The organism is Agrilactobacillus yilanensis (assembly GCF_003946725.1).
GTDB lineage: Bacteria > Bacillota > Bacilli > Lactobacillales > Lactobacillaceae > Agrilactobacillus > Agrilactobacillus yilanensis.
The window spans coordinates 57,672-173,014 of record NZ_RHOY01000001.1 but is presented as its reverse complement, the minus strand read 5'-3'; the positions used below and the strand labels follow the sequence as shown (position 1 = coordinate 173,014).

General features: G+C 38.5%; 112 protein-coding genes and 1 tRNA gene (1 of these 113 only partly in view). 92 read left to right on the top strand and 21 right to left on the bottom strand.

Annotation, left to right across the window (positions count from 1 at the left end; genetic code table 11):
• The 3 genes from EKM93_RS00810 to EKM93_RS00800 all read right to left on the bottom strand — a co-directional run.
• Window positions 1-620 carry the 5' end (the start) of a gamma-glutamylcysteine synthetase gene (locus EKM93_RS00810; protein WP_125712077.1) on the bottom strand. 868 nt of this gene lie to the left of the window's left edge, so only the first 620 of its 1,488 coding nucleotides appear in the window; its start codon is at window positions 618-620; the stop codon falls past the left edge of the window.
• A 153-nt stretch (window positions 621-773) separates the two neighbouring features.
• Window positions 774-1,169, bottom strand: a complete 396-nt coding sequence (locus EKM93_RS00805) for an OsmC family protein (protein ID WP_125712075.1) — start codon at window positions 1,167-1,169, stop codon at window positions 774-776.
• 12 nt (window positions 1,170-1,181) lie between these two features.
• Window positions 1,182-2,126 carry a magnesium transporter CorA family protein gene (locus tag EKM93_RS00800; RefSeq protein WP_125712073.1) on the bottom strand — a complete coding sequence of 315 codons (945 nt, stop codon included), beginning with the start codon at window positions 2,124-2,126 and terminating at the stop codon, window positions 1,182-1,184.
• A 69-nt stretch (window positions 2,127-2,195) separates the two neighbouring features.
• Between EKM93_RS00800 and EKM93_RS00795 the strand changes: the two genes are divergently transcribed.
• From EKM93_RS00795 to EKM93_RS00740, 12 genes are all read left to right on the top strand, one after another.
• Window positions 2,196-3,032 (top strand): methyltransferase domain-containing protein, encoded by an 837-nt coding sequence (locus tag EKM93_RS00795; RefSeq protein ID WP_125712070.1) that lies wholly within the window; start codon window positions 2,196-2,198, stop codon window positions 3,030-3,032.
• 232 nt (window positions 3,033-3,264) lie between these two features.
• Entirely contained in the window at window positions 3,265-3,774 is a 510-nt protein-coding gene (gene trmL / locus EKM93_RS00790; RefSeq protein WP_125712068.1) for a tRNA (uridine(34)/cytosine(34)/5-carboxymethylaminomethyluridine(34)-2'-O)-methyltransferase TrmL, read from the top strand.
• Between the two features lie 192 nt (window positions 3,775-3,966).
• The gene (locus tag EKM93_RS00785; protein WP_125712066.1) at window positions 3,967-4,386 is read left to right on the top strand and encodes a DUF1149 family protein; all 420 of its coding nucleotides are present in this window, start codon (window positions 3,967-3,969) and stop codon (window positions 4,384-4,386) included.
• Between the two features lie 160 nt (window positions 4,387-4,546).
• Complete coding sequence (locus tag EKM93_RS00780) at window positions 4,547-6,847, top strand: FtsK/SpoIIIE family DNA translocase (RefSeq protein WP_125712064.1); 2,301 nt, start codon at window positions 4,547-4,549, stop codon at window positions 6,845-6,847.
• Between the two features lie 110 nt (window positions 6,848-6,957).
• Window positions 6,958-8,223, top strand: coding sequence for an EF-P 5-aminopentanol modification-associated protein YfmF (gene yfmF / locus EKM93_RS00775; RefSeq protein ID WP_125712062.1), 1,266 nt, complete (start codon window positions 6,958-6,960; stop codon window positions 8,221-8,223).
• Between the two features lie 2 nt (window positions 8,224-8,225).
• Entirely contained in the window at window positions 8,226-9,518 is a 1,293-nt protein-coding gene (gene yfmH / locus EKM93_RS00770; RefSeq protein WP_125712060.1) for an EF-P 5-aminopentanol modification-associated protein YfmH, read from the top strand.
• A gap of 91 nt (window positions 9,519-9,609) precedes the next feature.
• Entirely contained in the window at window positions 9,610-10,593 is a 984-nt protein-coding gene (locus tag EKM93_RS00765) for a helix-turn-helix domain-containing protein (RefSeq protein WP_125712058.1), read from the top strand.
• 17 nt (window positions 10,594-10,610) lie between these two features.
• Window positions 10,611-11,198 (top strand): CDP-diacylglycerol--glycerol-3-phosphate 3-phosphatidyltransferase, encoded by a 588-nt coding sequence (gene pgsA, locus EKM93_RS00760; protein WP_125712056.1) that lies wholly within the window; start codon window positions 10,611-10,613, stop codon window positions 11,196-11,198.
• 319 nt (window positions 11,199-11,517) lie between these two features.
• On the top strand, window positions 11,518-12,765 hold the full coding sequence (locus EKM93_RS00755) for a competence/damage-inducible protein A (protein WP_125712053.1): 1,248 nt from the start codon (window positions 11,518-11,520) through the stop codon (window positions 12,763-12,765).
• A gap of 87 nt (window positions 12,766-12,852) precedes the next feature.
• Window positions 12,853-14,001, top strand: coding sequence for a recombinase RecA (gene recA, locus EKM93_RS00750; RefSeq protein ID WP_125712051.1), 1,149 nt, complete (start codon window positions 12,853-12,855; stop codon window positions 13,999-14,001).
• 204 nt (window positions 14,002-14,205) lie between these two features.
• The gene (gene rny / locus EKM93_RS00745) at window positions 14,206-15,768 is read left to right on the top strand and encodes a ribonuclease Y (RefSeq protein WP_125712049.1); all 1,563 of its coding nucleotides are present in this window, start codon (window positions 14,206-14,208) and stop codon (window positions 15,766-15,768) included.
• A 232-nt stretch (window positions 15,769-16,000) separates the two neighbouring features.
• Window positions 16,001-17,098, top strand: coding sequence for a glycosyltransferase family 4 protein (locus EKM93_RS00740; protein ID WP_125712047.1), 1,098 nt, complete (start codon window positions 16,001-16,003; stop codon window positions 17,096-17,098).
• Between the two features lie 59 nt (window positions 17,099-17,157).
• Here EKM93_RS00740 and EKM93_RS00735 read toward each other — a convergent pair whose 3' ends face one another.
• Entirely contained in the window at window positions 17,158-17,796 is a 639-nt protein-coding gene (locus tag EKM93_RS00735; protein ID WP_125712045.1) for a YigZ family protein, read from the bottom strand.
• Between the two features lie 129 nt (window positions 17,797-17,925).
• Between EKM93_RS00735 and EKM93_RS00730 the strand changes: the two genes are divergently transcribed.
• The 34 genes from EKM93_RS00730 to EKM93_RS00565 all read left to right on the top strand — a co-directional run bounded on the left by EKM93_RS00730 (window position 17,926) and on the right by EKM93_RS00565 (window position 54,566).
• The gene (locus EKM93_RS00730) at window positions 17,926-19,248 is read left to right on the top strand and encodes a DEAD/DEAH box helicase (protein WP_125712042.1); all 1,323 of its coding nucleotides are present in this window, start codon (window positions 17,926-17,928) and stop codon (window positions 19,246-19,248) included.
• A 35-nt stretch (window positions 19,249-19,283) separates the two neighbouring features.
• Window positions 19,284-19,937 (top strand): ComF family protein, encoded by a 654-nt coding sequence (locus EKM93_RS00725; RefSeq protein WP_125712040.1) that lies wholly within the window; start codon window positions 19,284-19,286, stop codon window positions 19,935-19,937.
• A gap of 130 nt (window positions 19,938-20,067) precedes the next feature.
• Complete coding sequence (gene hpf, locus EKM93_RS00720) at window positions 20,068-20,640, top strand: ribosome hibernation-promoting factor, HPF/YfiA family (protein ID WP_125712038.1); 573 nt, start codon at window positions 20,068-20,070, stop codon at window positions 20,638-20,640.
• A gap of 257 nt (window positions 20,641-20,897) precedes the next feature.
• Window positions 20,898-23,264: a preprotein translocase subunit SecA gene (gene secA, locus EKM93_RS00715; RefSeq protein ID WP_125712035.1), complete on the top strand. Its 2,367-nt coding sequence runs from the start codon at window positions 20,898-20,900 to the stop codon at window positions 23,262-23,264.
• 89 nt (window positions 23,265-23,353) lie between these two features.
• A protein-coding gene (prfB, locus tag EKM93_RS00710) for a peptide chain release factor 2 (protein WP_125712034.1) occupies window positions 23,354-24,470 on the top strand; the annotation gives its coding sequence in 2 pieces (ribosomal slippage) (window positions 23,354-23,425 and window positions 23,427-24,470; 1,116 coding nt in all).
• Window positions 24,471-24,487: 17 nt separating this feature from the next.
• A complete protein-coding gene (gene ftsE, locus EKM93_RS00705; protein ID WP_125712032.1) occupies window positions 24,488-25,180 on the top strand; it encodes a cell division ATP-binding protein FtsE in 693 nt (230 codons plus the stop codon).
• Entirely contained in the window at window positions 25,161-26,048 is an 888-nt protein-coding gene (ftsX, locus tag EKM93_RS00700; RefSeq protein WP_125712030.1) for a permease-like cell division protein FtsX, read from the top strand. Before ftsE ends, ftsX begins: the two co-directional genes overlap by 20 nt.
• A gap of 231 nt (window positions 26,049-26,279) precedes the next feature.
• Window positions 26,280-27,443: a PDZ domain-containing protein gene (locus EKM93_RS00695; protein ID WP_125712028.1), complete on the top strand. Its 1,164-nt coding sequence runs from the start codon at window positions 26,280-26,282 to the stop codon at window positions 27,441-27,443.
• A 1-nt stretch (window position 27,444) separates the two neighbouring features.
• On the top strand, window positions 27,445-28,173 hold the full coding sequence (locus EKM93_RS00690; protein ID WP_125712026.1) for a response regulator transcription factor: 729 nt from the start codon (window positions 27,445-27,447) through the stop codon (window positions 28,171-28,173).
• Window positions 28,148-29,815 (top strand): two-component system histidine kinase PnpS, encoded by a 1,668-nt coding sequence (pnpS, locus tag EKM93_RS00685; RefSeq protein ID WP_125712024.1) that lies wholly within the window; start codon window positions 28,148-28,150, stop codon window positions 29,813-29,815. Before EKM93_RS00690 ends, pnpS begins: the two co-directional genes overlap by 26 nt.
• A gap of 83 nt (window positions 29,816-29,898) precedes the next feature.
• Complete coding sequence (locus tag EKM93_RS00680; protein WP_125712022.1) at window positions 29,899-30,762, top strand: phosphate ABC transporter substrate-binding protein PstS family protein; 864 nt, start codon at window positions 29,899-29,901, stop codon at window positions 30,760-30,762.
• A gap of 12 nt (window positions 30,763-30,774) precedes the next feature.
• Window positions 30,775-31,695: a phosphate ABC transporter permease subunit PstC gene (gene pstC / locus EKM93_RS00675; protein ID WP_125712020.1), complete on the top strand. Its 921-nt coding sequence runs from the start codon at window positions 30,775-30,777 to the stop codon at window positions 31,693-31,695.
• A 1-nt stretch (window position 31,696) separates the two neighbouring features.
• The gene (pstA, locus tag EKM93_RS00670; protein ID WP_125712018.1) at window positions 31,697-32,584 is read left to right on the top strand and encodes a phosphate ABC transporter permease PstA; all 888 of its coding nucleotides are present in this window, start codon (window positions 31,697-31,699) and stop codon (window positions 32,582-32,584) included.
• Between the two features lie 12 nt (window positions 32,585-32,596).
• Window positions 32,597-33,406, top strand: coding sequence for a phosphate ABC transporter ATP-binding protein PstB (gene pstB, locus EKM93_RS00665; protein WP_125712016.1), 810 nt, complete (start codon window positions 32,597-32,599; stop codon window positions 33,404-33,406).
• A 12-nt stretch (window positions 33,407-33,418) separates the two neighbouring features.
• Window positions 33,419-34,186, top strand: coding sequence for a phosphate ABC transporter ATP-binding protein PstB (pstB, locus tag EKM93_RS00660; RefSeq protein WP_125712014.1), 768 nt, complete (start codon window positions 33,419-33,421; stop codon window positions 34,184-34,186).
• Window positions 34,187-34,201: 15 nt separating this feature from the next.
• Window positions 34,202-34,876, top strand: a complete 675-nt coding sequence (gene phoU, locus EKM93_RS00655; protein WP_125712012.1) for a phosphate signaling complex protein PhoU — start codon at window positions 34,202-34,204, stop codon at window positions 34,874-34,876.
• A 233-nt stretch (window positions 34,877-35,109) separates the two neighbouring features.
• Window positions 35,110-36,546 carry a daptomycin-sensing surface protein LiaX gene (gene liaX / locus EKM93_RS00650; protein WP_125712010.1) on the top strand — a complete coding sequence of 479 codons (1,437 nt, stop codon included), beginning with the start codon at window positions 35,110-35,112 and terminating at the stop codon, window positions 36,544-36,546.
• A gap of 24 nt (window positions 36,547-36,570) precedes the next feature.
• Entirely contained in the window at window positions 36,571-36,870 is a 300-nt protein-coding gene (locus EKM93_RS00645; protein WP_125712008.1) for a PspC domain-containing protein, read from the top strand.
• Window positions 36,870-37,178, top strand: a complete 309-nt coding sequence (locus EKM93_RS00640) for a hypothetical protein (RefSeq protein WP_125712006.1) — start codon at window positions 36,870-36,872, stop codon at window positions 37,176-37,178. Before EKM93_RS00645 ends, EKM93_RS00640 begins: the two co-directional genes overlap by 1 nt.
• A 224-nt stretch (window positions 37,179-37,402) precedes the next feature.
• On the top strand, window positions 37,403-38,350 hold the full coding sequence (hprK, locus tag EKM93_RS00635) for an HPr(Ser) kinase/phosphatase (RefSeq protein WP_125712004.1): 948 nt from the start codon (window positions 37,403-37,405) through the stop codon (window positions 38,348-38,350).
• A gap of 15 nt (window positions 38,351-38,365) precedes the next feature.
• Window positions 38,366-39,208, top strand: a complete 843-nt coding sequence (lgt, locus tag EKM93_RS00630) for a prolipoprotein diacylglyceryl transferase (protein WP_225423591.1) — start codon at window positions 38,366-38,368, stop codon at window positions 39,206-39,208.
• Between the two features lie 18 nt (window positions 39,209-39,226).
• Entirely contained in the window at window positions 39,227-40,258 is a 1,032-nt protein-coding gene (locus tag EKM93_RS00625) for an NAD(P)H-dependent glycerol-3-phosphate dehydrogenase (RefSeq protein WP_125712002.1), read from the top strand.
• 10 nt (window positions 40,259-40,268) lie between these two features.
• Window positions 40,269-41,150 (top strand): UTP--glucose-1-phosphate uridylyltransferase, encoded by an 882-nt coding sequence (locus EKM93_RS00620; protein WP_125712000.1) that lies wholly within the window; start codon window positions 40,269-40,271, stop codon window positions 41,148-41,150.
• Between the two features lie 95 nt (window positions 41,151-41,245).
• Window positions 41,246-41,641, top strand: a complete 396-nt coding sequence (locus EKM93_RS00615) for a hypothetical protein (RefSeq protein WP_125711998.1) — start codon at window positions 41,246-41,248, stop codon at window positions 41,639-41,641.
• 69 nt (window positions 41,642-41,710) lie between these two features.
• The gene (trxB, locus tag EKM93_RS00610; RefSeq protein WP_164506941.1) at window positions 41,711-42,649 is read left to right on the top strand and encodes a thioredoxin-disulfide reductase; all 939 of its coding nucleotides are present in this window, start codon (window positions 41,711-41,713) and stop codon (window positions 42,647-42,649) included.
• Between the two features lie 143 nt (window positions 42,650-42,792).
• The gene (locus EKM93_RS00605) at window positions 42,793-44,520 is read left to right on the top strand and encodes a phospho-sugar mutase (RefSeq protein WP_125711996.1); all 1,728 of its coding nucleotides are present in this window, start codon (window positions 42,793-42,795) and stop codon (window positions 44,518-44,520) included.
• Between the two features lie 140 nt (window positions 44,521-44,660).
• Window positions 44,661-45,299 carry a YfbR-like 5'-deoxynucleotidase gene (locus tag EKM93_RS00600; RefSeq protein ID WP_125711994.1) on the top strand — a complete coding sequence of 213 codons (639 nt, stop codon included), beginning with the start codon at window positions 44,661-44,663 and terminating at the stop codon, window positions 45,297-45,299.
• A 244-nt stretch (window positions 45,300-45,543) separates the two neighbouring features.
• Window positions 45,544-47,550, top strand: coding sequence for an excinuclease ABC subunit UvrB (gene uvrB, locus EKM93_RS00595; protein WP_125711992.1), 2,007 nt, complete (start codon window positions 45,544-45,546; stop codon window positions 47,548-47,550).
• 4 nt (window positions 47,551-47,554) lie between these two features.
• On the top strand, window positions 47,555-50,398 hold the full coding sequence (uvrA, locus tag EKM93_RS00590) for an excinuclease ABC subunit UvrA (RefSeq protein WP_125711990.1): 2,844 nt from the start codon (window positions 47,555-47,557) through the stop codon (window positions 50,396-50,398).
• Window positions 50,399-50,482: 84 nt separating this feature from the next.
• Complete coding sequence (locus EKM93_RS00585; RefSeq protein WP_125711988.1) at window positions 50,483-51,025, top strand: HdeD family acid-resistance protein; 543 nt, start codon at window positions 50,483-50,485, stop codon at window positions 51,023-51,025.
• Window positions 51,026-51,224: 199 nt separating this feature from the next.
• The gene (gene rapZ / locus EKM93_RS00580) at window positions 51,225-52,115 is read left to right on the top strand and encodes an RNase adapter RapZ (RefSeq protein WP_125711986.1); all 891 of its coding nucleotides are present in this window, start codon (window positions 51,225-51,227) and stop codon (window positions 52,113-52,115) included.
• On the top strand, window positions 52,112-53,137 hold the full coding sequence (locus tag EKM93_RS00575; RefSeq protein ID WP_125711984.1) for a gluconeogenesis factor YvcK family protein: 1,026 nt from the start codon (window positions 52,112-52,114) through the stop codon (window positions 53,135-53,137). The genes rapZ and EKM93_RS00575 overlap by 4 nt, the downstream gene beginning before the upstream one ends.
• Window positions 53,138-53,146: 9 nt before the next feature.
• Window positions 53,147-54,091 carry a DNA-binding protein WhiA gene (gene whiA / locus EKM93_RS00570; protein ID WP_125711982.1) on the top strand — a complete coding sequence of 315 codons (945 nt, stop codon included), beginning with the start codon at window positions 53,147-53,149 and terminating at the stop codon, window positions 54,089-54,091.
• Between the two features lie 22 nt (window positions 54,092-54,113).
• On the top strand, window positions 54,114-54,566 hold the full coding sequence (locus EKM93_RS00565; RefSeq protein ID WP_125711980.1) for a MarR family winged helix-turn-helix transcriptional regulator: 453 nt from the start codon (window positions 54,114-54,116) through the stop codon (window positions 54,564-54,566).
• A gap of 61 nt (window positions 54,567-54,627) precedes the next feature.
• Here EKM93_RS00565 and clpP read toward each other — a convergent pair whose 3' ends face one another.
• A complete protein-coding gene (gene clpP, locus EKM93_RS00560) occupies window positions 54,628-55,218 on the bottom strand; it encodes an ATP-dependent Clp endopeptidase proteolytic subunit ClpP (protein ID WP_125711978.1) in 591 nt (196 codons plus the stop codon).
• Window positions 55,219-55,465: 247 nt separating this feature from the next.
• On the opposite strand from clpP, the gene EKM93_RS00555 reads away from it, so the two are divergent.
• The 3 genes from EKM93_RS00555 to EKM93_RS00545 all read left to right on the top strand — a co-directional run bounded on the left by EKM93_RS00555 (window position 55,466) and on the right by EKM93_RS00545 (window position 58,444).
• Window positions 55,466-56,902 carry an amino acid ABC transporter substrate-binding protein/permease gene (locus tag EKM93_RS00555; RefSeq protein WP_125711976.1) on the top strand — a complete coding sequence of 479 codons (1,437 nt, stop codon included), beginning with the start codon at window positions 55,466-55,468 and terminating at the stop codon, window positions 56,900-56,902.
• Window positions 56,899-57,639, top strand: a complete 741-nt coding sequence (locus tag EKM93_RS00550; RefSeq protein ID WP_125711974.1) for an amino acid ABC transporter ATP-binding protein — start codon at window positions 56,899-56,901, stop codon at window positions 57,637-57,639. Before EKM93_RS00555 ends, EKM93_RS00550 begins: the two co-directional genes overlap by 4 nt.
• 166 nt (window positions 57,640-57,805) lie before the next feature.
• The gene (locus tag EKM93_RS00545; RefSeq protein WP_125711972.1) at window positions 57,806-58,444 is read left to right on the top strand and encodes a helix-turn-helix domain-containing protein; all 639 of its coding nucleotides are present in this window, start codon (window positions 57,806-57,808) and stop codon (window positions 58,442-58,444) included.
• Window positions 58,445-58,813: 369 nt separating this feature from the next.
• Here EKM93_RS00545 and EKM93_RS00540 read toward each other — a convergent pair.
• A tRNA-Arg gene (locus tag EKM93_RS00540) sits at window positions 58,814-58,885 on the bottom strand.
• A 486-nt stretch (window positions 58,886-59,371) separates the two neighbouring features.
• Between EKM93_RS00540 and EKM93_RS00535 the strand changes: the two genes are divergently transcribed.
• The 7 genes from EKM93_RS00535 (at window position 59,372) to EKM93_RS00505 (ending at window position 67,903) form a co-directional block, all read left to right on the top strand.
• Window positions 59,372-60,586 (top strand): glycerophosphodiester phosphodiesterase family protein, encoded by a 1,215-nt coding sequence (locus tag EKM93_RS00535; protein ID WP_225423598.1) that lies wholly within the window; start codon window positions 59,372-59,374, stop codon window positions 60,584-60,586.
• A gap of 192 nt (window positions 60,587-60,778) precedes the next feature.
• Window positions 60,779-61,816 (top strand): sugar-binding transcriptional regulator, encoded by a 1,038-nt coding sequence (locus EKM93_RS00530; RefSeq protein WP_125712332.1) that lies wholly within the window; start codon window positions 60,779-60,781, stop codon window positions 61,814-61,816.
• Between the two features lie 37 nt (window positions 61,817-61,853).
• Complete coding sequence (gene gap, locus EKM93_RS00525; protein ID WP_125711968.1) at window positions 61,854-62,876, top strand: type I glyceraldehyde-3-phosphate dehydrogenase; 1,023 nt, start codon at window positions 61,854-61,856, stop codon at window positions 62,874-62,876.
• 125 nt (window positions 62,877-63,001) lie between these two features.
• On the top strand, window positions 63,002-64,213 hold the full coding sequence (locus EKM93_RS00520; protein ID WP_125711966.1) for a phosphoglycerate kinase: 1,212 nt from the start codon (window positions 63,002-63,004) through the stop codon (window positions 64,211-64,213).
• A 28-nt stretch (window positions 64,214-64,241) separates the two neighbouring features.
• Window positions 64,242-64,997, top strand: coding sequence for a triose-phosphate isomerase (tpiA, locus tag EKM93_RS00515; protein WP_125711964.1), 756 nt, complete (start codon window positions 64,242-64,244; stop codon window positions 64,995-64,997).
• An 83-nt stretch (window positions 64,998-65,080) separates the two neighbouring features.
• Window positions 65,081-66,373 (top strand): phosphopyruvate hydratase, encoded by a 1,293-nt coding sequence (eno, locus tag EKM93_RS00510; protein WP_125711962.1) that lies wholly within the window; start codon window positions 65,081-65,083, stop codon window positions 66,371-66,373.
• Window positions 66,374-66,559: 186 nt separating this feature from the next.
• Window positions 66,560-67,903 carry an MFS transporter gene (locus EKM93_RS00505; RefSeq protein WP_125711960.1) on the top strand — a complete coding sequence of 448 codons (1,344 nt, stop codon included), beginning with the start codon at window positions 66,560-66,562 and terminating at the stop codon, window positions 67,901-67,903.
• A gap of 75 nt (window positions 67,904-67,978) precedes the next feature.
• Here EKM93_RS00505 and EKM93_RS00500 read toward each other — a convergent pair whose 3' ends face one another.
• From EKM93_RS00500 to EKM93_RS00480, 5 genes are all read right to left on the bottom strand, one after another.
• Window positions 67,979-68,965, bottom strand: coding sequence for a lipoate--protein ligase (locus EKM93_RS00500; protein ID WP_125711958.1), 987 nt, complete (start codon window positions 68,963-68,965; stop codon window positions 67,979-67,981).
• Window positions 68,962-69,831 (bottom strand): lipoyl synthase, encoded by an 870-nt coding sequence (gene lipA / locus EKM93_RS00495; protein WP_125711956.1) that lies wholly within the window; start codon window positions 69,829-69,831, stop codon window positions 68,962-68,964. Before lipA ends, EKM93_RS00500 begins: the two co-directional genes overlap by 4 nt.
• Before the next feature lie 16 nt (window positions 69,832-69,847).
• Window positions 69,848-70,087, bottom strand: coding sequence for a lipoyl domain-containing protein (locus EKM93_RS00490; protein ID WP_125711954.1), 240 nt, complete (start codon window positions 70,085-70,087; stop codon window positions 69,848-69,850).
• 135 nt (window positions 70,088-70,222) lie between these two features.
• Window positions 70,223-70,885: a potassium channel family protein gene (locus EKM93_RS00485; RefSeq protein ID WP_125711952.1), complete on the bottom strand. Its 663-nt coding sequence runs from the start codon at window positions 70,883-70,885 to the stop codon at window positions 70,223-70,225.
• A gap of 19 nt (window positions 70,886-70,904) precedes the next feature.
• Window positions 70,905-72,260 (bottom strand): TrkH family potassium uptake protein, encoded by a 1,356-nt coding sequence (locus EKM93_RS00480; RefSeq protein WP_125711950.1) that lies wholly within the window; start codon window positions 72,258-72,260, stop codon window positions 70,905-70,907.
• A 148-nt stretch (window positions 72,261-72,408) separates the two neighbouring features.
• Here EKM93_RS00480 and EKM93_RS00475 point away from each other — a divergent pair, with 148 nt between their 5' ends.
• The 7 genes from EKM93_RS00475 (at window position 72,409) to EKM93_RS00445 (ending at window position 79,358) form a co-directional block, all read left to right on the top strand.
• Window positions 72,409-73,953, top strand: a complete 1,545-nt coding sequence (locus EKM93_RS00475; RefSeq protein ID WP_225423590.1) for a ClC family H(+)/Cl(-) exchange transporter — start codon at window positions 72,409-72,411, stop codon at window positions 73,951-73,953.
• Between the two features lie 92 nt (window positions 73,954-74,045).
• Window positions 74,046-74,288: a preprotein translocase subunit SecG gene (gene secG / locus EKM93_RS00470; protein WP_125711948.1), complete on the top strand. Its 243-nt coding sequence runs from the start codon at window positions 74,046-74,048 to the stop codon at window positions 74,286-74,288.
• Window positions 74,289-74,403: 115 nt separating this feature from the next.
• Window positions 74,404-75,165, top strand: coding sequence for an alpha/beta hydrolase (locus EKM93_RS00465; protein ID WP_125711946.1), 762 nt, complete (start codon window positions 74,404-74,406; stop codon window positions 75,163-75,165).
• Window positions 75,162-77,408 (top strand): ribonuclease R, encoded by a 2,247-nt coding sequence (rnr, locus tag EKM93_RS00460; protein WP_125711944.1) that lies wholly within the window; start codon window positions 75,162-75,164, stop codon window positions 77,406-77,408. Before EKM93_RS00465 ends, rnr begins: the two co-directional genes overlap by 4 nt.
• 16 nt (window positions 77,409-77,424) lie before the next feature.
• A complete protein-coding gene (smpB, locus tag EKM93_RS00455) occupies window positions 77,425-77,901 on the top strand; it encodes an SsrA-binding protein SmpB (protein WP_125711942.1) in 477 nt (158 codons plus the stop codon).
• Between the two features lie 137 nt (window positions 77,902-78,038).
• The gene (locus EKM93_RS00450; protein ID WP_125711940.1) at window positions 78,039-78,539 is read left to right on the top strand and encodes a TetR-like C-terminal domain-containing protein; all 501 of its coding nucleotides are present in this window, start codon (window positions 78,039-78,041) and stop codon (window positions 78,537-78,539) included.
• 249 nt (window positions 78,540-78,788) lie between these two features.
• A complete protein-coding gene (locus tag EKM93_RS00445; RefSeq protein WP_125711938.1) occupies window positions 78,789-79,358 on the top strand; it encodes a GNAT family N-acetyltransferase in 570 nt (189 codons plus the stop codon).
• Here EKM93_RS00445 and EKM93_RS00440 read toward each other — a convergent pair whose 3' ends face one another.
• Both EKM93_RS00440 and EKM93_RS00435 read right to left on the bottom strand, forming a co-directional pair.
• Entirely contained in the window at window positions 79,359-79,883 is a 525-nt protein-coding gene (locus EKM93_RS00440; protein WP_125711936.1) for an LURP-one-related/scramblase family protein, read from the bottom strand.
• An 18-nt stretch (window positions 79,884-79,901) separates the two neighbouring features.
• Entirely contained in the window at window positions 79,902-80,771 is an 870-nt protein-coding gene (locus EKM93_RS00435) for a Cof-type HAD-IIB family hydrolase (RefSeq protein ID WP_125711934.1), read from the bottom strand.
• Window positions 80,772-80,892: 121 nt separating this feature from the next.
• On the opposite strand from EKM93_RS00435, the gene EKM93_RS00430 reads away from it, so the two are divergent.
• The 5 genes from EKM93_RS00430 to EKM93_RS00410 all read left to right on the top strand — a co-directional run bounded on the left by EKM93_RS00430 (window position 80,893) and on the right by EKM93_RS00410 (window position 84,162).
• Window positions 80,893-81,582 (top strand): uracil-DNA glycosylase, encoded by a 690-nt coding sequence (locus EKM93_RS00430; protein ID WP_125711932.1) that lies wholly within the window; start codon window positions 80,893-80,895, stop codon window positions 81,580-81,582.
• A gap of 78 nt (window positions 81,583-81,660) precedes the next feature.
• The gene (gene pta, locus EKM93_RS00425; protein ID WP_125711930.1) at window positions 81,661-82,629 is read left to right on the top strand and encodes a phosphate acetyltransferase; all 969 of its coding nucleotides are present in this window, start codon (window positions 81,661-81,663) and stop codon (window positions 82,627-82,629) included.
• 134 nt (window positions 82,630-82,763) lie between these two features.
• Complete coding sequence (locus EKM93_RS00420; protein WP_125711928.1) at window positions 82,764-83,072, top strand: bacteriocin immunity protein; 309 nt, start codon at window positions 82,764-82,766, stop codon at window positions 83,070-83,072.
• Between the two features lie 96 nt (window positions 83,073-83,168).
• On the top strand, window positions 83,169-83,642 hold the full coding sequence (gene tsaE / locus EKM93_RS00415) for a tRNA (adenosine(37)-N6)-threonylcarbamoyltransferase complex ATPase subunit type 1 TsaE (protein ID WP_376923126.1): 474 nt from the start codon (window positions 83,169-83,171) through the stop codon (window positions 83,640-83,642).
• A complete protein-coding gene (locus EKM93_RS00410) occupies window positions 83,635-84,162 on the top strand; it encodes a GNAT family N-acetyltransferase (protein WP_125711924.1) in 528 nt (175 codons plus the stop codon). The genes tsaE and EKM93_RS00410 overlap by 8 nt, the downstream gene beginning before the upstream one ends.
• Here the strand turns inward: EKM93_RS00410 and EKM93_RS00405 are convergent.
• Complete coding sequence (locus EKM93_RS00405) at window positions 84,154-84,687, bottom strand: 3'-5' exonuclease (protein WP_125711922.1); 534 nt, start codon at window positions 84,685-84,687, stop codon at window positions 84,154-84,156. The two genes, EKM93_RS00410 and EKM93_RS00405, sit on opposite strands and share 9 nt — an antisense overlap.
• Before the next feature lie 10 nt (window positions 84,688-84,697).
• Complete coding sequence (locus EKM93_RS00400; RefSeq protein ID WP_125711920.1) at window positions 84,698-85,459, bottom strand: exodeoxyribonuclease III; 762 nt, start codon at window positions 85,457-85,459, stop codon at window positions 84,698-84,700.
• A 159-nt stretch (window positions 85,460-85,618) separates the two neighbouring features.
• Between EKM93_RS00400 and murB the strand changes: the two genes are divergently transcribed.
• Window positions 85,619-86,515, top strand: a complete 897-nt coding sequence (gene murB, locus EKM93_RS00395; RefSeq protein WP_125711918.1) for a UDP-N-acetylmuramate dehydrogenase — start codon at window positions 85,619-85,621, stop codon at window positions 86,513-86,515.
• 134 nt (window positions 86,516-86,649) lie between these two features.
• Window positions 86,650-88,779 (top strand): cation:proton antiporter, encoded by a 2,130-nt coding sequence (locus EKM93_RS00390; RefSeq protein ID WP_125711916.1) that lies wholly within the window; start codon window positions 86,650-86,652, stop codon window positions 88,777-88,779.
• 8 nt (window positions 88,780-88,787) lie between these two features.
• Here EKM93_RS00390 and EKM93_RS00385 read toward each other — a convergent pair whose 3' ends face one another.
• Window positions 88,788-89,789 carry an acrylyl-CoA reductase family protein gene (locus EKM93_RS00385; protein ID WP_125711914.1) on the bottom strand — a complete coding sequence of 334 codons (1,002 nt, stop codon included), beginning with the start codon at window positions 89,787-89,789 and terminating at the stop codon, window positions 88,788-88,790.
• 101 nt (window positions 89,790-89,890) lie between these two features.
• Here EKM93_RS00385 and EKM93_RS00380 point away from each other — a divergent pair, with 101 nt between their 5' ends.
• The 4 genes from EKM93_RS00380 to EKM93_RS00365 are packed head-to-tail and all read left to right on the top strand — an operon-like array spanning window position 89,891 to window position 93,698.
• A complete protein-coding gene (locus tag EKM93_RS00380) occupies window positions 89,891-91,000 on the top strand; it encodes an ABC transporter ATP-binding protein (RefSeq protein ID WP_125711912.1) in 1,110 nt (369 codons plus the stop codon).
• The gene (locus EKM93_RS00375) at window positions 90,981-91,820 is read left to right on the top strand and encodes an ABC transporter permease (protein ID WP_318530786.1); all 840 of its coding nucleotides are present in this window, start codon (window positions 90,981-90,983) and stop codon (window positions 91,818-91,820) included. Before EKM93_RS00380 ends, EKM93_RS00375 begins: the two co-directional genes overlap by 20 nt.
• Complete coding sequence (locus tag EKM93_RS00370) at window positions 91,807-92,628, top strand: ABC transporter permease (protein ID WP_125711910.1); 822 nt, start codon at window positions 91,807-91,809, stop codon at window positions 92,626-92,628. Before EKM93_RS00375 ends, EKM93_RS00370 begins: the two co-directional genes overlap by 14 nt.
• Window positions 92,625-93,698: an ABC transporter substrate-binding protein gene (locus EKM93_RS00365; RefSeq protein WP_125711908.1), complete on the top strand. Its 1,074-nt coding sequence runs from the start codon at window positions 92,625-92,627 to the stop codon at window positions 93,696-93,698. Before EKM93_RS00370 ends, EKM93_RS00365 begins: the two co-directional genes overlap by 4 nt.
• 48 nt (window positions 93,699-93,746) lie before the next feature.
• Here the strand turns inward: EKM93_RS00365 and EKM93_RS00360 are convergent, their stop codons facing one another.
• Window positions 93,747-94,409 (bottom strand): DUF1361 domain-containing protein, encoded by a 663-nt coding sequence (locus tag EKM93_RS00360; protein WP_164506939.1) that lies wholly within the window; start codon window positions 94,407-94,409, stop codon window positions 93,747-93,749.
• 177 nt (window positions 94,410-94,586) lie between these two features.
• On the opposite strand from EKM93_RS00360, the gene cdaA reads away from it, so the two are divergent.
• From cdaA to glmM, 3 genes are read left to right on the top strand one after another with little or no spacing between them, the layout of a single operon-like run.
• Window positions 94,587-95,426 carry a diadenylate cyclase CdaA gene (gene cdaA / locus EKM93_RS00355; RefSeq protein ID WP_125711904.1) on the top strand — a complete coding sequence of 280 codons (840 nt, stop codon included), beginning with the start codon at window positions 94,587-94,589 and terminating at the stop codon, window positions 95,424-95,426.
• The gene (locus EKM93_RS00350) at window positions 95,426-96,529 is read left to right on the top strand and encodes a CdaR family protein (RefSeq protein WP_125711902.1); all 1,104 of its coding nucleotides are present in this window, start codon (window positions 95,426-95,428) and stop codon (window positions 96,527-96,529) included. The genes cdaA and EKM93_RS00350 overlap by 1 nt, the downstream gene beginning before the upstream one ends.
• 24 nt (window positions 96,530-96,553) lie before the next feature.
• Window positions 96,554-97,912, top strand: coding sequence for a phosphoglucosamine mutase (gene glmM / locus EKM93_RS00345; protein WP_125711900.1), 1,359 nt, complete (start codon window positions 96,554-96,556; stop codon window positions 97,910-97,912).
• Between the two features lie 74 nt (window positions 97,913-97,986).
• Here glmM and EKM93_RS00340 read toward each other — a convergent pair whose 3' ends face one another.
• Together EKM93_RS00340 and tnpA are read right to left on the bottom strand one after the other, a co-directional pair.
• Entirely contained in the window at window positions 97,987-99,135 is a 1,149-nt protein-coding gene (locus tag EKM93_RS00340) for an ArgE/DapE family deacylase (RefSeq protein ID WP_164506938.1), read from the bottom strand.
• 78 nt (window positions 99,136-99,213) lie between these two features.
• Window positions 99,214-99,654, bottom strand: coding sequence for an IS200/IS605 family transposase (gene tnpA / locus EKM93_RS00335; protein WP_125711896.1), 441 nt, complete (start codon window positions 99,652-99,654; stop codon window positions 99,214-99,216).
• Window positions 99,655-100,260: 606 nt separating this feature from the next.
• Here tnpA and glmS point away from each other — a divergent pair.
• On the top strand, window positions 100,261-102,069 hold the full coding sequence (glmS, locus tag EKM93_RS00330) for a glutamine--fructose-6-phosphate transaminase (isomerizing) (RefSeq protein ID WP_125711894.1): 1,809 nt from the start codon (window positions 100,261-100,263) through the stop codon (window positions 102,067-102,069).
• Window positions 102,070-102,211: 142 nt separating this feature from the next.
• Window positions 102,212-102,991 carry a methyltransferase domain-containing protein gene (locus EKM93_RS00325; RefSeq protein ID WP_125711892.1) on the top strand — a complete coding sequence of 260 codons (780 nt, stop codon included), beginning with the start codon at window positions 102,212-102,214 and terminating at the stop codon, window positions 102,989-102,991.
• On the opposite strand, the gene EKM93_RS00320 is transcribed toward EKM93_RS00325, so the two are convergent.
• Window positions 102,985-103,602, bottom strand: a complete 618-nt coding sequence (locus EKM93_RS00320; RefSeq protein ID WP_125711890.1) for a L,D-transpeptidase — start codon at window positions 103,600-103,602, stop codon at window positions 102,985-102,987. The genes EKM93_RS00325 and EKM93_RS00320 overlap by 7 nt on opposite strands.
• A 295-nt stretch (window positions 103,603-103,897) precedes the next feature.
• Between EKM93_RS00320 and EKM93_RS00315 the strand changes: the two genes are divergently transcribed.
• From EKM93_RS00315 to EKM93_RS00255, 13 genes are all read left to right on the top strand, one after another.
• Window positions 103,898-104,629, top strand: a complete 732-nt coding sequence (locus EKM93_RS00315) for a YebC/PmpR family DNA-binding transcriptional regulator (protein ID WP_125711888.1) — start codon at window positions 103,898-103,900, stop codon at window positions 104,627-104,629.
• 101 nt (window positions 104,630-104,730) lie between these two features.
• Entirely contained in the window at window positions 104,731-105,717 is a 987-nt protein-coding gene (comGA, locus tag EKM93_RS00310) for a competence type IV pilus ATPase ComGA (protein WP_125711886.1), read from the top strand.
• Window positions 105,695-106,705 carry a competence type IV pilus assembly protein ComGB gene (comGB, locus tag EKM93_RS00305; RefSeq protein WP_125711885.1) on the top strand — a complete coding sequence of 337 codons (1,011 nt, stop codon included), beginning with the start codon at window positions 105,695-105,697 and terminating at the stop codon, window positions 106,703-106,705. Before comGA ends, comGB begins: the two co-directional genes overlap by 23 nt.
• Before the next feature lie 2 nt (window positions 106,706-106,707).
• Window positions 106,708-107,049 (top strand): competence type IV pilus major pilin ComGC, encoded by a 342-nt coding sequence (locus EKM93_RS00300; protein WP_125711883.1) that lies wholly within the window; start codon window positions 106,708-106,710, stop codon window positions 107,047-107,049.
• The gene (locus EKM93_RS00295; RefSeq protein WP_125711881.1) at window positions 107,046-107,471 is read left to right on the top strand and encodes a type II secretion system protein; all 426 of its coding nucleotides are present in this window, start codon (window positions 107,046-107,048) and stop codon (window positions 107,469-107,471) included. Before EKM93_RS00300 ends, EKM93_RS00295 begins: the two co-directional genes overlap by 4 nt.
• Window positions 107,455-107,733 carry a hypothetical protein gene (locus tag EKM93_RS00290; RefSeq protein WP_125711879.1) on the top strand — a complete coding sequence of 93 codons (279 nt, stop codon included), beginning with the start codon at window positions 107,455-107,457 and terminating at the stop codon, window positions 107,731-107,733. The genes EKM93_RS00295 and EKM93_RS00290 overlap by 17 nt, the downstream gene beginning before the upstream one ends.
• Window positions 107,720-108,211: a type II secretion system protein gene (locus EKM93_RS00285; RefSeq protein ID WP_164506937.1), complete on the top strand. Its 492-nt coding sequence runs from the start codon at window positions 107,720-107,722 to the stop codon at window positions 108,209-108,211. The genes EKM93_RS00290 and EKM93_RS00285 overlap by 14 nt, the downstream gene beginning before the upstream one ends.
• The gene (locus tag EKM93_RS00280) at window positions 108,201-108,572 is read left to right on the top strand and encodes a hypothetical protein (RefSeq protein WP_125711875.1); all 372 of its coding nucleotides are present in this window, start codon (window positions 108,201-108,203) and stop codon (window positions 108,570-108,572) included. The genes EKM93_RS00285 and EKM93_RS00280 overlap by 11 nt, the downstream gene beginning before the upstream one ends.
• A 185-nt stretch (window positions 108,573-108,757) precedes the next feature.
• Window positions 108,758-109,771 carry a class I SAM-dependent methyltransferase gene (locus tag EKM93_RS00275; protein WP_125711873.1) on the top strand — a complete coding sequence of 338 codons (1,014 nt, stop codon included), beginning with the start codon at window positions 108,758-108,760 and terminating at the stop codon, window positions 109,769-109,771.
• 12 nt (window positions 109,772-109,783) lie between these two features.
• The gene (locus EKM93_RS00270; RefSeq protein WP_125711872.1) at window positions 109,784-110,977 is read left to right on the top strand and encodes an acetate/propionate family kinase; all 1,194 of its coding nucleotides are present in this window, start codon (window positions 109,784-109,786) and stop codon (window positions 110,975-110,977) included.
• A gap of 287 nt (window positions 110,978-111,264) precedes the next feature.
• Window positions 111,265-111,717: a hypothetical protein gene (locus EKM93_RS00265; protein WP_125711870.1), complete on the top strand. Its 453-nt coding sequence runs from the start codon at window positions 111,265-111,267 to the stop codon at window positions 111,715-111,717.
• Between the two features lie 22 nt (window positions 111,718-111,739).
• The gene (locus tag EKM93_RS00260) at window positions 111,740-113,113 is read left to right on the top strand and encodes an amino acid permease (RefSeq protein ID WP_125711868.1); all 1,374 of its coding nucleotides are present in this window, start codon (window positions 111,740-111,742) and stop codon (window positions 113,111-113,113) included.
• Window positions 113,114-113,420: 307 nt separating this feature from the next.
• Window positions 113,421-114,125 carry a helix-turn-helix domain-containing protein gene (locus EKM93_RS00255; protein WP_125711866.1) on the top strand — a complete coding sequence of 235 codons (705 nt, stop codon included), beginning with the start codon at window positions 113,421-113,423 and terminating at the stop codon, window positions 114,123-114,125.
• Window positions 114,126-114,172: 47 nt separating this feature from the next.
• On the opposite strand, the gene queG is transcribed toward EKM93_RS00255, so the two are convergent.
• Entirely contained in the window at window positions 114,173-115,336 is a 1,164-nt protein-coding gene (gene queG / locus EKM93_RS00250; RefSeq protein WP_191988467.1) for a tRNA epoxyqueuosine(34) reductase QueG, read from the bottom strand.
• Between the last annotated feature and the right edge of the window lie 7 nt (window positions 115,337-115,343).

Sequence of the window (115,343 nt, the reverse complement as noted above, 5' to 3'; positions counted from 1 at the left end):
CAATAGGTATTTTCAGAAATAGGGGAGGCACCAAACAGATAAGTGATGAGCCAGCGGTTTAAAGCCATATTTTGAGCAACTCTAAAATAAAGCTGGTTTTTAAAAGCAATATAGTCTTGACCGGTATTTAAATCTTGGTACAAAGTTTTAAAAATTTCTTCAGGAATGCTGAAATTAATATGGATACCGGTAATTAATTCCTGTTCAATGCCATAGACTTTTTCCAGATAATTTCGATAAGACTGGAAGTAAGGTCGGCCGAAATTTTGGCTGATGAATTTTTTATCTTGAGTAGATAAAAACGGCGGCATGCTAATAGGCCAGATTGTTTCGTCTTGATGCAGCTGTTGGTGCACGATGGTCTGCAAGGTGTCTAAATAATTCAAGACTTGGGTTTCATTATGCTTTGGAATGGTAATAAGTTCCATTTGCGATTCACCGAAGTCAGACTGCAGCGTGGGGTGAAAATTACGACTGCCAAAAGTTTCGGGATAGGGATGTGTGCTGAGATGGCCAGTGTTTTGCAGACGATGTTCTTCGACTTCAACGCCCATAGCACCGTTTAGTAAGTGATCGGTTAGCTTCAGTTTTTTAACGGCTTGCTGTAGATTCGGTATCAATAAAAAAGCCCCCTAGTTCAAACAAATGAGTTGTGTTTTCAGATTATAGTGCGTCATTTTGGGTATATAAAAAGTTTGGCGACATTAGTTTTGCAAACAAAATTTAGCTTTGTTTACAAGCCTAGATTAGGCAGATCACCAAACTATAACGACTTATGCTTTAATTTCTAAGCTTTCTTCAATTTCAATGCTATCCATGATGGATTGGACGATGGTACAGCTATTTTTAGTCATTTTTAAAATACGCTGTAGTTTTTCTTCAGTAGCTTGAGCGCCGCATACAGTGATGGTCAAGGCGACTTTACGGATTTTGTGCGGCCGATCTTCTTCCAAGAACATCGTGCTGCGGACGCTGGCAGTTTGATAGGGGATTTTAGAATTTTCCAAAATGGCCCGGAAAGTACCTAGTGTGCAGGCAGCGACAGAAGTTTCAAACAATTTTGTCGGGGAAATTTGTTGCGGATCGTGACCAATTTTGATGGTCTGGCCTTTATTTTCAGAGGTCAAGCCGGTACCGTCTATCGTAACGTCAACATGTTTTTCTATCATAAATAAAGCACCTCATTTAAAATATTTTTTTTGCCAAAAACGAATGGCAATTGCAATGGAAATGCCCACGGAGATAATAATTGTAATAATCCAGCTCGCGTGAGATTTGGAAAGCGGTAGATCTACGTTCATCCCGTAAAAAGAAAAAACCAAAGTGGGAATCGTCAAAATAATAGAATAAGTTGTTAAGAATTTCATCACTTGGTTCATATTATTATTGATGATTGAAGAATAAGTGTCCGTCGTTTCATTAATAATTTTATTGGAGATTTGGGCCATTTCCACGGCTTGATGATTTTCGATTAAAATATCTTCCAAAAAATCATCATCATCTTCATTTAAAGGGAAAGTCTGGGCACGCCTTAATGTTTCTAATACATTACTATCTGTTCGCAAAGAAAGCAAGAAGTAAACTAAGCCGCGTTGGACGCCCATCAAGTTATAAAGCTGTTCGTTTTGTAAAGAATTCTGCAGTTTTGTTTCGACTTGTTCTCTAATTTTGTTCATATCTTTTAGATAACGCTGGTAATTTGAGATGATATGACTGATAATCTGTAGGCAACCTTTACGGGGATTTTCAATATCCAAAGCACGGCGATTATCTGAAAAAGAGTCTAGGAAGGGTTTGCGGGTAATACTGATCGTAATGAGGTAGTCTTCTTTAATCAAAATACCAACCGGCGTTGTCCGATAGGTGAAACTACGATTTTTTTGACGTTTAATTTGCGGCACGTCAAAGATAACGAGGGTTGTTTTATAATCTTCGTCATATTCAGTCCGTGCGCTTTCATCGCGGTCTAAACTATAATAAATATAGTCTAGAGGCACGTTCGTTTTTGTCTGCAGTTGGGTGATCTCTTCTGAAGTGGGGTCTAAGACGTTCAGCCACATTCCAGGCTTGATGGCGGAACGTTTGGTCAATTTATGTTTATTATCATAACTGTAAGCATGAATCATTTGTCTTCTTCCTTTGTCTTGGTATAATTAGAATCAGTGTAACATAATCAGGTGTTGAGAGGTATTTTTGTGAAGAAAAGTCAAGTTATAGCACGATATTTACAAACGCAGTTAAATCTACTAAAGTGTCCCATTTGTCAAAGTGATTTCAGTTCGATTCAAGGGATTACTTTAACTTGTGTTCATGGACATAGTTTTGATATTTCCAAAAAAGGGTCTGTTTTCTTTTTAAATGCCCCGGTAAAAACAGAATATACTACTGAAATGCTAATAAAGCGACAAAAAATTATTCAAGCTGGCTTATTTCAACCGGTGTTAGCTAGAATCAGTACGCTGTTAAAGGGCGATCGAATTATTGATGCTGGCTGTGGCGAAGGCAGTCAAATTAAGACCATTGCCCAAGCACATGCGGCCAACTATTTTGCATTTGATATTTCTAAACCAGCAATTAACTTGGCTGTGTCAGGCGCTGATTTTGCTGAAAAAGTTGCTTTTTTTGTAGGCGATTTAGCGCATATGCCATTTAAAGATCATCAGTTTACAGACATTGTGAATATTTTATCACCTGCAAATTATAGCGAATTCAAACGGGTGCTCGCACCTGGTGGTCAATTGATCAAAGTAATGCCTAATGCAGCGTATTTACAAGAATTACGGCAGCTGGTATATCCTACCGGAGCCAATGCAACCTATGATCCAGAGCCGGTACAAGCACATTTTTTGCAACAGTTTCCAGATTCTGTATTAGAACAGATGCATTATACGTTTGATTTGACGCCAGATCTGGCGCAAGCGTTGTTTGCGATGACGCCACTGACTTGGATGGCGACGGCTGGCGCAGCGGCTGATGTCACAAGTTTGCAGCGAATTACCGTCGATTTAACGATCGCAATTGCGGAAATCTGAAAAAGTTGTATATAAGTTGTTGAAACACAGCGCATAAGATGTTATATTATTAACAAGTTCTTTTTCATGGGCTTTTCTCAGGAGTAATTTTGATAAAAGGTTATGATCAAAGGTCTTATTAACGTAACGTTTTGCTGTGTCTGTCACCGAAACGATACGTTTCTTTTTTTGCATTTTTTTGAATTTTTCTACTAAATAATCATGTTAAAAAGAAAGATAGGAGCAATGCTTCATGACGAATCATATTGTACTTTTCGAACCACTGATGCCTTCAAATACAGGCAATATTGCAAGAACGTGTGCGGCAACGGACACGGTTTTAGATTTAATCTATCCCTTAGGCTTTCGAACGGACGACAAATCTTTAAAGCGCGCAGGCTTAGATTATTGGCACAGTGTCAATATTGTTTATCATGATGACTTAGAGGCTTTTTTAGCAACGGTACCAGATAAAAAATACTTATATTTAATTACCAAGTTCTCTGATGAAATTTATACAGATCGAGATTTTTCAGAAACAGCAAAAGATCATTATTTCTTATTCGGTAAAGAAACAACGGGGCTGCCAGAAACCTTTATGCGGGAAAATACGGATAAATGTCTTCGAATTCCGATGACCGATAAAGTCCGGGCTTTAAATTTATCGAATAGTGCGGCCATTGTTTTATTTGAAGCACTGCGTCAACAAAGCTTCGTGAATTTGGAAAAGAAGCATATTTATGATCACGATAAGTTGAAGTAAATATAATTACTATTTCAAAAGTGCATGATTTAATTTATAATTGATAAAGATGTTGTTATACTCAGATGACATATCTCATGATTAATGCTGCAAGGCATTTAAAATAAATAAATTTTTAAACGCCACCCGAATTTATTCAGGTGTGGTTGACATGCATTCATTCGAGATCATAGAAGGGGCGTGTACTTTGGGATGAAGAGCAACAAGTTTCCGATAATTGTGAAAAATTTTCATTATGATTTGCTGGATAGCGCGGAGGTTCAAGGTAATCAAAACATTCAGGTATCTATACAAGAGGTGGTACCTAAAGGTGAGGCGGATAAGCAGGCTGAACAGGGGCAGTTTTTCGAAATCAGTGTGCCATTTGATGTGACACCGCCTGAAGAGATGTTTCACGTTTCCGGCTTAATCAGTCGCTATATCCAAATAATTGATTTTCATGGTCATGCCAGTGATTTAGATCCAGAAGCCTTAGAACGCTTCTCAAGACCATTAGTGGAATACATAGAAACTTTGACTTACTCGATCACTTCGGTTGCTTTAAATCGGGGGGTTCAGTTGAATTTCCATGCGGCACCTAGTGATGACGACGATGAGGATGAAGATTATTAGAATGCTTTGTAGATAGAGCGGTTCTGGCAACTGAGTTAGTTGTCGAGTCGCTTTTTTTATGGGCTATTTAATAATTCGTAAACTTTATCGGTTATGCTTGAATTGCTTTATAATGATTGCTAGATTCAATAGTAGACTAAGAAATACAGAGGTGTTTTGATTGGCAAGAACAAAAAACAGCAGCCAACAGCGTAAGCGGACAACACCAAAAAAAGGTTCTAAGAAAAAGCAGGCAGATTTATCCAATAATATTATCGGTTTTATCCTTGTCTTACTGACTTTATTTAGTTTCTTTAAATGGGGCGTCTTAGGGGCGCTATTTGCGAATGTATTCCGCTTTGTTGGTGGTGATACGTATTATTTTTTAGTAGTTGTTTGTGGTGTTTATGGGGTTGAACTGTTATTAAGAGGCAAAAATCCTAAAATTAGTTGGCGTTATTTAGGCGGGACATTACTCGTCTATTTAGGTGTCTTACTCATTTTTAGTGCCTATTATTTTAATGCTTTGAACGTACACACGAACTTTACACAAGTTACTTTAGATTTAATAAGTGCAGATTTTGCCAGAATGGCCGTGACAGAATCTGTTGGCGGCGGCATGGCAGGGGCTTTTTTGTATAGTTTGGCCTATCCGCTACTCTCACAAACTGGGACTTATGTGATTAGCAGTTTGTTGATTATTGGCGGTTTGTTGATCGTATGGCAAATACCATTTAAAGACGTGATACAGGCGTTACAGACGATCTTTAAACTAATTGGCCAATTATTTACTAATTTAGGTCGGCTGATCACCGGTAGAATTGACTGGGCACAGCTTAAATCTCGTTTAACACAAACGGCAAAGACTTATCCTAAAGCCAAACCACGGCCAAAAGCACCGAAGAAAACGGCGGCGCCTAAAAAAGCCGCCACTCCAGTTACAACTGAAGCTGAATCTGGTGGGGATGAGTTTGAAATTCATACTTCTAAAGCGCCAGTACAGTCTATGGCAACAGCAGCAACCTTTGCAAAAGCACCGACTAACTCTAATTACCAACTGCCCACACCGGCGTTATTGACGCCAGCAGAAACCGTGGATCAAAGTGAAGAATATCAACTTATCAAAAAGAATAAAGAACAACTAAAGGCAACTTTAGCGTCATTTGGTGTAGATGTTTCTGTTAAAAGTGCCAGTTTAGGGCCATCCATCACAAAATATGAAGTCCAGCCAGCAGTAGGCATCAAGGTCAGCAAAATTGTGAATTTGGCTGATGATCTGGCATTAGCCTTGGCCGCCCGAGATATTCGAATTGAAGCCCCAATTCCTGGAAAACCTTATGTGGGGATTGAAGTGCCAAACAAAACTGTGGCTCCAGTGGCGTTTAGAAATGTTATTGAAACCCAGCCTAAACATGAAGGTAAAATTTTGGAAGTACCATTGGGACAAGCGGTTTCGGGTGAGATTATTACAATGGATCTGACTAAGATGCCGCATTTATTAATTGCCGGTTCCACCGGCAGCGGCAAATCAGTAGCAATTAATACAATTATTACAAGTATATTGATGCAAGCGACACCAGAACAAGTGCGTTTGATGCTAGTGGATCCTAAGATGGTGGAATTAAACGTTTATAATGGCGTGCCACATTTGTTAATTCCGGTCGTTACCGACGCTAAAAAAGCGGCTGGTGCTTTGAATAAGGCTGTTAAAGAAATGGAACGGCGCTATCAGCAGTTTGCCGATAATAGTGTCCGTAATATTACGGAATATAATCAATTGGTTGCGCAGCAGGCTAAAGAAACCGATGAAGATGAAGCACAAACATTAGTCTTTATGCCATATATTGTGATTGTCGTTGATGAATTATCTGATTTGATGATGGTTGCCGGCAATGAAGTCGAAGGCGCTATTGTCCGTCTAGCACAAATGGCTAGAGCGGCAGGTATCCACATGATTATTGCCACTCAGCGACCGTCAGTAGACGTTATCACAGGGCTGATTAAAGCAAATATTCCGTCAAGAATTGCGTTTGCCGTATCCAGTGGGATTGATTCCAGAACAATTTTGGATACCGTCGGCGCTGAAAAACTGCTGGGTCGGGGAGATATGCTGTATGCACCGATTGGCACAAATAAGCCAACCCGGGTTCAAGGGGCGTTTATTTCGGTACAAGATGTGGAGGCAGTGGTCGATTTTGTATCGAAGCAGCAAGAAGCACAATATGATGAAACCATGGTGCCAACAGATACCGATGATGCTGAATTGGCAGCGCCTGAAGATGAACTTTATGAGCCAGCTGTAGAATTAGTTATTCAACAGCAAAAAGCCAGTGTTTCCATGCTGCAGCGCCGATTTAGAATCGGTTATAATCATGCAGCGCGGATTGTGGATGAAATGGAGGCACACGGTATTGTAGGCCCTCCAGAGGGTAGCCGACCACGGCGGGTTTTAAAACCCCGAACAAATGAAGATAACAACTAAAAAAATCGCTGGGGGCAAATACAGACTTTGTCAGTCAGCGATTTTTTTGATATGCTTAATTAGTTATAATATTTTTAGAATCTGAATGCTAATTTTGGAGGCATTTTAATATGGATCAAATCCATCAAGGCATCTATTTGCAAGTGGATCAAACAAAAAAGTTTAAGACAATCAATTTCTCAATCAATTTTTTAGAGCCGCTACATCGAGAAAATATCAGTCGACGGGCATTACTAGCTAATATTTTAGAAAACAGCAACGAAACGGATCGGACACCGGATCAAATTGCAGCAAAATTAGAGAATCTTTACGGTGCTAATTTTTCGTTTGGCCAGTTTACAGAAGGCCAAGTTTCAGTTTTGAGTATTAGCGGTATTTGTCCGGCACCACAGTTTTTACCAGATCAAGAAGATGTTTTTGGCGCACTTTTAGCATTGGTCAAAAAATCGCTATTTCAACCCGCTAAAGCAGCGAATTTACCAGCTTTTGACAGCACTATTTTTGACCGCGAAAAGTTAAATCTGCAGCATAAGATACAATCTTACTTGGATGACAAGCAGTACGCAGCAATGTTAGCCACAAAAGCACTTTATTTTGGTGCGGATTCAGCCCAAGCGATTTCAAGTCTGGGGGATATTAAAGATTTAGAAGCAATCACTGCAGAAAATCTTTGGCAATATTTAACGGAAATGTTAGAAAAAAATCAAATTTTGATAACAGTTACCGGTGATACTGAAGCTATTGATTTAGAACAGTTATTTGATTGGTCGGAATTGCAAGATCGAGCAACGGCTGAGTTACCGCTGTTTTACAATCAGCCTTTAACATCTGAAGTTGCAGTGGCAACGGATTATTTACCAGTGACACAAGGCAAATTGAATTTGATTTATCAAGCACCGGTGAAATATTATCAAGGGGCCTATTTTGCCTATTTAGTAGCCAATACGATCTTTGGTGGTTCCGCGCAATCATTACTATTTTTAGATGTTCGGGAAAAATCAAGCCTGGCCTATTATGCAAGTAGTGCGATTGACACATTTACGGGAACGGTGACCGTTCAAACCGGGATTGACAGCGATAAGAAAAAAGAAGTTTTGGATAAAGTTGCCATTGAATTACAACTATTGCAAAGTGGCAGTTTTGATGAAACGCTTTTTGAAAATGCAAAGAAATTACTCGTAGATCAATTTGCTATGCGCTCAGACAGCCCTTTTGGCCGTAATTTACGTTATTTATTTAAATTCTTAGAACCGCAAGTCATGATGTCGGTGGCAGAGTTTACAGCTGCCATTGATCAAGTCACAATGGCACAAGTTAAAGCAGCTGCAGCAACATTCGAGTTACAAGCGATTTATGCTATTGAAAAGGAGGGGTAATTATGGCCGAAATTAAATTTACTGGCCTTGGAGAAACACTGTACAGTACACGTTTAGCCAATGGCCTGAAAGTTAACATTTTACCGAAAAAAGATTTTCACAAAACATTTGCAATTCTGTCAACAGATTACGGGGCCATTGATCAAACGTTTATCCCTGCTGGACAAACAGACTTTAAAACTTATCCAATGGGTATTGCCCATTTTTTAGAGCATAAAATGTTTGAAAAGGCAGATCATGATGCTTTTGATCTCTTTGGTCAATATGGGGCAGACGCCAATGCCTTCACATCCTATACAAAAACGAGTTGTTTGTTTGCCAGTACAAATCATGTTCATGAGAATCTTGATATTTTATTGGATTTTGTGCAGGACCCTTATTTTTCAGAGCAATCTGTTCAAAAAGAAAAAGGCATTATTTCCCAGGAAATTAAGATGTATGATGATGATCCTAATTGGCGAGGAGAAATGGGGATCATCGGTAATTTATTCCCGAATCATCCGGTGCGTTTTGATATTGCCGGCAGTGTGGATTCAATCCAAAATATTACCGCAGAACAGTTGTACGAAAATTATAATACGTTCTATACGCCAGAAAATATGAATTTATTTATTTCTGGACCAATTGATCCGGAACAGCTGTTAACGTGGATTAATGATAATCAGAGTAAAAAACAATTTGTAAGTCAAGAATTGCCAAAACGGGCAGATTTAGGCCATCAAAATCCGGAAGATATAATTTTGTACCGTTTGACTGAGATGCCAATTAGTATGGCGAAGGCCTTTGTTGGCGTTAAGGGCCCATTTGATACACAAATGAATTTGGCGGGTTTGAAGCAAAAAGTACAGTTGCAACTGCTATTTCAAATGTTATTTGGGGTTTCTTCTAAAAACTTTGCGGAATTATACCAACAAGGTTTGATTGATGACAGTTTTGGTTATGAAACTAGCTATGAACGCGGCTTTAATTTTGGGCTACTGTATGGGGATGTTCAGGATCCTACGGTTTTATCTGATAAATTATTGAATTTATTAGAACGTGGTGCTACAAGCGATGACTTGAATGAGGCTCATTTGGAGCGCTTAAAACGTAAGCGGATCGGGACTTTCTTACGTCATTTTAATTCGGTTGAGGCAATTGCCAATCTTTATAATAATTATGACTTTGGTGAAGGCAGCGTGTTTAACTTGCTGGATATTATTCAAAATACCACCATCCAGGAATTAAAAGATCTGGCTGCTGCTTATTTTGCAATCAATAATACGAGCGTCTTTCATGTTATTCCGAAAAAATGAAATATTTTTGAAAATCATGCTTACATTTCTGTAAACAACTTTTAAGCTATGTTATACTCGATTTGATATTAATTTAGTAGGTGAAAATTAAATGAATGAGCTCGGACAAAAACTGCGCCAAGCAAGAATTGACAAAGGCTACACAATTGATGATCTACAACAGATCACAAAGATCCAAAAACGCTATTTAACCGCTATTGAAGAAGGTAATTTTGATCAACTTCCTGGTAAATTTTATGTGAATGCATTTATCCGCCAGTATGCGCAAACAGTCGGTTTGGACGGACAAGCCTTGTTAAATGAGTATCAAGGTAAAGATGACACGAATTCGAATGATGAAAATGTTACTGAAAATGATTCAAAAGCGTCTACTGAAAATCAGGGTGGCGTTGAAAAAAATGCTCAAAATTCTCGAATGTTAAATGAACAAAAGAGTTCACGCTTTGACCGCATTCGTGGTTATTTGCCGCAGATTATTATTATTGCGGTCGTTTTAGTGTTGATCATTGGTATTTATACAATTGCCTTAAATCATCGTAATGGCAGCAATCAAAGCGCAACAACGACGAGTACATCGTCTTCTGTTAAAGTAACAGATGAACGGAAGTCCACTTCTAAGTCGTCTAGCAAAAAGGCTTCAAGTAAAGCGTCTAGTAAGAGTTCTAGCAGTGCTAAGTCCAGCAGTACGTCGACTTCAAGCAGCAAAAAATCTTCATCAAGTTCTGACGACTTAAAGGTCAGCAAAGTTAAGGGTACGCGGACAACCTCTGCTCAGACGTATCAAATTACGAATTATCCTTCTAGTGGCAATACGTTAAACGTTTCTGCAACGAGTGATTCCACTTGGATTACGGTCACTGCTAATGGCAGTACAACGTGGCAAGGCAGTGTTACTGCAGGCACACCACAAACGATTGATTTACCAAGCGGTATTACGTCCTTTATGGTGACGAGTGGGAATGCCACAGTGACAGAGTTATCTGTTAACGATACTTCAGTTAAACTACCATCAACAACCTCTTCTAATGTTGTACAAAATTACACGTTCCAAATTCAATCGAGTACAAATAATTAATCAAGGGATGGTAGGCTATGAATTTACCGAATAAGTTAACTGTTTTCAGAATTATCTTAATACCTGTATTTATTTTGTTATTGGCTTTACCGTTAGATTGGGGTACATTAAACGGTTTAGGCGCAACATTACCAGTTACCCACCTAATTGCGGCCATTGTCTTTATCGTAGCTTCATTGACGGACCTTTTAGATGGTAAAATTGCCAGAGCACAGCATTTGGTTACAAATTTTGGGAAATTTGCAGATCCATTGGCTGATAAAATGATTGTGATGACTGCTTTTATTTTCTTAGTAAAATTAGACTTTGCACCAGCCTGGGTTGTGTCAATTATTGTTTGTCGTGAATTGGCAGTGACGGGTTTGCGATTACTGATCGTTGAACAAAACGGGGCAGTTATGGCAGCTGCGATGCCAGGGAAAATTAAAACAACAACACAAATGTTAGCGATTATTTTCTTGTTACTTCATGATGTGTTCTTTGGAATGCTCAGCATACCATTTGGGGCAATTATGCTGTATATCTGTTTGTTTTTTACAATTTACTCCGGTGCGGATTACTTTATCCAAAACCGTCATGTTTTCGTAGATTCATCGAATGAATAAAACTAAATAACTGTAGGGCTGAGTTGAAATTAATTTTTGACTTGGCCTTTTCTTGTTTTGAAATGGGCTGCCGGTCTAAATTTAGGTTGATGTTTGAGGCTTTTTTGCTCTAGTTCATGCTCTGATTTCGAAACGCGTTCCCAAAGACTGATTTTTGCGCTTAGCTACGTCTAACTTGTAAGCAAGAATGGCTCACGGCGTTAGTCTAGGCTATGCTCAAAATCAAACCGTGTTGGTTCACGCTCTTATTTTTGGTGTAATATTGATTTTAAACAAAATATTTGACAATTTTAGCGTATTTAATGCTATGGAGGTAATTATGAAAGCAGAAATTATTGCGGTTGGTACAGAATTATTGTTAGGTCAAATTAGTAATACGAATGGGCAATTTTTAGCACGGATGTTGGCGGATATTGGGATTGATACTTACTATCAAACGGTGGTAGGGGATAATCCCCAGCGGTTGACGGAGGTGCTGGATTTAGCGACTAAACGAAGTGATTTAATTATTACAATTGGCGGTTTAGGACCGACTGAAGATGATTTGACAAAACAAACTGTGGCAAAATATTTGAATACAACGTTAGTGGCTGACCAAAAGGCTTTAGATCATTTACAAGATTTTTACACACAGACCAAGCGGCCATTAACGCCAAATAATCGCATTCAAGCCTATTACGTTAAAGACGCTACAGTTTTAAACAATTCTAACGGATTGGCTGTAGGCGCGCTTTTAACGGCCAATAAAGCGACATACGTCCTATTGCCTGGGCCGCCTAGTGAGTTTAAGCCGATGGTTTTAAATGAATTGCGGCCGAGATTGGTTGCGATGACACATCATGATGAGGTTTTAGTTTCTCGTGTACTCCGCTTTTATGGTATTGGCGAATCATTACTGGCAACAAAACTAAATGATTTAATTGTTAATCAGACCAATCCGACATTAGCAACTTATGCAAAAGATTATGAAGTGACGTTACGATTAACAGCAAAAGCCAAGGATAATGAAACTGCAGATCAGTTGTTAGATGATTTAGAACAACGGGTACAGGCATTGGTTGGTGCTCATTTTTATGGTTACGGGGATGAGAATAATCTGGAAAAAGTAGTTGTGAATCAGCTGATTGCCAAAAAACTGCATGTTAGTGCTGCTGAAAGTCTTACGGGTGGTTTATTTCAAAGTATGATCGCCGAAGTCCCCGGTGCGTCATCCGTTTTTGACGGCGGCTTTGTCACTTATGCGTTAGACCAAAAGGCCAAAATGTTAAATATTGACGCTGCACAGCTCCATAAAGATGGTGTTGTCAGTGAAGCAACAGCTGCTGCAATGGCGTTACATAGCCGTGCGCAGACAAATGCAGAGATTGGGTTAGGGTTCACCGGTGTTGCAGGTCCAGACGAATTAGAAGGTCAACCTGCGGGTACAGTTTACATCGGGTTAGCTTATAAAGATGAACCTGTGGTTGTTAAATTATGGCATTTCCCACGCAAGAGAAATGATATTCGAACAAATGCTGCAATGGCAGGCTTTTTCATGCTATTTAAAAAATTACAGCAAAAAGATTAGAACATTAGTTCGATTTTTCTTGCATTTTGGGCAGTAGTTCTTTAGAATATATAGATGGTAAAGGTGCAGCTTTAAAGGAGGGCACATATGGCTCAAGATGAACGAAAAACGGCGTTAGATAACGCGTTAAAGAAAATTGAAAAGAATTATGGTAAAGGCGCAATTATGCGCATGGGGGATAAAGTGGATACTCAAATTTCCACAGTTTCCTCCGGCTCATTAACACTTGATGATGCTTTAGGTGTTGGCGGGTATCCGCGTGGCCGAATTATTGAAATTTACGGTCCTGAAAGTTCTGGTAAAACAACCGTTGCGCTACATGCGGTTGCGGAAGTTCAAAGACAAGGCGGCACAGCGGCATATATTGATGCCGAAAACGCCATGGATCCAGCTTATGCGACTGCTTTAGGTGTCAATATAGATGATTTATTGCTATCTCAACCAGATACAGGGGAACAAGGCTTAGCGATCGCTGATGCATTAGTCTCCAGTGGCGCCATTGATATTTTAGTTGTTGACTCTGTCGCAGCTTTAGTACCAAGGGCTGAAATTGACGGTGAGATGGGGGATTCTCACGTAGGACTGCAAGCACGTTTAATGTCTCAAGCGTTACGTAAATTATCTGGCTCAATTAATAAAACAAAAACAATTGCGATTTTTATCAACCAGATTCGTGAAAAAGTTGGGGTTATGTTTGGTAACCCAGAAACAACACCTGGTGGTCGTGCGCTGAAGTTTTACGCAACGATTCGGCTAGAAGTCCGTCGATCTGAACAAATTAAAAATGGTTCTGATGTGATTGGGAACCGAACTAAAATTAAAGTTGTTAAAAATAAAGTTGCGCCACCATTTAAATTAGCAGAAGTTGATATTATGTATGGTAAAGGGATTTCTCGTCTTGGGGAACTCGTTGATATGGCTTCTGACAAAGATATTGTTAAGAAGAGTGGTTCTTGGTATTCTTACGGCGATGAACGTATTGGTCAAGGCCGTGAAAATGCAAAAGCTTATTTAGAAGATCATGCGGATATTGAAGCTGAAATTAGACAAAAAGTTCGAAAAGCTTATGGTATGGACGGTGACAGCGAAGAAGCTGCTGACGAAACCACTAAGAACACTAAAGAAACAAAGCCAAAAACATCTGCAAAGAATACGGCTAATAAAAAAGATGAACCAAAAGATACTCAAAAAAGCGGCGAAGTAGATATGTTTAAAGATACTGAGCCAAAAGCTTAATAATCAAGAAAAGACAAGCTACCTTAAATTTAAATTGATAGCTGGTCTTTTTTTGTAAATATTATATTTTTGTAATTTAAGTGAAATACTACGGAAATAAATTTGACATCATATAAAGCAAAATATAGAATTATTGTTGTGTAAATAATCAATAAAAACATCTTTTAAATTTTTCGTAAGTTTTGATGATGCGGAGGTGAAATAATGAATCTTTGGATTCTAATAATCCTCGCAATCATCATGCTGGTTGTTGGTATTTTAGTTGGCTACAGTGTGCGTAAGCACGGACATGAAAAGGAACTAAATGAAGCAAATCAAACAGCTGCGGGGATTATCAAGGCTGCTAAAAAAGAAGCCGAAACGGCAAAAAAAGAAGCGATTCTAGAGGCAAAAGAGGCGTCACATCAATATCGCCAAAGCCAAGAAGAAGAGCTAAAGCAACGCCGAAATGAAGTTCAGAAACAAGAGAATCGAATTATTCAAAGAGAAGAACTTTTAGATCGTAAAGATAATTCTTTGGATAAAAAAGAACAAGTTTTAGATGATCGTGAGACAAAATTAAGTCAACAGCGACAAGAACTTGAAACAGCGCACAAAGAGGTTTCAACAACACTTGAGAAACAGCAAGCTGAATTAGAACGTATCGCTTCATTATCTCAAGATGAGGCTAAAGATATTATTTTAACGCAGACGCGGGAAGATTCTGCTCATGAGCGTGCTCAAATTATTAAAGTGGGCGAGCAAGAAGCAAAAGAAAAAGCGGATGCTAAGGCCAGAGATTTGATTGCAGAAGCTATTCAGCGTAGTGCTGCAGATGTTGTATCGGAAACGACGGTTACCGTTGTAACGTTGCCTAATGATGATATGAAAGGCAGAATCATTGGTCGTGAAGGTCGAAATATTCGGACGCTTGAAACATTGACTGGGATTGACTTAATTATTGATGATACGCCTGAAGCTGTGGTATTAAGCGGTTTTGATCCGATCAGACGAGAAATCGCCAGAATGGCTTTGGAAAAACTCATTCAAGATGGTCGGATTCATCCAGCTCGAATTGAAGAAATGGTTGATAAATCTAGAAAAGAAATGGATAGTCGGATTCGCGAAGTTGGGGAACAGGCTGTCTTTGACTTGGGCATTCATTCAATTCATCCAGACTTAATCAAGATTATTGGTCGCTTAAACTTCAGAACAAGTTATGGACAAAATGTTTTAAATCATTCGGTTGAGGTTGCTAAGTTAGCAGGTATTTTAGCCGCTGAACTTGGCGCAGATGTTAATTTAGCAAAACGCGCAGGATTATTACACGATATTGGTAAAGCACTAGATCACGAAGTTGACGGCTCTCATGTAGAAATTGGTGTCGAAATCGCCAAGAAATATAAAGAACCAGAAACGGTGGTTAATACAATTGCATCCCATCATGGGGATGTTGAACCAACGAGTATTATTGCTGTCTTAGTAGCAGCTGCAGATGCGATTTCTGCTGCAAGACCAGGCGCTCGTTCTGAATCACTAGAAAATTATTTACATCGTTTGAATAAATTAGAAGAAATTACTGATAGTTTTGAGGGTGTAGATCATAGTTTTGCGATTCAAGCTGGGCGTGAGGTTCGGGTTATTGTACAGCCTAAAAAGGTTAACGATGATCAAACGGTATTGCTCGCTAAAGATATTCGAGATCGTATTGAACAAGAATTACAATATCCAGGACACGTTAAGATTACGGTTATTCGAGAAACTAGAACAGTGGAATATGCCAAGTAATAGGCTCGTTTAATGGATTAAACTTAAAAGTGTCAACGTATTATTTACATTATTTTTGAATGACTAACTTTTAATTGCACTTATCAAAAGTTTGCATTTATAAAGAGGTTACAGGCAAAGTGTATTTGTCGTGACCTCTTCTTTTACATATTGGGTTTGTTAGGGTTGTGTTGTGTCGTAACGCTTTGTATAATTAGCCCTAGATTAGGAAAGTTGGTTTGAAATGTCTAGTATGTTTTCAGTAATCGTTAAGTTAGTATTGACGATGATTATTGCGGCTGCAATTACGCCATTTGTTCGGAAAATGGCTTTTGTTTTAGGTGCTGTGGATAATCCAAATGCACGACGCGTGAATAAAAAACCTATGCCGACAATGGGCGGACTAGGCATATTTGTAGCTTTTACATTTTCTACTTTTGTTTTATTGCGACCGCAGTTTCCGACCCATGAACTATTTTCGGTATTTTTGGCAGAAGCTGTTATTATTTTGACCGGGATGATTGATGATATTAAGGAAATCAAACCGCATCAAAAAATGGCGGGCATCTTGTTAGCCTCCTTAATTATTTATTTTTTGGCGGGTATTCGAATGGATGAAGTTTCCTTGCCAATTATCGGTTCTATCCATCTTGGCTGGTGGGGCTTACCGATTACTATTTTTTGGATCTTGGCAATTACGAATGCTGTAAATTTAATTGATGGCTTAGACGGTTTAGCCACCGGGGTATCTATTATTGGCCTATTTACCATGGGGGTTGTAGGTTATTTCTTCCTCACGGTAACAGATGTTTATGTTTCTATCTGGATTTTTGCGCTCGTTGCGGCTTTAATCGGCTTTTTACCCCATAATTTTCATCCGGCTAAAATATTCTTGGGAGATACCGGCGCCTTATTCATTGGCTTTATGATTGCGGTTTTTTCGCTTAAAGGCTTAAAGAATGTCACATTCATTACGCTGTTGATTCCAGTGATCATTTTAGGCGTCCCGATTACAGATACAATCTATGCAATTTTACGGCGCTTGTTAAATAAAAAACCAATCTCTCAAGCTGACAAACATCACATGCATCATGTGTTGATGAGTATGGGATTGACCCATCGCCAAACGGTCTTAGTGATTTATGGCTTAGCGTTGATCTTTGCCTTTATCTCACTGCTGTATCCGTTATCCTCACTTTGGGGGAATATTTTATTAACGATCTTTTTACTAATCGGCCTAGAACTTTTTGTTGAATCAATTGGGTTAATTGGTGAAAATCGAAAGCCATTGTTACGGCGAATTGAGCAGACAATCAAAAAATTAGCGCGTAACGAACCAGGCCAAAAATAAAAAAGTGTTAAGTCCTAGATTTTATTTAAAATCTAAGGCTTAACGCTTTTTTTGATGGCTCAATTATTAATCAGGACTTCGCGGTAGCGTTCTTGGCCGACTTCAAAGGTTACTCGGCCATTTAGTAATTCAGTGAGCTGATCTTGAATGGTATCAATATCGGCAGTATCAATATAACAAGTTACCGTGACATCGGCACCGTAATCAATTTGATCTAAGTTGTAGGCTTGATTGTCAAAAAAGTTCTGGACAAAATCAATTTGGTTATAAGCTAAATGAAATTGCAAGGCTTTTTGCAAAGTACCACGAACAATGCCAATGGTGTGCGCGGTCTCAGAAACGGCATTGCTGTAAGCGCGAATTAAGCCGCCAGCGCCTAGCTTAGTCCCTCCAAAATAACGCGTAGTGACGGCAACCACATTTTTGAGATCCATGAGTTTTAAACTTTCCAACATTGGTAAACCGGCTGTTCCAGAAGGCTCACCATCATCGTTAGCACGTTGAATTTCATTTTTAGAACCGATTAAAAAAGCACTGCAATTATGGGTTGCTTTATAGTGTTCTTTTTTAATTTGAGCAATAAAAGCTTTGGCCTCATCTTCCGTAGTGACTCGGGCCATGTTGGTAATGAAACGAGATTTTTTAATTTCTATTTCATAACTACCATTTTTTTGAATGGTTTTATAGTTAGTTAACAAAAAATCGACTCCTTTGCGTAATGTTAATTAGTAATCAAATATTAAGTGTCGTTACGATGCTTTAAAGAATAGAAAGGAGTTCGACGGGAAAATAAAACTGGCAAGCACCAGGGTTCCCGCACAAACTTTATGTGTGATTTATTATTTGGTCGACGGCTACTGACAATTGAGATGCAGCAGATGGGTTTCACAGAAACACAACTTGCCCAGTTTTCAGCAACGCCAGCAATGCAGTTGAAGGGCACTCGCATTCATTGTCAGCGATGTCAAAGTTCCTATGTATCTGAAAAGGTGCAGTTGCCGCAAGGTCAGTATTATTGCCCTAGCTGCATTCAGTTAAACCGAGTGACTTCAGATCAATATTTATATCATCTACCAGAACCGAATCATTTTCAACAGCAAACCCAGCCTTTGACCTGGCAGGGTACGTTAACTGCGGCGCAAGCCAAAATTGCCCAAGAACTAATCTATAAATTCCAAAAAAGGCAACCGCATTTGTTATGGGCGGTGACGGGGGCTGGGAAAACAGAGATGCTATTCCCGTTATTAGCCACAGCTATTCAGAAAAACTGCCGCATTGGGGTGGTTTCACCTAGAGTAGATGTTTGCAATGAACTATATCCTAGATTGACACAAGCTTTTGCCCATACGACACAACAGTTATTGCATGGCCAGCAAACCGTACCTTATCAGTATACACAATTAACGGTGGCGACAACGCATCAACTACTCCGATTTTATCATGCTTTTGATTTATTGATTGTTGATGAAGTGGATGCTTTTCCCTATGTCAATAGTGCTTTATTGAAAAGCGCAACGACTCAAGCTATAAAACCTAAAGGTAGCCTATTCTATTTAACGGCCACGCCAACGCCCGCTTTACATCGGTCAATTGAACAGCAAAAGCTCTCGGTGAGTTATTTGCCTCGGCGTTTTCATGGCCGGCCATTACCGTTGCCAAAATTAATTTATCAACGCAAATTAACCGAAAAGTTTGAAAAACAGCCATTGATCCAAAAATTTCAGCAGTATTTAACAGTGAGTTTAAACGCTAAACGACAAGTTTTAATATTTCTGCCGAAAATTAGCTGGTTAATGCCAATGGCGAACGCTTTAGAAAAACAATATGCGCAAGCGATTGGGACTGTCCATGCCAATGATGATCAGCGCCAAGAAAAGGTACAGCAATTTCGGACACGACAGTTAGATATATTACTGACCACTACGATTTTGGAGCGGGGGGTCACTTTTAGCAATATTGATGTTTATGTTTTAAAAGCGGATGACTGGACATTTACGACGGCTTCTTTAGTTCAAATTGCTGGTCGAGCCGGTCGGGATGCGAACTATCCTAATGGGGCAGTTTATTTTTTTTATGAACATTATAATTGCCGGATTCGAGACTGTCAGCGACAGATTAAGTACATGAATGCAAAAGAGGTGATCAAATAAACTGTTTATGGTGCCAGCGTTTATTAAATGAATCGATGACGATTACTGAAATTTTTAAATTTGAAAAGCTCGTGGCTAATCGGCTTTGTAACACCTGCGCTGCAAAATTTGATCCGATTGACCTTAAAAATTGTTGTCCATGCTGTCAAAAACAGCAAATTGGGCAGCAAATTTGTTTGGAATGCCGTGATTGGCAGCGGCTTTATCCGCAAATTCAGCTGCATCATCAGGCTTTATATTATTATAATGCGGAAATGAAAGATTATTTTCAGCAGTTTAAGGGGAATGGGGACTATCGCTTACGACAATTATTTCAAAAACAGCTATTTGAAGTTCTAAATAAAAAGCACTACGATCTGTATATTTTAATTCCTAGTCAAACGAATCATTTGAAGCAACGGGGCTTTGATCCAGTTGCTGCTTTGTATGTGCCATTTTTAAGCGTGACAGATTTACTGACTAAACAGGTGACTGCTAAGGCACAAGCTCAGAAAAATCGGCAGGAACGGTTGGCAACACCACAGTTCTTTGAATTTACAGGTCAATACCGCAAGATTCATCGAGCTCAAAATATTTTATGTTTAGACGATATTTATATGACAGGACGAACATTTTTTCATGCACGGGATTGCTTATATACCGCGGGTTTTCGCGGCAATATTGATACTTTCTCATTAGTACGTTCTTAAAAATTACTAAAATTATTTGTGAATTAAAGCGCTTTTAGCTATAATTAATATATAAATAAAAATAAGTTTGTGAGTGGTCCACAGCTTATTTTTATAAGAGAATAATTTTCTCTGAAAGGAGAGACATCCTATGCTAACATACAATGTTCGTGGTGAAAATATTGAAGTAACTGACGCAATTCGTAACTATGTGGAAAAGAAAATTAGTAAATTGAACAAGTATTTCGAAGATGTACCAAATTCAATTGCTCATACTAATTTGAAAGTTTATCCAGACAAAACGGCTAAGGTAGAAGTTACAATTCCTTTACCTTTCTTAGTTTTACGTGCTGAGGAAACTTCACCAGATCTATACGCAAGTGTTGATTTAGTTACAGATAAATTAGAGCGTCAGATTCGTAAATATAAAACAAAGATCAATCGTAAATCAAGAGAAAAAGGCATTAAAAACTTTGATTTGACTGGTCCAGATAATGGCGTTTTAGACGCACCAAAGAATGACCAAGATGCTGAAAACGATAAGCTTGAGGTTGTTCGTACAAAACGTGTCTCTCTTAAACCAATGGATTCTGAAGAAGCAATCTTGCAAATGGACATGTTAGGCCACAGTTTCTTTATCTTTGAAGATGCTGAAACTAACGGTACTAGCATTGTCTATCGTCGCCGTGACGGTCGCTATGGCTTGATTGAAACTGACGAATAGACGTTGTTCTAGTCGCCCAAAAGTTTTGTAACAACTTTGTAAAGGATCGATTACTGGTATTGATTTTGCTGGTGATTGGTCTTTTTTTGTGTTCATAAAATACAGCTAGACCACTTTTTTTAGATTACGATAAACTGACAAATGGCGGATAGTGGTTTTTTTTTGTAGCTTAGTATGCTAAAATTTAATAGATTCGGTTATGAAACTCGAAGTGTGAATTGTATATATTTAGTTTTATTTGAGAAGGGAACTGTTTAATGGCAAACTTTTTAAGAACATGGGTTGAAAATGATAAGCGTGAAGTCAACCGCATGGATAAAATTGCTGCAAAAGTAATCAGTCACGAAGACGAATATGCTGCATTATCAGATGAAGAATTGAAAGCTAAAACGCCAGAATTTCAAGAACGTATAAAAAATGGCGAAACTGTTGACGATATTTTACCCGAAGCTTTTGGGGTTTGTCGTGAAGCTGCCAAACGAGTATTGGGATTATTTCCGTTTAGAGTGCAGGTTATTGGCGGTATTACACTGCATGAAGGTAACATTGCAGAAATGAAAACCGGTGAAGGGAAGACACTGACAGCAACAATGCCAGTTTATTTGAACGCACTTGAAGGTAAGGGCGTCCACGTTGTAACGGTCAATGAATACCTATCTTCACGGGATGCTACTGAAATGGGCGAGCTTTACAACTGGCTCGGTTTGTCCGTTGGCTTAAACGTCAATGCCAAAAACCCTGAAGAAAAACGGGAAGCTTATAATTGTGACATCACTTACTCCACAAATAGTGAATTAGGCTTTGATTATTTGCGGGATAACATGGTTGTTTACAAAGAAGAAATGGTTCAACGGCCGTTGCATTACGCGATTGTCGATGAAGTGGATTCTATTTTAGTCGATGAAGCGAGAACACCGTTAATTATTTCTGGCCAGGCTGAAAAATCAACAGCTTTGTACATCCGGACAGATCGTTTTGTAAAAACTTTAAAAGAAGAAGATGATTATAAAATTGATTGGCCCACAAAAACAATTAGTCTGACAGAACAAGGGATTAAAAAAGCTGAAAAGAACTTTGGCTTAGATAACTTGTACGACACGGATAATATGGCTTTAAACCATCATATGGATCAAGCTTTGCGGGCAAATTATGTCATGTTGCATGATATTGATTATGTCATCCAAGACGGTGAAGTTATGATTGTCGATCAATTTACTGGTCGTGTTATGGAAGGCCGGCGTTATTCTGATGGCTTGCACCAAGCGATTGAAGCCAAGGAAGGCGTTAAAATCCAAGATGAAACAAAAACAATGGCCAATATTACTTACCAAAACTATTTCAGAATGTATGACAAGCTTTCTGGGATGACTGGGACGGCCAAAACCGAAGAAGAAGAATTTAGAGAAATCTACAACATGGAATGTATTGCTATTCCAACTAACAAACCTGTTATCCGGGTGGATCGTTCTGATTTATTATATCCAACAATCGACAGCAAGTTTAGAGCCGTTGTTAAAGATATCAAGGAACGACACAGCAAAGGACAGCCAATCTTAGTCGGGACAGTTGCGGTTGAATCTTCTGAAAGATTATCCCATATGTTGGATCAAGAACGGATTCCGCATGCTGTTTTAAATGCTAAAAATCACTTTAAAGAAGCCGAAATTATTATGAACGCCGGACAAAAAGGCGCCGTAACAATCGCTACCAATATGGCCGGCCGGGGAACCGATATTAAATTGGGCCCTGGTGTTCGTGAAGCGGGCGGACTTTGTGTCTTAGGGACTGAACGTCATGAATCTCGACGGATTGATAACCAGCTGCGAGGCCGTTCAGGTCGTCAAGGGGATCCTGGTGAAACTGTTTTTTATATGTCTTTAGAAGACGATTTGATGAAACGCTTTGGGTCTGACCGTATCAAAGCCTTTTTGGAACGGATGAAAATTGACGATGATGATGCGGTTATTCAAAGCCGGATGATCTCAAGACAAGTTGAATCTGCACAAAAACGGGTTGAAGGGAATAACTACGATACCCGGAAACAGACTTTGCAGTACGATGATGTTATGCGGGAACAACGTGAAGTTATTTATAAAGAACGTTTCCAAGTAATTCAAGAAACTGAAGGCTTGAAGAATGTCTTAATGCCAATGGTTAAACGAACGATTCAACAGCAAGTGGATCTATATGTTCAAGGGGATGACCAAAAGACTTGGAATTTAGATGCCTTGTATGATTTTATTGTTAACTGCTTAACCAACGAACAGAGTTTTGAACGTAATGTTTTGGATGGCAAAGATGCAGCAGCAATCCTTGATATGTTACAGGATATGGCAGAGAAAAACTTTGAAGAAAAGACTAAACAACTTGCAGATAAAGCGCAAATGTTAGAATTTGAAAAAGTCGTTATTTTGCGTGTGGTCGATTCTCATTGGACAGATCATATTGATGCGATGGATCAATTGCGGCAATCTATTGGTTTAAGAGGTTATGGTCAATTGAATCCGTTGGTAGAATACCAAGAAGACGGTTTCAGAATGTTTGAAGAAATGATCGCAGACATTAATTATGATGTCACTCGATTATTTATGAAGGCTGAAATTAGACAAAATATCAGACGTTAAATTAAATAAGTGTTAGACAAAATGAGGCTGAGATACAAAACATTTGTTTTGTCCCAGCCTCATTACTTTATAAAGAGGAGTTTACGGTTATGGAAATTAGTGAAGCAAGACATGCTTTAGAAACAATTAGCCACAAAATCAATCAATTTAGGGGGTCTCTTTGACTTAGATCGTCTAGAAGAGGCTGTTGCCATTAATGAAGCTAAAATGGCGGAACCTGGATTTTGGGACCATCAGGAACAAGCGCAAAAATTAATTGATGAAAATAATATTTTAAAGTCTAAAGTGGACAATTTTAAAGCATTAGACAATGACTATGAGGATTTGCAAGTCAATTTAGAATTGCTGCAAGAAGAACCAGATGCAGAAATGCAAAAGGAATTTGAAGCTGGCTTGGCACAGTTAGAGCAGAAGATGCAACAATATGAATTAACCTTACTGCTTAGTGAACCTTACGATGCCAATAATGCTATTTTGGAAATTCATCCCGGTGCTGGTGGCACAGAATCCCAAGACTGGGGTTCGATGCTGTTACGGATGTATACACGTTGGGCGCAACAACATGAGTTTTCCGTGGAGACGGAAGACTATCAAGCTGGGGATGAAGCGGGTATTAAAAGCGTTTCTTTAATGATCAAAGGTCATAATGCTTACGGCTTGCTGCGGTCAGAAAAAGGCATTCATCGTTTAGTGCGGATTTCGCCGTTTGATTCGGCAGGCCGGCGACACACATCGTTTGCATCCGTGGATGTCATGCCAGAATTGGATGACTCTATTGATATTGAAATTCGGCCAGAAGACGTGAAAATGGATGTTTTTAGAGCAAGCGGTGCTGGGGGCCAGCATATCAATAAAACTTCTTCTGCCGTACGATTAACGCATATTCCTACGGGGATTGTCGTCAGCTCCCAAGCGCAGCGATCGCAATTTCAAAATAAAGATACGGCTATGGGCATGTTAAAGGCCAAACTTTACCAAAAAGAATTAGACGAACAACGAGAAAAAGAAGCAGCAATTAAAGGGGAACAATTGGAAATTGGCTGGGGCTCACAAATTCGCTCTTATGTCTTCCATCCCTATACAATGGTTAAAGATCATCGGACCAATTATGAAACTGGTAATGGACAAGCCGTGATGGACGGCGAATTAGACCCATTTATTTACGCTTATTTACAATGGAATTTGAAACAGCAAAACCCTGATTAATTAAGAGGAGTTTTATCATGATCCAATTTATAAACGTTAGTAAGAAATACAATCGAACCTATGCCTTGCGTGAGATCAACTTAAGGATTGAACCCGGTGAATTTCTTTATATTGTTGGCCCTAGCGGTGCTGGCAAGTCCACCTTGATTAAGCTATTGTATCGACAAATACGGCCGACCAGTGGGCTTATTCGAATTAATAAATTTAACCTCACAAAAATGAAAAATCGAAATGTACCTTACTTGCGGCGGGAATTAGGGGTTGTTTTCCAGGATTTTAAATTATTACCTCGATTAACGACTTACGAAAATGTAGCCTATGCCATGGAAGTGACTGAAAAACGACCAACAATTATCCGCAATCGAGTCATGGATGTTTTAAATTTAGTTGGCTTAGCCAGCAAAAGTCGACGATTTCCAGATGAACTATCCGGTGGCGAACAACAAAGAGTCGCGATTGCCCGGGCAATTGTGAATCGACCTAAAATTGTAATTGCTGACGAACCTACTGGTAATTTGGATCCGCAGACATCAGCTGAAATTATTAATATTTTTGAAAATGTTAATCGTCAAGGGACTTCAGTGATTATGGCAACCCATAATAGCGAAATGGTAAATCAGCGCCCCCATCGGTTGATTGAAGTAGTTCAAGGGCAGATTGTTCGAGACGAAAACAAAGGAGCTTATCATCATGCGGCTATTTACCGTTAAACGTCACATCAAAGATAGTTTTCGCAGCTTGAAACGTAATGGCTGGATGTCTGTAGCCTCTGTCAGTGCCGTAACAGTAACACTTTTGTTATTAGGTATTTTTTTGGCCCTAGTCTTAAATGTAAATAAACTCTCTTCGGAAATTGAAAATGACGTTCACGTTCGGGTATTGATCGACCGGGGAACTACCAAAAGTCAAAAGCAGCATTTAAAAACTGAATTAAAAGAACTTAAAGACGTTGCCACCGTCCAATATTCTAGTAAGACAAATGAACTAAAAAAAGTTGTTGGTCATTATGGCAGTTCGTTTCAGATGTTTTCCGGGGATGATAATCCATTAAATGATGTGTTTATCGTGAGTACAACCGAACCTGAAAAAACCATTACCGTCACACAACAAGCTCGAAAGTTAAAGTATGTGACGATTGCAAGCTATGGCGGGACTCAAGCAAAGCAGTTATTTAAAGTTATGCATACGATCCGTCAGTGGGCGACAGGCTTTACAATATTGTTGCTATTTGTAGCTGTCTTTTTAATCTCCAACACCATTCGAATTACAATCCTATCTCGACGAGATGAGATTGGTATCATGCGTTTGGTAGGCGCAACAAATGCCTACATCCGCTGGCCTTTTTTCTTAGAAGGGGCATGGACGGGATTATTAGGCTCAATTTTGCCGATTATTGCTTTAGATTTCGGTTATAGCTGGTTATATCGAATTACCGCAGTGCAGCTGACCAGCTTTGGCTACTCTTTAGCTGAACCACGTTACTTTTTATTTGTATTAAACTTATTGATGATTATTGTAGGTGTTTTGATTGGAGCTGTGGGTGCTTTAATTTCAATGCGGCGTTTTTTGAAAGTCTAAAAAGGCAGGCATATGGTGATGAGCCCTATTGCCGGCCTTTTTATTATCTTTTTAACGACAGTCTAGTGTAAAATAGCAGTGTCAAAGTAAAACACGGTATAATCAGCAGTCATTTTTAAGCCTTTTTTATTCAAAAATTTACACAAGTTATACTTACATTTTACAAAAGAACGCCTACATTTAAGGCGCTACATGGTATACTAAGGTTAACAACAACATGAGGTATTCGTTTTGTTCAAATTAATTACTTTCTTTTTACTGAACCCTATTTTCTGGCTGGCGTTGCTAACGAGTTTTTTTATTAGTTATCAACGTATTTTTTCAGAAAGGAAACAATTTTCGATTGCAATTGACAACCACTATTCAGAAATTTTAGTTTTTCTGAAACGTGGTTTATTTATGGGCTTAATCTGTTCTGTTGCGACGTTATTACTTGGCGTTACAGTGAATCTGACTTGGCTCAGTTGGTACGTCTTATTGACAATAGTGGGCTTAGCCTTATCGTTTTGGTTTTGGGATAGCGGCCTATTACTGGTACTAGTCAGTCTCTGTGCATTACTATGGCCCAGATTCATGTGGCATTGGGGTCCCTTTAGCGGTCTTTCCGCTAAAATAGGACAGCAGACACTAGCCAGTAGCTTAGTTATTTTGAGCTTGGCACTTTTAAGTATCGGACTGCTTTTAGCCCGGCCGTCTCAAACCATTATCAGTCCTAAGATCAGAGTTTCAAAACGTGGTATCCGAACAGCGTCTTACCATATTCGCCGGCTTTATTTATTGCCATTAGTCTTATTGATACCCGGGGATAATTTACCAACACTTTTTGGTCTTTGGCCATTTTTTAATATTGGCGCCCACCGATTTACGATTCTCGTACTGCCGTTAATTTTAGGTTTGAATATACACTTAAAGAAACGACTACCAACAGAGCTTAAACAGTTGCGATATAGTTATTTTGTCGCTGGCGGTTTAATCTTCATTTTAGCGGTATTGGCTAAGTTTTTGCACAGTACGTTGGTTTTAGCTTTAGTGGCGGTAATTATTATATTAGGTTTAAAACTGTATCGTCTGCATTTTTTGCATAGCGGTCAAGCCTATTTGGTAGAACCGAGCAAGGGAATTCAAGTGTTGGCCGTGCAAAAAGATACACCAGCACAAAAAGCAGGCCTTGTTCCAGGGGATGTCGTACTTTCCGTTAACGACCAGCCGATTAGTTCACAGATACAATTTTATGAAATGACACAAGTCAGCAGCACGTTTGTTAAATTTAGGGTTCAAACTTTGCACAAAGACATTAAACTTGCTGAAACGGCGATTTATAAAGATTCGCCGCATGAATTAGGTTTAGTCACATTTCCCGATCGGAATAATCAGGAGACTAGAAGGGGTTTTTAGCTTGGATAAAATTTTAGTTGTTGATGACGAACCAGCTATTTTGACACTTTTGAAATATAATCTTGTACAAGAAGGGTATCAAGTCATCAGTGCCCAAGATGGACAGGAAGCTTTAGAGCTAGCATTGAATGAAAAATTTGACTTTATTATTTTAGACTTAATGTTGCCCCATGTGGATGGACTGGAGATTACGCGACGTTTACGTATAGAAAAAATTAGAACACCAATCATGATTTTAACGGCTAAAGATAGTGAAACCGATAAAATTGTTGGTTTAGAGATTGGGGCAGATGATTACGTTACAAAACCATTTAGCCCTAGGGAAATTATCGCACGCATCAAAGCAATTAAGCGCCGTCTATCTGATGAAGCGCCAAAGGTACCAGCTAAGGAAACACAGCAAGGTCACTTGACTTTAGGCCATTTGATGATTGATCAAGAACGAATGATTGCCAATCAAAACGGCCGTGATCTAATGCTGACACCTAAAGAATATAAATTATTGGCTTACTTCATGAGTCATCCTGGTCGAGTTTTAAGTAGAGAAGCCTTATTAAATGGGGTTTGGGGCTTTGATTATCCTGCTGAAACTCGAATGGTAGACATTCAAATCAGTCATTTACGAGATAAAATAGAATTAGATCCAAAAAATCCTGAACTGATCAAAACCATCCGTGGTTTTGGCTATAAATTGGAGGTTAATCATGAATCGCCGCACACCACTAGCTAAAGTATCACTTGCCGTATTTGTGGCCATTTTAATTTATATCGTGGCTATTTTTGTAACAAACACCGTGGTACAAAATCAACAAGAACAGTATTTAAAGCGAGAAGCTCAAAATTATGAATTGTTGTCTGATGAAAAAACCGATGTTAATGATTGGCTCAGCCATAGCAAAATTACTGTGGTGACTCATCAAAATAACGCCAGTTCCAATTTTAAAACAGCAACGCAAGATATAATTAGTCACGGTCTTGTAAATAAAAACAAGCCATTTGCGAAACAGACCATCAGCGGGGATGTTTATTTAGCCTATGCTGATTACACTGAAGTTGGCAACCCTACTATTTTCTATATGGAAAAAAATAGTATTTGGAGTTTTATGCCTGCAGCATTTTGGTTATTGACAGCTGTTTATTTCTTAATGATCCTAGGGTTATTAATCGCTGCACAAAGACGTCGTAAAGCATTAAGAGAGACATTAGATACATTGATTCAAAACGTTCATCGGATTCGTCATAAAGATAATCCAGAACCATTAATTTTAGATTTAGACAACGTTTTATATCCCTTGTCTGAAGAAGTCAACAAGTTGGATCGTGACGTGGCACATTTGAATGAAAAAATTGCAGCACGGACAGAGAGTTTCAGTCGGTTGATTGATCATTTACCAATGGGCGTAATGCTTTTGGATATGGATGGTAATGTTCAATTGTTAAATCAGTCCATGTGCGACTTATTGAATATAGAAGATACAAGTTTGCCGCATCCCTTTATTGACGATGTCAAAACTTATAAGTTAAGCCAGATGATTGAACATACGATTCGAAGTCAGCGCAATCATCACGGCGAAGTTCAATTAGTACAGCAGTCCGTCCGTTACGTAGATGCGAATGTTATTCAGTTAGGACAAGACCGGGTTAAACCACAAGTCCTAGTGTTACTTTATGATTTGACAGATATTCGCCGTATTGAACAGATGCAGCTTGATTTTGTCGGTAACGTTAGTCATGAATTAAAAACACCGGTCACGGCAATTAGTGGCTTTGCTGAGACATTAATGCAACAGGCAGATATGTCTGAAGAAGATCGAAATGAATTTATTCGAATTATTTACAATGAAAGTAATCGTTTAAACCAGTTGATTCAAGATATTTTAGAATTGTCTAAATTAGACGAGCATTTTAATATCAAGCCAGCGGAAATTAACGTTAAAGAAAGTATCCAACGAACTTTAAACAGCTTAAAACCGGCTATTGATAAACGACAACTAGAGATTGATTTGAACGGTAAAGACGATGTCAAATTGACGATTGATCCAGTTCAGTTTGAACAAGTTATTAAAAACCTACTTTCAAACGCGATTTATTACAACAAACCTGAAGGTAAAATTGCGATCAACTTTGCGGAAGGTACTGAAAATATTCATATTTCCATTGCAGATACAGGGGTTGGCTTGAAAGAAGACGCGCAGACACGAATCTTCGAACGTTTTTACAGAGTTGATAAATCTAGATCTTATAACAATGGCGGTACTGGCTTAGGTTTATCTATTGTAAAAGAGATTGTCGATAATTACGGTGGTGCTTTGGCGGTTACTAGTCAATACGGTGTGGGCAGTACGTTTAGTATTAAATTACCAAAAGCATAATTTACACTTTTTTTACAAACGTCGGGCCGTAAATTTACATTGGTCGAGTACAATATGTTATTGTGCTTACGGAGGTAAATAATTTGAAAAAACGTATCTTTATACTGTTGGGTTTAGTATTTTTAGGTTTACCATTAACGGCTTGTCAGGCGAATAGTACTGATGGGCAATCAATCACCGCCGTTGGGTCCTCTGCGTTACAACCATTAGTTGAAGCAGTGGGTGAAGATTATACAGAAGCAAACTCTGGCAATTTTATTAATGTTCAGGGCGGTGGTACTGGGACGGGTCTGAGTCAAATCCAAGAAGGCGCTGTCGATATTGGTAACTCAGATCTTTACGCAGAACAAAAAAAGGGTATAGACGCTAAAAAATTAACTGATCATAAGGTGGCTGTTGTTGGCATTACGCCAGTTATTAATAAGTCTTTGAAAATTAATAATTTGACGACGAAACAGCTTATCGGTATTTTTACAGGCGAAATCACCAATTGGCAGCAAATCGGCGGTCCTAATGTACCTGTTGTTGTAATTAATCGAGCACAGGGTTCAGGTACACGGGTAACATTCGAACGCTGGGCTTTGGAAAATAGAACCGTACTCCAAACACAAGAACAAGATTCAACGGGGATGGTACGACAAATTGTCGCCAGCACACCCGGTGCAATCAGCTATATGGCTTTTGCTTATGTTGATAACTCAATCAAAACAATTTCAATAGACGGTGTTCAACCGACTAATAAAAATGTTCAATCTGATAAATGGAAAATCTGGTCTTATGAACACATGTATACCAAGGGAGAACCTACCGGACTTACTAAGACGTTCATTAATCATATGCTGAGTGACGATGTTCAGAATAATATCGTTAGTAAATTAGGATATATTCCGATCAATCAGATGGAAGTTACACGTCACTTGAATGATGAACTGCAAGTAAGTAAGTAGGAGGCGACTAAAATGAATGATGAAATTAAAGAAAAGCTTTTAAAAAAATCACGGGCCACTAGAAGCGAGTTTCGAGGCAGAATAATCAGCTTCGTATGTACCGCGATTATTGTAACAGTCGTTGTCTCAATCTTTTATTTTGTAGCTTCTAAAGGTCTCGCAACTTTTTTCTCAAATAAAGTTAATCTGTGGGATTTCTTATCTAAAACAATCTGGAATCCAGGTAGTACAGATAGTCATGGCAGCCCACAAGCAGGGGCTTTACCAATGATTGTCGGTTCCTTTGCGGTAACTATTTTATCGGCGGTTATTGCAACGCCTTTTGCAATTGCAACAGCTGTTTTTATGACAGAAATTTCACCTAATAAAGGGTATAAAATTTTACAACCCGTCACAGAATTATTGGTGGGTATTCCATCTGTAGTTTATGGTTTTATTGGTCTATCTGTTGTTGTACCTTTTGTACGGCATACTTTTGGTGGTACTGGTTTTGGTATCTTAGCAGGGACCTTTGTTTTGTTCGTTATGATTTTACCTACCGTAACCTCAATGTCTGTTGATGCATTACGTGCAGTACCAAGATATTATAGAGAAGCTTCATTAGCTTTAGGCGCAACACGCTGGCAGACAATCTATAAAGTTGTCTTAAGATCTTCTGCACCAGGACTAGCTACAGCGGTTGTGTTTGGGATGTCTCGTGCATTCGGTGAAGCTCTTGCAGTTCAGATGGTTATCGGGAATGCAGCCTTATTACCACATAACTTAGTTTCACCAGCGTCTACTTTGACCAGTGTCTTAACAATGGGCATGGGGAACACAGTTATGGGTTCAGCGGCTAATAACGCCCTTTGGTCTTTGGCATTGTTACTATTGTTGATGTCGCTAGTCTTTAATTTAGTAATCAATAAGATTGCCAAGAGGGGGAAATTCTAATATGGATTCGAAAAAATGGGATAAAATCGCCACGGGCGTCTTATACTTTATTGCCGGTGTAATGATTTTAATTTTAGCCTTTTTATTGATTTTCATTCTATGGAATGGCTTACCTCACGTTAGTTGGCATTTCTTAACATCACCAGCTAAGAGCTTTCAAAGTGGTGGTGGTATTGGGATTCAGCTATTTAACTCATTTTATTTACTGATTTTATCAATGCTGATCTCAATTCCAATTTCAATCGGGGCGGGTATTTATTTGTCAGAATATGCTAAAAAGAATTGGCTGACAAATTTAGTTAGAACGTCCATTGATATTTTAAGTTCATTACCTTCAATTGTTGTTGGTTTGTTTGGCTTCTTAGTATTCTCAATAAGCGCTGGTTTGGGTTTTTCAATTCTTTCTGGGGCATTGGCTTTAACAGTTTTTAATTTACCACTGTTAACACGTAACGTTGAAGAATCATTACGCTCTATTTCTGGCTCCCAAAGAGAAGCTGGTTTGGCATTAGGATTATCTAAATGGGAAACTGTTTTGAAAATCATTATTCCAGAAGCTTTGCCGGGGATCATCACCGGGATGATTCTTGGGGCTGGACGGGTGTTTGGGGAAGCCGCTGCGTTAATTTATACAGCAGGCCAAAGTGCACCACCATTAGATTTTACAAATTGGAATCCATTTTATATCGCCAGTCCGTTAAACCCGTTGAGACCTGCCGAAACTTTAGCAGTCCATATCTGGAAAATTAACTCAGAAGGTATTATGCCTGATGCCAGCCAAGTATCTGCAGGTGCATCAGCAGTATTAATTATTGCGGTATTAATTTTTAATTTTGGTGCCCGTTATGTCGGGAATCATATTTATCGTAAAATGACCGGAACTAAGTAATAGGAGAAGCTTATGCAAAATTACGCAAGTGAAGACAGGTATATTAAAGAACTAGATCCTAAAAAACATGAAATTGCATTATCTACTGAAGATTTACATGTTTTTTACGGTACCTCAGAAGCGATTCATGGTGTATCGTTACCATTTGAGCGCTTTAAAATCACTGCTTTGATTGGGGCTTCTGGTTCTGGTAAATCCACTTATTTACGCAGTTTGAATCGGATGAATGATAATATCGAAGGTACAAGAGTTGATGGTAAAATCATGTACCGTGACATTGACATTAACGGTAAGGGTGTTAATGTTTATGAAATGCGTAAACATATTGGTATGGTATTTCAACGGCCAAATCCATTTTCTAAGTCTATTTATGATAATATTACATTTGCACCGAAACGTAATGGTATCAAGAATAAAAAAGTGCTAGATGAACTGGTTGAGACGACTCTAAAACAAGCAGCGTTATGGGATCAAGTTAAAGATCAATTAGATCAAAGCGCGTTAGCCTTATCCGGTGGGCAGCAGCAACGGCTTTGCATTGCCCGGGCAATCGCAATGAAACCAGATATTTTATTGTTGGACGAACCAGCCAGTGCACTAGATCCGATTTCAACTTCTACAGTAGAAGACACGCTATTATCATTAAAAGATCACTACACGATCATTATTGTGACACATAATATGCAACAGGCTGGTAGAATTAGTGATTATACAGCATTTTTCCATTTAGGTAACGTTTTGGAGTATGATATCACAAGTAACGTATTTCAACGGCCTAAAATTCAAGCTACTGAAGATTACGTTTCTGGACGTTTCGGATAAGGAGGGGTTAACTTGGCTGACGAAAGAAAAGAAATTATCTCGGCAACAGACGTTCATCTTTTCTACGGACGTAACGAAGCATTAAAGGGCATCACAATGGACTTTCGTGAAAATGAGATTACAGCGTTGATTGGCCCTTCTGGATGTGGTAAATCTACGTTTTTAAGAACACTAAATCGGATGAATGATCTAATCCCGTCTGTAACAATCACGGGAACTGTAATGTTGCATGATAAAAATATTTATGCACCTTCGACAGATACAGTAGCACTTCGTAAAGAAGTAGGCATGGTATTCCAGCAGCCTAACCCATTTCCGTTTTCAATTTATGATAATGTTATTTATGGGTTGCGATTAGCAGGCGTTCGAGATCGCCGAATTTTAGATGAAGCGGTAGAAACAAGTTTGCGTCAGGCAGCTATTTGGGATACAGTTAAGGATAAACTCAGTGAGAGTGCACTCTCGTTGTCAGGCGGACAGCAGCAACGGGTATGTATTGCCAGAGTATTAGCGGTAAAACCAGATGTTATTTTGTTGGATGAACCAACCAGTGCCTTAGATCCAATTTCTAGTGGCCAAATTGAAAATATGCTATTAGAATTAAAGGATGAATATACGATTATATTGGTGACACACAATATGCAGCAGGCGTCTCGTATTTCGGATAGAACCGCCTTTTTCTTACAGGGTGATTTAATTGAGTACGCGGATACACGGACAATTTTCTTGAATCCGAAAGAAAAAGAGACGGAAGACTACATTTCAGGTCGTTTTGGGTAGAGGGGGCATTATTGAATGCGACAAATTTTTGAAGATGAATTAAACGAATTGCACGTACGTTTTTCAGAAATGGGTATGATGGTTAATGAGGCTATCTACAAATCTGTACGGGCATTTATCGATCACGATAAAAACTTAGCTCGAGAAGTTATCGAAAGTGATAAACAGATTAACAAGCGTGAAGTTGATTTAGAACAACGCTCTTTTGAAATGATTGCCTTGCAGCAACCAGTCACTTCAGATCTGAGAATGATCGTTACGGTGATGAAAGCTAGTTCTGATTTGGAACGTATGGGTGATCACGCCGTAAGTATCGGGAAATCTACAATTCGGGTTAAAGGTAATCGCCGAGTGCCAGCAATTGAAAAAGATATTGCGGATATGGCAGAAGTTGTTAAGAAGATGGGTGAAGCTATCTTAGACGCTTACGTTAAAGAAGACGAGACTAGAGCTTTAGAGATTGCAAATATTGATCGAGAAATTGATCGATATTCAGATAAAATTTATAAGGCTTGTGTTCAAGAAACGCAGCATGATCCAAGCACAGTTGTGGGCAATATGGATTATTTGTTGGTTGCTTCATATTTGGAACGTATTGGGGATTATGTTACAAATATTTGTGAATGGATCGTTTACTTGAAGACAGGTAAAATCGTTGAATTAAATACGAATCTCAACGAAACGCTATAATTTAAGTTATTAATCATTAAAAACAAGGTCAATCATTAGGTTAATATTTCTAGATGGTTATAATCTGGAAATAATGCCTAACTGTTTGGACCTTGTTTTTTTGTACTTAGAAGGATTTAAGCTCATATACCTAATTTAAAATCAACCTTTGGCCCTATGCATTTATTTGGCTGAACCTTCATAATAAAGGAGTAATGAAATACGAGATAGTAATTTAATGGAGGCTATTCCCTATGAATGAAAGACAAAGAATTCTTGACCTAGTTAAAAAAGGCATTATTTCTTCTGAAGAGGCCTTAGTATTGTTAGAAAATCTAGAAAAAAACGGCACAGATGATAATCTTGCGGCTGACTCAGTTGAAGAAGTTACGGATAGTGATGAAAATAAAGAAGAATACAACCACTTGAATGATTTAAAGCTGAAACGTACAGAACTAGATGAACAATTGAATTCGATCAACCATCAAATTCAAGCTGCTAAGGAACAAATTACAGTTTTAGATACAATGGAAGATCTTGAAGGTTTGACAGATAACAAGATTGAGGAACGCACAAATCTGAAGCAACGAGTTAATGATTTAAATCAAACGCGTGATAAAGTTGTCGCACAAAAACACGAAATTACTGAAAAGATCAAAGATTTACAAGCTGATTTAGGTGAAGATCCAGACTATTCTTTCGAAGATTTTTCTGAAAATTGGAAACAAAATGCGGGTAGTACTTTATCTGAATTTACAAAACGAATTACAGATGCCAGCAGTCAAGTAGGTTCTTTTGTTAAGGATTCAGTTAGCACATTGATGGACAATGTAGATTGGAAAGATATCAATGTTAAGGTGCCTGGCTTGGCAACAGCTGACTTTGAACATCAATTCTTATATGAAAATAACCATGCAAAATTAGTTGATATTAAAGTAGCGAATGGTTCTGTGAAAATTGAACCTTCTGAAAATGACAATATCGCTGTTGAAGCAAAAGTAAAATTATTTGGCACAATGAGTGAAGAAACACCGTTTGATGCTTTCTTAAGCCGGTCAAATATTGATGTTTCTGAAGACAGATTTGTATTCCAAGTACCTAATAAACGGGTCAAGGCTGATTTGACAATTTATTTACCAAAACATAGCTATGAACATGTTAGTGTTAAAATGTTAAATGGTAATTTGAAAGTTAATGATTTGAATAGCAGTGATTTTTATGCCAAAACAGCGAATGGTAATTTGAAGTTTAACAATACAGCTTTAACATATCTAGAAGCTGAAAATGTTAACGGAGACGTGATTGTTAAAGGCGGTCGAGTTGTGGACAGTGTTTTAGCAACGGTTAACGGCAATGTTGTTATTTCAGCAGATATGCATACGGGCCAATTCACAACGGTTAACGGTGAAGTCCGGGGTACAGTTTTAAATGATGAATTGCATAAATTTGTTGCCAATTCAGTGAATGGCAATGTGAAATTAGCAGTACCACAAACTTTACCATTACGAGTGACTGCTAAGACACGCTTCAGCCAAGTTAAAAATCGGTTGAGCAATGTAAATTATGGTGAATCTGATGAAGGCAATTTGAAGTATGCGACTTTAGAAAGAGGCAACCAAGAAGATCCAGCGATTATTACGTTGGCAACAACAGCTGGTAATGTTTTATTAAAAGATACAAACAACGATTAGTTTGATACTTTGGAGGAATTTACTATGGCAAAGAAAAAATTAGCAAAGTCTAATAATGCCGTATTTGCAGGTGTATTAGGTGGTATTGCAGAATATTTTGGTTGGGATCCGACGGTTGTTAGAATTATTTTCGTAGTGATTTCATTCTTCTCAACCGGTTTTCCAGGAATCTTGGTTTATCTAATTTTGATGTTAGTTATGCCGGATGCTTCTTCAAGAGCATATAGCTCAAATAATAATAGTAGCAGTAGTTCTAAGAAACGGCCTCGAAAAGACGTCACTGATTCGTCTCGTAAAGACAGTGATGATTGGAGTGAGTTTTAATGTTAACTTGTTTAGTGCTCTTGTTACTAGTACCTTTGTTTATCGTCTTAGTGGTCGCAATTTTATTTGGTTTCGGAGCACTGTTGTTAACGTTACTGCGCTTTGTTTTACCGGTAATTATCATCGCTGGTATCCTCTGGCTAATTTGTAGTCGTGGGACACGTCGTCGTCAGCACTATGAACGTGAGGCACAACGACACCACCATCGACAAGCTAGAGAGCAGATGCGTTCTAGCAGTCGCCAAACACGTAAGGATATTACGGACCAAACGACACACAAAGATGATGATAATTGGAATGATTTTTAAGTTAAGTTACATCAATTCTCTGGGTGATGATACTAAAACACTCAGTTCATATAATTTAATTTAGTTTTTTTCTAAAAAACCTAGCTTAATTTTGATAGAAGATAGGTACAGTATAAAACTTAATAAAGAGTCTTCTGAAAATCTGAATATGGATTGACGGAAGGCTTTTTTTATAGCATTATAGCTATAACAGAGCTATAAAAAAGTTGAGGGGTAAACGTACATTGACTGATAAAGTAAGCGTTGCACAATTAGCAAAAGCAACTAATTTGACGATTTATTCTGGTGAGGACTATTTAGATAAAAGATTTGTTACGATTAGTGATATTTCTCGACCAGGCCTAGAATTAACCGGATATTTCAAATTTTATCCAAAAGAACGGATTCAGTTATTTGGTATGACTGAAATTTCGTTTTCTAATAATATGACGAGTGAAGAGCGATTGGTTGTTTTAACGCAGATGGCTAGTCCGGAAACACCGATGTTTTTAGTTTCTAGAGAATTAGATATTCCAAAAGAAATGGTTCAAGCTTGTGAAAAGAATCATGTCCCAATTTTACGCTCTAAACTGCCAACAACGCGTTTGGCAAGCTTACTGACTGAATACTTGGATCAGCAATTGGCAAAGCGGCAATCTATTCATGGCGTTTTAGTGGATATCTATGGGGTCGGCGTAATGATTACAGGAGACTCCGGTGTTGGTAAAAGTGAAACCGCTTTGGAACTGGTTCAACGGGGGCATCGTTTAATTGCTGATGATCGGGTAGATGTATACCAGCAAGATGAGCAAACGGTTATCGGAGAGGCACCTTTGATTCTACGGCATCTATTAGAAATCCGAGGCATTGGAATTATTGATATCATGAATTTGTTTGGTGCGGGTGCTGTCCGTGAGTTTACACCAATCGACTTGATTGTACATTTGGAGAATTGGTCTCCGGATAAGAGTTACGATCGCTTAGGTTCTGGTGAGCAGCAGCAGCAGATTTTTGATGTTGCGGTTCCTAAAATCACAGTACCGGTTAAAGTTGGTCGGAATTTAGCCATTATTATTGAAGTGGCGGCGATGAATTTTAGAGCGAAATCTATGGGTTATGATGCAACTAAGGTTTTTGAAGCAAATTTAAATAAGTTAATCGAGCAAAATGGTGTTGATGAACCAAATGCTTAGTTAGAGAGGCAAATTTTGGCAAATTTTGTTTTAGGCGCAATTAATCCAGTAGCCTTTCAGTTAGGGCCGTTTAGCGTTCGCTGGTATGGTTTAATCATCACAGCAGGGGTCGTGCTTGCGGCTATCTTAACGATGCGTGAGGCACCTAGACGTCAAATTATGGCGGATGATATTGTCGATTTAATTTTGTGGATGTTGCCAATTTCTTTCATTGGCGCTCGGCTTTATTACGTGGCTTTTGAGTGGCGTTATTATTCACAGAACTTAGGCGATATTATTAAAATTTGGAATGGCGGGATTGCCATTTATGGTGGTTTAATTGCTGCAGTATTGGTAATTATTGTCTTTTGCCACAACCGAATGATTCCGGTTTGGCTGTTATTAGATATTTTGGCACCAGCTGTTTTAATCGCTCAATCGCTAGGTCGATGGGGCAATTTTATGAATCAAGAGGCTTTTGGCGGTAAAGTAACTTTAGATTTTCTACAGAATTTACACTTGCCTAAATTTATAATTGATCAGATGTGGATTCAGGGTGCTTATCGGCAACCGACATTTTTGTATGAATCTTTGTGGACGTTACTGGGCTTTATCATCATCATGTCTTTACGACACCGGGTACATTTATTTAAACAAGGTGAGGTCGTTTTAAGCTATGTGATTTGGTATGGCCTGGGTCGCAGTGTTATTGAAGGTTTGCGAACGGATAGTCTGATGTTAGGGCCGATTCGAGTTTCGCAAATGTTATCTATTATTTTAGTGCTCATTGCCATTATTTTGGTAATTTATCGGAGACGTTTTAGAAAAGTACCTTGGTATTTAGATGGTAGCGGTTTAAAATATCCTTATGAACGTTAAGAAGGGAATTCAATTGAGATGCATAAAATAGCGGTTCTAGGTTCAGGCTCTTGGGGCACGGTCTTAGCGAATTTATTAGTCGAAAACGGGCATGATGTTACGGTTTGGGGGCGTGCTGAAAAAGAAGTTGCAGAAATTAATGATCAGCATACAAATACCCACTACTTACCAAATATCCAATTAAGGTCAGCGTTAAAGGCTACGACTTCATTGAAAATAGCCTTAACGAATAGTGATGCTGTTTTGTTTGTAGTGCCAACTAAAGCGATTCGTTCAGTGGCAAAACAAGTCAGTGCGCAGTTAGCTAAATTACAGACTAAACCGTTGATTATTTCGGCTACGAAAGGCTTAGAGCAAGTTACAGATTTAAGAATTTCGGAAGTTTTAGCAGAAGAGATTCCTGTGGCTTTGCGGCAGCCAATTGTGATTTTATCCGGTCCTAGTCACGCTGAAGAAGTTATCAAAGATGACATTACGACTTTGGCGGTGGCTTCGACAGATGAGTTGGCTTCAAAACAAGTTCAAGATATTTTTATGAATGATCATTTTAGAGTTTATACAAACACGGATGTTATTGGCGTTGAAGTCGGGGCTGCGTTAAAAAATGTGATTGCGATTGGCGCTGGGGCCGTTCACGGCTTAGATTATGGTGATAATGCCAAGGCAGCTTTGATGACTAGAGGTTTAGCGGAAATTACCCGAATGGGTGTTGCTTTAGGTGCAGATCCATTAACGTTCAGTGGTCTATCCGGTTTAGGGGATCTAATTGTAACTTGTACTAGTGTCCATTCTCGAAATTGGCGTGCAGGGGATGCATTAGGTCAAGGTAAGAAATTAAAAGATATTTTGGAAAATATGGGTATGGCTGTTGAAGGTGTTTATACGGCGAAAACAGCGCATGATTTATCTATTAAAGAAAATATTGATATGCCAATTTCTGAAGCAATTTATCGGGTTTTATATGAAGATAAAGATATTCAGGCTGAAGTAAATAATATGATGAAACGTAAGGGCAAATCAGAAAATGAATTGATGCGGCCACGTTTTTAGGAGCGATTTAATGACAGTAAAAAAAGCAATCATTGCAGCTGGCGGTTATGGGTTTAGTTTGTTACCAGCAACTAAGGCATTGCCTAAAGAAATTTTACCTGTTTTTGATCGACCGGTGATTGATTATTTGGTAAGAGAAGCGAAGTTAGCGGGTATCACAGATATTTTATTAATTTCTGGAAAGCGCAAGCGTGCAATTGAGGATTATTTTGATGCGGCACCGGAATTAGAGATGAGTTTAGCTGAGAAAAATAAAACAGAGCTCATGGCGCTGATCAAAACAACGACGGATGTAAATTTGTATTTTATGAAGCAAAATAATCCCACGGGTATTGGGGATGCTTTATTAATGGCAGAAGATTTTGTAAATGATGAACCTTTTGTGGTGATGTTAAGTGATGATATTGTGGATGAAGCGCATTCTTTGACCCGACAGCTACTTGAAGACTACAATCAATATCAAGCACCGGTTTTAGGGATTGAAGCATTGTCGCCACAGCAAGTAAGTCACTATGGCATTGTTTCGTTATCTGAAACTGTAGTAGCACCGGGTCTATCACAAATTCAATCAATTGTTGAAAAACCACTGCCAGATAGTGCACCAAGTACTTTAGGTGTGGTGGGCCGCTATGTGCTACCGGGAGACTTCTTCCAGTATTTAAAGCAGCTGCCAGAGGAGACAACGGCTAGCAATCAATTATCTTTGGCTTTAAATTTATTAAACGCACAAACACCGGTTTTAGCTAGAACGTTTGTAGGACAGCGAGAAGATATCAGCAGTAAATTTGGTTTGTTAAAGGCATCTATTAATTATGGATTACAATCCCCAACGTTTGGATCCGAAGTGGCAGCTTATATTAAAGAATTGACCAATTCAAAAAGACTAGATTAAAGATTAATAATTTTTATTGATTTATTGGGTTGACTTGTTATGATAGTAATTATCGTTTAAGATAAATATCATTTTAAGAAATTGAGGGTTTGATTGTGCGTAGTATTATTCCAGTTATTCCAACAGCAGATTTGTACATTGATCGAGCACAGGCTTCGTTAGAACGGTATGACTACGGTCGAGCCAGCAATCAATTGAAAATTGCATTGACGCTGAATGTTGAACTTTCCCAGCGGGTTTATATTGTCAGCCAGTTAGCTTTTATCTATGAAGCAATGGGCCAATATCAACAAGCTGTTGAGATTTTGAAAACTTTGTCGACGCATACGTATCAAGTTTGTCCAGAATTAGCCTATTTTATGGCCAGTGCCTATGCTTTTTTGGAGGATACTTACCATAGCCAAAAATATTTGCAGCAATACTTAGCTAGTGGCGATCGGGATTATTATGATGAAGCTCTAGCTTTGCAGCAGCAATTGGCAATTCGTTAGGACTAGACAAATGGGTAAAATTGCGTTATTCTATAATTAACTTATTTTTAGTAAGGAGGAATTCTTACAGTGAAAGCTTATGATGTGGTAGTACTTGGTGCAGGGCCTGGCGGTATGACAGCGGCACTGTACGCTTCAAGATCTAATTTATCTGTATTAATCATTGATCGTGGTATCTATGGCGGTCAGATGAATAATACGGCAGAAATCGAAAATTATCCGGGCTTTGAATCTATTTTGGGCCCTGATTTGAGTGAAAAGATGTATCAGTCTGCCACTCGTTTTGGCGCAGAATATGCCTATGGCGCTGTTACAAGTATAGAAGACCATGATAGTTATAAAGTTGTGAATACGGATGATGGCAGCTATCAAGCAAAGGCCATTGTCATCGCGACGGGTTCAGAACACCGTAAACTTGGGGCAGAAGGCGAAGAAACTTATTCTGGCCGGGGCGTTTCCTATTGTGCGGTGTGTGATGGGGCCTTTTTCAAGGGTAAGGAAGTTGTTGTCATCGGCGGTGGCGATTCAGCCGTTGAAGAAGGACTTTATCTTGCACAATTGGCTTCTAAAGTTACTGTAATTCATCGTCGAGATCAATTGCGGGCACAGCAAATTATTCAAAAGCGGGCCTTTGCAAATGAAAAAATGAATTTTATCTGGAATGCTCAAGTTCAAAGTATTGATGGAGACCAACAAGTTGTTACTGGGGTCACTTATCAAGATAAAGTAACAGGAGAATCTAAGACGGTTCCCGCTTCTGGAGCTTTCATTTATGTTGGCATTGAACCAATGACCAGTGCCTTTAAAGATCTAGGGATTTTAGATGAAAAGGGTTGGGTCTTAACAGATGATCAAATGGCTACGAAAGTACCTGGTATTTTTGCAGTCGGTGATGTACGTAAAAAAGAGTTACGTCAAATTACAACGGCTGTCGGTGATGGCGGTTTAGCTGGACAAGGTGTTTTTAACTATATCCAAAGTTTAGCGGACGCTAAATTGAAAGCATAAATTTATAAAATGAGACTAGATCAAGTGTTTATTTTTGATCTAGTTTTTTTGTGTTTTAGAATGCGTCTGAAGTCCCCCGTATCCCTTTACGGGCTGGAGATATGCTATAATTAAAACAAGTAAAAGTTATAGGGGGTTTTTTAATGAGCTGGCAAGATAATTATCAGACTTGGAAAAATACCGAGAACTTAGATTTAGAACTGAAGGCACAATTAGTTGCGATTGCTGACAACGAAGATGAATTGGCAGATGCTTTTACAGCACCGATGGAATTCGGCACGGCTGGGATGCGTGGGGTTTTAGGCCCTGGTATCAATCGCATGAATATTTACACCGTTCGTCAGGCTACTGAAGGTTTGGCATTATTCATGGATACCTTGGATGAGGCGACCCGTAATCGAGGGGTAGCCATTAGTTTTGATTCTCGGTATAACTCAGAATTATTTGCTCATGAAGCAGCCCGAGTATTAGGCGCCCACAAGATTCCAACTTATGTCTTTGATCAATTACGGCCGACACCTGAATTATCTTTTGCCGTCCGTCAATTGCATACTTACGCAGGCATTATGATTACTGCGAGCCATAATCCAAAACAATACAATGGTTATAAAATTTATGGCCCAGATGGCGGGCAAATGCCCCCAAAAGAAGCAGACCTGATTACAAGTTATGTGCGTAAAGTAACAGATCTCTTTACCATCACAGCAGTCCCAGAACGTGATTTGCGTGAGGCTGGGTTGATGCAATTGATCGGCGAAGATGTGGATCAAGTTTATTTAGAAAATCTCAAGACAATTTCAATTAACAAAGATTTAATTGAAACCACCGGGAAACATATGAAATTGGTTTATAGTCCGCTTCATGGGACTGGGAAGGTTTTGGCACAGCGTATTTTAAATAATGCCGGTTTCCAAGGCTTTTCAATTGTAACAAAACAAGCTATTTTAGATCCTGAATTTCCGACAGTACCATTCCCAAATCCGGAATTCCCTGAAGCTTTTGATTTAGCAATTTCATTGGGTCAAAAAGAAGATGCGGATGTTTTAATCGCCACTGATCCAGATGCGGATCGATTAGGGACAGCGGTACGGCAACCGGATGGCAGTTACAAGCTATTGACGGGGAATCAAATTGCTTCAATTTTATTGCATTATATTTTACAAGCGCACAAGGACGCTGGGGATTTACCGACGAATGGGGCAGTTGTAAAATCTATTGTTTCCACAGAGTTAGCCACTAAAATCGCAGAAGCTTATGGCGTTAAAATGATTGATGTTGAAACGGGCTTTAAGTTTATCGCTGAGCAGATTGAACACTTTGAAAATACTGGCGCACATGAATTCTTATTTGGTTTTGAAGAAAGCTATGGCTATTTGATCAAACCGTTTGTTCGGGATAAAGATGCCATGCAGACAACTTTATTATTGGCAGAAGTGGCTGCTTATTACAAAGCTCAAGGTAAGACGCTATATGATGGGTTACAAGCGTTATATGCAACTTATGGCTACTTTGCTGAAAAGACAATCAGTAAAGACTTCCCAGGTATTCAAGGCGGCGCTGAAATGCAAAAATTGATGGCCCGTTTCCGGGATGAAAAGCCAAGCGTATTTAACGATGTGGCGATTGCGGTTACTGAAGATTACTTAACGCAAAAGGCCAGCTACGCAGACGGCAAAGTGGTCAACATGCCATTGCCGGTCTCAAATGTTTTGAAATACAAATTAGAAGATGGCACTTGGATTGCTATTCGGCCATCTGGAACTGAACCAAAGATCAAATTTTATGTTGGCACGCAAGCGGATTCTGAAACAAATGCCGCTGAAAAATTAGCAGCGTTTGAAACTGCTTTAGAGAAATTTATCGCACAATAATAAAAATAGGGCTGCCTTCAAAGTACGTAATTTTGAAGGCAGCCTTTTTATATGCGTAATTTAAGCATTGCTTTTTGTGGTGAGTGTGTTAACATTGATAACAATTTACACAAAAATATTTAGATAAGGTGGGACTGTCTATGGGTATGCATCAATTCATTCAAGGGTTAAATGATTTAGAAATGTTAGAACGGGCACCAGGTTATTTTAAATATCAAGGCCACTCCGTAGCGGCCCATTCATTTAGAGTTGCCGAAATTGCCCAATTATTGGCCGATATTGAAGAAGATAACGGTCAGACAGTCAATTGGCAGATGGTTTATGAAAAAGCGCTCAATCATGATTATACTGAGCGTTTTATTGGGGATATTAAAACGCCAGTAAAATATGCTACACACGATTTGCGAAAGCGGTTGGCCCAAGTGGAAGCGCATATGTCAGAGAATTTTATTCAAAACGAAATTCCAGAGGCGTTACAAGCACGTTATCGTCGGCGTTTATCGGAAGGTAAAGATGACACCTTAGAGGGTAAAATCTTATCTGTCGCCGATAAGATTGACTTACTTTATGAATCTTTTGGTGAGATTCAAAAAGGGAATCCTGAGAGTGTTTATTTGGAAATTTTCAAAGAAAGTTTGTCGACAATTATTCAATTCAATGAATTGGCATCAACAAAATACTTTATTGATAAAATGTTGCCGGAATTATTGAACGAGGCTTCTAGCAGCCGAGTCGCTTTAACAAAGATTGCCCAGGAAATAATTCAGTCAAACGATTAAAATACAGAATTGCGGTATAACGTGCTTATTGGAACGTATTGCCGTATCAACAGCATATAATATACTGATGGAATGGTGTCACAGATGTGCCATTGTTCCCGGAAATATTGTCGCAAAATTAAAAATAATTTGTCAAAAAGATGGCGAAAATATGTTCGCTATGTTAAAATATGAAGTTGCAATTTGTATACGATACAGAGGGTAACTTTATTTTTTTGGTTGTGTTTATCTGGAGGTTTTTAAGATGATTGAACGGCAAACAGATCGTAAATTTGAATTAGTATCTAACTACCAACCCGCTGGAGATCAAGGTCAAGCTATTAAAAAGCTGACTGAGGGCTTTAAGCATGGTGTGAAAGAACAGATTTTGGAAGGGGCTACTGGGACGGGGAAGACTTTTACCATGGCCAATATTATCGCCAATTTGAATAAACCAACATTGATTATTTCGCACAATAAGACATTAGCGGGGCAGCTTTACGGTGAATTTAAAGAATTCTTTCCTAATAATGCGGTTGAGTATTTTGTTAGTTATTATGATTACTATCAACCAGAAGCTTATGTGCCCTCAAGTGATACTTATATAGAAAAAGATTCCAGTATCAATGATGAAATTGATCAACTGCGCCATGCGGCCACCAGTGCATTATTGGAACGTAATGATGTTGTGGTCATTGCATCTGTTTCAAGCATTTTTGGTTTAGGGGATCCTAAGGAATATCAAGCATCCGTTTTATCTTTGCGGGTGGGGATGGCTTTAGATCGGAATAAATTATTGCGGCAATTGGTCAATGTTCAATTTGAACGCAATGATATAGATTTTCAACGGGGCCGTTTTCGAGTACGGGGAGATGTGGTAGAAGTTTTCCCAGCATCTCGAACCGACCATGCGTTTAGAGTAGAGTTTTTTGGTGATGAAATTGATCGTATTGTTGAAGTTGACGCATTGACTGGTGAGATTATTGGTGAACGTGAACAAGTCTCTATTTTCCCAGCAACGCACTTTATGACCAATGATGAACAGATGACTGCGGCTGTTGCGCGAATAAAAAAAGAATTAACAAACCGACTAAAGGTTTTAAAAGATGATGGGAAACTCTTAGAGGCCCAACGTTTACAGCAACGGACAGAATACGATATAGAAATGATGCAGGAAATGGGTTATACCTCAGGCATTGAAAATTATTCCCGGCATATGGAAGGCCGCGCGGAAGGTGAACCACCTTATACATTAATTGATTTCTTCCCGGAAGATTTTAATATTATGATTGATGAATCTCACGTTACAATGCCTCAAATCAGGGGGATGTACAATGGCGATAGAGCGCGAAAGCAGATGTTGGTGGATTACGGTTTTCGGTTACCAAGTGCGTTAGATAACCGGCCACTAACTTTGGCAGAATTTGAAGAACATGTCCACCGAATCCTTTATGTTTCAGCAACACCAGGACCTTATGAAATGGAACGGACAGATCATATTGTGGAACAAATTATTCGGCCCACCGGCTTATTGGATCCTAAAATTGCAGTTCGGCCGATTATGGGTCAAATTGATGATCTTGTAGGTGAAATCAATCAACGAGTGGAGCAACATGAACGGATCTTTGTCACAACACTGACTAAAAAAATGGCAGAAGACTTGACCGATTATCTTAAAGAGATGGGGATCAAAGTTAAGTATCTGCATAGCGATATTAAAACTTTGGAACGGACTGAGATCATTCGTGATTTGCGTTTAGGCAAATTTGATGTTTTAGTTGGTATCAACTTATTGCGAGAAGGGATCGACGTACCAGAGGTTTCATTGATTGCCATCTTGGATGCGGATAAAGAAGGCTTTTTACGTGCGGAACGTTCTCTTGTTCAGATTATTGGCCGGGCAGCTCGAAATGAACACGGGAAAGTTATTATGTACGCTGATAAAATGACGGATTCGATGAAGGCGGCCATTGATAAGACCAAACGGCGCCGGGAGATTCAAGAACAATTTAACGAAGACCATCATATGACACCGAAAACAATTATTAAGCCAATTCGAGATTCAATTTCATTAGTAAAATCTGTTGCCCATGAAGACGGTGAAAGTGAAGTTGCCAAAGAACTAGACTTTGATAGTATGAATAAGGCTGAAAAATTAGACTTGATTCAACGAATGACTGAACAAATGGAACAAGCTGCTAAGAAGTTAGACTTTGAACAGGCAGCGTCATTACGGGATACAATCTTAGAATTGAAAGCAGAAGTGGAGTAAAATTATGGCAAATGACAAAATTATAATTCGTGGCGCACGGGCTCATAACTTAAAAGATATTAATGTCACGATTCCTAGAGAAAAACTGGTTGTCGTGACGGGACTTTCTGGATCCGGAAAAAGTTCGTTGGCATTTGATACACTATATGCAGAAGGGCAACGCCGATATGTTGAAAGTTTGTCATCTTATGCCCGGCAGTTTTTAGGTCAAATGGATAAGCCTGATGTAGATTCAATTGAGGGGCTTAGTCCGGCAATTTCAATTGATCAAAAAACAACCTCCAAGAACCCGCGGTCAACTGTGGGGACCGTGACGGAAATTAATGATTATTTGCGATTGCTGTGGGCGAGAGTTGGTGAACCAATTTGTCCTAATGATGGGACGCCGATAACGAGCCAATCTGTGGATCAGATGGTTAATAAAGTTTTGGCACTACCGGAACGGACAAAAATCCAAATTATGTCACCCATTATTCGTCAGAAAAAAGGGCAGCATAAAAAAGTTTTTAGTCGGATTCAAAAAGAAGGCTACGTTCGAGTTCGAGTAGATGGCGAAATTCATGATGTCAGTGAATCATTTGAATTGGATAAAAACTTAAAGCATGATATTGATATTGTGATTGATCGGTTAGTTGTCCGAGAAGGTATCCGCTCGCGCTTGTTTGATTCTTTAGAATCTGCGCTACGGCTAAGTGAAGGCTATGCCAATGTGGATGTAATTGATGGGGAACCTTTAATTTTTTCTGAACACTACGCTTGTCCATTATGCGGTTTCACGGTTGGTGTTTTAGAACCGCGCCTATTTTCTTTTAATGCCCCATTTGGTGCTTGTCCAGATTGTGATGGATTGGGAATGAAGCTAGAGGTGGATCCTGATTTAGTTGTTCTTGATCCCGAAAAAACATTGGCTCAGGGCGCTTTGGCACCTTGGAATCCAATTAGTTCACAATATTATCCTAATATGTTAAAACAAGCTTGTGAGCAGTTAAAAATTCCAATGGATGTGTCCTTTCAAAAACTAACCGAAGCACAGCAAAAAATAGTTTTATACGGCTCCAATGGACAGAAATTTCATTTTCATTTTGAAAGTGATTTTGGCAATGTCCGGGATGTGGATGCAGAATTTGAAGGCGTTATTAACAATGTTAATCGGCGCTACCATGAAACAAGCAGTGATTTTACAAGAGGGCAAATGCGGCTTTACATGCGAGAATTAGTTTGTCAAACTTGCCATGGCAAACGGTTAAATGCACAAGCATTAGCCGTTAAAGTCGGTGGTCAAGATATTGCGGAAGTTTCAGATTTATCCATCAAACAGGCCATGCCTTTCTTTGAGGACTTAACTTTTTCTGAACAAAATGAAACGATTGCCAAACCAATTTTAAAAGAAGTTCGGGATCGACTCACTTTTTTGAATAATGTGGGCTTAGATTATTTAACCTTATCTCGTTCAGCAGGCACTTTGTCTGGTGGTGAAGCCCAGCGAATTCGTTTAGCAACACAAATTGGTTCCAATCTATCAGGTGTTTTATATATTTTAGATGAACCATCTATTGGGTTGCATCAACGGGATAATGATCGTTTAATCGGTTCTTTGAAAAAAATGCGAGATTTAGGCAATACGTTAGTCGTCGTTGAACACGATGAAGATACGATGCGGGCTGCTGATTATTTAATCGATGTCGGACCAGGTGCAGGTGAAAATGGGGGTCAGATTATGGCTGCCGGAACCCCCGCTGAAGTGGCTAAAAATCCGAATTCATTAACCGGGAAATATTTATCCGGCGAAAAATACATTCCACTGCCAGAAAAAAGACGCAAAGGGAATGGTAAGAAAATTCGGGTAACTGGTGCAGCTGAAAACAATTTAAAGGACATTGATGTTGACTTTCCATTAGGAAAATTTGTGGCTGTGACTGGCGTTTCTGGTTCAGGAAAGTCCACATTAGTAAATAGTATTTTGAAAAAAGCATTGGCTCAAAAATTAAATCATAACTCAGCTAAACCAGGTAAGTTTAAACGAATTTATGGCTACCAAAATATTGATAAACTGGTAGATATTGATCAAAGTCCAATTGGTCGAACACCAAGAAGTAACCCAGCTACGTATACCGGCGTATTTGACAATATTCGAGATCTATTTGCGCAGACGAATGAAGCAAAGACCCGGGGTTATAAAAAAGGGCGTTTTTCATTTAATGTTAAGGGTGGCCGTTGTGAGAATTGTAAAGGCGACGGTATTATGAAAATTGAGATGAACTTCTTACCGGATGTTTATGTACCTTGTGAAGTTTGTCATGGCAAACGATATAATTCTGAAACGCTGGAAGTTACTTACAAAGGTAAGAGTATTGCGGATATTTTAGATATGACCGTGGATGAAGCGCTTAAATTATTTGAACCAATTCCTAAGATTCGTCGAAAACTACAAACAATCGTTGATGTTGGTTTAGGTTATGTAACATTGGGCCAATCAGCAACGACATTATCTGGTGGTGAAGCACAACGAATGAAATTGGCTTCAGAGCTGCATAAACTATCAGCTGGTAATAATCTGTATATTTTGGATGAACCAACCACCGGGCTGCATACAGATGACATCAAGCGATTGTTAAATGTCTTGAATGCGTTAGTGGATGAGGGCAATACGGTCTTGATCATCGAACATAATTTAGATGTGGTCAAAGATGCGGATTATATTATTGATCTAGGGCCTGAAGGTGGCGATAAGGGTGGCAATATTGTAGCTACTGGGACACCTGAAGCAATTGCTAAGGTCGATCAAAGCTATACAGGGCAGTACTTAAAGCCAATTTTAGAAAAAGCGGTTAAACAAGTAAATCATTAGACAATAGGCCAAGGCTTACGGTTGCCTTACAAAAGAGTATAATAGATCTTTGTAAAATAAATTATGTAAGGGGACATATTGTCTATGATGTTTAACAATCGAAAATATGAACGGGGCTTTGATTGGAGCGAATTTGCCAGTGGGATCTTGTTCATTTTATTAGCCATCTACTTTTTTAGAAGACCATCCGTCGCTTTAGGCAGTTTAGTAGTCCTAGCAGCGTTACTAGCAATTATTAGAGGGATCGTTAGTTTAAGCAGTTATAGTAAGTTTCGTCGGATTATGCCGATCAGTTGGACAATGGTTGTGGCCGGAATTGTGGATATTTTAATCGGCCTCGTCTTTTTGTTTGATAATGCCATCGGTAGTCTGGCCATTGCTTATCTATTTGCCATTTGGTTTATTGTAGATTCTATTGCTGGAATTTTGACAAGTAATCATTTGAAAAATTTCGGAACAATCTGGTTCGTATTATCAATAATCTTTGATGCGCTAGGTTTGATTTTAGGGATAATGATGCTTATTCGACCATTTTATGCGGCATTTACAGTAACATTTTTGATTAGCTGGTTCTTTTTAATTATTGGTATCAATAACGTTATCGTCGCTTTTGCTAGAAGATTTTAATTTAATAAGGGGGCTGGGTCAAAGGTTAAATTTGGGCCCAGCTTTTTTGTAGGCTTTTTTGGAATAATCTTTGTAATCGCTTAATTTAAGTGAATTTCAAAGTACCGATTGTAAATTATTTAAATGACACACCAGGTATGTTATAATTAGCTGAGTATCAATTAAAGTGTGGACAATTCAATTGAACGGAGGACCAATAATGAGTCAGCCAGATTTATTAAATGTTGTGATTATCACTGGGATGAGTGGGGCAGGGAAAACTGTTGCTGTTCAGAGTTTTGAGGATTTAGGCTATTTTTGTGTCGACAATATGCCACCAAGCTTACTGCCGAAATTCTGGGAACTTTTAAAAGAATCTGGAAAAATCAAAAAAATTGCGTTAGTTGTTGATCTACGAGCTCGGGCTTTTTACGATGAAATTATCAATATGCTGTCTAGTCTAGACAACTCAAATTTTGCCACGACACGGATCTTATTTTTGGACGCTTCTAATGAAGAGCTGGTTTCTCGTTACAAAGAAACAAGACGTTCACATCCTTTAGCAATGGACGGCCGCTTGATGGACGGTATTACTAAAGAAAGACAACTATTATCTGAAATGAAATCTCGAGCACAGCTGGTGATTGATACATCTAATTTATCACCAAGACAATTGCGAGAAGAAATTTTTGCACATTTTCAAGCTGATAATAATCCAGTATTTCACGTAGAAGTTATGTCATTTGGCTTTAAGTATGGGCTGCCGATTGACGCTGATATTGTAATGGACGTGCGCTTTTTGCCCAATCCTTACTATGTGCCGGCCTATCGAGACAAAACAGGTTTGGACAAAGCTGTTTATGACTATGTAATGGATCGGCCGACAACAGAAACTTTTTATGCACAATTTTTAGAAATGCTGCAACTCATAATGCCAGGCTATGAAAAGGAAGGTAAGACAAGCATGACGATTGCTATTGGCTGCACTGGTGGCCAACATCGATCTGTAGCGATTGCCGACCGATTAGCGAAAGATCTGGCTAAGGATTACCCCGTAGATGAAACCCACCGAGATATGAATAAACGCAAAGAAACGGTGAATCGCTCATGAAGTCTGAAAATAAGACGATTCGAGTCATTAAAGGCAGACGTCCTAAAATTGTCGTCATTGGCGGCGGGACAGGACTACCTGTTATTTTAAATAGCCTACGGGACAAAAATGCAGCGATTACTGCAATTGTAACGGTGGCTGATGATGGTGGATCCTCTGGTGCTATCCGAAATTATATTAACGTCGTACCGCCTGGTGATATTCGAAATGTTTTAGTGTCACTATCAGATTTACCGGCGGACTTTTTAAACGTTTTCCAATACCGTTTCAATAGTCAAGATTCTTTTTTTGCAGGGCATGCAATCGGTAATTTGATCATTGCTGCTTTATCAGAAATGGAAAATAACGATATATTTGATGCGGTTCAAAAATTGGCTAAAATGATGCAAGTGGATGGCAATGTTTATCCAGCCTCCAATGCGCCGTTAACGCTTAATGCGGAGTTTATGGACGGGACAACTTTAGCTGGTGAAACTGAAATCACACATGCCGCAAATCAAATTAAGCGGGTTTGGATCACGGATACGAACGATCAAACTAAAACACCAGAGGCGGTGGCACCAGTTATTGCAGCAATTTTAGGTGCCGATGTGGTTGTTTTGGGACCGGGCTCATTATTTACGAGTATTTTACCGAATTTAATGATCAGTGATCTAGGTGAAGCGGTGCGGCAAACTAAGGCAGAGGTAATTTATAATTGCAATATCATGACCCAATTAGGTGAAACGGAACATTTTACCGATGCGGACCACGTAAGGGTATTAAATCAGCATTTAGGCAAGAACTTTGTCAACACTGTTTTAGTGAACACGCAAAAAGTACCAGAGGATTATTTGGATCATCAGAAATATGATGAGTATTTAGTACAAGTAAAACATGATTTTAAAGGCTTACAGAATTTAGGCTGCCGCGTTATATCAGACGATTTTTTAAATCTACACGATCATGGCGTCTTTCATAACGGTGAAAAAGTAGCCGCAGAAATTATTAATTTAGCATTACAACACGGTGTACGGAATTGAGGTGTTATAATGGCGTCATATGCCAGTCAAGTAAAGAAAGAATTGACCAGCCTAGAGGTTCATCCAGAGCATGCTCGAGCAGAACTAGCTGCGTTAATTCGCATGAATGGCTCTTTAGATTTAGTGGATCACCGGTTTTTATTAGTGGTTCAAACTGAAAATCCAGCAATTGCCCGACGGATCTATTCCTTAATTCGACAGCTCTATAAAATTGAAGCCAGTCTTTCTGTACAACGAAAGATGAAGCTGAAAAAGAATAATTTATATTTAGTGCGTCTATTGCAGCATAGTGAGCGTGTTTTGAAGGATCTTGAAATTATTGACGGGCAAAGTTGGCTGATTCAAACGGCTGTCCCAGAAAAAATAATGACCTCTGAACAACGGATGCGGTCGTATTTACGAGGAGCATTTTTGGCCGGTGGTTCCGTGAATAGCCCTGAAAAAAGCCGCTATCATTTAGAAATTTATTCGCTTCATGAAAACCATAACGACCAAGTTGTCGAGATGCTTAATCATTTTGGACTGCATGCCAAATCAACTGTTCGGCGTAATGGCTATGTAGCTTATATTAAAGAAGCTGAGAAAATATCAGATTTTTTACAAGTTGTCGGTGCGACAAAAGCCATGCTTTCCTTTGAAGATGTTCGTATTGTCCGGGATATGCGTAACTCGGTGAATCGCCTAGTTAATTGTGAAACGGCAAATTTGAATAAAACAATTGATGCCGCAACTCGGCAACTGGAGAATATCGAATATTTACGACATTACGTCGGTTTTGAAAATTTACCGCCGAAGCTTCAAGAAATTGCGCAATTACGCTTTGAAAATCCTGAAATGTCTCTGAAAGAACTTGCAGAAATTGTGCCAAGTGGGCCGATTTCAAAATCTGGTATTAATCATCGTTTACGTAAACTGACGCAATTGGCTGAGCAAAAACGGAAGGAAACCGTTTGATTTTAAGAAATGAGGTAAATTAATTATGGAACCAATCTTATTGGATCAACAGCTATGTTTTTCAATTTATCAGACACACAAAGTATTTAATCATTTTTATAGTAAAGCATTAGAACCATTTCATTTAACTTATTCCCAATATATCGTTATGTTAGTGTTGTGGGAACAAGGCCAATTGTCTGTTAAGGAGCTAGGCCTTTGTGTTGGCTTGGATAGTGGGACATTAACGCCACTATTAAAGCGGCTTGAAAGAGAAGGCTGGATTATTCGGAAACGTTCAAAAATGGATGAACGGCGCTTGGAAGTAATTTTAACGGATAAAGCTAAAGCACAGCGTACAGAAGTTTATGAACATGTGGGCTCTTGTATTGATCAAATTGGTTTAGAATTTGAACAGTATCAAAAAATCAAGGCTGAAGTTGAAGAGCTGCAAGAACATCTAAAAGCAGCTACTGCAGCTACTAAAAAGGAATAAACACACAAAAAGGACCAAGTCGAATTTTCAACTTGGTCCTTTAAATATTATCAAGCGTTAATTAGCTAGCTGTAGGTTTGTTGGTCATAATATGGTCAATTAAGCCGTAAGCTTTAGCTTCTTCAGCATTCAAGTAGTTATCACGTTCGGTATCTTTTTGAATTGTTTCAAAAGATTGGCCCGTGGCATCTGCTAAAATTTGATTCATCAATTTTCTAGTTTTCAAGATTTCTTGGGCTGCAATTTCAATTTCAGTCTGTTGACCTTGAGCACCACCAGAAGGCTGGTGAATCAAAACAGTTGAATGCGGTAATGCAAAACGTTTGCCCTTCGTACCGCCGGCTAATAAAACACTAGCCATTGAAGCTGCCATGCCCATAGCGATTGTTTGAACATCTGCTTTGACAAAATTCATTGTATCCAAAATAGCCAAACCAGAAGTGATCACACCACCAGGAGAATTAATATAAATATAGATATCTTTTTCAGAATCTTGGGCATCTAAGAAGAGCAATTGTGCAATGATAGAATTTGCCATTTGATCATTTACTTCACCTGAAAGCATAATGATGCGGTCTTTAAGCAGACGTGAGTAAATATCATAAGCGCGTTCGCCTCTTGCGGATTGTTCAATAACTGTAGGTACAAGCATAAACGAACCTCCTAAATTCAAATTTTAGCACTCTCACTAGTACAGTGCTAAATTTACCATAATAATGGCATCAGGTCAAATGATATTCGCTTATTTTTGCAAAAAAATAGCGATTATTTCTAATAATCGGTCGTAAGTCTTAGAAATGGTCTAAAAATAAAATCTATACATTTTAAATAATTTTTGCTATGATAGGTAAGTGCATTTGTCATGTTTTATGACATGGTCAGATTTTAGGAGGTAAGTTATGAAGAAGTGGCTATTGAAATCACTTGGACTTGTTGTGTGTTTAATTGGTTTTATTGGGTTTATTAAACCAGCTGAAACAGCTCAAGCAGCTGAAAAAACCTACACAATTGGGACGGATGTTACTTTTCCGCCGTTTGAGTTTGCCAATGATCAAAACGAGTACGTAGGTATTGATATGGATTTGATTCGGGCAATTGCCAAGGATCAAGGCTTTAAAGTGCAGATTAAACCTTTAGGCTTTAATGCTGCGGTCCAAGCGTTAGACTCCGGTCAAATTGACGGCGTAATTGCCGGAATGTCCATTACAGATGAACGAAAAGCGAAATTTGATTTTTCTAAATCATATTTTCAATCTGGGGTTGTAATGGCTGTTGCACAAAATAGTAAAATAACAAAACTCAGTCAATTAAAGGGTCAAAGAGTTGCTGTAAAGACCGGGACAGCTGGGGCAGATTATGCAAATAGCATCAAAGCAAAGTATGGTTTTAAAGTTGTAACGTTCGATGATTCTAATAATATGTATCAAGATGTGACAACCGGAAATTCAGTGGCTTGTTTTGAAGATTCACCGGTTATGCAGTACGGGATCAAACAAGGCACAAAATTAAAGATTGTGACTGAACCTGCCGAAAAAGGCGATTATGGGTTTGCTGTTAAAAAAGGGCAAAATAAAGAATTATTAGCAGCGTTTAATACAGGATTGACCAACTTAAGAGCAAATGGTCAATATAAAAAAATTACTGAAAAATACTTAGGTGCCACAAACACCAAAAAAACAGAATCACGGACATTTATCGGTTTAATTAAACAAAACGGTAGTGCCCTATGGGATGGCTTTAAAGAAACAATTTGGTTAACCTTAGTATCGATTATATTCGCGACTATTTTTGGGATTATTGTTGGTTTGTTAGGTGTTGCACCTAACAAGTTCAGTAAAGGGCTCTCCAGCACGTTAATCTATATTTTCCGGGGGATGCCATTACTAGTATTGGCCTTGTTTATTTACACCGGGGTGCCAAGTTTAACAGGTAACAAAATTCCGGCCTTTGTCGCTGGGATTATCACATTAACCTTAAATGAAGGGGCGTACACAGCAGCCTTTGTCAAAGGTGGGATTGAAGCCGTAGACAACGGGCAAATGGAAGCAGCACGAAGCTTAGGCCTGCCGTATGGTAAATCTATGCGTAAAGTTATTTTACCGCAAGGGATTCGAATTATGGTACCATCCTTCATTAACCAATTTATCATTACTTTAAAAGATACGTCTATTCTTTCAGTGATTGGTCTATTAGAATTAACACAAACAGGGAAAATCATTATTGCCCGTAACTTAGAAGGCTTTAAAGTTTGGACAATTATTGCACTAACCTATTTAGTGTTAATCACCTTATTGACTTGGTTATCTAATTGGGTTCAAAGGAGAATGAATGCATGAGTGATTTAAAAATAAAAGTAACAGATTTAAAGAAGAGCTACGGTGAAAATCATGTTTTAAAAGGCATTGATTTAAATATTGGTGCAAATGAAGTGGTTGTAATCATCGGCCCATCTGGATCTGGGAAAAGTACTTTATTACGTTGCTTAAACCGCTTAGAAGAACCTACTTCTGGACAAATTATTGTGGATAATGTGGATATTGGCGATCCTAAAGCAGATATTAACCGGGTACGTCAAGATATCGGCATGGTGTTCCAACATTTTAACTTATTCAATAATCTATCTGTTGCAGATAACATTACATTAGCACCGATGGAGTTAAAGGGGTTTAATAAGGCTGGTGCTGAGGCACAGGCTAAAAAGCTGTTGGCTTCTGTTGGTTTAGAAGATAAGTTTGATGCAAAAGTTCAGTCCTTATCCGGGGGTCAAAAACAGCGGGTAGCCATTGCTAGAGCGTTAGCAATGAAGCCAGATATTATGTTGTTTGATGAACCAACCAGTGCTTTAGATCCAGAAATGGTTGGGGATGTTTTGGAAGTTATGAAGGATTTGGCCAAAGAGGGGATGACCATGGTTGTGGTAACCCATGAAATGGGCTTCGCTAAAGAAGTTGCTGATCGGGTTATTTTCGTAGATCAAGGTAAAATTCTGGAAAGAGGCACGCCTGAAGAAGTTTTTGAACATCCAAAAAATGAACGGTTACAAGATTTCTTAAATAAAGTTCTGAACGTCTAATAAATTAGAAGTTGTCCACAAGTGGATAAATACTTGGGACAACTTCTTTTTTTGCAAATCTTTAGATGCTAAGCTACTTGGCAGGGCCGTTTTTACGCAAAGCTTAGATACTTTGCTAGGCAGAGGGGACTATTTGAGCTATGTTAATCGTGAAAGGAAGATTTGAATGAAATTTGGTATACGCTTAAAGCAAGAAAGAAGTAAAAAGGGGATGACCCAAGAAATGGTAGCGCGTGAATTAAACCTTTCTCGGCAAACAATTTCAAGCTGGGAAAATGAACGCAGTTATCCGGATATTCAGAAGCTTGTGGCTTTAAGTGATCTTTACAAAGTTTCATTAGACGTCCTTTTACGAGAGGATGATGACATGATGCAACACTTAGAAACACAGGGCAAGTTTAGTAGAAACGCTGTAAAAATTTTAGAAGTGAGCTATATAGGTGATATTATACTTTGGTTTGTTTGGGCTATAACGGCGTTATTAGGGCGTTTTATGCAGATTGAAGGGTTGATCCATCTCAGTAATGTGGTTACTGGCCTGTTATTAATTGATATTGTTATCTTTTTTGTACTACGCTACATCGTTTTAACCGAGGCCCCATCAAGACAAATACTGAAAAAGGGATTAATAATGCTTGCGGCTATTGTTGTGGTTTTAGTTACCGCTTCATTGAATATTAGCGGCGATGCTTATGATCTTGGATATAGTATCGGCAGCACCATTCACAGCTTGGTTATAGTTACAGGGATGCTTGTCTTTTTCATATTTCCCAAAAAATTGAGAAATAATGAGCAAGCAAACTAATATATAGGTAGGAAAAATATTTTTTTGTTAAATACGTTAAAGCCAAAAGCAACTGCTTAAAGGCCTTAACGTATTTTTAATGGGCGACCGGTTAACGTTGAAATTTTAAAATAGATAAAAGATGAGTTGATTCACACATTAATACGGTCCCTTGAAGCACTGGAAGCGTAATTCCCCAAATTTTGCAATCAACGTAACGATTGTCTTACAAAAAAATAGACCCCCTATATATGGGAGTCTATAATCTAAAATTATGTACCGGGTCCAGTCAGACACTTAATATCGTCGTGACTCACTGTGACGCCTAACTAATGATTAGCCGAGCTATCAATGATTTGATAGCTATTGATAATCAATGTATACTACTTATGCGCCATGGGGGAGTCGAACCCCCATTTCAGGAACCGGAATCCTACGTGCGATCCATTACACTAACGGCGCATTACTTTTAAAATGATAGCATTAAAATATAAATTTTTCAACATTAAATTTGGGGTAATTTAAATGGCTACAGATATAAAAACTTTAAAAAGGCGACAAAACGTGAATTGGTCGGTAATTTGCTATGATTTAGCAATTAATTTTCTTTTTAACATAATACTTCAAAAATTATACAAAAGTATCAGTTTAATGATTATTACATATTACCAATTCGCAATTTCAGACTTAGTTCGACCGTGGTATCTTTTTCAGCAGCATCTTGGAGGAGCCATTTTATTCTATAGTGTCACACTCTGTTTTATAGGCCTGCTTATCTGCCAGTTAGGCTTATTATTGATAGGCCTACCGTTTTTTTCGACCCATAATTTTAATACAAGAAGCTTAAAAATATTCTGGATAGAAATGAAAAACAAATTAATCTTAAGAAATGTCATTCAGTTATTAGGTCTGTGGCTAATTTGTTTGCCATTGTCGAGTTTTTTAGTGATGCAAGATTATTTTGCGACTTTTCGATTCACCGAAGCTTATCTGTATTTTATTCGAGGCTCAGGGACTATCAAGCCAGTTATCAGTGGTCTTATTTTGATGTATATCGGTATTTACTGGCTTGTGATGCATCGCATGGGTTTGCAACGGCGGATTCATCAATTTCCAGTTAAAATGGCGTGGGTTACCCTAAAATTAGCATTTATTTATATCATTATTGCGGCCGGTGTCGCTTTTATAGGCCTGTTGGGTGCTAAAGGATTATGGCTAAGTTTGATCATTATGCGGGCCGTTCGCTGGACCTTAGGACTCTGGTGGTGGCAAAAGTTATTGGGCAAAAAAATATATATTGTGGCAAAAAAGCAGCCTGATATTCGATTTTTAAGCCAATGTAGTGTGTTAATGCTGGCTTTGTTGTTATGGCTGCCTCAAAGTACAGTGTCGGCTAAATCTAATGCGTGGCTGGCACATAAGGGATTGAATGGTACAAATGGGGTTGAAAATAGCATCAGTACTTTAAAACGGACAGCTAAAGCGCATCCAGATTATGTTGAAATGGATGTGCGTTACACAAAAGATCAAAAGTTTATTGTGATCCATGATCATAAGTTACAGCGATTGACAGGGCAAAAAGGGGCGGTGGAAGATTATACGCTGGCACAACTGAGGCGACTACAAGCCAGAACAAATGGCTATCAAGCCCGTTTAAGCAGTTTTGATGCTTATTTAACGACGGCCCAGCAGCAGCATCAAAAATTATTAGTGGAACTAAAAACAGTACCAACACAAAATAAAAATAAATTTGTTCAGGCGTTTTTGAATCGCTATCAAGACCAGTTAAAAGCTAATGGTGCGTTAATTCATAGCAGTGATCCTAAAATAGTTCAGGCTGTCAAACAACAAGCACCGGCACAATCGGTAGGCTATATTGTACCATTCACATATTGGGGCATGCCTAAACTTGCTGCTGATTTTTATTCGATTGAGGGTAATAGTTACGATTTAAAGACCGCAAATAAAATTTTGAAAAATCACAAAAAAGTCTATATTTGGACAATAAGCGACCCGCTACAACTGAAAATGAACAACCTAAAATACCATAATGGCGTGATTTCTGACCGCTTTTCTGAGTTGAAAAGTGTCATGAAATCTTTCAAAGAAAAAGGGGGTTATTATAAGATGGTATGGGTGTATGTAAGCGTATTAAACCCTTAAGCATCAAGGGATAAGGAACTTTTATATGTTTTCTGGTCGTAGAGCTTGCAAAAGCAGAAAGGGACTGTTATACTAATGTTGTTGTCAGGGAATGAGAAAATTAATATATTTATTCCCTTTTATTTTTACAAAGTATGGGTCTTAAAATGACACATATGGTCGTTTGCCGTCCCACTGGAAGGCGGAGCAATGATGCATGAAGAATTAACTTGGATAGAGACCATTGCACCAGATTTTCTTGAGGTTATTCGCCGAAGATATTATATTCTACAACATATCGGCTGGATGCAACCTGTTGGCAGACGTGTATTAGCAATCAAACTAGATATGAGCGAACGGACATTGCGGACCGAAACGGATTTTTTAAAAGCTCAAGGTTTGATTAACTCTTCTAAATCAGGCATGGTGTTAACCGATACCGGTCAAGAAGCTTTAAATGGTTTAGAAGGCTTTATGAGTCAGATTCTAGATGTTCATCAACAAGAAAAACAGTTAATGGATATACTAGGGATTGATCACGTGTTGATTATCGCTGGTGACAGTGATGATCACCCCAGAGTATTAAAGGATATGGGCCATTTGGTTAATGAAACTTTGTCGCTGCTATTGCCTGACAAAGAAAACATCATTGCTGTAATGGGTGGGACAACAATGGCACACGTTGCCAAAAAGCTGACACCGAAGTTAGCAGTTGGCCGTCAGTTGATTTTCGTCCCTGCACGTGGTGGTATTGGTGAGGCTGTGGATATTCAAGCTAATACCGTATCTGCGGCGATGGCAAAACGCACAGGTGGCAGCCATCGTATGTTATATGTCCCAGAGCACGTTAGCAAAAAAACTTATAAAACGTTGCTCCAAGAACCTTCTGTACAAGATGTATTAGATTTAATCAGTCGTTGCAATACGGTGTTACATAGTATTGGGGAAGCGACGCTGATGGCTAAGCGGCGAGATATGTCGCCAAGCGAAATTCAGATGATTAAAGACAAACGTGCAGTTGCTGAGGCTTTTGGTTATTTCTTTAACGAAGCCGGTGAAGTTGTTTATAAGATACCGCGAATTGGTTTACAGATTCGGGATCTTGATCACATTCCTTATGTGTTTGCAGTTGCTGGTGGCCGTTCTAAGGCTAATGCGATTCAAGCATATATGAAAAACGCACCCCATCAAACGTGGTTGATCACGGATGAAGGTGCTGCCCAAAAGATTTTAAAAGGGGTAACCCTTTAAAATAAAATTCTTATTTCCTAAAGGAGGAAATTTTTGTATGACTGTAAAAATTGGTATTAATGGTTTTGGACGTATCGGTCGTTTGGCTTTCCGTCGTATCCACGAATTAGGTAAAGGCGCTGCTGACATCGAAGTTGTAGCTATTAATGATTTAACTAGTCCTGCAATGTTAGCTCATTTGTTAAAATATGATTCTACTCATGGTACTTTTGATGGTGAAGTAAGTGCTACTGAAGATTCTATCGTCGTTGATGGTAAAACTTATCACGTATATGCAGAACCACAAGCACAAAACATTCCTTGGGTTAAAAATGATGGCGTTGATTTCGTCCTTGAATGTACTGGTTTTTACACATCTAAAGAAAAATCACAAGCTCATTTGGACGCTGGGGCAAAACGTGTCTTAGTTTCTGCACCTGCTGGTAAAGACTTGAAGACTGTTGTTTACAGTGTAAATGATGACATTTTAACTGCTGATGACCGTATCGTATCTGCTGGTTCTTGCACAACTAACTGCTTGGCACCAATGGCTTCTGTTTTAGATGAAGAATTTGGTATCGAAGTTGGTACTATGACAACTGTCCATGCTTATACTTCTACACAAATGTTATTAGATGGCCCAGTTCGTAAAGGTAACTTACGTGCCGCTCGTTCTGCTGCTGTTAACACTATTCCACATAGCACTGGTGCTGCTAAGGCTATCGGTCTTGTAATTCCTTCATTAGTTGGTAAATTACAAGGTCATGCACAACGTGTTGCTGTTGTTGATGGTTCATTAACTGAATTAGTTTCTATCTTGAAGACTAAAGTTACTGCTGACCAAGTCAACGATGTAATGAAGAAACACACTGAAAACAACGAAAGCTTCGGCTACAATGGTGATGAAATCGTATCTTCTGACATTATTGGCACAACTTACGGTTCTGTATTTGATCCTACACAAACAGAAGTTACAACTGCTGGTGACAACCAATTAGTTAAGACTGTTGCTTGGTATGATAACGAATATGGTTTCACTTGCCAAATGGTTCGTACTTTATTGAAATTTGCTACTCTTTAATTCTTAATTGATCGAGTAAAATTTTAATAGCATTAACTGTTCAAATTTGAGGCGGAGGGAGGTTACTCCTTCCGCTTTTTTTGTTAAAGACATGATAAGCTCAGTATCATCTAGGAGGTCAAATTTTGGCAAAACTTACAGTTCAAGATATTGATATTAAAAATAAAAAAGTTTTAGTTCGTGTTGACTTTAATGTTCCAATTAAAGGCGGCGTTATTGGTAACGATAATCGTATTGTGGCAGCATTGCCAACAATCAAATATATTATCGACAATGGTGGTAAAGCAATTTTACTTTCTCACTTAGGTCGGATTAAGAGTGACGAAGATAAAAAAGAATTGTCCCTTCGGCCAGTCGCTGAACGGCTTTCTGAATTATTGAAGAAACCTGTTGAATTTGTACCTACAAATGAAGGTGCTGAATTAGAAGCAGCAATTAATAAACTTGAAGATGGTCAAGTATTATTGATGGAAAATACACGTTTCCAAGATATTGATAACGATTTTGGTAAACGCGAAAGCAAAAATGATCCTAAATTGGGCGAATACTGGGCTGGCTTAGGCGATGCCTATGTCAATGATGCTTTTGGGACAGCGCACCGTGCACATGCTTCTAACGTTGGTATTGCAACAGCTATGAAAGCTGCTGGTAAACCAGCTGCTGCCGGCTATTTGATGGAAAAAGAAATCAAATTCTTAGGTGATGCCGTTGATAACCCAGTACATCCTTTTGTAACAATCTTAGGTGGTGCCAAAGTTTCCGATAAAATCGGTGTAATTGATAACTTAATTCCAAAATCTGATTATATTTTAATCGGTGGCGGGATGGCTTATACATTCTTAGCTGCTCAAGGCCATAAGATTGGTAAATCTTTGTTTGAAGCAGACAAAGTTGATTTGGCTAAAGAATTATTGGCTAAAGCTGGCGATAAATTGATCTTACCAATTGATAATTTAGCAGCTGCTGAATTCTCTAATGATGCTAAGTTTGAAGTTGTCGGTCAAGATATTCCAGATGGCGAAATGGGCTTAGATATCGGTCCTAAATCAATCGCTTTGTTTGAAGAAAAATTAAAGGGCGCTAAAACAGTCGTATGGAACGGCCCAATGGGTGCTTTTGAAATGAGTAACTTTGCAAACGGGACTTTGGAAGTTGGTAAAGATTTAGGCTCATTAACAGGCGCAACAACAATTATTGGCGGTGGTGACTCTGCTGCAGCTGCACAACAATTAGGTATTGCGGATCAAATCACGCATATCTCTACTGGTGGCGGCGCTTCACTTGAATATTTAGAAGGTAAGGAATTACCTGGTATTGCTGCTATTTCTGACAAATAATCAATATTTTTGAAGGGAAGTTATTTCTTTGCGTAAACCAATCATTGCTGGTAACTGGAAGATGAACATGAATCCGACAGAAACTCGCGAATTTGTAAATGCTGTTAAAAACGAATTGCCAGGTTCAAACGATGTAGAAGCTGTTATTGCAGCACCTGCTTTGGACTTAACAACATTGATCGATACTGCTAAGGATTCTGTTTTAGTACCAGCGGCTCAAGATGCTTCTGAATTTGATTCAGGTGCTTACACTGGACAAATCAGTCCTAAAGTCTTGTCCGAAATTGGGGCTAAATATGCCATTATTGGACATTCTGAACGTCGTGAATACCAACACGAAACAGATGCTCAAATCAATGCTAAGGCGAAAGCTTTGTTCAACAATAACGTTTTACCAATCATCTGTGTTGGTGAAACATTAGAACAACGTGAAGCTGGCGAAACTGAAGACTTTGTGGCAACACAAGTTGAAGGTGCTTTAAATGGTTTAACAGCGGACCAAGTTAAAGTAGCCGTTATTGCTTATGAACCAATCTGGGCTATTGGCACTGGTAAGACAGCGTCTTCTGAACAAGCACAGGCTGTTTGTGCACACATTCGGGCAACAGTTGCTAAATTGTATGATCAAGACACAGCTGATGCTTTACGTATTCAATACGGTGGTTCTATGAAGCCTAACAATGTTAAAGAACTAATGGCTCAACCAGATATTGATGGTGGCTTAGTTGGCGGTGCCAGCTTAAAACCAGATTCATTCTTAGAATTAGTACATTACAAAGACTAATTAGTTTCAATTGTGAGTTAATTTAGGTAAAATAAAAGTTGTTTATTGCTTAAGCAAGTAAATTTAAAGGAGCGTTTAATTTTATGTCTGTTATTACTGATGTATTAGGCCGTGAAGTCTTGGATTCTCGTGGCAACCCTACTGTTGAAGTTGAAGTTTATACTGAATTAGGTGGCTTTGGCCGTGCCATTGTACCTTCTGGTGCTTCAACTGGTGAACACGAAGCTGTTGAATTACGTGATGGCGACAAGAACCGTTTTGGCGGTAAAGGTGTCTTGAAAGCCGTAGCTAACGTAAATGACATCATTGCCAAAGAAGTTATCGGTATGGATGTTACAGATCAACGTGCTTTAGACCAATCTATGATTGATTTAGACGGCACACCTAACAAAGGTAAATTAGGTGCTAATGCTATCTTGGGTGTTTCTTTAGCTGCTGCACGTGCTGCTGCTGATGAATTAGCTCAACCTTTATATGAATACTTAGGCGGCCCTAATGCCCATGTATTACCAACACCTATGATGAACGTTATCAATGGTGGGGCACACGCTAGCAACAACGTTGACTTCCAAGAATTCATGATCATGCCTGTTGGGGCTAAATCTATTCGTGAAGCTGTACGTATGGGCGCTGAAACTTTCCACGCATTACAAGCTTTATTGAAAGAAAAAGGCTACTCTACAGCCGTTGGTGACGAAGGTGGCTTTGCACCAGACTTGAAGAACAACGAAGAACCTTTTGAAATCTTAGTAGAAGCAATTACACGTGCAGGCTACAAACCTGGCGAAGATATTTCTATCGCTTTTGACTGCGCTTCTTCTGAATTCTACAACACTGATACACGCAAATATGAATTAAAAGGTGATGGCAAAGACTATACACCTGCTGAATTCACTAACTTGTTAGAAAGCATCGTTGACAAATATCCAATTATCTCTATCGAAGATCCTTTGGATGAAAACGAATGGGATGACTGGAAAGCTTTAACTGCCCAATTAGGCAAAAAAGTTCAATTAGTCGGTGATGATCTATTTGTTACAAACACTGACTACTTGAAGAAGGGTATCGAAATGGGTGTTTCTAACTCTATCTTAATTAAAGTTAACCAAATCGGTACATTAACTGAAACTTTTGAAGCTATTGAAATGGCTAAAGAAGCTGGCTATACTGCTGTTGTTTCTCACCGTTCTGGTGAAACTGAAGATACAACAATTGCTGACTTGGTTGTTGCTACAAACGCCGGCCAAATCAAGACTGGTTCTATGAGCCGTACAGATCGTATTTCTAAATACAATCAATTAATGCGGATCGAAGAACAATTAGACAGTGCTTCTGAATACAAAGGTATCAACAGCTTCTACAACCTTAAAAAATAGTTTGTAGCGCAAAATAATTTATAAGTCATACAAAAAAAGCCGAAGGCATATGCCTTCGGTTTTTTTGTTGGAACAAATATTTCTTGACATAACTTTGTTTAGATCGCAATAATTAAACCGGAGGTAATGAAGCTATGGCGTTTTCAAATAAAATGAAAGCGGTTTCTAAAATTGGGAGATGATTTTATGGAAAAACAACTGACAAAACATGCAACAGGCACGGGCTATGAAAAAGAACAACCGGAGAAATTTCATAAGTTTCTTGCCAGACAACGATCTGTTTTTATTGTTGCCTTTGTGGGATACATATCGGCCTATTTAGTCCGTAACAACTTTAAACTGATGTCAGGGGATATGATTGATCTTTACGGTTGGGACAAACTAAACGTTTCATTTTTACTAACATGCTTTACGATTACATATGGATTAGGCAAGTTCTTTATGGGTATGTTGGCGGATCGGATAAGTCTAAGAAAACTATTCGCTGGTGCCTTGGGGATTAGTGCTATTATTTGTATTTTAATTGGTTTCTCGTCAAAATTTGCTTTGATCGCAATATTACTCATTATTTGTGGTTTAATTCAAGGTGCCTTAGCGCCAAGTTCACAGGCAATGTTAGCAAACTATTTTCCAAATAAAACTCGGGGTGCAGCCATAGCGGGCTGGAATATTTCTCAAAATATCGGTTCAGCCCTATTACCACTAATTATTAGCGGTTTAGGCTTTATTGCACCTAATAATATTTTGCTGACCTTTTTAGTACCAGGTTTATTAGTCTTAATTATTTCATTTTTCTTATGGCGCTTTGGTGGCGATAATCCAGAAAAAGAAGGTTTAGACTCTTTAAGAAAAATGTATGGTAAAGACGGCGAACCCAACGTTGAAGAAGAAGTGGATAAGACAATGCCTTACTGGCAGTTGATTAAAAAATATGTCTTCTTCAACCCCGGTATTTTAATGGTTGGTCTAATTAACGCAGCCTTATATTTTGTACGGTTTGGGATTGAAGATTGGATGCCAATTTATTTAGGACATACAGCCGGTTTCCAATCATGGCAATATTTAACAGCGATTTCTGTTTTAGAATGGATTGCCGTACCTGGTTCATTGTTCTTTGCTTGGCTAGCCGTAAAGTTCCCTAATAAGATGACAATTGTCGGGGCAATTGGCTTGTTTGTTATGTCGGGGCTAGTTTTTGTTTATGAAAATATTAGTTACAGTGGACCTAGAGATTATATATTCTTATTAATTATTTCCGGACTACTAGGCACTTTAATTTATGGACCGCAATTAATTGTTAATATTCTAACGCTAAATTTTGTACCGTTAAAAGTAGCCGGAACCGCTTTAGGCTTTGTTGGCTTAATGGCTTATCTCATCGGCAATTTAGGCTCAAATTGGTTAATGCCAATTTTAGCAGATCATTTATCTTGGACAACGTCTTACTTTGTAGTTGCCGGATTGGCCTTCTTATCGGGTGTCGGTTATCTATTGTTAGCTAAACGAGAAAGAAAGGCAATTAAAGCCTAGAAAATGCGAAGTTGCATCATAGCACCATAAATAAGAGACCAGGTCAAAAATTAACTTTGATCTGGTCTCTTTGTTTTATGAAAATAATAAGTCCAACAAATCTTCAGTTTGAATACCTAAAATAGGATAAGCGGCTAATGCCTGTTGAATGGGCCGCTTTAAAGTAGCTGGTCTAAAAGGGCGACCAATGAGTTGCTGCGCAAAATGGCTGGCATCTAAATTACTGAAGAAATCGCCAGTTAATCTCAAATCCGTCAAAATACCGTGATTCACATTCAAATCAAATTGAACTAAACCACCACCGGGGAAATAATGCTTTTTAGAAATTTCCGTGTGGGGCGTTTTTCCAAAAATAAAGCTTTCATCTTCAAATAATGTTTCAGCCAAATGCATAACCCTCTGCCGTTCAGCAGCTGTTAAATGATAGGTGTCATGTTGGGCAAAAGTCGCCCGAACATTACGAATCAGTCGCGTCTTAAAGTCAGCCATCGTAAGATCCGGCCGTATTGTTTTTAAATTAATAGTGTGCTGACGAATGGAAGCGATATGTTTGGAACGTAACTTCATATCATCCACATGCAAAGCATCATACATTTGTTCAAGATCGGTATCAAATAAGATACTACCGTGATGAACGGTGTAACCTTGATGATTATATTGTGCATTACCAGAAAATTTTTTCTCTTTAATCGTCAAATCATTCCGGCTAGTTTTTTCTGCTGAAATATTCATATCTAATAGCGCCTGTTGGATGGTTTCGATATAAGTATCAAAACTAATTGTTGTTGTTGATTGCGGTTGAATAAAGCTGAATTGGCAGCCACCAGCGTCTGTATAAATTGTGCCACCACCAGAATAGCGGCGGACAACTTGAATTGATTGCTGTTGGATATAATTAAGATTTAATTCAGCCAGGGCATCTTGATATTTACCGAGCATCACGGTAGGCGTTGTAGACCAAAGCATAAAAACGGGTTCTTTAAAACGCTTCTCAGCCGCTAAAAAATATTCTAAGGCGAAATTTTGATAGATATTTGTACTTGTAACAGGGATATAGATCATTGATTATACACAGCCTCTAATTCTTCTTTCGCCTTATAAGAACTGCGAACAAGTGGTGAGCTAGCTACAAATTTAAAGCCTTTTTTAACGGCCATTTGATAATAAGCCTGATAAGTCGTCATTGGCACCCAAGTCTTTAGTGGGTAGTGGCGATCGGAAGGCTGTACGTATTGACCAATTGTCAAGAAATCGACGTCAATCGCTCTTAAATCGGTCATGAGTTGGTAAACCTCAGCATCTGTTTCACCTAAGCCTAGCATAATACCAGTTTTGACAAATAAGTCTTTAGGCGCATGGGCTTTAACATAAGCTAATACTTTTAAAGAAGTCTCATAAGTTGCCCGCGAGCGTACTTTAGGGGTTAAGCTACGGACAGTTTCCATATTATGGTTAAAAACGTCAGGTTTAGCAGCAATAACTCGATCCAATAACTCAGTTTTACCTTGGAAGTCAGGGGTTAAAACTTCAATGGTTGTTTTAGGATTTAATTCCCGAATCGCCTGGATAACGCGCACAAATTGATCGGCGCCTAAATCAGGCAAATCATCCCGATCGACACTCGTAACGACTACATGGGTTAAATGTAATTTTTGAGTCGCCGCTGCTACCCGAGCAGGCTCTAATAAATCTACCGGTGCCGGCTGACCGTGGGGCACATCGCAAAAACGACAAGATCGTGTACAATTCGGACCTAAAATCATAAAGGAGGCGGTACCGTTACCAAAACAATCACCTAAATTAGGACAATTGGCCTCAGCGCAAACTGTATTTAACGCCAAACCCTCTAATAAGTGATTCATTTTATCTACTTTTTGCTGATCGTAAGTAACTTTTAACCAATTGGGTTTTGTTTTAATTTCTGCCATCTATAAAACCTCTTTCTTAAGAAACTTCGATTGTTGCGACTAGATCGCCAACATTAGTGGCCTGACCTTCTTGGGCATCTTGTGTTTTTAAGATACCGTTTTCTTGACTCTGAACTTCGCTGATGACTTTATCGGTTTCAACCTCAAATAAGACATCCCCAACTTTAACAGTATCACCAGGCTGTTTTAGCCAGCTGCCAAAGAAGTATTGATCAGATTTAGGGCTGAGTTTAGGCATATGGACTTCTTTTAACATCAAAACACTTCCGCTTCTATTTTTTTAAGAGAGTGTAACAGTTTTATCGTGATTAATATAACACTTTTTTGGAATTAAAAAAGGTATTTGCCCTCAAAATAGGGAAATACCTAAGCATAATAATTTTAATAAATGTTATTTTTTCAGAGCCTCATCCAAGGCTTCAACGTTCTTAATTGGCCCGACAACCGCTATAATATCGTGTAGTTTTACGATATCTGTTGGTTGTGGAGAAACGTTAATTTCATGTCCGTGATTGATAGCAATGACGGTTAGATCAAAACGCCGTCTTAAATCAAGCTCAATTAAATTCTGATTGGTAAAGGTTGGATCAGTAATTTCAATTTCGGCCAAAGTATATTTATCACTTAGATCAATAAAATTTAAAATGTGATTGGACAATAATTTTCGTACAACCCCATGGCCCATATCCCGTTCAGGAAAGACAACTTTATCAGCACCAACCCGTTTTAAAACCCGGCCTTGTGCATCCGTCTCAGCCTTGGCAATAACATTTTTAGCCCCTAACTCTTTGGCCAATAAAGTTGTTAAAATACTGGCTTCCATATTATTCCCAATCCCAATGACGACATAATCAAAAGTATCGATATTTAAGCTGCGTAAAACTTCTTCGTCCTGGGTGTCAGCAATTAACGTTTGTGTGGAAACATCCATTAATGCGCGCACCCGATCTTCTTTAATATCCACCGCTAAAACATCTTGGTGTGTTTCGTATAAAGTTCGGACAACACTTTCACCAAAACGGCCTAAGCCTAAAACTGCAAAATTCTTTTTCATTTAAAAAGCTCCTCTTAAATTAACCAATTAATATGTTTTCTTCAGGATAACGGACAAGATCTAGTTTTGTTTTTCGGTTTAAGAGGGCGTACATCGACGTGAAAATACCAACTCGACCGATAAACATCAAGAACATGATAATCAGCTTGCCTAAAACAGACAGATGGGGGGTCAAGCCCAGGCTTAAACCAACCGTACCAAAAGCGGACAATACTTCAAACAAGACGTATTCTAAACCAAAGTCTTTTGGAATTGTTTCCGTTTGCGTTAAAATCAAAGTAGCGGTTACGATAACCATGCTGGCTAAGAAAATCAAAAGTAACGCCCGATTGATATTAGCCTGACTGAAGCGGCGTTTACAAAAAGTAACATCTTTTTTACCTTTCAACTGGGCGATACTTTGAAGCATCAATAAACCGAAAGTTGTCGTTTTAATCCCACCGGCGGTTGATCCCGGTGTTCCCCCCACAAACATGAGCATAATAATTAAAAAGATACTGCCGGGATGTAGCGCATCTGTGGGTAAGGTAATTAGGCCAGCTGTTCGTGGTGTAACGCTTAAAAACAACGTGTTCACCAGTCGGGTGAAAAAGGAAGTATCACCGGATAATATTCTAAGATTACGTTCTGTTAAGAATAACAATACAAAAGCAACAATAAATAAAGACAAAGTAGTTGTCAAAGTAAGTTTTGAGTTAAGGCTTAAATGTTTCCGGTAAGGATAAAGCAACAGATCCCGCCAAACTAGAAAGCCTAAGCCGCCGGCAACGATCAAAATGACGGTAATTATCAAAACATAAGGGTCATTACGAAAACCCATCAGACTATCGCCAAAGACATCAAAACCGGCGTTACAAAAGGACATCACTGAATGAAAAATTGAAATATAAATGCCACGGCCAAAACCGTACCTTGGAATAAAGTCAAAGGCAAATAAAAAAGCACCACTTAATTGAAATAAAGCAGAGAGTTGAATGACATAGCGGGTCACACTTTTAACATCACTGAGATTTTCTAAGTTTAAAGATTCTTTGACCATAATTTGGGTCGATAAATCTAAGTTTCGGCGGATAATATTAAATAATAAAACGGCAAAAGTCATATAACCTAAAGCGCCGATCTCCGACATGGCTAAGATGACGACTTGGCCAAAGATAGACCAGTTTGCGGCCGTATTAACGACGGTTAAGCCCGTAATACAAGTTGCCGAAGTTGCTGTAAATAAAACGTCAATAAAGGGGGTTGGTGTAGCCCCTTTTGTTGCAATCGGCAAGGCTAATAAAATAGTGCCAATACTAATAATTAAAATAAACCCCAACGTCATTTTTTGAGGCAATCGTGTCATAAAACTAGAATGTTTTGCTTTCAGTATCATTTTCTCTTTCCTATATACGTTTCATCGATAACTAGAATTAAATACCTATTAAATCTTAACAAAGCTATTTGGAAAAGCAAGTGTTATTGTCTAAATTCCAAAATATGCGTAAAATAAGTTTTAGATAGTTTGGATTGAGGTTAGAATTTTGAAAAGAAATCATACATATTTAAATTTTGATAAACTGGGATTTATTTGGCGTGGCCTAGTAATTGGCTTGTTAGCTGGATTTGTCACGGCAGCATTTCGGTTTGCGATTGAAAAATTTTTAGTCGGGATGCAATTTGTTTATAACGGCATTAAGGCAGGTCATATTTGGTGGCTTGTGCCGGTGATCATCGGCTTGACGGCTATTGGCCTATTTGTCGGTCTGTTGTTGCGTCAGCGACCGGAAATTTCTGGTTCAGGAATTCCCCAAGTGGAAGCACAATTAGATGATGAGTTGGATTATAATTGGTGGTCTATTTTATGGCGAAAGTTTGTTGGCGGTGTTTTGGCAATTGGGCCTGGTCTATTTTTAGGTCGGGAAGGGCCTTCAATTCAATTGGGCGCTGCGGTGGGTCAGGGCGTTGCACATGGCTTTCATGCCAATGGTGCAGATCGACGTATTATGATCGCGGCTGGCGCAGCTGGTGGGTTGTCTGCGGCTTTTAATGCACCGATTGCTGGCACAATGTTTGTTTTGGAAGAGGTTTATCATAACTTTTCATATCCAGTTTGGTTAACCTCGCTGGCTAGTGCGGTTGGGGCCAACTTTATTTCACTGAATATTTTTGGCTTACAGCCGATTTTGCATTTGAATTATCAGCGCTCAATGCCGGTTACACAATATTGGCATTTGTTAGTGCTCGGAATTATTTTAGGGGTACTCGGTCGGTTTTATCAGTATTGTTTATTATCTCAAGGAAAAGCTTATCGGTTATTTAAGTTTTTGCCGCGTTCTTTGCATGGCTTGGTACCGCTGTTGGTAGTAGTCCCATTAGGTGTTTGGCACGCTGATTGGCTGGGAGGCGGCAATGGGTTGATTATTAGTTTTAATCAAGCACAGCTGTCCATTTTAACTTTAAGTTTATTGTTACTCGTTCGTTTTGCTTTTTCAATGTTATCTTATGGTTCTGGATTGCCTGGCGGGATCTTTTTACCAATTCTATCTTTAGGGGCTGTTATCGGGGCACTGTATGGCGCAATTATGGTTCATCTTGGCTTGTTGGCACCGATGTATTGGTATAATTTAGTTATTTTTGCAATGGCCGGTTATTTTGCTGCCATTGGGAAAGCACCATTTACAGCAATTTTATTAGTGACAGAGATGGTTGGTTCATTAGTCCATTTAATGCCATTAGCTGTTTTAAGTTTAGTTGCTTATGGGATTGATGATATGCTTAATGGGGCACCAATTTATGAATCTTTACGTCAACGTTTAAAGGCAATGGCTTTAAGTACCCACCGCAGTTTGGATCAAGTCCAGTTACCGGTTTTTGAAATCCCTGGGGCTCAGCCGTTTAAAGTAAAAGATTTTAATTGGCCGAGTAATTGTTTACTGATTAGTATTCAACGGGGGGAATACCGCATTATTCCTAAAGGCGGCAGTCTGATTCGACCAGGGGACACGCTGATTATGTTAGTACCTAGTGGCCGAGTTGGTCATTTTAAACAATTGATTGGCCAAGAGATTCAAAAAATGTATGATTGAAAACGATGCTGAAACTTCTAGCAAATTATACTATTTTATGCTACTATTCTATAGTGAGAATTCTTTAACGGATTGATTATGGAGGTATTATATTGTACAACGTTATTCAAACATTATTGATTATTGATTGCTTTTTGATCATTATCGCGGTCATGATGCAACCTAGTAAGCAACAGGATGCTTTGAGCGCATTATCTGGCGGCGGCAATGAATTGCAATCTGGCGGTACTAAAAAGCGCGGATTTGAAGCATTCATGGTCAAAGTAACTTGGATTCTAGGGATTTTATTCTTTATTTTCTCTTTGATCTTAGTCTATTTATCTTCTAATGGATAAAGGCGTTGTGTCTACGGATACATTTATTCGGTAAAACAAAGAGGCTGGCGGCAAAACCATGTTTTGTCTCAGCCTCTTTTAATGAAACAGTCAGGTTATGGAAAGGAATTTTGCTTTGAAGTATAAAATGCCAGAGCCCTTATATTTTGATGCTGGTGAAGTTGGTGTCGTTTTGTTACATGCCTATACGGGTACTTCAAGCGACCAACGTTTGATGGGGCGTTTTTTAGAACGGTCAGGGTATAGTGTTTATTTACCGCATTTTATGGGACATGCGACCTTTGAGCCTTTAGATATTTTACAGCAAGGCAACGCGGAACAGTGGTGGACGGATACTAAGGCTGCGGTACGCTATATTGCTTACAAACACAAACAGCCACTTTATATTTTTGGCTTATCAATGGGCGGCGTTTTTGCTACTAAAGCCTTGATGACCTTAGATTCTGTCGTCGCTGGTGGTGTGTTTAGTTCACCGGTGATTCCGGATAGGCAGACGAACATCTATCCTAATTTCTTAAAATACGCTGAAAAGATTTACCAATATCGGCAATTGCCAGCTGCAGAAATACAAGCTAAACTTGAATTAATTCAAGAACTTTTACCAAAACAACTGGCGGATATAGCACAATTTTCCGAAGCCATGACCGAAGATTTAGATAAAATAAAAAAACCATTTTTTATTGGGCAAAGTGGACAAGATGAAATGATCGATGCTAATGGCGCTTATGCTTTAAAAGCAGCGCTCAAATCAGCTAAAGTAGACTTTCATTGGTATCCTCAGGCCAGTCATGTTTTGACAGTGGGGCCAGCCCATAAACAACTACAAGCAGACGTTTTAAAATTTATTGAAAATACAAGTAAAGAGGTGTCAATTTGACTCAATCAGAACGATTACAATCAGAAGTTTTAGAAGTTTTTCAAAATCATCCCGATCAAAAATTTACGGTACAAGAAGTGAATGATCAAATCGGCTTAAAAGGTGCGAATGCCTTTAAAAAAGTTGTTAAAAGTATTGCGCAATTGGAAGGCGAAGGCCGCATTCAAATCAGCAATAAAGGGAAATTCAAATTATCCGATCAAAAACAAATTGTGACAGGAACTTTTAGAGCCAATGAAAAAGGCTTTGGGTTTGTGTCCATTGCGGATTCTGATGATCCAGATGTATTTGTCCCTAAAGAATCAAAGCATACCGCTATTGACGGGGATGAAGTAGAGGTCCAAATTGTGCGTGATGGGGATCCATGGCGTAATAGAGGCCCTGTTGGTGAAGTCATTCAAATTTTAACGCGTAAAATCACTTCTTTAGTGGGTGATTTTAAGCAATATTCAGATAATGAAGTAAAGAAAACAGGTTTTGTAGGCTATATTCAAAGCCGTGAGAAAAAACTTAGTGCCATTCCAGTATTCTTGTCTGATCAAGGCTTACATCCCCAAATGGGCGATATTGTTTTGGCAGATATTACGGACTATCCTTCCGAAGAACGTCCTGGCCAAATGCGAGGCATTGCGGTCAAAATTATTGGGAATAAAAATGATCCTGGCGTGGATATTGAAAGTCAAGTTTACGCCCACGGCTTACATGTAGATTTCCCACAAGAGGCCTTGGATCAAGCCAATCATATTCCAGATCACGTGGTAGCTGAAGATCGTAAAGGTCGCCGGGATATTACCGATCAAGAAGTTATTACTATTGACGGAGATGACTCTAAAGACTTTGATGATGCGGTTGTTGTTTGGAAAATGGATAATGGCCATTATCATTTAGGGGTGCATATTGCAGATGTCAGTTACTATGTGACTGAAAATTCTGCGTTGGACCATGAAGCCTTTGATCGCGGAACGAGTGTGTACTTAGCTGATCGTGTAGTCCCAATGATTCCTTTCAGATTATCAAACGGGATTTGTTCTTTGAATCCGGATGAAGAACGATTGGCAATGACTTGTGACATGGAAATTGATGAAAACGGGCAAATTATCAATTCTGACATTTACCCAAGTATTATTAAATCCCATGCACGGATGACTTATAACAACGTCAACAAAGTCTTAAACAATGAAGATGCTGATTTAGAAGATAAATATCATGATTTAAAGCCAATGCTGACTTTAATGGCAGAATTACATGAGATTTTATTTGATATGCGTCATCGTCGCGGGGCCATTGATTTTGAAGACCCAGAAGCACAAATTATTGTGGATGAGAACTCTCAGCCAATTGACATTGTACTCAGAGAAAGAGGCACCTCTGAACGGATGATTGAATCCTTTATGCTGGCAGCCAATGAAACAGTTGCTGAAAGTTGGTACAAAAAAGACGTGCCATTCTTATATCGGGTGCACGAAACACCAGATGAAGAAAAAGTTAAAAACTTCTTTGAATTTGTTTCAGCCTTTGGTATTAAAGGTGTGGGTTCTTCTAAAGATGTCAAACCTAAAATGTTGCAAGATGTTTTAAGCCAAGTTAAGGGCACACCTGAAGAATCTGTTGTGAATATCATGTTATTACGGAGTATGAAACAAGCCCATTATTCTGATGAATTATTAGGCCATTTCGGGATTGGTGCGGCTTATTACACCCATTTCACTTCGCCAATTCGGCGTTATCCGGACTTGATCGTGCATCGCTTAATTCATAGTTATTTGATGCAAGGTACTGGTGAAAAACAACAAGAATACTGGCATGAAAGACTGCCAGAAATTGCAGAACAAACTTCAATTCAAGAACGAAAAGCAGTTGACACAGAACGTGATGTTGTGGACTTACTCAAGGCCCAATATATGGAAGGCCGTGTGGATGAAGAATTTGATGCTGTTGTTAGTTCTGTAACGAGCTTCGGGATGTTTGTCGCTTTAGACAATACCGTTGAAGGCTTAGTCCATATTTCAACCATTCAAGACGATTATTACACTTATAATGAACGTAGCATGACATTAATTGGGGAACATACCCATAAGATGTATAAGATCGGACAGCCAATTCGGGTGAAACTTGTCCGAGCTGATGCTAAACAACGGCAATTAGATTTTGAAATTGTGTTAACTGAAGATGAAAAACGACAAGTCGCTGAACGCAAACAAAATCAAAAACGGGGTCCACGTAAAAATACACGTCGCAAATAAAGTGAGGTGATGCTTCATGGCAAAACGTAAAAATAAGCCTAAATCTCCGAACCAATTGGCCAATAATCCTAAAGCACGTCATGATTACAATATTTCAGATACGTATGAGGCGGGGATTGAATTAACCGGGACAGAAATAAAATCTGTTCGGGCAGGGAAGATTAACTTAAAGGACGGCTTTGCCCGGGTGCGTAACGGGGAAGTTTGGCTGGAAAATGTGCACATCAGTCCTTATGAGCAAGGCAATCAGTTTAATCATGACCCTTTGCGAAATCGTAAGTTACTGCTGCATAAAAAAGAAATCAATAAGTTAGCCGGTATTGCCCAAGATAAAGGGATTACGATTGTGCCTTTAAAAGTTTATTTAAAACATGGTTTTGCAAAAGTATTGATTGGTGTTGGGCAAGGTAAGAAGCTTTACGATAAACGGGAAACCTTAAAACGTAAAGATCAAGACCGCGAAATTGCTCGGGCTATGAAAAATAGATATTAAACTAGACAAATTAATTTATGATTATATGAGATGACAAAATTAAGCTTTTTTCATGATTTTGTCATTTTTTTTGTGTTTATAATTTAAAATTGATATATTACGGATTAGGTATTGTTTCTTTGGAAGGAAGTCCGCAGATGGTAGTTACTAAAAAATATGTCACACAAATTGTAGCAACGCACTTAAGTCAAAATTTAATTCAAAAGTTGACGGTTAATGATGTTATTGCGCTAACGACAGTAAGCCGTACGACTTTTTATCGTAATTTTCCTAATGGGTTACAAAGTCTATATTTAGATATTATTGACCTCAGATTAGAGGATATTCGCCTTTGTGACAGTTGGTCGGCAGCACTAGATTACTTAGTGACCACGCTTTCGGAGCAGCGATTGTTATTTTTGAATTTATTTAATACTGCACCGGATACTGAGCGTTATCACTTTTTTGAGAAAAAAGCCGATCAATTTGTAAGGCATTACTTTGGACGGCAATATTTTAATAAAATTGCTCCAGCCCATCTTACTTTTTTTTCAGAGGCGCTATGCAGCCAACTTTTGAATTGGTTTTTGTCCGGCATGGTGGAAGATGAACGGCAAATTCGGCAGAAATTGGATACTTTTTATTTACTAAAAGCCTAATTATGAAACAATTATAAGGATTTGTTTCGTTTTGAAATTTATAGTCATAATTGATCCACCAGCAACTGTCTTTTTTTGATAAGGTTATATTACCGCAAGAGATTGCGGAATAAACCGCCCAAAGCACATAAAAAGCACTCATTTATAAGATTCCTAAAGAAGGAGCCATTATAAGTGGATGCTTTTTTCCAATCAGTGTTTTATGTTAAGCTGGAAATAGCTTAATTATAAAAAGGGGATTAAAAATAAATGATTCGTTTTGCAAAACCAGAAGATGGTTCCGCCGTTATGCCAATCTTAAATCAAATTTTTGAAGAGATGGAGATTGAGCAGCTTCAAGATGTACCACAGGCTGATCTTTTTCAGACTTTGGAAACACTTTTTTTGACAGAAGACTATCGTTACAGTTATCGGCGGACGTTACTCCAGACCGATACCAACGGGGTGATTCAAGGATTAGCCGTAAGTTATCCTGAAACAGACGAAGCTAAGATAGATGCGCCATTGCGCCCTTATTTGTCACAGCTTGGTTTAACGGCAGATCAAGCACTTTTTCCAGATAAGGAAAGTTATCCTGGAGAGTGGTATTTAGATGCGTTAGCTGTTGCGCCAAAGTATCAAGGACAAGGCATTGGCAGTCAATTGTTAGCCGCTTTGAAAACCCAAGTGCCCAACGGTTATGATTATTTATCTTTGAATGTTGATTTTGCCAATCCTGGCGCAAAACGGCTATATGAACGCTCAGGCTTTGAAGTCAGTGGGACTTTGATGATTGGCAGTCATCAATATGAACATATGCGTTATGCCCTAAATGCCTAATTAATCATCCCAGATGAGCTGACCATGAACAATCGGTGAATTGGCATGGTGTTTTTTAGTGCTTCGAGACCACAGATCCAAAACCATGGCGATTAAAATACAAATTGGGGCATCAGCCGCATTAGTGATTTTTAATTCTCGAGCTAAGGCACCGTCGGACAGCATGACATTGTCCACTTGAAAAATAATTTGGCCATGTTGAAAAGCTTGATAGTGATTATCCAGCAGATCACCCATTAAAATCCACTTTAGGTCACTGACAAAAATAAATTGATGCCAAACACCAATCATCCGCGTTAACGAACCAACTTTTTGGCGATCAATCCGAATATCAAATTTAGGTAAAACGCCCCGGCCCACCTGGCGGATTTCACCAACAGGTTCACCGGATAGTTCATATAACGTGAAATTGTCGTTTAATAAGCCCTGTCGACCACTGAGGTAGTAGAGGGGCTTTTTATTATGATCATAAACTAGCGCTACATGATTTAAATCCGTAAATTGTGTTTTGATATACAGTTCCATAAATTCACCAAATTCAGTTTAATTTTTCTGATCCAGAGCCCACTGAATAGCTTTGGCGACACCATCTTTAGTGTTGAAATCTGTTGTGCGATCAGCCAATTCTGTGATCTCAGGGACAGCGTTTGCCATAGCCACCCCAACACCGGCTGCTTTGATCATCGACGCATCATTTAAGTTATCACCAATCGCCATAACTTGAGACATGGGGATGTTCCTGATTTTGGCGTATTGTGCTAGAGCAATGCCTTTTTGGGCCCGAACGTCATTAATTTCTATATTATTATCTGAAGAAGAAGTTACAGCCAACTGTCCTAATTCGGCTAATTTGGCTTTAGTATTGGCAAACGCCTGTTGGCCACGTTTATCAAAAGCAATGATCTTATAAATATTAATGTCTTCGTCAGTTAATAAATCATAAAAATTATCAATATAGTTGATATTCATTAACTCTAACCGGGCTGCAGCTAGTGCAACTGCGATTTTGTAAGGCTGATCCGGATTTAAGACAACAAGCAGATCGGCCACATTTTGAATTCGGCGGACACGGCTTTCTGAATAAGGGCCTTGATCAGTGACGAGCTCAAAATAAAAATCTTCGGCATTTAATAAGTCGATAATTGCCTTAGCCCGGGTGTTAGGAATTGGTACTTTTACAACTGGCTGGTCATGGCGATCAATCACTAAAGCGCCATTGATGGTGATGAATTCAGTTTCCAGGCCATGACTGGTCACTAAAGGTTTGGCTTTGGAGATACCACGGCCAGTGGCAATGATAAAATCAATGCCAGCAGCTTGTGCAGCTCGAATTGCGGCTGCATTATTATCTGAAATTTCCATTTTATTATTTAGTAAAGTACCGTCCATGTCTGAAGCGATAAGTTTAATCAAGTAAAACGCCTCCAGTTTCTATGTTATCTTAATTTTAGCATATAAAGTCTAAGAGACAAACGTACAGCCGAAGCTGAGCCAAATTATGTGCTATAATGCGCTATGAGCAGGGGGATATCCAATGACAAAAATATTAATTCATGATGATTGGCAAGCAGTCTTAAGTACAGAATTTGATAAGACTTACTATAAGACACTGCATCAATTTTTAAAATCAGAGTATCAAACAAAAACCATTTATCCAGATATGTACCATATCTTTCAAGCTTTTGAGTGGACGCCTTTTGCAAAAGTGAAAGTGGTTATCTTAGGTCAAGATCCTTATCATGGCCCTAATCAAGCCCATGGATGCAGCTTCTCAGTGATGCCCGGTACGAAAATACCGCCATCTTTGGTAAATATTTATAAAGAACTAGAAAGTGATTTGGGGATTAAACCGGTCAACCATGGCTATTTGAAACATTGGGCTGAACAAGGTGTTTTATTATTGAACTCTGTTTTGACCGTGGAAGATGGACATGCTTTTTCACATCGCGGTAAAGGTTGGGAACAGTTGACTGATAAGGCGATTGAAAAATTATCTGAAAAAGGTGGCGTTGTTTTTGTTTTATGGGGTAATGCGGCCAAAGCTAAAGGAGCGATGATTGACACAACCAAGAATACAATTATTAGCGCACCACACCCTAGTCCATTAGCGGCTTATCATGGCTTTTTTGGCTCCAAACCATTTTCAAAAGTAAATCAGGCACTTATCCAGTTTGGGGAATCACCAATTGATTGGCAGTTACCCGAAAATCCAGGAGAAGTGTAAATCAGACTTCACAAATTTCACAAAAAAGTGTAAGATAGTAGCGATAACGTTTACATACTATTATTGGAGGACTGAAACGTGGACTTATTTGATAGCTTAAAACAAAAAATTGAAGGTAAAGATTTAACCATCGTATTTCCTGAAGGTTATGAACCAAGAATTATTGGCGCTGCTGCGCGTTTGAATGCAGATAAAGTTTTAAAACCTATTTTGTTAGGTGATGCTGCTAAAATTAAACAAATTGCGCAAGAAAAAGGTTTCCATTTAGAAGGCGTTGAAATTTTAAATCCAGCAGATTATGCTGAATATGACGCTATGGTAGATGCTTTTGTAGAACGTCGTAAAGGCAAAAATACAAAAGAACAAGCCGTTGAAATGTTAAGAGATGCCAACTATTTTGGCACAATGTTAGTTTACATGGATAAAGCTAATGGCATGGTTTCTGGTGCGGTTCATTCAACTGGGGATACTGTTCGTCCAGCTTTACAAATTGTTAAAACAAAACCAGGTGTCAGTCGGACTAGTGGTGCCTTTATTATGCAACGTGGAGACGAACGTTACTTGTTCTCTGATTGTGCGATTAATATTGACCCTAACGCCCAAGAATTGGCTGAAATCGCTGTTGATTCTGCTAAGACAGCTGAATTATTCGACATTGATCCTAAAGTCGCTTTATTAAGCTTCTCAACAAAAGGTTCTGCAAAGGCAGATCAAGTTACTAAAGTTGCTGAAGCAACTAAAATTGCCCATGAATTAGCACCAGAATTAGAAATTGATGGGGAATTACAATTTGATGCTGCTTTTGTACCTAGCGTTGGCGCTCAAAAAGCACCAGATTCTAAAGTCGCTGGTAAAGCTAAAGTCTTTGTTTTCCCTGAACTAGAAGCTGGGAATATTGGTTACAAAATTGCCCAACGTTTCGGTGGTTTTGAAGCCATTGGCCCAATTTTGCAAGGTTTAAACAAACCAATTTCTGATTTATCTCGTGGTTCTAACGAAGAAGACGTTTATAAATTATCAATTATCACAGCAGCTCAAGCCCTTTAATTTTGGTGTAGGCTGAAACTAATTATTTTTATAATGAAACTGAATCAAGCGCTTAATCTTGGTTCAGTTTTTTTGTTGTTATTTTTTTAAAAAGTGGTAACATCTGTGTGTAAATAAATTTAGGAGGGGTTAATATGGGTGCGAAAAATGAAGCTAATGTCAAAATAATGATGGATGAATTAAGCAAGGCTTACAGCGATCCAGAGATTAAAGCACGGCCGGATCTACAAGAGATGCTATTAACCTATGCTAAAGAATTGGAAAAAACTGAAGATTGCAAGTTAGTGGCAACGCAACTTACTAAAGAAATTTGTCTAAGTTGGTTTGCTAAAAAAGAGAACTTTCCTAAGGCATTGATAACACTGCATAGCCAAATTAAATCGGATGCGGTTAAATATGATGGTGTGATGCTATCAGCTGCAATGTTACCAGTGTGGTTTTAACTAAAAATGATAGAAATAAGTGGCTAAGACAGAGATTCTTTTGTTTTAGCCACTTATTTTTTGTTACAATAAATAAATAAATTTAAAAGTGAAGTGATTGATTTGCAGACAAAAAATGCAACGGCAACCGTTCAATTGGGCGAAATTTTAGGCTCAAAATTAAAACCTGGCGATGTAGTGTTATTAGATGGGGATTTAGGTGCCGGAAAAACAACTTTTACGAAAGGCATTGCCCGTGGCTTAGGCATTAAACGGCCTGTAAAATCACCAACATTTACGTTAATTCGTGAATATCAAGAAGGCCGCTATCCTTTATATCATATGGATATGTATCGACTGGAAAACGGCGGCAGTGATGAACTTGGCCTAGAGGAGTACTTTGATGGCCAGGGGATTGTCATTGTAGAATGGAGTCAGTTTATTCAAAGTGAACTGCCCGCTGAATTTTTGACAATTAAACTTACAAAAGATCCCGCAGATGATGCCCAACGGACAATTATTTTTGAGCCTACAGGTACACACTATCAGCAGTTAACCACCGCAGTCTTAAGTGCATTTCATCATGACTAAACAGGCAAAGTCCCTCATCATTCGTGAAGCAGTGCCCGCAGATGCCGCCGCATTATTGGCCTATTTAAAACAGGTTAGTACGGAGTCAAATTACTTATTAGTCACCGCAGAAGATTATGGACAAACACCAGAACTTGAGGCTTTAGCCTTGGCAGATATTTATGAATCTGATAATAATCTGCTATTACTAGCTTTATTAGGTGATGAAATTGTAGGTATGGTGCGGATTGCCGGAGAAGAAGACTTGCACTTGCGGCATATCGGTGAAATTGGAATTTCGGTGAAAAAAGCTTATTGGGGCCATCAAATCGGTACAATGCTATTAGAAGATGGGATTGATTGGGCAAAACAAACCCGCCTCATCCGTCGGTTGACTTTAACGGTTCAACAACGAAATCAGCGGGCTGTAAAACTATATAAAAAATTAGCATTTCAAGTAGAAGGTACGTTACAACGGGGCTATTATGACCCGAAAGCCGGATTTATTGATCTATGGCAGATGGCGCGGTTGCTAGACTAGTTTAACAAGTGTTTTTAAGCGATCTGGGCCAAATTGCTGTACCTGATGGCATAAGATCTTGGCGCAAGCAATACTGTCGTCTAAAGCGTTATGATGATGCTTTAAATCAATTTGTAAAGCTTTAGCGACTGTATTTAACTTGTGATTGGGAAATTCCGGATAAAATTTGCGGCTAGTGCGTAAAGTATCTAAGGTTAAAAAGTGAGGCTCAGGCAATTTATAATTTGCCAAAGCCCCTTTTAAAGTTCGAATATCAAAACTCGCATTATGGGCCGCTACTAAGTGCTGTGGATCAAATAACGGGGCAATATGGGGCCAAACAAGATCAAAAGTCGGTGCTTGAGCGACCGCTTTAGCCGTGATACCATGCACTTGAATGTTACGTTTGCTGAAATAAGTTTCAGGATTAATTAATGTATAAAACGAATCGGTGATTTGATCATCCCGCACAACAACTAAAGCAATTGAGCAAGCACTGCCAGTCGTTGAATTAGCGGTTTCAAAATCCATAGCGGTAAAGTTCATTTTAGCCTCCTTAGAGTAAATCTTCAGTGTCCAATTCCACCGGACAGTGATCTGAACCTAAAATATCCGTTAAAATTTTAGCGTCTTTTAGTTTTGGCTGCAAGGCATTAGAAGTGATGAAATAGTCAATGCGCCAACCAGCGTTATTTTTACGGGCGTTAAAACGATAGCTCCACCAAGAATAGACGCCTTCTAAATCGGGGTAAAAATAACGGAAAGTATCCGTAAATCCAGCATCCAGTAACTGGGTAAATTTGCCCCGCTCTTCATCACTGAAACCGGCATTATGATGATTGGTTTTATCATTTTTTAAATCAATGGCCTCATGGGCAACGTTTAAGTCGCCGCAAAAGATAACTGGTTTTTGCGCGCTGAGTTCAGAGACATAATTGCGAAACGCATCTTCCCAAGATAATCGGTAATCTAACCGTTTTAATTCATTTTGAGAATTGGGCGTATAACACGTTATTAAATAAAAAGTAGGGTATTCCAAAGTGATAACCCGACCTTCTTGATCGTGTTCAGCAATGTCTAAGCCATAAGTGACCTTATCCGGCTCATGTTTTGTAAAAATAGCAGTGCCGGAGTAACCTTTTTTAACGGCATAGTTGAAATAAGTGTAATAACCGGGTAAGTCCAAATCAACTTGGCCGGCTTGCATTTTTGTTTCTTGAATACAGAAAAAATCAGCAGATAGATCGTTAAAAATAGTCATAAAGTCCTTTTTCAAAACGGCACGTAGGCCATTGACATTCCAAGATACAAATTTCATAATAAAAGCCTCCTTAAGCTTATCTTTTATTTTACAGAAAATTCAAAAGCTGACAAGACAGCTGAAGATTCTAACATAGAATATTCGGATTATTTCTGTTAGAATTCATAGTAATGCTATTTTACTAATAATGACTATATTTGAACAGGGGCGAAAAGTTTGATCAAGGATTTGGCAAGTTCAGAACTTGAAATTAAATATAATGAACCATTAAGCCATTACACCTTTACAAAAACAGGTGGACCGGCGGACATCTTAGCTTTTCCTAAAACAGAAGCAGCTTTAGAAAAGCTTGTTGTTTATGCGCAACAACAGGCACTACCGTTGACAGTTATTGGCAATGCCAGTAACTTGATTGTTCAAGACGGTGGTATTCGCGGCTTGACAGTCATTACAACTGAAATGAAAACAATTGAAGCTAAAGGCAATACGATTGTCGCACAAGCGGGCGCCAAAATTATTGATGTTTCCGAAATGGCTTTAGCAGCCAGCTTAACAGGTCTAGAATTTGCTGCTGGTATTCCTGGCAGTGTGGGCGGTGCTGTCTTCATGAACGCTGGTGCTTATGGCGGTGAAATAAAAGACGCAGTAACGGCCTATCGTTATTTAGATGCTAACGGTAATTTAGTGACCGTTAATGGGGCCGATATGGGCTTTAGTTATCGGCATAGTGCCTTACAAGAAAATGGCGGTGTTGTCGTTTCAGCAACGTTCACCTTAGAACCTGGTGATTTTACAGCGATTAAAGCCAAAATGACAGATTTGAATGCGCGTCGGGCAAGTAAGCAACCGCTGGAATATCCTTCTTGCGGCAGCGTTTTCAAACGTCCGGCCGATCATTTTGTAGGTCCGTTAATTCAAGAAGCCGGCTTACAAGGCAAAATCATCGGCGGCGCTCAAATTTCTATGAAACATGCAGGTTTTATTGTAAACATTGATCATGCCACGGCCACGGATTATATGGCGATGATTCATTTTGTTCAAAAAGAAGTTTGGGCAAAATTCCAAATTAAATTGGAACCTGAAGTTCGAATTATTGGCGAACCAAAGGCTTAACAAGCAGCGTAGCGGCGTAGAAAATCTACACCGCTTTTTTAGTGGTGGTAAAAAATGTTTTAACGGGCTGATCAGATAGTCTATAATGAGATATTAGTGAATCATGGACGGTATTAATTGGAGGGGGCAGTGTTTTGGAAATTATTGAAGGTGTCATTTTACTGGTAGTTTTTGTGATCATTTCAAATATTATCAGTCACTATGTTGTGATCTTACCGGTCAGTTTAATCCAAGTCATCATCGGCTTATTGATTGCGGTGATTTTTAACTTTCAGATTCCATTAAACACAAGCTGGTTTATGTTGCTATTTATTGCACCCTTACTATTTAATGACGGCTTTCATTTTCCTAAAAAAGAATTGTGGGCTTTGCGGGGACCAATTGTTGCCAATGCCATTATTTTAGTATTTATTACTACTTTTTTAGGCGGCTATTTAATTCATTACTTAATTCCAGCGTTGCCGCTGTCAGCTGCGTTTGCCTTGGCGGCTATTTTGTCCCCCACCGATCCAATTGCTGTGCAATCTATTTCAGAACGTGCTAAACTACCGTCAAACATTTTACATCTTGTTAGTGGCGAAAGTCTGATCAACGATGCCAGTGGTTTGATCGGCTTTAAGTATGGGGTTGCTGCCACAGTTACCGGTGTCTTTTCATTAGGTCAAGCAGTAGGTGATTTCTTTTATATCAGTATTGTGGGCGCAATTATTGGCTTATTGTTAATGTTCTTATTGCAATTTTTAAAGCAGTTTTTCCTTAGACAGGGGATTACCGATGTCGTTTTACATACCATTCTGCAAGTCAGCACGCCTTTTATTATTTATTTAATTGCTGAAGAAGTTTTTCATGCTTCCGGTGTTATTGCGGTTGTTGCTGCAGGTATTGTAGGTAGTAATCAACGGAATTTATATTCTGATTACTACTTAGCAGAATTAAATATTGTTAATGAAAAAACATGGGATATTATCGTTTATTTATTAAATGGCGTTGTCTTTTTAATTTTAGGGATTGAACTGCCCGTAGCTTTTGGTGCAGTTATTAAAAATCCAGATATCAGTACGCGAAATGCAATCTTGTATGTCTTTATTACTTGGTTTGGCATGTTCTTAATCCGGACTTTATGGACTTACGGCAATATTTTATTGAATTACTTACGAAAACGTAGTGATGAACGACCAAGTTTTAAAATCGCTATTCTATCCGGCTTGACCGGTGTTAGAGGGGCAATTACCATGGCCGGGGTTTTATCCGTACCAGTAGTGATTGCCAGCGGTAAAAGTTTTCCGCAGCGGTCAATGATGCTATTCGTAGCCGCGGGGGTTGTTTTGGTCAGTTTGATTATGGCGATTGTTTTCATTCCGCTGTTCATCCCCAATGGCCGGCCGTTGCGGTTACGGGGGAGTTTGCCAACAGCAGATGAGAATCTAGATGATGATGAAGAAGATGAAAATAGCGGTACACAAGTTTCTTATACCGTCGCCCAAGCACAGTTGTATATGTATCAAGTAGCGGTACACAAAATTGAATCTGAAAAACGAGAGAGCAATCAGCGGGCTGCCTTGGATTTAATACAGGAATATCAAACGATGATTCGCCGAGGCGAGCTGGATTTGACCGATGACGATCAATTACCGCCAATTTTAAAAGATGAGCTGATCCTAAACCGAGTCGGCCTAGATGGTGAGCTTGCAGCTTTAGAAGCATTATGGAAACAAAATCAAATTCAAGTTAAAACCTTCCAATATTACGAAAAAAGTCTGATTCAACGGCATAAAGATCTAGCGGATATTGAAAAGGGTAAATGGCGGGTTAAATTTAAGTTATTTTTCTTTAGAGTTCAAACAAAAACCAATCATTTCTTAGCGTTTAAAACATCCCAAAAAAATAGCGAACAACCTTTCTTTAATGAAAAGCTGTTCGTTGAAAAACAAATGGCCAAAGGCGGCCTAAAGCACTTATCTGAATTTTTGAAGTTACCTGAGAATCGGGCGCAGAAATTTAACCGGCAGGCCATTTATCAATTGGTTACCCGTTATCGGCGTCGGGTAGCAAACCTAAAAGATATTGGCAATCGACGCACAGAAGCTTATGAACAGCAATTAGTAATTTTGCGAACCCACGCTTTAGCCAGTCAGCGGGGGGCTATTCAAGAGATGATCGAAAAAGGATTAATTAATAATAGCGTTGCTGGTAAATTACGGCAGCAGATCAACTACACGGAAAATGCAGTGGTCATGACGACCGATCAAGAAATTGAAGCCTAACGCATTGGCTATGGAAAGGCAATAATTGTCCGGCCCATTTGCGGATGTTCACTGAAATCCTTGAGCGTTGGCAACATATCTTCAAAGCTAATTTCATGAACCGCAACAGAGTGTTCACTGTCTAATCGGAAAGAAGAAGCTAATAGCTGCCAGAGCTCTTGTCGATCTGGGGCAGGATAATCTACAGAATCCACGCCAATCAATTTAATGCCCCGAAGAATAAACGGTAAAACACTTGCGCCGAAGTTATTGCCGGCGGTATTCCCGCAAGTGATGGCGCAGCCGTTGTATTCCAAACGGCCTAAGATATCCCCTAGCAGTTGACCACCAACACTATCTAAGACCGCTGCATATTCCCCTTTTAATAGCGGTTTATGTCTAGAGTTCTTTAATTTTTGCGGATCAATGATTTTAGTTGCACCTAAGTCTGTTAGATAACCATTAACATCCGTCCGGCGGGTGACTGCTGTGAGGTTGGTAAAGCCTAACTTACGTAGCATCGCAAGTATTAAACCGCCAACACCACCGGTAACACCAGTGACTAAAATTGGAATATCTTTATTTGTAGATGCTTTTAATTGTAAGAAATGGCTCAGACAAATGGCAGCTGTTAAACCAGCTGTGCCTAAAATCATTGTATCGCGCATCGTTAATGGCCGTGGAATTTTGAAAATTTTATGCCCAGGTGCCAGGACAAATTCACTGTAGCCGCCATCTCGCTTAACGCCGAATTCAAAACCGGTACCAACCACTTTATCACCGACAAAAAATGCAGGATCATCAGACTCGATGACCATGCCCGCAAAATCAATACCAGGCACAATTGGATAATTGCGGACAACGCCACTTTTAGCATTTAAAGTAAGGGCGTCTTTGTGATTAATACTAGAGTATTGTACACGAATTAAGACATCATTATTTTTTAAAGTAGGTAAGTTTTTACCGACATACTGTGGTAGAACTTGACCATCTTCTTGCAATGTAAGGTTGATTGCTTGATAATCTGACATGTTGACCTCCGGGTTACTGTATATTTATTATTTACAATTATTATAACTTTTTTAAATGTATATCACTAGTTTAATTAAAACAAATCTAAAGGAGCTTGATCATGGCACGCTCAGAAACAATCCTAGCATTACAGCACGTTTACAAATATTTTGATGACTTTTTAGCATTAGACGATGTTAGTTTCACCTTAGATCAAGGTAAATTTTACTCCTTTTTAGGACCTTCCGGCTCAGGAAAAACTACGATTTTGCGTATTGTTTCTGGGTTAATTCTAGCAGATAAAGGCCAAGTCTTGTTTGACGGCGAAGACATCACGAATCTGCCGGCAGAAAAACGAAAAGTGAATACCGTTTTTCAAAATTATGCTTTATTTCCACATTTAAATGTTTTTGACAACGTGGCTTTCGGGCTAAATTTGCGCAAAGTGCCAAAATCAGAAATTGAAGATCGAGTGGCAGATATTTTACGGGTTACCCGGATGAGCGGCTTTGAAAATCGGATGATTTCCGAACTATCCGGTGGGCAGCAACAGCGAATTGCAATTGCCAGAGCAATTGTTAATGAACCTCGGTTATTGTTGTTAGATGAATCCTTATCTGCATTAGATCAAAAACTCAGACAGCAGATGCAATATGAATTACGCTCTTTACAGCAGCGATTGGGCATTACTTTTTTATTTGTGACCCACGATCAAGAAGAGGCTTTAGCGGTCAGTGATGAAATTATTGTAATGAATGATGGTAAGCTGCAGCAAAGCGGTTCGCCAGTGGATATTTATGATGAACCTATCAATCATTTTGTGGCTGATTTTATTGGTGAAAGCAATATTGTACCAGGGACAATGATTCAAGACTTTGAAGTGGAGTTTGTCGGTAAACGTTTCGAATGTGCCGATGCCGGGATGCGGCCGAATGAAGCCGTTGAAGTCGTTTTGCGGCCTGAAGATATTGAAGTCACGACTCAAGATCAGGGGAAGCTAGTTGTTCAAGTGGATTCACAGCTATTTCGAGGGGATCATTTTGAAATTACGAGTCATGACGAAGATGGTAATCAATGGTTAATTCATACCACCAATTCGGTAGAAGATATTGAAAAAGTTGGCTTAAATTTCACACCGCAAGCCTTACACGTTATGCGGTTTGGGGAAGAAGAAGAAGATTTTGATGCCCGCTTAAGCCAGTACGAGGAAGGTGACAACACTGAATCATAAAACACGGCAATGGTCTTATTTTTCGTTGTATTTTATTTGGATCGCACTTTTTGTCATTGCACCGGTCGCTTTAATTATCTACCAGTCCTTTTTTGGTTTAGATCATCAGCTAACTTTAGCCAACTATAAAAATTATTTAAGCTCGGCAGTTTATTTAAAAATGACGTTAAACTCCTTTGTCTACGCTTTTTTAATTACGTTAATCACTTTAGTTATCAGCTATCCGACGGCTTACTTTTTAACAAAATTAAAACATCGGCAATTATGGATTCTATTAATTATTTTGCCAACTTGGATTAATTTATTGCTAAAAGCCTACGCATTTATTGGTATTTTTTCACAAACCGGCGCTGTAAATCACTTTTTGACATTTATGGGTATTGGCCCGCAACAAATTCTATTTACAAATACAAGTTTTGTTTTAGTAGCGGCTTATATCCAAATTCCATTTATGATTTTACCGATCTATAACTCACTAGTGGATATTGATCCAGCAGTAATTCAGGCCAGCCATGATTTAGGTGCAAATAATTTTCAGACACTTTGGCGGGTGATTTTTCCCATCAGTATTAACGGGGTACGGTCTGGTGTTCAGGCCGTCTTCATACCGTCACTTTCTTTATTCATGATCACCAGATTAATTGGGGGGAACCGGGTTATTACACTGGGCACCGCAATTGAAGAACATTTCCTAACAACAATGAACTGGGGGATGGGGTCAACCATCGGCGTGATCTTAATTTTGATCATGTTTTTAACAATGACACTGACCTCTGGAACAAGAAAGGCGGGGACAAGAAAAAATCATGGCAAAGCATAAGCATTGGGGCGGCCGACTTTATTTAATTTTTGCCTTTGCCCTACTTTATACGCCAATTTTGTATTTGATCTATTATTCATTTAGCAGCGGGACAAATATGTCTACTTTTAAAGGCTTTACCCTAAGCCATTATCAAACTTTATTTTCTGACAGTCGCTTAATTGTTATTTTGTTAGATACGTTGCTCATCGCCTTACTGTCTTCTCTAGTAGCCACAATCGTTGGTACGATGGGGGCGTTAGGGATCCATACGTTAAAGCAGCGTAAGTTACAAAACTTTATCTTATCTTTAAATAATATCTTAATGGTTTCACCAGATGTCATTATTGGGGCTAGTTTTTTGATTTTATTCACGACATTGGGCATTGCTTTAGGCTTTGGGTCTGTTTTAGCCAGTCATATTGCCTTTTCAATTCCCATCGTTGTCTTGTTAGTCTTACCCCGCTTAAAAGAAATGAATGGTTCAATGGTTGATGCAGCTCGGGACTTGGGGGCAAATCGGTGGCAGATTTTGAGTAAAGTGATCCTACCTTATATTTTACCGAGCATTTTCTCTGGCTTTTTTATGGCATTAACGTATTCTTTAGATGACTTTGCTGTCACCTTTTTTGTAACCGGTAATGGTTTTGCGACGTTATCCGTTGAAATTTATTCAAGAGCACGGCAGGGGATCAACCTAGAAATCAATGCCTTATCTGCGATCATGTTTATTTTTTCTATTCTCTTAATTGTGGGTTATTACTTCATTAATCAATATACGCAATCTCGTCGGAATAAGCGCCAAAGAGGGGGGGCTTATCTGCAATGAAAAGATTTGGTATCTTTGCGGCCATTATTTTAATTGTTAGTGCACTCTTAGGCCTAGGGGTACACGCCTTAAATAAAGCTTCTGGGCAAGATAACGCCAGTAAAACGCTGACGATTTTTAACTGGGGTGATTATATTGATCCAGCCTTAATTACAAAATTTGAAAAAGAGACAGGCTATCAAGTTAAATACGAAACCTTTGATAGTAATGAAGCGATGTTTACTAAAATCCAGCAAGGTGGTACCGCCTATGATATCGCCATCCCGAGTGATTATATGATTGAAAAAATGCATAAAGCTTCATTGCTGCTGCCTTTAGATCCAAAAAAAATTAAAGGCTTACAAAATATTGAACCACAATTTTTAAATCAAAGCTTTGATCCTAATAATCGTTATTCCGTGCCTTATTTCTGGGGGACTTTAGGCATTATTTATAATGATCAATACGTTAAAGCTGGTGAAATTGATCATTGGTCAGATTTATGGGCGCCAAAATGGCAAAATAAATTAATGCTTGTAGATAGTGCCCGAGATATTATGGGCATGGCCTTAGTCGAATCTGGGTATAGTATGAATAGTAAATCACCACAGCAGTTGCGCCAGGCTGCAGATCAATTGAATCGTCTAGCACCCAATGTAAAAGCTGTTGTAGCGGATGAAATTAAAATGTATATGATTGCCGGAGAAGCACCAGTAGCTGTCACTTGGTCTGGAGAAGCAGCAGAGATGCTCGCGAATAATGACCATCTACACTATGTTGTGCCTAGCGAAGGCAGTAATTTATGGTTTGACAATATTGTAATGCCAAAAACAGCGGTGCATAAAAAAGCTGCCTATGCCTTTATCAATTTCATGCTGCGACCGGAAAATGCGGCACAAAACGCCCAATATATCGGCTATGCAACGCCTAATAAAAAAGCACAAGCCTTGTTACCTAAAGCGGTTCGTGAAGATAAGCAATTCTATCCGGACAGTCAGACAATGAAAAATTTAGAGGTCTATCAAGACTTGGGACCTAAATGGGTTGAAGTGTATAATGATTTATTTTTAGAATTTAAGATGCACAATTAAAAAAATAACGCAAAAGTTTAAAGACATAAACTCTTGCGTTATTTTTGATCACAATTCATTTTTGTGCAATAATTGCCGGAAGATCCAAATACTGAGATAAATTAGATTTAACAAACCGAAGATAATTAGGAAAAACTGGATACTTTGTAAATGCCACATTTTTAAAAGTGGCTGAATGATCGCCTGGGGATCTAATAAATAAACTGTGTGGATTCTTAAAAAACGCCCGATATAGATACCGATACTTGTTAAAAATAAAAGTAATTCAAAAATAAAGGTATGCACTAAAATATTATTTTTAAAGAAGCGTTGCGTTAGGGCTTGGACAACATTTTCAAAAGTGGCTAAGCCAATAATTGTAGTAACAATGGCGGTGCCCACTAAATAAGCGAAGTACAGCCAGATATGGATGTCGGTTTTTATCAGCATCGTTGCCGGATTATAGGGATGTAGCAAGGTTAAATGGAATAAATCTGTTAATAAGTAAGGGTTATTCGGATAAAATAAGAGCCATACAATAAAAATCAACCAAAAGAAAATATTATGTTTGGGTCGATTAGCGGTGAGGTGAAAAGCTAATTCAATTGGAATGTACGCCAATAGCGTATTTAAGAAGATAAAGTCATAAGGATCTTGAATGAAAAAGAAAGCATAAATTAGAAATAAAATATAGACAAGCCGGATAAGCCACTGCAACTGTTTTTTCTGCATGATGAAAAGCCCCATATCGTAAAATTAGTATAAAATCAATTCTATCAGATTTTGTAATAATATAATAAAAGAAAATCTAAATTAATCGTAATCTACGGGAAAAGTCGGTGAAGTTATCATAAAGGTAAGGTTGTTTCATGGTATAATAGTGCGAACGATTTTTTTAGGAGGTTGAGCATGTCAATGAGTTGGACCGATATTTTAACATTGCAGAATTTGATGCGAATGTTGGATATTGCTGTGGTTTGGTACTTTATTTACAAATTGATAATGCTGATCAAAGGCACTAAAGCCGTTCAATTGATGAAAGGGATCATTGTGATTCTGGTCATTAAATTTATCAGTTGGTTTTTAAATTTACAGACCGTTTCATATATAATGGATCAAGTCATTAATTGGGGGGTTTTGGCCCTTGTGGTGATTTTCCAACCGGAAATTAGACGTGGTTTAGAGCATTTAGGCCGCACTGCTTTATTTAGACGGAGTAGTCAAGAGATTAATAAAGAAACTGAAAATATGATTAAGGGCCTAGATAAAGCAATTCAATATATGTCCAAACGACGGATTGGGGCATTGATTACCTTGCAAATGTCCACTGGCTTAGAGGATTATATTGAAACTGGGATTCCGCTAGATGCGGACGTCACCGGGGAACTGCTGATCAACATTTTTATTCCGAATACGCCATTACACGATGGGGCAGTTATTATTCGAGATGGGAAGATTGCGGTTGCGGCTGCTTATTTACCATTATCCGAAAGTAATCTGATCCCTAAAGAGTTAGGGACAAGACACCGGGCTGCTGTGGGCATTAGTGAAGTGACAGATGCTTTGACAATTGTTGTCTCCGAGGAAACCGGTGGCGTTACAATTACGAAGAATAGCGAATTATTACGGGATTTAACACAAGAAGATTATTTACGTTATCTAAAGACACAATTGATTCACACACCTGTGGAAGAAAAAAATAATATCCGCATCTTTCTTGAAGGTCTTTTCAAAAGGAGGCCTAAGTAATGAATAATTTATTTAATCGGCCTTGGGTGTATAAAATAATTTCGTTGATTTTTGCGATTGGATTGTTCGCTTATGTCAATGAAGGCAGTTTATCCACAACCCGTGGTTCTCAAGAGAATAATCAAGAACAGTTGGCAAATAAAAAGAAATCGGTTAAAGTCCCCCTTGAGGTTCAAAGTGACACCGACAAGTACTTTATTACAGGTTATCCTGAAAAAGTAACGGTTCGCTTAGAAGGGCCAAGTGCGTTAGTAACGACAACCGTGAATACCCAGAATTTTAAAGTCAGCGCCGATCTGCGGGATTTGAGCGTTGGCAAACATCGGGTTCGCTTGCAGCAACAGGGAATTAATAAAGATTTGACTTATCAAATTTCACCGAAGTATATTACTGTTAATATACAGCCGAAGCAAACTAAAACATTCCCAATTCAATTAGAGTTTAATAAAGATAGTGTGGCAGATGGCTATACGATTGGCACAACTAAAATGAGTCAAGAAACCGTTAATGCTACGGGTTCTAAGAGTGATATTGCCAAGGTTGATCAAATTATTGCCAGTGTAAATACTGAAAACAATCGAAAAACAGCCGTTGATCAAGAAGTTTTATTACAAGCTGTAGATAAATCTGGTAAAATCGTTAATGTGGTTTTAGATCCGCAAACAATTCATGTAAATATTCCGATTTATTTACCGACGAAGAAACTAGATTTAGATTTTGAACAAAGCGGTGATAGTGACAGTCAATTAGCCTATAGTTTTACAAGTGATACAACTAGTGTAAAAGTATCTGGGAAACAAGATGTGTTAGATAAACTTAAATCACTAACGATACCGGTGGATGTTACTGGTATTACCCAGACAACAACAAAAGATATTAATGTTAGCTTAAAAGATACGAATCTACAAGGCGTGGATCCTGAATCTGTTCGTGTAACGATCAAGGTAACCCAGTCTGATAGTAGTAGTACAAGTAAAAGTGCTTCACAAGACAACGATAGTTCGCAAACTGCCAGCAGCTCCAGTCAAAGCAGTAACACCGCTTCAAAGAGCAGCAGTAGTGGCAGTCAGTCTACAGATTCAGACGATAGTGAAGCCGAATAATGATTAGAATAGGTGAGAGAAAAAATGACAAAGTATTTTGGTACTGATGGTGTTCGTGGCGTAGCCAATAAGGGATTAAAACCAGAGATGGCCTTTAAATTAGGCCGTGCGGGTGGTTATGTTTTGACACAGCATGCGGCAGACCATGCCCAACCTAAAGTTTTAGTAGCAACAGATACCCGTATTTCAGGGACGATGTTAAAAGATGCCTTAATTTCAGGGCTACTATCAGTTGGTATTGAAGTTTTGGATCTAGGGGTAATTACAACACCGGCTGTGGCTTACTTAATCCGGGTACAAGATGCTAATGCCGGGATCATGATTTCAGCATCCCATAATCCAGCTGAAGATAACGGCATCAAGTTCTTTGGTTCAGATGGTTATAAATTATCTGATGAAACCGAAGAAGAAATTGAAAAATATATTGATGCTGAAGTTGACGAATTACCAAGACCTTCTGCAGAAGGCTTAGGCTACGTAGAAGATTATCCAGAAGGTTCTTTGAAGTATTTACAATTCTTAGGTCAAACTTTATCAGATGATCTTTCAGGGTTAAATATTGTTTTGGACGGGGCAAACGGCTCTACGTCTAGTTTATTAACTCGTTTATTCGCCGATGTAGAGACTGAATTTTCAACAATTGCAACGAGCCCAGATGGCTTAAATATCAATAAAAATGTAGGTTCTACCCATCCTGAAGCCCTGGCTAAAACAGTCGTTGAAAAAAAAGCCGATGCTGGGTTGGCTTTTGACGGTGATGGCGATCGTTGTATTGCCGTTGATGAGTTGGGTAATATTGTGGACGGGGATAAAATTATGTTTATTCTCGGTAAATACTTCAGTGAAAAAGGCCGTTTGAAAAAAGATACAATTGTAACAACTGTAATGAGCAATATCGGTTTGTACAAAGCAATGAATGCCAATGGGTTAAAATCTGTACAAACTGATGTAGGTGATCGCTATGTCGTTGAAGAAATGCGTAAAGACGGCTATAACTTAGGCGGTGAACAATCTGGGCATATCATTTTGCTGGACTACCATAATACTGGGGATGGCATGCTGACTGGATTACAGCTATTAAACGTCATTAAATCTACCGGTAAAAAACTATCAGAACTTGCAGCTGAAGTTAGTACTTATCCACAAAAATTAGTCAATATTAAAGTGTCAGATAAGAAAAACTGGCAGAATTACCCAGAAATTGTGGCCGCAATTGATACGGTTGAAAAAGAAATGGCCGGAGATGGTCGGATTTTAGTTCGGCCTAGCGGGACAGAGGCCTTATTACGGGTAATGGGTGAAGCAGCTACTGAAGAAAAAGTTAATAATTATGTTGATCGTATTGCAGACGTTGTACGCAATGTCATGGGGATTGACGACTAAATGAACATTAAATAAGCCTTTATCAAGCAGACATCGCAATTTAGCGGTGATCACTTGATAGAGGCTTATTTTTATTAGGCAAGATATTGCGTAATGACAGACTTATAAATATCAGTGACTTTTAAATAATCTTGAATCGTCACATATTCGTCTACTTGATGTGCAGAAGTATTGCCCGGACCGATCACAATAAAAGGAAATTGATGCTGGTCAGTTTCAAACAAAGCTGCATCTGTTGTTGGTGCACCAACTGTGAGTTTTACAGGCCAAGCATGAGTTTTAGCGGCATTTTGGACACAAGTCGCAATTTCAGAATTTGCGGGACTGGAAATGGCATTAATTGTGGAATCAATGGTGAGCTCAATTTTATGTTCTGGTAAAGTATTGATTTCAGCCGTAGCTGCCTTTAATGCTGCAATAATCGTCTCATTGGGAACTGCAGTGACTGTTCGAATATTACCCCGGAGTTTAGCAAATTGAGGGATACTGTTAATTTGATTACCACCAGAAATTAAAGTGACATTAAATGTAGTTTGGCCTAGATCAGGATCAACTTTTGCCAATAACGGGGCCATCGTCTGTTTTGCCTGGGCATAAAAATCAAAAAGATGGTCAATCGCATTAATCCCCAATTCAGGCATGGCACCATGGGCACTTTTACCGGTGGCTTGTGCTGTGAAATCTATAATACCTTTATGAGCATGCCAGATAGCTTGTCCCGTTGGTTCGCCAACGACTAAGGCGGTTAAAGGCTGGCTATAACCTAAGGCACTTAACTGGCGGGCACCGAAATTATCAATTTCTTCCCCGACTGTAAATAACAGGCGAATGCCGCCATTAAATGTGGCACCAGCTTCTAACAATTCTTTAACCGCACAAACCATTGCAGCGACACCGGCTTTCATATCAGCAGCACCACGACCATAAATACGATCGTCAGTCATTACTGCCGCAAAGGGCGCATAGGTCCATAAGTCTGTATTGCCAGTGTCTACAACATCTAAATGTCCGTTAAAGCCAAGAACTTTACTTTGGTTTTCAGGTTGATTAATATCTACAATTAAGTTATCACGACCTGGGGCATATTGAACTCGCGTAAATGTGAGATTTGGTAGATCTTTTAAGGCCGCTTCAATAATATCTGCGATCCGGCCTTCGTTTTCATTAATAGTGGGTACTTTTAAAATTTTTCTTAATAATTCAATTCGATTTTCTGATGACATTGATGTCCTTCTTTCAGCGTTCAATAAAAATTTTGGCATTCCTCTTCTGATTTTAATCAGGAGAGGAATGCCCTTGTATTAACGCCGTGAGACGTTTTTCTTTTGTTTCTCAATGTATTGTTCTACGACAGCCTTATTCGGGTTTCCCAAAGTGCTCATATAGTAACTAGGTGACCACAAATGACCACTCCAAGGTTCTTGTTGTTTGATTTCTGGATGCTTCTCAAAAAACAGACGTGCGGAACCACCCTTAAGGGCTTTGACAATATTTGTAGGCGCATACTTCGGTTTAAAACTAATTCGCAGATGAACCTGGTCTGGCATCACCTCCATACGCTCGATAGTCACCTCATTTAATTTAGCAATGCGTTGTAAAATCACTTCCATGTCTGAGACTAATTGTGACGTTGTAAATGCGGCATTACGACGTTTAGTGGTCCAAATGAGGCGATAATGAAAGTTGTAGACGTAATTGCGTTCATAAATAGTGTCATCTAAGTGTTGCTTTTCATTACTCATAAGTTCTCTCCTTAGTCCCAGTCATAATTATATTTATACCATATGTATAGATACTCATATGGTATACCAATTATACCACAACCAAAGGGTGAATTCGCATGCGCAAAACGATGGCTCAATTGCCATATCATTATGGTGTTAAGGTTCGTATCTTTCCGTCCACTGAACAGAAACACTTGATCAAGCGCAATAGCAGTATCTAAGCAAATTGTGGTTGACTAGCCATCCTCTCAAAAAATAGCTTAACACGCAAGGCTTGGTGTGAAAAAGCCATTAATAGTACGTATACCAATTTTTAGTTTTGGTGTAACCAATTATTTTACATAGATGCTTGACAACTATATACATTACGGATAAGATATTATTTGTTTCCAGAGAATAATTGATAAAGAGGTGTATACCAATAAAATAATGGACAGCGCCTGGTCCAAGTAAACTTGGATGACGAGGGATGAGCTTATCGAAAGATTCGGCGGGTGGCTCAAGGGTTCGCACTCTACAGATCAATACAAAAACAGGCTGTAAAGTCTGAACAGAAAGTTGATCAGCGACTGGAGATAAATTTTAAAATTTAAATCTATGAAGACGAAAAGGAATGTTTAAATTATGTGTGGAATTGTTGGCGTAATTGGAAAAAAAGATACAACACAAGTTTTGTTAAAGGGCTTAGAAAAGCTAGAGTATCGGGGTTACGATTCCGCTGGTATCTATGTCAATAATCAAGATGGCCAAGATTACTTGGTCAAAGAAAAAGGTAAAATTTCAGATTTAGAAAAAGCTGTTGGCCCTGAAGTTCAGGGGTTAGTAGGTATTGGACATACACGTTGGGCAACGCATGGTGAACCTAGTGATACTAATGCGCATCCCCATGTTTCTCAAAGCGGCCGTTTTTATTTAGTGCACAACGGTGTCATTACCAACTACCAAGAACTTAAGACAACATATTTAAAAGATGTTCATTTTGTAAGTGCCACAGATACTGAAGTTGCCGTACAACTGATTGCAAAGTTAGTTGAAGTAGACGGTTTAACGACTGAAAAAGCTTTTCAGAAAGCTTTAAAAATGATTGAAGGCTCTTTTGCTTTCTTAATGGTAGACCGCAATGAACCCGATAAACTATTTGTTGCCAAGAACAAAAGCCCCTTATTAGTTGGGGTTGGCGATGGCTTTAACGTCGTTTGTTCAGATGCCATGGCGATGGTCAGTCAGACAAAACAGTTCATTGAATTGCATGATGGTGAAATGGTAATTGTGACTAAAGATCATGTGCAGTTAATGAACGCAGACGGTGAAACGATTGAACGGCAGCCTTATCAAGCAACGATTGACGATTCTGATATTTCTAAAGGTACGTATCAATATTACATGCTTAAAGAAATTGATGAACAACCTGCTGTTTTACGGCGTTTAACCCAAGCTTATATTAACGACGATGGTGAATTTAACTTTGATTCAAAATTAATCGAAGGCCTGAAAGCAGCAGATCGGTTATATATCGTCGCCGCTGGAACAAGCTATCATGCGGGATTAGTCGGCAAACCAATCTTTGAAAAATTGGCTAAAAAACCAGTTGAAGTAGAATTAGCTTCTGAATTTGGTTATAACATGCCCTTGTTATCTGAAAAACCATTTTTCATTTACTTGTCTCAAAGTGGTGAAACTGCAGATAGTCGTCAAGTTTTAGTTAAGACTAATGCTTTGGGTTACCCTAGTTTAACGATTACCAATGCCCCTGGCTCAACGCTTTCTCGAGAAGCGGACTTTACGTTGTTATTGCATGCTGGTCCAGAAATCGCAGTTGCTTCTACTAAAGCATATACCGCTCAAATTACAGTAGAAGTTATTTTGGCACAAGCCTTAGCTGCAGCTGAAGGGTTAGAAAATAATTTTGACGTGAAGCATGAATTGGGTCTTGCTGCTAATGCCATTCAAACAATTGTGGACAGCAAAGATAAAATGGCAGACTTGGCAAAAACTTATTTTGCAAAGACACGCAATGCCTTTTATATTGGCCGTGGTGTAGATTACTGCACCAGTCTAGAAGCAGCTTTGAAATTAAAAGAAGTTTCTTATATTCAAGCGGAAGGCTTTGCTGCAGGAGAGTTAAAACATGGGACAATTTCTCTAATCGAAGATGGTACACCAGTGGCTGCTATCATCACCGATCCTGCTACGGCTTCTCATACCCGAGGCAATATTCAAGAAGTTGAAGCCAGAGGTGCCAAAACGTTAAGAATTGCCAGTGAAGCGTTAGCCCAAGACGGCGATCAAATTGTGTTGCCAAAACTATCCACGGTTGTGATACCGATTGTAAGTATTGTACCAGCCCAATTGTTAGCATATTATGCAACTTTACAACGGGGCTATAATGTAGATCAACCAAGAAACTTGGCTAAAAGTGTTACGGTAGAATAAAAAGATTGCTTAAAATTATAAAATCTTGTTAAATTAAATAATCACCGCTTTTAGATTTACAATATCCAAAGACGGTGGTTATTTTCGTTTGGTAATTTATAAAGGGAGCTGGCTGTTTTTTTAGCCTGGATCATAAAATACGATGAAAAATAATGAAGCACAAACTCAAGAAGATTTACAAACAGCTGAATTTTGGGATGAATTTGCAGCAGACTATGCGGCCATTCAAGCAGAAAGTCAATTGCCCTTGGCAACAACTATTACAAATTTTATGGTACAAAACCGATTATTGCCCACTGGAACACTATTAGATCTAGGTGCCGGTGCTGGCCGGTTTATAACTGATTTTGCGCCGTTGGTGACGACTTTGATCGAAGTAGATATTTCCCAGGAAATGTTAAATTTTGGGCGACAATTAGCCCAGCAACAACAGCTTAAGAATATTCAATTTGAAAAACAGCCCTGGTCTAGACTACGGCAACAGCAACGGCAAGTTTCGGTAGTTTTTGCCAGTATGTTTGAAGCTTTAATAACAACTGAAGATTTTTTAGCGTTGAATCAGTTAGCTGATAATTGGGTGGTTTTAGGCCACTTTACTAAACGTGAAAGCAGTTTAGATCAACAAATTAATCAAATCAGTCCATTGCCTAAAGCAACAGATAATTACAATGACGACGCTTTAAAACAGTGGCAAAGTTGTTTATCACAGCTACGGCAAAATTATAAAACACAAACATGGCAGTTCACAGCAACTGAAGCTATTGCACAAGATTTATTATGGGCAGATTTAGAGGACCGTCTGGATTATCAACAGCAACAAAAATTAGGCCCATTTGTTCAGCAGTGGTATCAAAAAAAGCCGACTTTAGTGGATCAAGTCGACTATACGTATCAATTGATTTATTGGCAGCCGCATCAGTGAATATAAACGGGTGTGCCAACTTTAATATTCTCATAAAACCATTTAGCATCAGCCACACTTAACCGAATACATCCGTGAGAATTGGCGGATGCGCCTAATTGCTTGGCTTCGTGAACCACATAGTTGCCAGCTTCATCAGTGGGAACGGTATGAAATAAGTAAACGCCATGGTCTTTAAAAGAAGTCCAATAATTAGCACCTTCTTTAGAGTTTGGATTAAAAAACTTTAGACCATGCTCGGGTTGAATTTCAAAATGGCCGGTAGGGGTACCAGAGGCTTTGCTGCCGGTGGATGCCAGCATCGTGTACAATACTTTTTTGCCATCTTTTAAATAAACACGCTGTTTTTTTATCGAAACATCGATGCTTAAATTAGGATGAGCAGCCACATCTGGGTAAGCCTTATCCTCAGATGGTTTTTGCCAGAACTCAGCATTTTTTTTAGCCTTTTGTGTTTTAGTAGCTTGCTGCTTTTTAGAGATAGACTGACTGCGGCTTGTTTTAGTGGCTTGTTCGGCAGTCGTTTTTTGTGCATGGACCGCAAAAATAACACCGAAGATAACAAAAATTGCTGTGACAATTAATAGAAGAGATTTTTTTTGGTTGCGCATGGAACGATCCTCTCAAAATAATTCGTATTCTGTAATTTTTATTTTACAGAGCTAAGCTTACTTTGGCAATCATAAAAAAACACTTTTACAAAAAATAAATTCAATGAAAATTTAAGCAGGCATCTTCTGATTTTAATTAGGAGTGGTTGACTTTGCGATCGTGTACCAAGGTTTAGCAACCACTTTAAAATTATTCAGAAAATTTAAAAAATGAGACTAGTGTAATTGAATCAGCGCCTAGGTTTTGCTATACTAGTATGCGTATAACTATGACTTTAAGAAAGAGGGAAACGTAATGTCAGGACATTCCAAGTGGCATAATATCCAAGGCCGTAAAAACGCGCAGGATGCAAAACGTGGGAAAATTTTCCAAAAGCTCTCGCGTGAATTATATATGGCGGCAAAGAGTGGTGGTCCTGACCCAAGCGGTAACCCACAACTACGTTTGATGATGGATAAAGCCCGTGCTGCAAACATGCCAAAAGACAATGTGAAGCGGGCTATTGATAAAGCTTCCGGTAATAACGAAGAACACTATGATGAAGTTGTCTATGAAGGCTATGCACCAGGTGGTGTACCTATTCTTGTTTATGCATTGACAGATAATAAGAATAGAACAGCTTCTGACGTTCGCATAGCGTTCACACGTAATGGCGGCAGCTTGGGTTCAGCTGGTTCTGTTAGCTATATGTTTGATCGCAAAGGTTATATTGCGATCGACCGGACAACGACAGACGCCGATGAAGATCAAATGTTAGAAGATGTAATGGATGCCGGTGGGGAAGACCTGCAAACAAGCGATGAAGCTTATGAAATCTATACAGACCCAAGCGATTTTACAGCGGTACGGGACAGTTTAGAAGCTAAAGGCTATAAGTTTGCAAATGTTGAATTAACAATGATTCCACAAAATTATGTGCCAGTACCTGAAAATAAAGTTGAACAATATGAAAAATTAATTGACCGTCTTGAAGACAGCGATGATGTTTCTGATGTTTACACTGGTGCAGAATTACCAGAAGAATAAGCCTTTAAGGCGCTCAAAAATAAACTAAAGCAATTTTTTTGCTTTAGTTTATTTTTTTTGGAAAAATTTAGAAGTTTTTGCGTATTTATTGTTATTAGGAGGTGAGAGCAATCGAAATTAAAAAAGTTGTTGAACAAATTATTCAATATGCTTATCAGCAGCAAGCATCAGATATTTATTTAGTACCACAAGCAGACTGTTACGATTTAACATTGCGGATTCAAGATACCCATCAATTTATAGAGCAGCGGAGTTTTCACGAAACCATCAGTTTAATTAGTTTTCTAAAATATAAAGCTCAGATGAATATTAGTGAAAATCGACGACCACAAAGCGGCACGTTAAGTTTGGAGGTTGACGGTAAAACGTTACAGTTGCGGTTATCTTCTATTGGCGATTTTAAAAATAGAGAATCATTAGTGATTCGGTTACTTTATGACAAAGTGTCACAATTGAATTTTTTCTTTGAAACACAGGTGCAGCAATTACAGGCACTGACTCAAAAACGGGGGTTATTTGTATTTTCAGGAGCAACAGGGTCTGGTAAAACAACCACAATGTATTTATTGGCCAAAGCATTGGCTAAAAATGAAACGGTTATTGCTGTGGAGGATCCAGTAGAAATTGAAACACCAGAGATTTTGCAATTACAAGTAAATGAAGCAGCGGGTATGGACTATATGACGTTAGTAAAGGGCACATTGCGGCATCGGCCGGACACACTAATTATTGGAGAAATTAGAGATGCAAAAACAGCACAGACGGCAGTAACTGCGGCGCTGAGTGGTCACTTAGTCTTAACGACGGTTCATGCCCGTTCAACGGGCGGCGTTGTGGAACGGCTATTAGATTTAGGATTGTCAACGAATGTGCTACAAAATACGCTGACAACTGTTTGTTATCAACGTTTGCTGACGGATCGACAACAGCAGCCACATGTTTTATGTGATGTTTTGACAGGAGAAGGCTTAAACAACGCAATACAGCAGCCGGGGCAAGGGTTTGTACAATGGCAGGAACAGCTTAAAAAATTGCGGGATTATCAAAGGATAGAACAACAAACATATGAAAAATTCAAGGACGGCTAAAATCAAATTAAATTTAAATAGTCAGATTCTATTTTTTTCAATTTTAGCGCAGATGTTAGAAAATGGGTTTGCAATCAAACAGGCCTTGAAGTTCATGGCCGACTTTCTGCCAAAAGAAAAAAATTGGATTTGTGCGCTGCAGCAACGCCTGGATCAAGGGCAAACCTTCGCACAAGCATTGCAATACAGCCAAATCAGTCAATCGCTAATTGATCAAATTATCATTGCTCAAAAACATGGTGAATTAGTGACAAGTTTAAAACAAATCAGTCAGTGGTTGCGCATAAAAAATCAGCAATTAACAAAATTGCGAAATTTGATGAATTATCCAATTCTATTAGTTATTCTATTACTCGGATTTTTTATAGTGATTAAACTAAAAATCCAGCCACAATTCAAAAGTTTTGGCAGTGATTATTTTCAATTACCCATCTGGCTGTCATTAAGTTTAAGTCTACTTCTTATTTTAATTAGTTTGATTGCGGCTTTGTTTTATTTATGCTTTAGGCGGAGTAATGCCTTGGTGCAAATGACGTTATTAATCAGATTACCGTTTGTCGGTATTATTTTTAGACATTACTGCAGTTATATACTGTGCTCTGATTTAGCAATATATTTAGCAAATGGACTGAATTTATCAGAAATTCTACAGTCTGTACAGCAATTGCCAAAGCAGAGTTTCATGCGACAGTTGGGACAGTCATTTGAAAAAGAGCTGCAAACCGGGCAGTCTCTAGAAAAAATTGTAAAGCGCTCTGAACTTTTACCCAATGAACTATTAACGTTTATCTATCGAGGGGCTTCAATGCAGATTTTAGCTAAAGAAATGACTATTTACAGTCAGCTATTATTTGAAGCGTTGCTAGTAGATATTCACAAATTACTTTTGAAAGTACAGCCAATCATGTTTATTGTGATTGCCGTTTTAATTGTACTGATGTATCTACAACTCTTATTACCAATTTATAATATGATGGGACGAATTTAAAAATGATGAAAAAAATGAAACTACAAAAACAACAAGCTTTTACACTAATGGAAATGGTAACGGTGATCTTTATTATTGGTCTATTGATCATTGTCTTTTTACCAACATTGAGCAATCAGCGGGATAATGCCAGTCAAAAAGCAGATGTAGCTTTTGAACGAACATTACAGACGCAAGTTGATCTATACCGGGAAGATATTAACGCCACCGATGGCATTAGTTGGGACAAGATGGCTAAAGACAACTATTTAACACCAACTCAAGTTGAAAAAGCTAAAAAATATAAGATTGATAATAAAGGTAACGTCGTGCTCAATAAAACGGAAACAAATACAAAAAGTTGACCCGATCAGCGTTTACTTTAATTGAAACGACCTTTGTGCTATTTCTAATTGGGACTTTAATAACGCTAACTTGGCTGATTTGGCCGCCGGTTCAAGCGATTCAGGACGAAAAGCAGTTTCTTAAACAATTTGAAGTCACTTATCAAAATACATTGACTCAAAGTATGTTTACCAATCAGCCGGGTAGAATTAAGGTCACTGGCCGTCAAATTAAATTTGAAACTTTCAATATAAAACAACCAGTTTCATTGATAGTTCCTGAAACATTAGAAATTGCTGCCGGCAGTAAATTAGTTTTCGAATTGGGAGATTCTGGCATGATTAAACCTGGGCTTATCAAATTTAAATCGAAAATTACTAAAAAAACTTATAGTTATGCAATACAGATGGGATGGGGCAGGCTGCATGTTAAAACAAACTAAGGCTTATTTACTCGTGGAGAATACAATTAGCCTATATATTTTAAGTTTAGGGGTAATTTCGTTAGCCGGCATTTTGAGTTTTGGTCAGCAGCAATTGCACCGACAGGCACAGCGGTTGTATTACTATAAAGCCGCGGAGCAAATTATCTTAGATGTAACTGAAATTAAGCCAACTAAACCAAAGAAAATTGTTAAAGAAGAGGATGCCATTCAGATTATTTGGCCGGATGGTTATGAGATTAATTGTCATGTTCAAAATTAAGCAAAACGGTTTTACGATCATAGAAGCAGTGATTAGTTTATTTATTTTTGGGACTATTGTTGTCGTGTTTAATGCAGCAGGTAGCTTGATACAAGATGTTCAGCGGGCAAATCGGGTTTCTGCAGCAACTCAAAATATTGATCAAGTTTTTTTGCAGCTGGATCATTTTATTCAAGTAAGCCGATTTAAAACGATTGCCAGTGATCGACAGAAAAAGCGATTGGTTTTATATCATTTGAATTCAGACAATACAAGTAGTACACGGGCTTTAGTTTTACAAGGTGTCAACAAAGGCCACAAGCAATTGTTGTTGCAAAACAGTTTGGGACAAGGCTATGCGCCGTTAATCGAAAATATTGATGATGTTCAATTTAAACGAAAGAAACCTTATATTGACGTCACAATTGTTTTAGATGGGCAAGCGCATACTCATCGCTTTTATTGTCCTTATGATAAGGAAAAAGAATATGACACATAAACAGCCAGCTTATATTATTGTATTTACAATTTTTGGATTAAGCACATTACTGGGCTTAGGGTACGGCTATTTGGCACATTATCAACAAAAGATGAGATTGATGCATCAATTTCAGCGGCATCAACAAGCGGCTTTAGTTTATCATGTCGCTCGCAAAAGCTATGCGCACCAGCCGCAAGTGGAAATTGAAACTAATTTAGGAACGGTTCATTTCATAGCAACGGAGCAACAATTACAATGTGATGTCACATTAAAGCAGACAGGTTATAAAGAAAAATTTCGCTGCATGTTGCCAGAACCGGCGGAAAGTGAGCCGAAACAAGAAAATTTGGCGCAGTCCCTTAAAACAAATAGCGATTGAGCACACCTAATTATTAAAATAGGCATGATTGCTGAGCACAGAAAATTCTTAAGATTTTATTTTTCTTAAGGATTTTTTGTTATTTTGTAAAAAATATTCCTAATCTTTTATTGGATTGTAGTTGCTAAAAATATTAGGTATCGTTACAATTAAGATCGTAGCAATCTGTAAATGAGGTGATAGGTTTGTCTGATCGTCCAGTTAAGGAACTATTCGATCTTTTGGATGAAAGCACAAGTATTCTAAAATCTGATTTAAATACATCTTATTTGGATGCTTTAGCTGAAAATTTAGGAAATATTATCGATCATAAACATATTAAAGTGGAAAATGATCGGCCAACTGCCGCTACGATCGAGAAGTTGCAAGCAATCTATGAAAAGATTGAACTGACAAGTTATGATCGAACGTCTAAGCGACAGGCATTACAGTTAATTGGATTTAAGGGGATGCAGCAAGACCGAGTAGAACCTAACAAGCGTTTGACGCCGGATGCAATTGGTTATATGGTTGCTTATTTGGCACAGCAGTTAGGGGATTACGAAACATCCAGTAAGGTTTTGGATATTGCTGTAGGTTCCGGCAATTTAATTTTGACCGTAATGGCACAGCTTCAACGAAATTTGAAGATTGAATTAAAGGGCTTTGGTATTGATAATGACAGTCTACTGTTAGATTTAGCAGCCGTCTTCAGTCAATGGTTACAGTTAGATTTAGAACTCTACCATCAAGATGCTGTCATGCCGTTGTTGGTGAAAGACGTTGATCTGATTGTTTCTGATCTGCCAGTGGGTTATTATCCTGTGGATCAACAGGCAAAAGATTATCAAACCCGGGCACAGCAAGGACATTCGTATACACATCACTTACTAATTGAGCAAGGGATTCGTTCTTTAAAGCCAGCCGGTTTAGGACTGTTTGTGGTACCAACAGCGATTTTTCAATCTGAGGAATCGAAAACGCTAACAGAATGGCTGACGAAAGCAGCCTATTTCCAAGGTTTATTGAATTTACCTACCAAAATGTTTACAGATGCCTCAGCACAAAAATCGATTCTTGTTTTACAAAAGCAGGGCGGTCAAGCTGAACAAGTTTCGCAAATTCTTTTAGGAGATTTGCCAGACTTTAACGACCGTCAAGCTTTAACACGCTTCACTAAAGAACTGCAACAATGGCAACAAAACTATTTTAAAAAGTAAAGGTGATTTAGTATGTCAAAAATTTTAGCGATCAACGCAGGTAGTTCCACTTTAAAATGGAAATTAATTATTATGCCTGAAGAAACGGTCGTAGCCGAAGGATTAGTTGATCGCTTAGGTCTATCTGATTCTGTTTTTTCTGTTAAGTTTAATGGTAAAAAAACAAAAGAGATTGGCGATATTCCAACTCAAGAAATTGCTGTTAACAAGGTAATGGCAACTTTAATTGATTTAGGGATTATCAAAGATTTCTCTGAGATCAACGGTGTTGGTCATCGGGTTGTTGCCGGTGGTGAATTCTTCAAGGCATCAGCCTTAGTTGATGCACAGAACTTAGAAAAAATTAAAGAATTAGCAGAATATGCACCATTGCATAATCCAGCAGAAGCTCGGGGGATCGAGGCATTTATGAAAGTATTGCCTGGTGTACCTGAAGTAGCCGTCTTTGATACCTCTTTCCATACAACAATGCCTGAAGAAAACTTCTTATATAGTATTCCGTTAGAATATTATAAAGAATATGGTGCACGTAAATATGGGGCCCACGGTACAAGTCATCGTTACGTTTCGCAACGTGCAGCAGAAATTTTAGATGTACCTTTGGCAAGTCAAAAGATGATTACTTTGCACATGGGCAGCGGTGTTTCAGTTACAGCCGTTAAAGATGGTAAGTCTTTAGATACATCTATGGGCTTTACACCATTAGCTGGGGTGACAATGAGTACACGCTCTGGGGATATTGATGCCTCATTAGTTGCTTATTTGATGCAAAAATTAAGCATTGATGATCCTGAAGAAATGATTGATATTCTAAACAAAAAATCAGGTTTATTAGGTATTTCTGGACTTTCACCAGATATGCGGGACCTTGAAAATACAATTGACACACGGCCAGAATCTAAATTAGCCATTGATATTTTTGTAAATCGTATGGTGAAATATATTGGTTCTTATGTTGCTATCATGGGCGGCTTAGATACATTGGTATTCACTGCTGGTATGGGTGAAGGCGACAAGCTAATGCGTCAACGGATTGTGGATAAATTAGGCTTTTTAGGTGCAACTATTGATAAAGAACGCAATGACGTCATGGGTGAAGAACGGATCATCAGTGGCGACGATTCTAAGATCAAAGTTTTATTAGTACCAACTAATGAAGAATTGATGATTGCTCGAGATACGGTTGAACTAGGGCATATTAAATAATAAATAAAAACGTGTGATACTAGAATTCTTAAACACGTTTCAACGCACAAAGAGGTTAGATCGAATTAATTTTTGATTTAATCTCTTTGTGTTTTTACATACGATAACGTTTTAGTAATTACAGGCTTATTATTTGGTTATTTTAGATAAATATATATATAATATCAGAAATAACCATTAATTATATATTGAGTAACTTAATGGTATATTTACTTCAGGACTGTAAAACCTTAATGAAATACGGTAAACTGTTAAGGTTATTGAAGTTAATTGATAGGGTGGTTTAGGTGAACTTGTTAAGTTATATTTATCTATTGTTAACAGTTTTATTGATCATTGCTTTAGCGTGGGTATCTTTTACTTTAAAGGTACGGGCAAAAAGCGGACGTTTTCGAGTAATTGCAGGGTTGATATTAGCAGCGCTGACGATTTTTGGGATGTTGTACTTGAGCATTGATTTAGCGGCCAAAATTAGCAGTTTATTTATTATTGTTGCTTTTTTGACGATTGCGCTTTGGCCTAAAGGGTTGAGTAATTGGGGCGTTATCAGTAGTTTGCGGGTTGTTAAACCCTACGCTTTAGTTTCAAGCGTCGTTTTAACCCATGATAAAAAGCAGCAAACGGTGGCCACCTTTCACTTTGGCGCGATGCAAATTGTCAAATTAACCTTTAAAACAGATCTAAATGAAATTTATAATTTTTTGGATCAGCATCAAGTTCGCTCAATTGAGATTCAATAAAATCCGGAGGCAGAGATAGAATATGAGTGCTCATGAAAATAGTCCAGAAATGGCTAGAAATTTAAAGAATCGACACGTTCAATTAATTGCGATTGGCGGAACAATTGGTACAGGTCTGTTTTTAGGCTCAGGTAAAGCCATTAACTATGCGGGACCATCTATTATTTTAGCCTATTTTATTACAGGGGTTATTTGTTTTTTCTTAATGCGGGCTTTAGGTGAGCTCCTATTATCAAATTTAAATTATCATTCCTATGTGGAATTTATTCAAGAGTATTTAGGTGAGACCGTTGGCTTTGTAGCCGGCTGGACCTATTGGTTTTGTTGGGTTGCCATTGCAATGTCTGAAATTACAGCGGTTGGTGTCTACATTCGTTACTGGTTGCCCAATGTCCCTCAGTGGGTCCCGGGGTTGATATTATTAGGAATTTTGTTATTATTAAACTTGATTACAGTTGCTGCCTTTGGTGAAACTGAATTCTGGTTTGCATTAATTAAAATTGTCGCTATTGTACTGTTAATTGTTGTTGGTTTGTTTATGATTTTAACGCATTTTAAAACGAGTGTTGGTCATGCAAGTTTTAGCAATATTTTGAATCACGGTGGCTTCTTTCCAAAAGGCATGAAAGGCTTCTTATTTTCATTTCAAATGGTTGTTTTTAGTTTTGTCGGTGTTGAACTAGTTGGCTTAACAGCTTCAGAGACCCAGGATCCAGAAACAGTCTTGCCAAAAGCAATTAATAATATTCCTATTCGAATTATTTTATTTTATGTAGGTGCCTTATTTGTAATCATTTCGATCTTTCCATGGAATAGGGTGTTGCCAGATCAAAGCCCGTTTGTGTTAGTTTTTGAAAATGTTGGCATTCGTGCCGCAGCAGATATTATCAACTTTGTCGTTATTACGGCAGCGGCTTCGGCTTGTAACAGCTCAATTTTTAGCACTGGCCGAATGTTGTTTTCGCTGACCTATGATAGTAAATCAAATATTGTAAAACCTTTAGGTAAGCTATCACGGCATCAAGTCCCCGCTGCAGCTTTAAAGTTTTCAGCATTTGTCATAGCTTTAGCTGTGTTGTTAAATATTTTTATTCCCGAATCTGTTTTTACTTTTATTACAAGTATTGCAACAACAAGTTTTCTGTTTATTTGGGGTAGTATTATTGTGACGCATATTCGGTATAAGAAGACAAAAATGGCACAACAGAGTAAATTTAAGGCACCATTATATCCATTTTCGGACTATCTCGTTTTAGCCTTTTTAGCAGTTGTTTTTGTTATTTTGTTACTGAATAGAAGTACAGTTCCAGCTGCTGTATCTTCTATCGTTTGGCTGATTGTCATGTTTATCTTAGGCTATAAACATACAAATAAGGTGAATAAGATAGTAGAATAGTCACAAATAATTCATAATAATAGTTACAAATTTATTGTATAATGTTAATAGGCTATATTTTATATTGTTCTATTTCACAAAAATATAATTATATTTTCTAAATCAATTTTTGAATGAAACGCGACATTTGTGTTATACCAATTCAGCTGGCTTGAAAAAAATTTATAAATTTTTAGCTAAAATGATATTTTTATATGGATTTTTTTGCTTTTGTTTTGTTATAATGTAAGTCGTTAGAGATTGAATAAAACGGTAATGTGTAATTACCAAAAAATAAAATTGCTTTTTAAGGTTGTGGAAATTTATTATGGATCTATCAACAGAACAAATTAATTATTATCAAAATTTAATTGAATATCTTAGTATGATCCAAGGGAAAAATAGCGATATTGTGTTAACCGATTTAACAGAAGCTAATTTTCCAATCTTGATGATCAAAAACGGTAGCATTTTGGATGTTAGAAAATCAGATGATACACCTGAACTCGTTCGTGAAAGAATTGAAAAGGCATTGCAAAGTGGCACAGATCAATTTCATGAACAATTTAACTTGAAACACAAGACGCTCAATATGTCAGTAACGATTTTAGAAGCGCCTAGTATGGGGAAAGTTGCCATTAGTGTTATCACAGATGCTACGCCATTTATCACAGCTTTACGGGCCAATGCCAATTTGGCAAAACTGTATCAGCTGAATACTGACATTATTAATAATATTAGTAGTGAAGTCTCCATGGCTCGTCGGAACAGTAAGATTGAAGATATGAGTTTTGCAGACAAAATTCATGAAATGGTCCGTGAAAAGATTGACCAAGTCGTATTGAGTTACGGTATTGATCAAGACAATTTCAAAGCACAAGATCGGCGGAATATTGTTTCCCAGTTATTAGATGAAGGTGTCTTTAACATGAAATATTCTGTGGTTGATGTTGCTAGAGCACTTGGTGTTTCGGAACCAACGATTTACCGTTATATTCAAGAACTAAAAGAAAGTAAGCGTTTCGGATATTAAACTAAAAAAGCATTGTATTCAAGATATTCTTGAATGCAATGCTTTTTTTAACAAGGTCTCAAATTTTCTAGTTTTTCAATAGCGTGTTGGTATTCCAAAAGATATTCTGGTGCCACAGCCTGTTTAACTTCTTGTATATAAGTTTTCTGTAAGAGGTTAATTAGGTCAGGATTATAGTCCTTTGCTAGGCGGCCTAAAGCATAGGCGGCCGTTGCTCGAATCATTGGTCTAGGATCTGTTTCAACAACCTGTTTCAGTTCTGGAATAGCTTCTGTTGCTTTTAAATTAGCCAAGGCAATGATCGCATTACGCTGCAGAGGTTTTTTCCCCCGCCAAGAACCTGCTAATTGGCCAAATTTATCATTGAATTGACGGTTGGTCATTGTTAATAAAGGCGTTAGTTCTGGTTGGACAACATCGGCAATGGGGGCCATTTCTGGATGACGGTGTTCATTTTTTTGCTTATTGAATGGACAGGCGAGTTGGCAAATATCACAGCCATAGATCACGTTGCGAATCAAAGGTCGAAATTCTTCAGCCATTAAATCTTTTGTTTGTGTTTGATAAGAGAGGCAACGTTGTCCATTGAGTTGGCCATTTCCCATTAGGGCGTGGGGAGGGCAAAAATCAATGCAACGGGTACAAGTGCCACACTGGCTATCAATAGGTGTATCTGGTGCTAAACTGAGATTGGTGATGATTTCACCTAAATAAACAAAAGAACCAAATTCTTCAGTGATTAGTAGACCATTTTTACCAATAAATCCTAGGCCAGCCCGCTGTGCAACGGCTACATCGATCAGTTCACCGGTATCTACCATCGGTTTAAAACGAATAGTGGCATCTTGCCCCGTTAAATTTTTAATTTCTGAAATTAAAGCCGCCATTTTATCTCTCAAAATAAAATGATAATCGGTACCCCATGAAGCCCGGGCAAACTGTCCGCGTTTGTGACCGGTTCTTTTGGGTGGTGTCTTTAGGCGGGTGGGGTAAGCCAAGGCGATGGCAATAATTGTTTTGGGCTCTTTAAAAATGAGATCAGGATTGAGCCGTTCATCTAAGTTCTGATGTTCAAAACCAGTTGTGTGGCCAGCTGCTTTTTGTTGTACCAAATCAGCCCGTAAAGTTTCAAAATTATCGGCGCTGGCAAACCCAATTCTATCAATACCAATAGTTTGGCTCGCGGTGATAATTTTTGCTTTTAAGTCAATATTATCG

What these genes read in the sequence shown, in the direction of transcription:
- EKM93_RS00270 (WP_125711872.1), top strand. Translation starts at nt 109,784, where the DNA reads ATGTCAAAAATTTTAGCGATCAACGCAGGTAGTTCCACTTTAAAATGG.
- tnpA (WP_125711896.1), bottom strand. Translation starts at nt 99,654, where the DNA reads ATGAGTAATGAAAAGCAACACTTAGATGACACTATTTATGAACGCAAT.
- EKM93_RS00440 (WP_125711936.1), bottom strand. Translation starts at nt 79,883, where the DNA reads ATGGAACTGTATATCAAAACACAATTTACGGATTTAAATCATGTAGCG.
- hpf (WP_125712038.1), top strand. Translation starts at nt 20,068, where the DNA reads ATGCTAACATACAATGTTCGTGGTGAAAATATTGAAGTAACTGACGCA.
- EKM93_RS00325 (WP_125711892.1), top strand. Translation starts at nt 102,212, where the DNA reads ATGAAAAATAATGAAGCACAAACTCAAGAAGATTTACAAACAGCTGAA.
- EKM93_RS00430 (WP_125711932.1), top strand. Translation starts at nt 80,893, where the DNA reads ATGACAAAAATATTAATTCATGATGATTGGCAAGCAGTCTTAAGTACA.
- clpP (WP_125711978.1), bottom strand. Translation starts at nt 55,218, where the DNA reads ATGCTTGTACCTACAGTTATTGAACAATCCGCAAGAGGCGAACGCGCT.
- EKM93_RS00480 (WP_125711950.1), bottom strand. Translation starts at nt 72,260, where the DNA reads ATGATACTGAAAGCAAAACATTCTAGTTTTATGACACGATTGCCTCAA.
- EKM93_RS00410 (WP_125711924.1), top strand. Translation starts at nt 83,635, where the DNA reads ATGACTAAACAGGCAAAGTCCCTCATCATTCGTGAAGCAGTGCCCGCA.
- uvrA (WP_125711990.1), top strand. Translation starts at nt 47,555, where the DNA reads ATGGCAAATGACAAAATTATAATTCGTGGCGCACGGGCTCATAACTTA.
- gap (WP_125711968.1), top strand. Translation starts at nt 61,854, where the DNA reads ATGACTGTAAAAATTGGTATTAATGGTTTTGGACGTATCGGTCGTTTG.
- glmS (WP_125711894.1), top strand. Translation starts at nt 100,261, where the DNA reads ATGTGTGGAATTGTTGGCGTAATTGGAAAAAAAGATACAACACAAGTT.
- rapZ (WP_125711986.1), top strand. Translation starts at nt 51,225, where the DNA reads ATGAGTCAGCCAGATTTATTAAATGTTGTGATTATCACTGGGATGAGT.
- EKM93_RS00315 (WP_125711888.1), top strand. Translation starts at nt 103,898, where the DNA reads ATGTCAGGACATTCCAAGTGGCATAATATCCAAGGCCGTAAAAACGCG.
- EKM93_RS00550 (WP_125711974.1), top strand. Translation starts at nt 56,899, where the DNA reads ATGAGTGATTTAAAAATAAAAGTAACAGATTTAAAGAAGAGCTACGGT.
- cdaA (WP_125711904.1), top strand. Translation starts at nt 94,587, where the DNA reads ATGTCAATGAGTTGGACCGATATTTTAACATTGCAGAATTTGATGCGA.
- EKM93_RS00290 (WP_125711879.1), top strand. Translation starts at nt 107,455, where the DNA reads ATGTTAAAACAAACTAAGGCTTATTTACTCGTGGAGAATACAATTAGC.
- rny (WP_125712049.1), top strand. Translation starts at nt 14,206, where the DNA reads ATGAATCTTTGGATTCTAATAATCCTCGCAATCATCATGCTGGTTGTT.
- EKM93_RS00545 (WP_125711972.1), top strand. Translation starts at nt 57,806, where the DNA reads ATGAAATTTGGTATACGCTTAAAGCAAGAAAGAAGTAAAAAGGGGATG.
- eno (WP_125711962.1), top strand. Translation starts at nt 65,081, where the DNA reads ATGTCTGTTATTACTGATGTATTAGGCCGTGAAGTCTTGGATTCTCGT.
- EKM93_RS00380 (WP_125711912.1), top strand. Translation starts at nt 89,891, where the DNA reads ATGGCACGCTCAGAAACAATCCTAGCATTACAGCACGTTTACAAATAT.
- EKM93_RS00500 (WP_125711958.1), bottom strand. Translation starts at nt 68,965, where the DNA reads ATGATCTATATCCCTGTTACAAGTACAAATATCTATCAAAATTTCGCC.
- EKM93_RS00320 (WP_125711890.1), bottom strand. Translation starts at nt 103,602, where the DNA reads ATGCGCAACCAAAAAAAATCTCTTCTATTAATTGTCACAGCAATTTTT.
- EKM93_RS00555 (WP_125711976.1), top strand. Translation starts at nt 55,466, where the DNA reads ATGAAGAAGTGGCTATTGAAATCACTTGGACTTGTTGTGTGTTTAATT.
- EKM93_RS00365 (WP_125711908.1), top strand. Translation starts at nt 92,625, where the DNA reads ATGAAAAGATTTGGTATCTTTGCGGCCATTATTTTAATTGTTAGTGCA.
- EKM93_RS00280 (WP_125711875.1), top strand. Translation starts at nt 108,201, where the DNA reads ATGACACATAAACAGCCAGCTTATATTATTGTATTTACAATTTTTGGA.
- glmM (WP_125711900.1), top strand. Translation starts at nt 96,554, where the DNA reads ATGACAAAGTATTTTGGTACTGATGGTGTTCGTGGCGTAGCCAATAAG.
- ftsE (WP_125712032.1), top strand. Translation starts at nt 24,488, where the DNA reads ATGATCCAATTTATAAACGTTAGTAAGAAATACAATCGAACCTATGCC.
- EKM93_RS00420 (WP_125711928.1), top strand. Translation starts at nt 82,764, where the DNA reads ATGGGTGCGAAAAATGAAGCTAATGTCAAAATAATGATGGATGAATTA.
- comGB (WP_125711885.1), top strand. Translation starts at nt 105,695, where the DNA reads ATGAAAAATTCAAGGACGGCTAAAATCAAATTAAATTTAAATAGTCAG.
- EKM93_RS00575 (WP_125711984.1), top strand. Translation starts at nt 52,112, where the DNA reads ATGAAGTCTGAAAATAAGACGATTCGAGTCATTAAAGGCAGACGTCCT.
- yfmF (WP_125712062.1), top strand. Translation starts at nt 6,958, where the DNA reads ATGGATCAAATCCATCAAGGCATCTATTTGCAAGTGGATCAAACAAAA.
- whiA (WP_125711982.1), top strand. Translation starts at nt 53,147, where the DNA reads ATGGCGTCATATGCCAGTCAAGTAAAGAAAGAATTGACCAGCCTAGAG.
- phoU (WP_125712012.1), top strand. Translation starts at nt 34,202, where the DNA reads ATGCGACAAATTTTTGAAGATGAATTAAACGAATTGCACGTACGTTTT.
- lipA (WP_125711956.1), bottom strand. Translation starts at nt 69,831, where the DNA reads ATGGCAGAAATTAAAACAAAACCCAATTGGTTAAAAGTTACTTACGAT.
- pstB (WP_125712016.1), top strand. Translation starts at nt 32,597, where the DNA reads ATGCAAAATTACGCAAGTGAAGACAGGTATATTAAAGAACTAGATCCT.
- EKM93_RS00805 (WP_125712075.1), bottom strand. Translation starts at nt 1,169, where the DNA reads ATGATAGAAAAACATGTTGACGTTACGATAGACGGTACCGGCTTGACC.
- EKM93_RS00620 (WP_125712000.1), top strand. Translation starts at nt 40,269, where the DNA reads ATGACAGTAAAAAAAGCAATCATTGCAGCTGGCGGTTATGGGTTTAGT.
- smpB (WP_125711942.1), top strand. Translation starts at nt 77,425, where the DNA reads ATGGCAAAACGTAAAAATAAGCCTAAATCTCCGAACCAATTGGCCAAT.
- pstA (WP_125712018.1), top strand. Translation starts at nt 31,697, where the DNA reads ATGGATTCGAAAAAATGGGATAAAATCGCCACGGGCGTCTTATACTTT.
- EKM93_RS00385 (WP_125711914.1), bottom strand. Translation starts at nt 89,789, where the DNA reads ATGTCAGATTATCAAGCAATCAACCTTACATTGCAAGAAGATGGTCAA.
- EKM93_RS00645 (WP_125712008.1), top strand. Translation starts at nt 36,571, where the DNA reads ATGGCAAAGAAAAAATTAGCAAAGTCTAATAATGCCGTATTTGCAGGT.
- EKM93_RS00530 (WP_125712332.1), top strand. Translation starts at nt 60,779, where the DNA reads ATGCATGAAGAATTAACTTGGATAGAGACCATTGCACCAGATTTTCTT.
- recA (WP_125712051.1), top strand. Translation starts at nt 12,853, where the DNA reads ATGGCTCAAGATGAACGAAAAACGGCGTTAGATAACGCGTTAAAGAAA.
- EKM93_RS00450 (WP_125711940.1), top strand. Translation starts at nt 78,039, where the DNA reads ATGGTAGTTACTAAAAAATATGTCACACAAATTGTAGCAACGCACTTA.
- EKM93_RS00755 (WP_125712053.1), top strand. Translation starts at nt 11,518, where the DNA reads ATGAAAGCAGAAATTATTGCGGTTGGTACAGAATTATTGTTAGGTCAA.
- EKM93_RS00360 (WP_164506939.1), bottom strand. Translation starts at nt 94,409, where the DNA reads ATGCAGAAAAAACAGTTGCAGTGGCTTATCCGGCTTGTCTATATTTTA.
- EKM93_RS00600 (WP_125711994.1), top strand. Translation starts at nt 44,661, where the DNA reads ATGGGTATGCATCAATTCATTCAAGGGTTAAATGATTTAGAAATGTTA.
- EKM93_RS00350 (WP_125711902.1), top strand. Translation starts at nt 95,426, where the DNA reads ATGAATAATTTATTTAATCGGCCTTGGGTGTATAAAATAATTTCGTTG.
- pnpS (WP_125712024.1), top strand. Translation starts at nt 28,148, where the DNA reads ATGAATCGCCGCACACCACTAGCTAAAGTATCACTTGCCGTATTTGTG.
- EKM93_RS00285 (WP_164506937.1), top strand. Translation starts at nt 107,720, where the DNA reads ATGTTCAAAATTAAGCAAAACGGTTTTACGATCATAGAAGCAGTGATT.
- ftsX (WP_125712030.1), top strand. Translation starts at nt 25,161, where the DNA reads ATGCGGCTATTTACCGTTAAACGTCACATCAAAGATAGTTTTCGCAGC.
- secA (WP_125712035.1), top strand. Translation starts at nt 20,898, where the DNA reads ATGGCAAACTTTTTAAGAACATGGGTTGAAAATGATAAGCGTGAAGTC.
- EKM93_RS00730 (WP_125712042.1), top strand. Translation starts at nt 17,926, where the DNA reads ATGTGTGATTTATTATTTGGTCGACGGCTACTGACAATTGAGATGCAG.
- EKM93_RS00800 (WP_125712073.1), bottom strand. Translation starts at nt 2,126, where the DNA reads ATGATTCATGCTTACAGTTATGATAATAAACATAAATTGACCAAACGT.
- EKM93_RS00765 (WP_125712058.1), top strand. Translation starts at nt 9,610, where the DNA reads ATGAATGAGCTCGGACAAAAACTGCGCCAAGCAAGAATTGACAAAGGC.
- EKM93_RS00400 (WP_125711920.1), bottom strand. Translation starts at nt 85,459, where the DNA reads ATGAAATTTGTATCTTGGAATGTCAATGGCCTACGTGCCGTTTTGAAA.
- EKM93_RS00640 (WP_125712006.1), top strand. Translation starts at nt 36,870, where the DNA reads ATGTTAACTTGTTTAGTGCTCTTGTTACTAGTACCTTTGTTTATCGTC.
- EKM93_RS00340 (WP_164506938.1), bottom strand. Translation starts at nt 99,135, where the DNA reads ATGTCATCAGAAAATCGAATTGAATTATTAAGAAAAATTTTAAAAGTA.
- EKM93_RS00370 (WP_125711910.1), top strand. Translation starts at nt 91,807, where the DNA reads ATGGCAAAGCATAAGCATTGGGGCGGCCGACTTTATTTAATTTTTGCC.
- EKM93_RS00490 (WP_125711954.1), bottom strand. Translation starts at nt 70,087, where the DNA reads ATGTTAAAAGAAGTCCATATGCCTAAACTCAGCCCTAAATCTGATCAA.
- pstC (WP_125712020.1), top strand. Translation starts at nt 30,775, where the DNA reads ATGAATGATGAAATTAAAGAAAAGCTTTTAAAAAAATCACGGGCCACT.
- uvrB (WP_125711992.1), top strand. Translation starts at nt 45,544, where the DNA reads ATGATTGAACGGCAAACAGATCGTAAATTTGAATTAGTATCTAACTAC.
- EKM93_RS00535 (WP_225423598.1), top strand. Translation starts at nt 59,372, where the DNA reads ATGCAAGATTATTTTGCGACTTTTCGATTCACCGAAGCTTATCTGTAT.
- EKM93_RS00625 (WP_125712002.1), top strand. Translation starts at nt 39,227, where the DNA reads ATGCATAAAATAGCGGTTCTAGGTTCAGGCTCTTGGGGCACGGTCTTA.
- EKM93_RS00485 (WP_125711952.1), bottom strand. Translation starts at nt 70,885, where the DNA reads ATGAAAAAGAATTTTGCAGTTTTAGGCTTAGGCCGTTTTGGTGAAAGT.
- EKM93_RS00605 (WP_125711996.1), top strand. Translation starts at nt 42,793, where the DNA reads ATGAGCTGGCAAGATAATTATCAGACTTGGAAAAATACCGAGAACTTA.
- EKM93_RS00445 (WP_125711938.1), top strand. Translation starts at nt 78,789, where the DNA reads ATGATTCGTTTTGCAAAACCAGAAGATGGTTCCGCCGTTATGCCAATC.
- EKM93_RS00725 (WP_125712040.1), top strand. Translation starts at nt 19,284, where the DNA reads ATGACGATTACTGAAATTTTTAAATTTGAAAAGCTCGTGGCTAATCGG.
- EKM93_RS00505 (WP_125711960.1), top strand. Translation starts at nt 66,560, where the DNA reads ATGGAAAAACAACTGACAAAACATGCAACAGGCACGGGCTATGAAAAA.
- EKM93_RS00785 (WP_125712066.1), top strand. Translation starts at nt 3,967, where the DNA reads ATGAAGAGCAACAAGTTTCCGATAATTGTGAAAAATTTTCATTATGAT.
- yfmH (WP_125712060.1), top strand. Translation starts at nt 8,226, where the DNA reads ATGGCCGAAATTAAATTTACTGGCCTTGGAGAAACACTGTACAGTACA.
- liaX (WP_125712010.1), top strand. Translation starts at nt 35,110, where the DNA reads ATGAATGAAAGACAAAGAATTCTTGACCTAGTTAAAAAAGGCATTATT.
- EKM93_RS00740 (WP_125712047.1), top strand. Translation starts at nt 16,001, where the DNA reads ATGTTTTCAGTAATCGTTAAGTTAGTATTGACGATGATTATTGCGGCT.
- EKM93_RS00585 (WP_125711988.1), top strand. Translation starts at nt 50,483, where the DNA reads ATGATGTTTAACAATCGAAAATATGAACGGGGCTTTGATTGGAGCGAA.
- trmL (WP_125712068.1), top strand. Translation starts at nt 3,265, where the DNA reads ATGACGAATCATATTGTACTTTTCGAACCACTGATGCCTTCAAATACA.
- EKM93_RS00260 (WP_125711868.1), top strand. Translation starts at nt 111,740, where the DNA reads ATGAGTGCTCATGAAAATAGTCCAGAAATGGCTAGAAATTTAAAGAAT.
- EKM93_RS00300 (WP_125711883.1), top strand. Translation starts at nt 106,708, where the DNA reads ATGATGAAAAAAATGAAACTACAAAAACAACAAGCTTTTACACTAATG.
- pgsA (WP_125712056.1), top strand. Translation starts at nt 10,611, where the DNA reads ATGAATTTACCGAATAAGTTAACTGTTTTCAGAATTATCTTAATACCT.
- EKM93_RS00255 (WP_125711866.1), top strand. Translation starts at nt 113,421, where the DNA reads ATGGATCTATCAACAGAACAAATTAATTATTATCAAAATTTAATTGAA.
- EKM93_RS00405 (WP_125711922.1), bottom strand. Translation starts at nt 84,687, where the DNA reads ATGAACTTTACCGCTATGGATTTTGAAACCGCTAATTCAACGACTGGC.